The 115,343-nt window shown below is 44.0% G+C and carries 106 protein-coding genes, 10 tRNA genes and 4 pseudogenes (2 of these 120 running past the window's edge); 56 read left to right on the top strand and 64 right to left on the bottom strand.

Translation table 11 applies throughout. The features are described from left to right. Nucleotides 1–2,127 carry the 3' portion of a DNA mismatch repair protein MutS gene (mutS, locus tag P4S58_RS12850; protein ID WP_337164203.1) on the top strand. Its footprint begins 459 nt before the window's first position, so only the last 2,127 of its 2,586 coding nucleotides appear in the window; the start codon falls outside the window, past its left edge; it ends in the stop codon at nt 2,125–2,127. Between the two features lie 79 nt (nt 2,128–2,206). Here mutS and rpoS read toward each other — a convergent pair whose 3' ends face one another. The 11 genes from rpoS to folB form a co-directional block, all read right to left on the bottom strand. After that, complete coding sequence (gene rpoS, locus P4S58_RS12855; RefSeq protein ID WP_042480590.1) at nt 2,207–3,205, bottom strand: RNA polymerase sigma factor RpoS; 999 nt, start codon at nt 3,203–3,205, stop codon at nt 2,207–2,209. 71 nt (nt 3,206–3,276) lie between these two features. Beyond that, nucleotides 3,277–4,200, bottom strand: a complete 924-nt coding sequence (locus P4S58_RS12860; RefSeq protein WP_042480594.1) for a peptidoglycan DD-metalloendopeptidase family protein — start codon at nt 4,198–4,200, stop codon at nt 3,277–3,279. Further along, nucleotides 4,200–4,826 carry a protein-L-isoaspartate(D-aspartate) O-methyltransferase gene (locus P4S58_RS12865; RefSeq protein WP_042480597.1) on the bottom strand — a complete coding sequence of 209 codons (627 nt, stop codon included), beginning with the start codon at nt 4,824–4,826 and terminating at the stop codon, nt 4,200–4,202. Before P4S58_RS12865 ends, P4S58_RS12860 begins: the two co-directional genes overlap by 1 nt. Continuing rightward, complete coding sequence (gene surE / locus P4S58_RS12870) at nt 4,819–5,586, bottom strand: 5'/3'-nucleotidase SurE (protein ID WP_337164204.1); 768 nt, start codon at nt 5,584–5,586, stop codon at nt 4,819–4,821. Before surE ends, P4S58_RS12865 begins: the two co-directional genes overlap by 8 nt. Further along, complete coding sequence (gene truD, locus P4S58_RS12875; protein WP_102955398.1) at nt 5,579–6,625, bottom strand: tRNA pseudouridine(13) synthase TruD; 1,047 nt, start codon at nt 6,623–6,625, stop codon at nt 5,579–5,581. The genes surE and truD overlap by 8 nt, the downstream gene beginning before the upstream one ends. 10 nt (nt 6,626–6,635) lie before the next feature. Further along, nucleotides 6,636–7,112 carry a 2-C-methyl-D-erythritol 2,4-cyclodiphosphate synthase gene (gene ispF, locus P4S58_RS12880; protein WP_112403333.1) on the bottom strand — a complete coding sequence of 159 codons (477 nt, stop codon included), beginning with the start codon at nt 7,110–7,112 and terminating at the stop codon, nt 6,636–6,638. A 2-nt stretch (nt 7,113–7,114) separates the two neighbouring features. Continuing rightward, nucleotides 7,115–7,810 carry a 2-C-methyl-D-erythritol 4-phosphate cytidylyltransferase gene (ispD, locus tag P4S58_RS12885; protein WP_337164205.1) on the bottom strand — a complete coding sequence of 232 codons (696 nt, stop codon included), beginning with the start codon at nt 7,808–7,810 and terminating at the stop codon, nt 7,115–7,117. Beyond that, on the bottom strand, nt 7,810–8,091 hold the full coding sequence (gene ftsB, locus P4S58_RS12890) for a cell division protein FtsB (RefSeq protein ID WP_042480612.1): 282 nt from the start codon (nt 8,089–8,091) through the stop codon (nt 7,810–7,812). Before ftsB ends, ispD begins: the two co-directional genes overlap by 1 nt. 126 nt (nt 8,092–8,217) lie before the next feature. Then, nucleotides 8,218–9,021, bottom strand: a complete 804-nt coding sequence (locus tag P4S58_RS12895; RefSeq protein WP_042480616.1) for an undecaprenyl-diphosphate phosphatase — start codon at nt 9,019–9,021, stop codon at nt 8,218–8,220. Nucleotides 9,022–9,030: 9 nt separating this feature from the next. Continuing rightward, nucleotides 9,031–9,522 (bottom strand): 2-amino-4-hydroxy-6-hydroxymethyldihydropteridine diphosphokinase, encoded by a 492-nt coding sequence (folK, locus tag P4S58_RS12900; RefSeq protein ID WP_102967123.1) that lies wholly within the window; start codon nt 9,520–9,522, stop codon nt 9,031–9,033. Continuing rightward, nucleotides 9,519–9,872, bottom strand: coding sequence for a bifunctional dihydroneopterin aldolase/7,8-dihydroneopterin epimerase (gene folB, locus P4S58_RS12905; protein ID WP_102943022.1), 354 nt, complete (start codon nt 9,870–9,872; stop codon nt 9,519–9,521). Before folB ends, folK begins: the two co-directional genes overlap by 4 nt. 236 nt (nt 9,873–10,108) lie before the next feature. Between folB and plsY the strand changes: the two genes are divergently transcribed. Beyond that, nucleotides 10,109–10,705, top strand: a complete 597-nt coding sequence (gene plsY / locus P4S58_RS12910; RefSeq protein ID WP_042480627.1) for a glycerol-3-phosphate 1-O-acyltransferase PlsY — start codon at nt 10,109–10,111, stop codon at nt 10,703–10,705. A gap of 69 nt (nt 10,706–10,774) precedes the next feature. On the opposite strand, the gene tsaD is transcribed toward plsY, so the two are convergent. Beyond that, a complete protein-coding gene (tsaD, locus tag P4S58_RS12915; protein WP_102955394.1) occupies nt 10,775–11,791 on the bottom strand; it encodes a tRNA (adenosine(37)-N6)-threonylcarbamoyltransferase complex transferase subunit TsaD in 1,017 nt (338 codons plus the stop codon). 240 nt (nt 11,792–12,031) lie between these two features. Between tsaD and rpsU the strand changes: the two genes are divergently transcribed. The 7 genes and pseudogenes from rpsU (at nt 12,032) to P4S58_RS12950 (ending at nt 19,217) form a co-directional block, all read left to right on the top strand. Continuing rightward, nucleotides 12,032–12,247 (top strand): 30S ribosomal protein S21, encoded by a 216-nt coding sequence (gene rpsU, locus P4S58_RS12920; RefSeq protein ID WP_001145625.1) that lies wholly within the window; start codon nt 12,032–12,034, stop codon nt 12,245–12,247. 27 nt (nt 12,248–12,274) lie between these two features. Further along, nucleotides 12,275–12,718, top strand: a complete 444-nt coding sequence (locus tag P4S58_RS12925; RefSeq protein WP_102967121.1) for a GatB/YqeY domain-containing protein — start codon at nt 12,275–12,277, stop codon at nt 12,716–12,718. Nucleotides 12,719–12,825: 107 nt separating this feature from the next. After that, nucleotides 12,826–14,571, top strand: a pseudogene (dnaG, locus tag P4S58_RS12930) (DNA primase). A 97-nt stretch (nt 14,572–14,668) separates the two neighbouring features. Further along, nucleotides 14,669–16,531, top strand: coding sequence for an RNA polymerase sigma factor RpoD (gene rpoD, locus P4S58_RS12935; RefSeq protein WP_337164206.1), 1,863 nt, complete (start codon nt 14,669–14,671; stop codon nt 16,529–16,531). Nucleotides 16,532–16,687: 156 nt separating this feature from the next. Further along, a tRNA-Ile gene (locus tag P4S58_RS12940) sits at nt 16,688–16,763 on the top strand. A 259-nt stretch (nt 16,764–17,022) separates the two neighbouring features. Then, on the top strand, nt 17,023–17,256 hold the full coding sequence (locus tag P4S58_RS12945; protein ID WP_102955392.1) for a hypothetical protein: 234 nt from the start codon (nt 17,023–17,025) through the stop codon (nt 17,254–17,256). 198 nt (nt 17,257–17,454) lie between these two features. Next, nucleotides 17,455–19,217, top strand: a pseudogene (locus tag P4S58_RS12950) (lysophospholipid acyltransferase family protein). An 86-nt stretch (nt 19,218–19,303) separates the two neighbouring features. On the opposite strand, the gene P4S58_RS12955 reads toward P4S58_RS12950, so the two are convergent. The 3 genes from P4S58_RS12955 to hutX all read right to left on the bottom strand — a co-directional run bounded on the left by P4S58_RS12955 (nt 19,304) and on the right by hutX (nt 22,666). Next, entirely contained in the window at nt 19,304–21,388 is a 2,085-nt protein-coding gene (locus P4S58_RS12955) for a TonB-dependent hemoglobin/transferrin/lactoferrin family receptor (protein ID WP_337164207.1), read from the bottom strand. A gap of 184 nt (nt 21,389–21,572) precedes the next feature. Further along, nucleotides 21,573–22,148: a heme utilization protein HutZ gene (hutZ, locus tag P4S58_RS12960; RefSeq protein WP_102955389.1), complete on the bottom strand. Its 576-nt coding sequence runs from the start codon at nt 22,146–22,148 to the stop codon at nt 21,573–21,575. Continuing rightward, entirely contained in the window at nt 22,145–22,666 is a 522-nt protein-coding gene (gene hutX / locus P4S58_RS12965; protein WP_102967105.1) for a heme utilization cystosolic carrier protein HutX, read from the bottom strand. The genes hutZ and hutX overlap by 4 nt, the downstream gene beginning before the upstream one ends. 220 nt (nt 22,667–22,886) lie before the next feature. Between hutX and P4S58_RS12970 the strand changes: the two genes are divergently transcribed. From P4S58_RS12970 to P4S58_RS12995, 6 genes are read left to right on the top strand one after another with little or no spacing between them, the layout of a single operon-like run. Then, on the top strand, nt 22,887–23,690 hold the full coding sequence (locus P4S58_RS12970; protein WP_337164209.1) for an energy transducer TonB: 804 nt from the start codon (nt 22,887–22,889) through the stop codon (nt 23,688–23,690). A gap of 8 nt (nt 23,691–23,698) precedes the next feature. Beyond that, a complete protein-coding gene (locus P4S58_RS12975) occupies nt 23,699–24,382 on the top strand; it encodes a MotA/TolQ/ExbB proton channel family protein (protein ID WP_180980204.1) in 684 nt (227 codons plus the stop codon). Beyond that, the gene (locus tag P4S58_RS12980) at nt 24,382–24,804 is read left to right on the top strand and encodes an ExbD/TolR family protein (protein ID WP_337164211.1); all 423 of its coding nucleotides are present in this window, start codon (nt 24,382–24,384) and stop codon (nt 24,802–24,804) included. Before P4S58_RS12975 ends, P4S58_RS12980 begins: the two co-directional genes overlap by 1 nt. Next, nucleotides 24,801–25,670, top strand: a complete 870-nt coding sequence (locus tag P4S58_RS12985; RefSeq protein ID WP_337164213.1) for a heme/hemin ABC transporter substrate-binding protein — start codon at nt 24,801–24,803, stop codon at nt 25,668–25,670. Before P4S58_RS12980 ends, P4S58_RS12985 begins: the two co-directional genes overlap by 4 nt. A 38-nt stretch (nt 25,671–25,708) precedes the next feature. Continuing rightward, nucleotides 25,709–26,749: a FecCD family ABC transporter permease gene (locus P4S58_RS12990; RefSeq protein WP_337164214.1), complete on the top strand. Its 1,041-nt coding sequence runs from the start codon at nt 25,709–25,711 to the stop codon at nt 26,747–26,749. 53 nt (nt 26,750–26,802) lie between these two features. After that, nucleotides 26,803–27,588 carry a heme ABC transporter ATP-binding protein gene (locus tag P4S58_RS12995; RefSeq protein WP_443089020.1) on the top strand — a complete coding sequence of 262 codons (786 nt, stop codon included), beginning with the start codon at nt 26,803–26,805 and terminating at the stop codon, nt 27,586–27,588. 61 nt (nt 27,589–27,649) lie between these two features. Here the strand turns inward: P4S58_RS12995 and P4S58_RS13000 are convergent. The 7 genes and pseudogenes from P4S58_RS13000 to P4S58_RS13030 form a co-directional block, all read right to left on the bottom strand. After that, nucleotides 27,650–29,805: pseudogene (locus tag P4S58_RS13000) on the bottom strand (TonB-dependent receptor). Nucleotides 29,806–30,113: 308 nt separating this feature from the next. Continuing rightward, on the bottom strand, nt 30,114–31,064 hold the full coding sequence (locus P4S58_RS13005; RefSeq protein WP_337164215.1) for a GntR family transcriptional regulator: 951 nt from the start codon (nt 31,062–31,064) through the stop codon (nt 30,114–30,116). Between the two features lie 96 nt (nt 31,065–31,160). Beyond that, nucleotides 31,161–33,160 (bottom strand): annotated as a pseudogene (fhuB, locus tag P4S58_RS13010) (Fe(3+)-hydroxamate ABC transporter permease FhuB). Further along, nucleotides 33,160–34,053, bottom strand: coding sequence for an iron-siderophore ABC transporter substrate-binding protein (locus tag P4S58_RS13015; protein WP_042480684.1), 894 nt, complete (start codon nt 34,051–34,053; stop codon nt 33,160–33,162). The pseudogene fhuB and the gene P4S58_RS13015 overlap by 1 nt, the downstream one beginning before the upstream one ends. A gap of 17 nt (nt 34,054–34,070) precedes the next feature. Further along, nucleotides 34,071–34,838: an ABC transporter ATP-binding protein gene (locus P4S58_RS13020; protein ID WP_102967094.1), complete on the bottom strand. Its 768-nt coding sequence runs from the start codon at nt 34,836–34,838 to the stop codon at nt 34,071–34,073. Nucleotides 34,839–35,273: 435 nt separating this feature from the next. Further along, nucleotides 35,274–37,106 carry a glutamine--fructose-6-phosphate transaminase (isomerizing) gene (gene glmS / locus P4S58_RS13025; RefSeq protein ID WP_102987531.1) on the bottom strand — a complete coding sequence of 611 codons (1,833 nt, stop codon included), beginning with the start codon at nt 37,104–37,106 and terminating at the stop codon, nt 35,274–35,276. Nucleotides 37,107–37,208: 102 nt separating this feature from the next. Then, complete coding sequence (locus tag P4S58_RS13030; RefSeq protein WP_102987532.1) at nt 37,209–37,970, bottom strand: DeoR/GlpR family DNA-binding transcription regulator; 762 nt, start codon at nt 37,968–37,970, stop codon at nt 37,209–37,211. Between the two features lie 426 nt (nt 37,971–38,396). On the opposite strand from P4S58_RS13030, the gene pykF reads away from it, so the two are divergent. Then, entirely contained in the window at nt 38,397–39,809 is a 1,413-nt protein-coding gene (pykF, locus tag P4S58_RS13035) for a pyruvate kinase PykF (RefSeq protein ID WP_042480699.1), read from the top strand. A 397-nt stretch (nt 39,810–40,206) separates the two neighbouring features. On the opposite strand, the gene P4S58_RS13040 is transcribed toward pykF, so the two are convergent. From P4S58_RS13040 to P4S58_RS13050, 3 genes are all read right to left on the bottom strand, one after another. Next, nucleotides 40,207–42,090 (bottom strand): sensor domain-containing diguanylate cyclase, encoded by a 1,884-nt coding sequence (locus tag P4S58_RS13040; protein WP_337164218.1) that lies wholly within the window; start codon nt 42,088–42,090, stop codon nt 40,207–40,209. Nucleotides 42,091–42,246: 156 nt separating this feature from the next. After that, complete coding sequence (locus P4S58_RS13045; RefSeq protein WP_042480706.1) at nt 42,247–42,942, bottom strand: oxidative stress defense protein; 696 nt, start codon at nt 42,940–42,942, stop codon at nt 42,247–42,249. A 95-nt stretch (nt 42,943–43,037) separates the two neighbouring features. After that, nucleotides 43,038–43,934 (bottom strand): LysR family transcriptional regulator ArgP, encoded by an 897-nt coding sequence (locus P4S58_RS13050; protein ID WP_337164219.1) that lies wholly within the window; start codon nt 43,932–43,934, stop codon nt 43,038–43,040. 113 nt (nt 43,935–44,047) lie between these two features. Here P4S58_RS13050 and P4S58_RS13055 point away from each other — a divergent pair, with 113 nt between their 5' ends. Beyond that, nucleotides 44,048–44,680 (top strand): LysE/ArgO family amino acid transporter, encoded by a 633-nt coding sequence (locus P4S58_RS13055; RefSeq protein ID WP_337164220.1) that lies wholly within the window; start codon nt 44,048–44,050, stop codon nt 44,678–44,680. A gap of 92 nt (nt 44,681–44,772) precedes the next feature. On the opposite strand, the gene mscS is transcribed toward P4S58_RS13055, so the two are convergent. The 6 genes from mscS to tkt all read right to left on the bottom strand — a co-directional run bounded on the left by mscS (nt 44,773) and on the right by tkt (nt 53,117). Continuing rightward, complete coding sequence (mscS, locus tag P4S58_RS13060) at nt 44,773–45,636, bottom strand: small-conductance mechanosensitive channel MscS (RefSeq protein WP_102955376.1); 864 nt, start codon at nt 45,634–45,636, stop codon at nt 44,773–44,775. Between the two features lie 315 nt (nt 45,637–45,951). Further along, a complete protein-coding gene (gene fbaA, locus P4S58_RS13065) occupies nt 45,952–47,028 on the bottom strand; it encodes a class II fructose-bisphosphate aldolase (protein ID WP_337164223.1) in 1,077 nt (358 codons plus the stop codon). Nucleotides 47,029–47,190: 162 nt separating this feature from the next. Further along, nucleotides 47,191–48,354 carry a phosphoglycerate kinase gene (locus tag P4S58_RS13070; protein WP_102942942.1) on the bottom strand — a complete coding sequence of 388 codons (1,164 nt, stop codon included), beginning with the start codon at nt 48,352–48,354 and terminating at the stop codon, nt 47,191–47,193. Nucleotides 48,355–48,501: 147 nt separating this feature from the next. Further along, nucleotides 48,502–49,527 (bottom strand): erythrose-4-phosphate dehydrogenase, encoded by a 1,026-nt coding sequence (epd, locus tag P4S58_RS13075; RefSeq protein WP_337164225.1) that lies wholly within the window; start codon nt 49,525–49,527, stop codon nt 48,502–48,504. A gap of 132 nt (nt 49,528–49,659) precedes the next feature. Next, complete coding sequence (locus tag P4S58_RS13080; RefSeq protein ID WP_337164227.1) at nt 49,660–50,997, bottom strand: IS4 family transposase; 1,338 nt, start codon at nt 50,995–50,997, stop codon at nt 49,660–49,662. Between the two features lie 122 nt (nt 50,998–51,119). Further along, complete coding sequence (gene tkt / locus P4S58_RS13085) at nt 51,120–53,117, bottom strand: transketolase (RefSeq protein WP_337164228.1); 1,998 nt, start codon at nt 53,115–53,117, stop codon at nt 51,120–51,122. A 318-nt stretch (nt 53,118–53,435) separates the two neighbouring features. Between tkt and metK the strand changes: the two genes are divergently transcribed. From metK to ruvX, 8 genes are all read left to right on the top strand, one after another. Then, nucleotides 53,436–54,590, top strand: a complete 1,155-nt coding sequence (gene metK, locus P4S58_RS13090) for a methionine adenosyltransferase (protein WP_102967001.1) — start codon at nt 53,436–53,438, stop codon at nt 54,588–54,590. Between the two features lie 233 nt (nt 54,591–54,823). Continuing rightward, on the top strand, nt 54,824–55,621 hold the full coding sequence (locus P4S58_RS13095; RefSeq protein ID WP_102969723.1) for a DUF2189 domain-containing protein: 798 nt from the start codon (nt 54,824–54,826) through the stop codon (nt 55,619–55,621). A 128-nt stretch (nt 55,622–55,749) separates the two neighbouring features. Further along, the gene (locus P4S58_RS13100; protein WP_102969722.1) at nt 55,750–56,253 is read left to right on the top strand and encodes a SprT family zinc-dependent metalloprotease; all 504 of its coding nucleotides are present in this window, start codon (nt 55,750–55,752) and stop codon (nt 56,251–56,253) included. A gap of 136 nt (nt 56,254–56,389) precedes the next feature. Then, the gene (locus P4S58_RS13105; protein ID WP_337164229.1) at nt 56,390–57,091 is read left to right on the top strand and encodes an endonuclease; all 702 of its coding nucleotides are present in this window, start codon (nt 56,390–56,392) and stop codon (nt 57,089–57,091) included. 286 nt (nt 57,092–57,377) lie between these two features. Then, on the top strand, nt 57,378–58,109 hold the full coding sequence (gene rsmE, locus P4S58_RS13110; RefSeq protein ID WP_042489181.1) for a 16S rRNA (uracil(1498)-N(3))-methyltransferase: 732 nt from the start codon (nt 57,378–57,380) through the stop codon (nt 58,107–58,109). A gap of 12 nt (nt 58,110–58,121) precedes the next feature. Beyond that, nucleotides 58,122–59,078, top strand: coding sequence for a glutathione synthase (gshB, locus tag P4S58_RS13115; RefSeq protein WP_337164230.1), 957 nt, complete (start codon nt 58,122–58,124; stop codon nt 59,076–59,078). A gap of 26 nt (nt 59,079–59,104) precedes the next feature. After that, entirely contained in the window at nt 59,105–59,668 is a 564-nt protein-coding gene (locus tag P4S58_RS13120) for a YqgE/AlgH family protein (RefSeq protein ID WP_042489186.1), read from the top strand. Between the two features lie 72 nt (nt 59,669–59,740). After that, nucleotides 59,741–60,166: a Holliday junction resolvase RuvX gene (gene ruvX, locus P4S58_RS13125; RefSeq protein WP_042489189.1), complete on the top strand. Its 426-nt coding sequence runs from the start codon at nt 59,741–59,743 to the stop codon at nt 60,164–60,166. A gap of 53 nt (nt 60,167–60,219) precedes the next feature. Here the strand turns inward: ruvX and P4S58_RS13130 are convergent, their stop codons facing one another. Next, the gene (locus P4S58_RS13130) at nt 60,220–61,326 is read right to left on the bottom strand and encodes a PilT/PilU family type 4a pilus ATPase (protein WP_337164232.1); all 1,107 of its coding nucleotides are present in this window, start codon (nt 61,324–61,326) and stop codon (nt 60,220–60,222) included. A gap of 11 nt (nt 61,327–61,337) precedes the next feature. Beyond that, nucleotides 61,338–62,375 (bottom strand): type IV pilus twitching motility protein PilT, encoded by a 1,038-nt coding sequence (locus P4S58_RS13135; protein ID WP_337164234.1) that lies wholly within the window; start codon nt 62,373–62,375, stop codon nt 61,338–61,340. Nucleotides 62,376–62,419: 44 nt separating this feature from the next. Here P4S58_RS13135 and P4S58_RS13140 point away from each other — a divergent pair, with 44 nt between their 5' ends. From P4S58_RS13140 to hemW, 7 genes are all read left to right on the top strand, one after another. After that, nucleotides 62,420–63,124, top strand: a complete 705-nt coding sequence (locus P4S58_RS13140; protein WP_337164235.1) for a YggS family pyridoxal phosphate-dependent enzyme — start codon at nt 62,420–62,422, stop codon at nt 63,122–63,124. 91 nt (nt 63,125–63,215) lie between these two features. Beyond that, a complete protein-coding gene (proC, locus tag P4S58_RS13145; protein ID WP_337164236.1) occupies nt 63,216–64,034 on the top strand; it encodes a pyrroline-5-carboxylate reductase in 819 nt (272 codons plus the stop codon). A 163-nt stretch (nt 64,035–64,197) separates the two neighbouring features. Then, complete coding sequence (locus P4S58_RS13150; protein ID WP_042489200.1) at nt 64,198–64,755, top strand: YggT family protein; 558 nt, start codon at nt 64,198–64,200, stop codon at nt 64,753–64,755. Continuing rightward, the gene (gene yggU, locus P4S58_RS13155) at nt 64,755–65,045 is read left to right on the top strand and encodes a DUF167 family protein YggU (RefSeq protein WP_102955634.1); all 291 of its coding nucleotides are present in this window, start codon (nt 64,755–64,757) and stop codon (nt 65,043–65,045) included. The genes P4S58_RS13150 and yggU overlap by 1 nt, the downstream gene beginning before the upstream one ends. A 65-nt stretch (nt 65,046–65,110) precedes the next feature. Continuing rightward, nucleotides 65,111–65,542: a DUF4426 domain-containing protein gene (locus P4S58_RS13160; protein ID WP_337164238.1), complete on the top strand. Its 432-nt coding sequence runs from the start codon at nt 65,111–65,113 to the stop codon at nt 65,540–65,542. A 24-nt stretch (nt 65,543–65,566) separates the two neighbouring features. Next, nucleotides 65,567–66,166, top strand: coding sequence for an XTP/dITP diphosphatase (locus P4S58_RS13165; protein WP_337164239.1), 600 nt, complete (start codon nt 65,567–65,569; stop codon nt 66,164–66,166). Beyond that, on the top strand, nt 66,166–67,338 hold the full coding sequence (gene hemW, locus P4S58_RS13170; protein WP_337164240.1) for a radical SAM family heme chaperone HemW: 1,173 nt from the start codon (nt 66,166–66,168) through the stop codon (nt 67,336–67,338). Before P4S58_RS13165 ends, hemW begins: the two co-directional genes overlap by 1 nt. On the opposite strand, the gene P4S58_RS13175 is transcribed toward hemW, so the two are convergent. From P4S58_RS13175 to trmB, 3 genes are read right to left on the bottom strand one after another with little or no spacing between them, the layout of a single operon-like run. After that, nucleotides 67,335–67,958 carry a DNA-3-methyladenine glycosylase family protein gene (locus P4S58_RS13175; protein WP_337164242.1) on the bottom strand — a complete coding sequence of 208 codons (624 nt, stop codon included), beginning with the start codon at nt 67,956–67,958 and terminating at the stop codon, nt 67,335–67,337. The two genes, hemW and P4S58_RS13175, sit on opposite strands and share 4 nt — an antisense overlap. A 21-nt stretch (nt 67,959–67,979) precedes the next feature. Further along, nucleotides 67,980–68,900 (bottom strand): glutaminase B, encoded by a 921-nt coding sequence (gene glsB, locus P4S58_RS13180; RefSeq protein ID WP_042489217.1) that lies wholly within the window; start codon nt 68,898–68,900, stop codon nt 67,980–67,982. A gap of 59 nt (nt 68,901–68,959) precedes the next feature. After that, nucleotides 68,960–69,679 (bottom strand): tRNA (guanosine(46)-N7)-methyltransferase TrmB, encoded by a 720-nt coding sequence (gene trmB, locus P4S58_RS13185; RefSeq protein WP_042489221.1) that lies wholly within the window; start codon nt 69,677–69,679, stop codon nt 68,960–68,962. Between the two features lie 188 nt (nt 69,680–69,867). Here trmB and mutY point away from each other — a divergent pair, with 188 nt between their 5' ends. From mutY to P4S58_RS13245, 12 genes are all read left to right on the top strand, one after another. Further along, nucleotides 69,868–70,917, top strand: a complete 1,050-nt coding sequence (gene mutY, locus P4S58_RS13190; protein WP_188235134.1) for an A/G-specific adenine glycosylase — start codon at nt 69,868–69,870, stop codon at nt 70,915–70,917. A 16-nt stretch (nt 70,918–70,933) separates the two neighbouring features. Beyond that, complete coding sequence (locus tag P4S58_RS13195) at nt 70,934–71,206, top strand: oxidative damage protection protein (protein ID WP_042489224.1); 273 nt, start codon at nt 70,934–70,936, stop codon at nt 71,204–71,206. A gap of 158 nt (nt 71,207–71,364) precedes the next feature. Continuing rightward, nucleotides 71,365–72,492: a membrane-bound lytic murein transglycosylase MltC gene (mltC, locus tag P4S58_RS13200; protein WP_102964254.1), complete on the top strand. Its 1,128-nt coding sequence runs from the start codon at nt 71,365–71,367 to the stop codon at nt 72,490–72,492. A gap of 109 nt (nt 72,493–72,601) precedes the next feature. Continuing rightward, a tRNA-Phe gene (locus P4S58_RS13205) sits at nt 72,602–72,677 on the top strand. 55 nt (nt 72,678–72,732) lie between these two features. Continuing rightward, nucleotides 72,733–72,808 (top strand) — tRNA-Thr (locus tag P4S58_RS13210). Nucleotides 72,809–72,815: 7 nt separating this feature from the next. Further along, nucleotides 72,816–72,891 (top strand) — tRNA-Phe (locus P4S58_RS13215). A 46-nt stretch (nt 72,892–72,937) separates the two neighbouring features. After that, nucleotides 72,938–73,013, top strand: a tRNA-Asn gene (locus P4S58_RS13220). A gap of 397 nt (nt 73,014–73,410) precedes the next feature. Next, nucleotides 73,411–73,486: transfer RNA gene (locus P4S58_RS13225), tRNA-Phe, on the top strand. Nucleotides 73,487–73,533: 47 nt separating this feature from the next. Further along, nucleotides 73,534–73,609: transfer RNA gene (locus P4S58_RS13230), tRNA-Thr, on the top strand. A gap of 40 nt (nt 73,610–73,649) precedes the next feature. Next, nucleotides 73,650–73,725: transfer RNA gene (locus tag P4S58_RS13235), tRNA-Asn, on the top strand. A gap of 36 nt (nt 73,726–73,761) precedes the next feature. After that, nucleotides 73,762–73,837: transfer RNA gene (locus P4S58_RS13240), tRNA-Thr, on the top strand. Nucleotides 73,838–73,872: 35 nt separating this feature from the next. Continuing rightward, nucleotides 73,873–73,948, top strand: a tRNA-Asn gene (locus tag P4S58_RS13245). 133 nt (nt 73,949–74,081) lie between these two features. On the opposite strand, the gene djlA is transcribed toward P4S58_RS13245, so the two are convergent. Continuing rightward, complete coding sequence (gene djlA, locus P4S58_RS13250; RefSeq protein WP_102964255.1) at nt 74,082–74,942, bottom strand: co-chaperone DjlA; 861 nt, start codon at nt 74,940–74,942, stop codon at nt 74,082–74,084. A 147-nt stretch (nt 74,943–75,089) separates the two neighbouring features. Here djlA and lptD point away from each other — a divergent pair, with 147 nt between their 5' ends. From lptD to apaH, 6 genes are all read left to right on the top strand, one after another. Beyond that, complete coding sequence (gene lptD, locus P4S58_RS13255; protein ID WP_042489233.1) at nt 75,090–77,498, top strand: LPS assembly protein LptD; 2,409 nt, start codon at nt 75,090–75,092, stop codon at nt 77,496–77,498. Nucleotides 77,499–77,544: 46 nt separating this feature from the next. Then, nucleotides 77,545–78,840 (top strand): peptidylprolyl isomerase SurA, encoded by a 1,296-nt coding sequence (gene surA, locus P4S58_RS13260; RefSeq protein ID WP_102964257.1) that lies wholly within the window; start codon nt 77,545–77,547, stop codon nt 78,838–78,840. Next, the gene (gene pdxA / locus P4S58_RS13265; RefSeq protein ID WP_102964258.1) at nt 78,830–79,822 is read left to right on the top strand and encodes a 4-hydroxythreonine-4-phosphate dehydrogenase PdxA; all 993 of its coding nucleotides are present in this window, start codon (nt 78,830–78,832) and stop codon (nt 79,820–79,822) included. Before surA ends, pdxA begins: the two co-directional genes overlap by 11 nt. A 13-nt stretch (nt 79,823–79,835) precedes the next feature. Further along, nucleotides 79,836–80,663, top strand: coding sequence for a 16S rRNA (adenine(1518)-N(6)/adenine(1519)-N(6))-dimethyltransferase RsmA (rsmA, locus tag P4S58_RS13270; RefSeq protein ID WP_042489242.1), 828 nt, complete (start codon nt 79,836–79,838; stop codon nt 80,661–80,663). A gap of 63 nt (nt 80,664–80,726) precedes the next feature. Then, a complete protein-coding gene (gene apaG, locus P4S58_RS13275; RefSeq protein WP_042489244.1) occupies nt 80,727–81,110 on the top strand; it encodes a Co2+/Mg2+ efflux protein ApaG in 384 nt (127 codons plus the stop codon). Between the two features lie 11 nt (nt 81,111–81,121). Next, nucleotides 81,122–81,940, top strand: coding sequence for a bis(5'-nucleosyl)-tetraphosphatase (symmetrical) ApaH (gene apaH / locus P4S58_RS13280; protein WP_102964259.1), 819 nt, complete (start codon nt 81,122–81,124; stop codon nt 81,938–81,940). Between the two features lie 56 nt (nt 81,941–81,996). Here the strand turns inward: apaH and folA are convergent, their stop codons facing one another. The 6 genes from folA to rplU all read right to left on the bottom strand — a co-directional run bounded on the left by folA (nt 81,997) and on the right by rplU (nt 85,879). Then, the gene (gene folA / locus P4S58_RS13285; protein WP_102964260.1) at nt 81,997–82,479 is read right to left on the bottom strand and encodes a type 3 dihydrofolate reductase; all 483 of its coding nucleotides are present in this window, start codon (nt 82,477–82,479) and stop codon (nt 81,997–81,999) included. A gap of 44 nt (nt 82,480–82,523) precedes the next feature. Further along, nucleotides 82,524–82,997 carry a threonine/serine exporter family protein gene (locus tag P4S58_RS13290; protein ID WP_180980185.1) on the bottom strand — a complete coding sequence of 158 codons (474 nt, stop codon included), beginning with the start codon at nt 82,995–82,997 and terminating at the stop codon, nt 82,524–82,526. A gap of 2 nt (nt 82,998–82,999) precedes the next feature. Then, nucleotides 83,000–83,761 carry a threonine/serine exporter family protein gene (locus P4S58_RS13295; protein ID WP_042489253.1) on the bottom strand — a complete coding sequence of 254 codons (762 nt, stop codon included), beginning with the start codon at nt 83,759–83,761 and terminating at the stop codon, nt 83,000–83,002. Between the two features lie 129 nt (nt 83,762–83,890). Next, the gene (cgtA, locus tag P4S58_RS13300) at nt 83,891–85,066 is read right to left on the bottom strand and encodes an Obg family GTPase CgtA (RefSeq protein WP_102942736.1); all 1,176 of its coding nucleotides are present in this window, start codon (nt 85,064–85,066) and stop codon (nt 83,891–83,893) included. 222 nt (nt 85,067–85,288) lie between these two features. After that, entirely contained in the window at nt 85,289–85,546 is a 258-nt protein-coding gene (rpmA, locus tag P4S58_RS13305; protein ID WP_004409945.1) for a 50S ribosomal protein L27, read from the bottom strand. Between the two features lie 21 nt (nt 85,547–85,567). After that, nucleotides 85,568–85,879 (bottom strand): 50S ribosomal protein L21, encoded by a 312-nt coding sequence (rplU, locus tag P4S58_RS13310; protein WP_042489259.1) that lies wholly within the window; start codon nt 85,877–85,879, stop codon nt 85,568–85,570. A 268-nt stretch (nt 85,880–86,147) separates the two neighbouring features. Between rplU and ispB the strand changes: the two genes are divergently transcribed. After that, the gene (gene ispB, locus P4S58_RS13315) at nt 86,148–87,119 is read left to right on the top strand and encodes an octaprenyl diphosphate synthase (RefSeq protein WP_337164248.1); all 972 of its coding nucleotides are present in this window, start codon (nt 86,148–86,150) and stop codon (nt 87,117–87,119) included. Between the two features lie 68 nt (nt 87,120–87,187). Here ispB and mdh read toward each other — a convergent pair whose 3' ends face one another. After that, nucleotides 87,188–88,120 (bottom strand): malate dehydrogenase, encoded by a 933-nt coding sequence (gene mdh, locus P4S58_RS13320; protein ID WP_042489265.1) that lies wholly within the window; start codon nt 88,118–88,120, stop codon nt 87,188–87,190. Between the two features lie 322 nt (nt 88,121–88,442). On the opposite strand from mdh, the gene argR reads away from it, so the two are divergent. From argR to P4S58_RS13345, 5 genes are all read left to right on the top strand, one after another. Beyond that, entirely contained in the window at nt 88,443–88,913 is a 471-nt protein-coding gene (gene argR / locus P4S58_RS13325; RefSeq protein WP_042489268.1) for a transcriptional regulator ArgR, read from the top strand. Between the two features lie 369 nt (nt 88,914–89,282). Beyond that, entirely contained in the window at nt 89,283–90,251 is a 969-nt protein-coding gene (locus tag P4S58_RS13330) for a TAXI family TRAP transporter solute-binding subunit (RefSeq protein ID WP_042489270.1), read from the top strand. 142 nt (nt 90,252–90,393) lie between these two features. Then, entirely contained in the window at nt 90,394–92,973 is a 2,580-nt protein-coding gene (locus P4S58_RS13335; RefSeq protein WP_337164250.1) for a TRAP transporter permease, read from the top strand. 62 nt (nt 92,974–93,035) lie between these two features. After that, nucleotides 93,036–93,476 carry a universal stress protein gene (locus P4S58_RS13340; protein ID WP_042489276.1) on the top strand — a complete coding sequence of 147 codons (441 nt, stop codon included), beginning with the start codon at nt 93,036–93,038 and terminating at the stop codon, nt 93,474–93,476. Nucleotides 93,477–93,617: 141 nt separating this feature from the next. Further along, nucleotides 93,618–94,004, top strand: a complete 387-nt coding sequence (locus tag P4S58_RS13345; protein WP_042489278.1) for a DUF2061 domain-containing protein — start codon at nt 93,618–93,620, stop codon at nt 94,002–94,004. 43 nt (nt 94,005–94,047) lie between these two features. Here the strand turns inward: P4S58_RS13345 and P4S58_RS13350 are convergent, their stop codons facing one another. From P4S58_RS13350 to P4S58_RS13445, 20 genes are all read right to left on the bottom strand, one after another. Beyond that, complete coding sequence (locus P4S58_RS13350) at nt 94,048–94,842, bottom strand: glycosyl hydrolase 2 galactose-binding domain-containing protein (protein ID WP_102955316.1); 795 nt, start codon at nt 94,840–94,842, stop codon at nt 94,048–94,050. A gap of 98 nt (nt 94,843–94,940) precedes the next feature. Continuing rightward, nucleotides 94,941–95,360, bottom strand: a complete 420-nt coding sequence (gene rraB, locus P4S58_RS13355) for a ribonuclease E inhibitor RraB (RefSeq protein WP_042489287.1) — start codon at nt 95,358–95,360, stop codon at nt 94,941–94,943. A gap of 213 nt (nt 95,361–95,573) precedes the next feature. Next, complete coding sequence (gene tldD / locus P4S58_RS13360; RefSeq protein WP_337164252.1) at nt 95,574–97,019, bottom strand: metalloprotease TldD; 1,446 nt, start codon at nt 97,017–97,019, stop codon at nt 95,574–95,576. 27 nt (nt 97,020–97,046) lie between these two features. Continuing rightward, nucleotides 97,047–97,880: a carbon-nitrogen hydrolase family protein gene (locus P4S58_RS13365; protein WP_337164253.1), complete on the bottom strand. Its 834-nt coding sequence runs from the start codon at nt 97,878–97,880 to the stop codon at nt 97,047–97,049. A 46-nt stretch (nt 97,881–97,926) separates the two neighbouring features. Then, entirely contained in the window at nt 97,927–101,811 is a 3,885-nt protein-coding gene (locus P4S58_RS13370) for a YhdP family protein (RefSeq protein ID WP_337164255.1), read from the bottom strand. 11 nt (nt 101,812–101,822) lie between these two features. Next, complete coding sequence (gene rng, locus P4S58_RS13375) at nt 101,823–103,292, bottom strand: ribonuclease G (protein WP_042489298.1); 1,470 nt, start codon at nt 103,290–103,292, stop codon at nt 101,823–101,825. Nucleotides 103,293–103,317: 25 nt separating this feature from the next. Next, nucleotides 103,318–103,917, bottom strand: coding sequence for a Maf family protein (locus tag P4S58_RS13380; RefSeq protein ID WP_337164256.1), 600 nt, complete (start codon nt 103,915–103,917; stop codon nt 103,318–103,320). Between the two features lies 1 nt (nt 103,918). Further along, nucleotides 103,919–104,407: a rod shape-determining protein MreD gene (mreD, locus tag P4S58_RS13385; protein WP_042489304.1), complete on the bottom strand. Its 489-nt coding sequence runs from the start codon at nt 104,405–104,407 to the stop codon at nt 103,919–103,921. Further along, complete coding sequence (gene mreC / locus P4S58_RS13390; protein ID WP_102955313.1) at nt 104,397–105,284, bottom strand: rod shape-determining protein MreC; 888 nt, start codon at nt 105,282–105,284, stop codon at nt 104,397–104,399. The genes mreD and mreC overlap by 11 nt, the downstream gene beginning before the upstream one ends. A gap of 49 nt (nt 105,285–105,333) precedes the next feature. Then, nucleotides 105,334–106,377 carry a rod shape-determining protein gene (locus tag P4S58_RS13395; RefSeq protein ID WP_042489310.1) on the bottom strand — a complete coding sequence of 348 codons (1,044 nt, stop codon included), beginning with the start codon at nt 106,375–106,377 and terminating at the stop codon, nt 105,334–105,336. 149 nt (nt 106,378–106,526) lie between these two features. Next, the gene (locus P4S58_RS13400) at nt 106,527–108,665 is read right to left on the bottom strand and encodes a DUF6701 domain-containing protein (protein WP_337164257.1); all 2,139 of its coding nucleotides are present in this window, start codon (nt 108,663–108,665) and stop codon (nt 106,527–106,529) included. Then, the gene (locus P4S58_RS13405) at nt 108,608–109,825 is read right to left on the bottom strand and encodes a hypothetical protein (RefSeq protein ID WP_337164260.1); all 1,218 of its coding nucleotides are present in this window, start codon (nt 109,823–109,825) and stop codon (nt 108,608–108,610) included. The genes P4S58_RS13400 and P4S58_RS13405 overlap by 58 nt, the downstream gene beginning before the upstream one ends. A gap of 106 nt (nt 109,826–109,931) precedes the next feature. Continuing rightward, entirely contained in the window at nt 109,932–110,381 is a 450-nt protein-coding gene (locus P4S58_RS13410) for an MSHA biogenesis protein MshP (RefSeq protein WP_337164261.1), read from the bottom strand. After that, complete coding sequence (locus P4S58_RS13415) at nt 110,371–111,069, bottom strand: PilW family protein (RefSeq protein WP_337164263.1); 699 nt, start codon at nt 111,067–111,069, stop codon at nt 110,371–110,373. Before P4S58_RS13415 ends, P4S58_RS13410 begins: the two co-directional genes overlap by 11 nt. Then, nucleotides 111,069–111,611: a type IV pilus modification PilV family protein gene (locus P4S58_RS13420; protein ID WP_337164265.1), complete on the bottom strand. Its 543-nt coding sequence runs from the start codon at nt 111,609–111,611 to the stop codon at nt 111,069–111,071. The genes P4S58_RS13415 and P4S58_RS13420 overlap by 1 nt, the downstream gene beginning before the upstream one ends. Then, nucleotides 111,611–112,090: a pilus assembly FimT family protein gene (locus P4S58_RS13425; RefSeq protein ID WP_337164266.1), complete on the bottom strand. Its 480-nt coding sequence runs from the start codon at nt 112,088–112,090 to the stop codon at nt 111,611–111,613. Before P4S58_RS13425 ends, P4S58_RS13420 begins: the two co-directional genes overlap by 1 nt. A gap of 106 nt (nt 112,091–112,196) precedes the next feature. Continuing rightward, complete coding sequence (locus P4S58_RS13430; protein WP_337164267.1) at nt 112,197–112,706, bottom strand: type II secretion system protein; 510 nt, start codon at nt 112,704–112,706, stop codon at nt 112,197–112,199. 30 nt (nt 112,707–112,736) lie between these two features. Continuing rightward, entirely contained in the window at nt 112,737–113,306 is a 570-nt protein-coding gene (locus tag P4S58_RS13435) for a pilus assembly FimT family protein (protein ID WP_337164268.1), read from the bottom strand. A 113-nt stretch (nt 113,307–113,419) separates the two neighbouring features. Further along, entirely contained in the window at nt 113,420–114,643 is a 1,224-nt protein-coding gene (locus P4S58_RS13440; RefSeq protein ID WP_102964274.1) for a type II secretion system F family protein, read from the bottom strand. A gap of 24 nt (nt 114,644–114,667) precedes the next feature. Continuing rightward, on the bottom strand, nt 114,668–115,343 hold the final stretch of the coding sequence (locus P4S58_RS13445; protein WP_102964275.1) for a GspE/PulE family protein. 1,049 nt of this gene lie beyond the right edge of the window; 676 of the gene's 1,725 nt are visible here — the last part of the coding sequence; its start codon lies beyond the right edge, outside the window — the gene reads right to left on this strand; the stop codon is at nt 114,668–114,670.

Consider the following 115,343-nt stretch of genomic DNA (forward strand, 5'->3'; position numbering starts at 1 on the left):
GGCCGTTTCCAACTGAGTGAACCTGAAACCGAAGAAGCAATGGCGGCAGAGTTACAAAGAACCGCACCTCGTGAACTGCTTTTCCCTGAAGATTTCACACCAGTTCAACTGATGGCAAGCCGCAAGGCTAATCGTCGTCGCCCTATTTGGGAATTTGAACTTGATACCGCTAAGCAGCAACTTAACCAACAATTTGGCACTCGTGATCTGGTTGGTTTTGGGGTTGAAAATGCAAAATTGGGATTGTGTGCCGCAGGCTGTTTGATCCAGTACGTCAAAGATACTCAGCGCACTGCGCTACCGCATATCCGTTCACTAACGTTTGATCGCCAAGATCAGTCGGTGATTCTCGATGCAGCTACACGTCGCAATTTAGAGCTGACGCAAAACCTCGCAGGTGGTACAGACAACACATTAGCGGAAGTGCTTGATCACTGTGCAACGCCTATGGGCAGTCGTATGCTCAAGCGTTGGATCCACCAGCCTATGCGTTGCATTAAGACACTGAATCAACGTCTGGATGCGATTGGTGAGATCAAGCAACAAGGTCTATTCGCCGATCTTCATCCTGTTTTAAAACAAATTGGCGACATAGAGCGAATTTTGGCGCGTCTGGCACTACGCTCTGCCCGACCAAGAGATTTGGCTCGCCTGCGTAATGCCATGCAGCAGCTTCCTGAACTGAGCGATACATTGACTGAGCTGTCGCATCCTTATCTGGCGAAGTTACGTGATTACACTCAACCGATGGATGAACTGTGTGAGCTGTTAGAAAGAGCTATCAAGGAAAACCCGCCAGTGGTCATTCGTGATGGTGGCGTGATTGCTGAAGGCTACAACGCAGAGCTCGATGAATGGCGAGCTCTCGCCACTGGCGCGACCGAATATCTGGAAAAACTGGAAGCGGATGAGCGTGACCGTCATGGTATCGACACACTTAAAGTCGGTTACAACGCCGTTCACGGTTTCTTTATTCAGGTGAGCCGAGGACAAAGCCATCTTGTTCCACCGCATTATGTGCGTCGCCAAACCTTGAAGAATGCAGAACGCTACATTATCCCTGAGCTGAAAGAACACGAAGATAAAGTGCTGAACTCAAAATCGAAAGCACTCGCTTTAGAAAAGCAACTTTGGGATCAACTGTTCGATTTATTACTGCCTCATCTTGAGCAAATGCAGAACCTTGCATCCGCTTTGTCACAGCTGGATGTACTGCAAAACTTAGCAGAGCGCGCAGAAAGTTTAGATTACTGCCGCCCAACCCTTACCGAAGCACCGGGGATTCATATCCAGTCAGGTCGTCATCCTGTGGTTGAGCAAGTAATGAATGACCCGTTTATTGCTAACCCAATAGAATTGCACGCTCAACGCAAAATGTTGATCATCACAGGTCCAAATATGGGCGGTAAATCCACCTATATGCGCCAAACAGCGTTAATTGCGCTGCTTGCACACATTGGCTGCTATGTTCCTGCCGAATCGGCGCAAATCGGTTTGTTAGATAGAATCTTCACCCGTATCGGCGCTTCAGATGATCTTGCTTCTGGACGTTCAACCTTCATGGTTGAAATGACAGAGACAGCTAACATCCTGCATAACGCAACAGAGAAAAGCTTAGTCTTAATGGATGAAATAGGCCGAGGTACCAGTACTTACGACGGCCTTTCATTGGCTTGGGCAAGTGCCGAGTGGTTGGCGAAACAGATCGGCGCTCTAACCCTGTTTGCTACTCACTATTTTGAGCTCACTGAATTGCCGAATGTATTACCAAATTTGGCGAACGTTCACTTAGATGCGGTTGAGCATGGTGACAGTATTGCCTTCATGCACGCGGTACAAGAAGGCGCTGCCAGCAAATCTTATGGCTTGGCAGTAGCAGGTCTGGCTGGTGTACCGAAAACGGTGATCAAAAATGCGCGCAGCAAGCTGACTCAACTTGAGCAGCACAGTCTACAACAAACGGGGCAACCTTCAGCGGCATCAAGCTCTAAAGTAGATATCGCCAACCAGCTAAGTTTGATCCCTGAGCCAAGTGAAGTTGAGAATGCATTAGCCGCCATTGACCCTGACGATTTAACTCCACGCCAAGCGTTAGAAGAGTTGTACCGTCTGAAGAAATTGCTGTAACTATCTTTGCAGGATTCAATAACAAAAAGGCACTCATTGAGTGCCTTTCTACTAGATAAAATTTGTGAACTTAAGAGTATTAAGCTTCCGCTTCCACGTTGAACAAAGATTCCATGTTCAAACCTTGTTTCATCAGAATCTCTCTCAAACGACGTAAACCTTCTACCTGAATCTGACGAACACGTTCACGAGTCAGGTTAATTTCACGTCCAACTTCTTCCAAAGTTGATGGCTCATAGCCTAACAAACCAAAGCGTCGTGCTAACACTTCTTTTTGTTTAGGGTTTAGTTCTTCAAGCCACGCAATCAATGAATCTCGGATATCATCATCTTGAGTCGAAACTTCAGGATCGGAGTTATTAATATCAGGAATAATATCGAGTAGCGCTTTATCCCCGTCACCACCAATAGGTGTATCTACAGAGCTGATGCGTTCATTTAAACGCAGCATCTTGCTGACATCATCAACCGGTTTATCCAGTTCAGAAGCGATCTCTTCCGCTGTTGGCTCATGGTCGAGTTTTTGCGAAAGTTCACGTGCGGTACGTAGATAGATATTGAGTTCTTTAACTACGTGTATAGGTAAACGAATCGTACGAGTTTGATTCATCAGCGCACGTTCAATCGTTTGACGGATCCACCAAGTGGCGTAGGTTGAAAAGCGGAATCCACGTTCTGGATCGAATTTTTCAACCGCGCGGATCAAGCCCAAGTTACCTTCTTCAATAAGATCCAGTAAAGCGAGACCACGATTGCTATAACGACGGGATATTTTCACCACCAGACGTAAGTTACTTTCTATCATACGTCGTCTTGCAGCTTCGTCTCCACGAAGTGCTCGGCGAGCATAAAGAACTTCTTCTTCGGCGGTTAAAAGAGGTGAGAAACCAATCTCGCTGAGATACATCTGAGTCGCATCTAAGCTTTTGGTTGAAGCATCGAACTCTTCACGGACTTCTTCCGCTTGGTCAATGTCATCGTCTTCGGTAGTAAGCTTAGCGTCAACTTCAACAGCCTCTGTTGAATCAATATCTAAGTCAAACTCTTCTTCCTTGGTTACTGTATTGCTGATACTCATAGCGCCTCCCCCGGCGAGCTAGCAAGACATTACTGCTCAATATGTCACTACATAACTCTTCACAAGTATGTTTAAGGTAAATACCGTTTTGGATTAACAGACTTACCTTGATAACGAATTTCAAAGTGTAGACGAACACTGCTCGTACCGGAGCTGCCCATTGTTGCTATTTTTTGGCCAGCTTTAACACTTTGTCCTTCTTTAACCAACAGCCGGTCATTATGGGCATAAGCACTTAAATAATGCTCATTATGCTTTACGATGATTAAGTTGCCGTAACCTCGTAATGCATTACCCGAATAGACCACGGTTCCAGCAGCAGTAGAAGTAATGGATTGACCTCGCTGTCCTGCAATGTCGATACCTTTATTCCCTTGATCCCCTGCTGAAAAGTTTTTAACAACTCTCCCTTTCGTTGGCCATAACCACTTATCGACTTTATCGTTTTGTGGCTTGGGTTTACTTATAGTTTTGTTAACATTTTGTTGAGTATTAGAACCAACATACTCTTTTGTTTTCGATTGATCAATCGTCTTATTTGGATCTTTTTTGACCGAACTTTTCGATTTGTTAGCTTGAACAGCATTAGAATTTTTGCTCGATTTCGGGGGAGAAACCGACGTTGATGTGGCTGCAACTGCCGCTGGAACACTAGATGTAGTAGCAACCACTGCACCAGCCCCTGTACCACCGTAAGCAGGTGCAGTGTATGCCGGACGCCAAAGTCTTAACTTTTGACCAGGATGAATGGTGTAAGGAGGAGTGAGTTTATTGTAACTAATTATATCGTTTACATCTTTGTCTGTGACATAAGCTATAAAATACAGCGTATCACCACGGTTCACTTCATAGTAACTACCACGGTAACTACCACGCCCAATTTCTCGATAGTCTTTCTTTAGCCCAGAAACTGGCGCAGGAGAGCTTGCTGTACAGCCTAACAATAGGCCACACAGTCCACACGCCAATAATGTCTTAAGCTGAAAACGCTTCATTACGCTAAGTCACCAGCGACTAAAGGAACAAAACGCACCGTTTCTATTAGCTGAGAAATAAACTCATCACCTTTACGAATTATCTTGTACAACTGCTGCTCATCCTCACCGACAGGGATGACTAAACGCCCTCCGTCAGCAAGCTGATCCAGCAAAGCTTGTGGCACTTTCTGTGCCGCTGCCGTCACGATGATCGCATCAAATGGGGCTTTTGCTGCCCAGCCCTGCCATCCGTCGCCATGTTTAGTCGAGATGTTATAAATATCGAGCTGCTTTAGACGACGTTTCGCTTCCCATTGCAAAGATTTAATCCGTTCAACAGAAAACACATGCTCAACTAAGTGAGACAAGATCGCGGTCTGATAACCAGAGCCAGTCCCTACTTCCAACACTCGGCTATTTCGTTGCAGTTCGAGCATTTGAGTCATTTTTGCAACAATATACGGCTGAGAGATAGTTTGCCCCTGACCAATCGGCAGAGCATTGTTGTCATACGCCTGATGAACCATTGCTTGAGAAACGAAGTATTCACGAGGCAACTGATGTATTACCTGCAACACTTGTTGATCAGTAATACCGTTTGCTAATAAAAACTGAATTAATTTATCGGCTTTTGGATTAGCCATCAGTTCTGTCCTTTAACCAATGATCCATACTACCTAAAGACTCATGAGCGGTAAGATCTACCTGCATTGGAGTCAGGGAAACAAATCTATGCTCAATGGCATAGAAGTCAGTCCCTTCACCGGCATCTTGCTCTTTACCTGGAGGGCCTAACCAATAAATATCATGACCTCGAGGATCTTTCTGCTTAATCATGCTTTCTGCGTGATGACGAGCACCTAATCGCGTCACTTGGGTACCGGCAAGTTCTTCAAATGGGACATCTGGAATATTCACGTTCAATAAACGATTAGTTGGAATAGGTCGACGCAGATGTTGCTCTACCAATTGGCGGGCAATTTTTCCTGCTGTAGAAAAGTGTTGGTTTCCAACTAACGAAAAAGCAATCGACTGAACACCGAGGAAGTGACCTTCCATTGCAGCGGCAACAGTACCAGAATAAAGAACGTCATCGCCAAGGTTTGCGCCATGGTTGATTCCGGTTAACACCAGATCCGGCATTGAATCTTTAAGCAGTTCATTCAACGCGAAATGGACGCAGTCCGTTGGCGTACCTTGTACTGAATATGTATTCGGCGCAACTTTAGAAACACGCAGTGGCTGTTCTAATGTCAGAGAGTTCGACGCACCAGAGCGGTTTCGGTCTGGTGCAACAATAATAACTTCTGCGAGATCCGAGATAGCAGCCGCTAGAGCATGGATGCCATCGGCAAACACGCCGTCATCATTGCTTAACAGTATTTTTAGTTTCTTATCACTCATAAACACGCTCTACAGGAATCTCTTCTATTAGTTCTCTCACTATCGAAGTTGCAAAACTGCCAGCATCAAGGGCGAATTTTAACGTAATAGAATCACCATCCACTTGCCAACTCAAATCTTGAGCTTTCAAAGCTATTGCTCTGCGATCATGACGCATGCGATTACCGCGAATCAGCTTCATTAAGTCTTCTTCAGCATCGATAAAGTGCTGCTCAATCTTCTGCGCTTCTGCTTGTGTCGGCAATGCGTTATCACCAGCTAAAGCCGCAGAAATCTGTGCTTTATCTTGCTCAAGCAGTTGGTTAAATTCAGCAATCTTATCTGCACTCACCAACGTTTGCTCACCGTTAACCAGAGCGATATCACCGTCGATGAAACGATAGAAACAGTTTTGCTCAATACGCGAAGAAACAATGCGGTTGAATATCCATGAACGAGCAGTAGACAGATAAAGACTACGTTGATTCTGGTTACGAGTACGGACGTTTTCACGCCCCCAACGGCGAGCTTCTTCTAAATTGTTACCATCTTTACCAAAACGCTGATTACCGAAATAATTAGGCACACCTTGTTTTGCCACCACTTCCAAACGTTTAACCACTTCTTCAACATCGGTGACTTCTGACATAGTGACTTCGAAGTAGTTACCCGCTAAGTCACCCGGACGTAACTTTTTGTTGTGGCGAGTCATCGTTAGCACTTCAATGCTCGGATGCTGTGATTGAAACAGCGCAAGATTCGGAAAACCCGCTGTAGGTAAATGAACACTTAACCATTGTTCTGTCACTGCATGGCGGTCTTTCAAGCCTGCCCAGCTAACATCTTTTGACTTTACGCCACACGCTTTAGCCAGTTCATTCGCAACAAAACTGGTATTTTCACCCGTCTTACGAATAGAAACCATGAGATGCTCACCGCTACCCGTAAACTCATACCCCAGATTTTCAACGACTTTAAAATCTTCTGGTTTAGCTTTAATTTTGCCTTTCGCTGTGGGTTTACCACACAAGTAAGCGAGTGAAGATAGAATATCTGTCATTTTCGACTCTTTATGCTTTCATCAGTAGTACAACGGCTTCACACGCAATGCCTTCTTTGCGGCCAGTGAAACCTAAACGTTCAGAAGTCGTTGCTTTGACATTGATATTACCAATATCTGTTTCTAGATCCTGAGCAATAGCCGCACACATCGCTTCTATATGAGGAGCCATTTTAGGTGCCTGAGCAATAATGGTGACGTCCGCGTTTCCTAGGCGATAGCCCGACTCTTTTACTCGACGATAAACATCTTTCAACAGTTCACGGCTATCTGCTCCTTTCCATTTATCATCAGTATCCGGAAAGTGCTTACCAATATCACCCGCAGCAATCGCGCCGAGCAGCGCATCACATAACGCATGCAAAGCAACATCACCATCAGAATGTGCAATTAAACCTTGTTCATAAGGAACGGCAACTCCGCCAATAATGACAGGGCCTTCACCACCAAATTTATGCACATCAAAACCATGGCCAATTCGTATCATGCTTATTCCTTATTTCGGCTCAAATAGAACTCAGCCAACGCGAGATCTTCTGGCTGAGTAATTTTTATATTATCTGCTCGGCCATTAATTAAAGCCGGGCTTAAATTCAATCTTTCGAACGCGGATGCTTCATCGGTGATATTCGCCTTACTCGCTAACCCATCAATCAAAGCTTCGCGCAAAGGTAGAGTGCGGAACATTTGTGGCGTCAAAGCATGCCAGAGATTCGAACGTTCAACCGTATGATCTATATTCTGCAGCTCATCGCTACGCTTCATCGTATCTCTAACTGGAGCGGCGAGAATGGCGCCAACAGAGTGATTTTCAGCACATTCGATGAGTCGTGTAACATCCAGCTCTGTGAAACAAGGGCGAGCCGCATCATGAACGAGAACCCATTCACTGACTTCATGTTTACAGATGTAATTCAATGCAGAAAGAACGGAATCTGCTCGTTCCTTGCCGCCGTTAACTCGAATAACTTGAGGATGGTTAGCAAGTGCTAACGTAGAAAAGTAAGGGTCATCTTCGCTGACGGCAACAACCACTTTGGAAACTTTCGGATGCTCTAGTAGCTTGGACACGGTGTGCTCAAGTACGGTTTTTCCCAAAAGTTTTAAATATTGTTTCGGACGGTCGGCTTGCATCCGACTGCCAACGCCCGCAGCAGGGACAACCGCAATGATTGATTTATCCATTAACGATTATCCTCTCCGGTAATACGGTAAAAAGTTTCTCCACTTTTCACCATTCCTAATTCATGACGAGCTCTTTCTTCAATCGCATCAAGGCCTTGTCGCAAATCATCAATTTCCGCGAACATCTCTTGATTACGTTGATGTAAGTTAGTGTTCACTTGCTCTTGAACTTCTATCTCTGCCGCAACAGCATGATAATCAGATATTCCGTTCTTCCCCTGCCATAAGCTGTATTGTAGAAAACCAAGCAGCAGGGTTAATGTCACCGCAAGTACTCGCATTACTTTCACACTCGTCAATATTGATAAAAAATCGGTGTATATAGAAGAAAGGCCGAATAAAAACGGCCTTTTTGTCAATTTGGGTAGAAACGCCCTATTTATACCATAAGCCCCCTTTTCAGGCGACTAACGGCTTAATAGAAAGGCAAATAACCCGACACCTAAAATCAAACGGTAAATTACAAATGGGGTCATACCCATTCGAGAAATAAGCTTTAAGAAAAAGAAAATACAGATATAGGCGCTAACAAATGACGTCAAAATACCTGTCATCAAGAATCCTAGATGGATTGGTTCACCACTGGTAACCAGTTTCAAACCTAGGTAGCTTCCCGCCAGTACGATAATCGGAATCGACATTAAAAACGAAAAACGCGCTGCCGCTTCACGAGTAAAACCAAGATAAAGAGCCGCAGTAATGGTAATACCAGAACGAGAGGTCCCCGGAATCATTGCCACCGCTTGTGCGAAACCGATGAAGAGCGCTTTCTTCCAACCCGCTTGATACTCATTAATATTCTGTTTAGCAGCTTTATCAGCGTACCAAAGAAGAATACCGAAAATAATGGTAGTAGCAGCAATAACCCAAGCGCTGCGTAAGTAGACTTCGATGACGTCTTTCATCACCAAGCCAAAAATACAAGCTGGTATAGTCGCTAAAATAATGCACCAAGCTAAGTTTGCTTCTTTGCTTCGATCTCCTTTGAAAATAGAGGCAAAAAATGCGCTTAACAATGCTTTAACTTCGTTTCTAAAGTAAATCACAACCGCAGTTAGGGTGCCGACATGAACAGCCACATCAAACGCTAAACCCTGATCAGCCCAACCTAATACTGCCGATGGCAAGATAAGATGTGCAGAGCTGGAAATTGGCAAAAATTCAGTAAAACCCTGAATTAAAGCCAACATAAAAGACTCGAAATAACTCATTATTTTCTCTTACTTGATACTAAACCAGAGGGGAACTGGTTTTAGTTGTTCTAAAAGTTCAGCGTTTTGCCAGACCTTTTCGATAGACAAATCTGTTCCCGGAATATTGAGTTCGGGGCATAACTCATACAAAGGCTGTATCACAAATGGATATTGATAAATATCCGGACGCGGGACAACAGGTGAGCTTGGGGATATGACATCACCAAACAGAATAATATCCATATCCAGTGTACGATCTTGATACTTTTTCGCATCAATATCGCGCCCCCAACGATACTCAGCGTCTTTTAAACACTGCTGAAAATCGTGTAGAGACAATGAAGTTTTTAACTCCACCACTAAATTGAAAAAAGGATGACTATCAAACCCTTGAGCTGGGCACTCATATATCGTTGAAAGACGTAATTCGCTTCCCACTAGGCTCAGCTCTTGAATTCCCGCTTCAATATGACGGCGCCGTTCTATGTTAGAACCTACGCCAACATAGGCAGTGATCATAATGATCCTCTTTCGATGATCACTCCTACACCTTTCGCCTGCGGAACTGCACCCGGTTTTGTTAGTCGAATACGAATCCAAGGCACACTAAAGCGTTGCATGATTAAGCTAGCGACTTCTTCTGCCACCCTTTCAACCAATAAGAAACGGCCTGATTCAATATGTTCAATCACAGCTTGGCTGACTTGAGCGTAGTCTAGAGCATGCGCAACATCGTCGCTGTTGCCTGCTGGCTTATTGTCATGAGCCATTTCCAAATCGAGAACCAGTTTTTGCTTAATGGTCTGTTCCCAGTCATAAACCCCTATTGTGGTAATGACTTCTAGCTGCTCTATAAAGACTTTATCCATCTTCTATCGAATTCCTTCCAACAGTTACACTCAATTACAGGTCGGATACCTATATTGAGTAAAAAAACGTACTATCGTCGCCAATCGCGATATCATATACGAAACCGCGTTTAGATGGGTAAAGCAAACAGAATTTTTACTTAAAGACACTCATGCCAGCTTGAAGTTACCAGTCGCATGGGTATAACAAAACAATGTAAAGCCCAGTTCAAAAAAATCACCGTATTGAGGCAATAATGACGCCATTGGCACTAATAATGATAATTTCCGCTTATTTACTGGGGTCGATCTCCAGTGCGGTGCTGATCTGTCGTTTATTACGCCTACCAGACCCCAGAGGTGTCGGTTCAAATAATCCGGGCGCTACAAACGTATTACGAATTGGTGGAAAAAAAGCCGCTGCTGCTGTGTTACTGTGCGACATGCTCAAAGGCACGATTCCTGTTTGGGCGGGTTACTTTCTAAAAATAGATCCACTTATTTTAGGTTTGGTTGCCATCGCGGCATGCCTTGGTCATATGTACCCAATTTTCTTTCACTTTAAAGGTGGGAAAGGTGTCGCTACCGCTTTAGGTGCTATCGCCCCTATCGGATTAGATTTAACAGCCATGATTATGGCGACTTGGCTATTTGTGGCGGTCATTTTCCGCTATTCATCTTTGGCCGCGATAGTCACCGTGTTGCTTGCCCCTCTTTATACATGGCTGGTGAAACCCCAATACACTCTGCCAGTAGCCATGCTCTGCTGTTTAATTATCTTGCGCCATCACCAAAACATTAAGCGTCTCTTTGCCGGAACTGAACCTAAAGTCGGCGAAAAAAAGAAAGCTTAATCACTTAGTTACACAGGCTCCAAGCATAAAAAACGGCCGCAATTGCGACCGTTTTGTTATTCGGCTTTGTTACTCAATCGGTGTCAATTGATCAATTGGCCAGCGAGGACGAGCTTCGACACTCAAATCTGTCACGTCACCATTCTTCAAACGCTGCATACCAGCAAACGCAATCATGGCACCGTTATCAGTACAAAACTCGGTACGTGGGTAATACACTTCACCACCGATTTTTTCTGCTAGCTTAGCTAAATCAGCGCGTAACTGTTTATTGGCACTTACACCACCGGCAATAACAATTCGCTTCATGCCAGTTTCTTCCAACGCACGTTTACACTTAATCACCAGCGTTGAACAAACTGCATCTTGGAATGCATAGGCAATATCGGCACGAGTTTGTTCATCGTCACCGTTTGCTGCAATGGTATTAGCCGTAAAAGTTTTCAGGCCAGAAAAGCTCATATCTAAACCAGGGCGATCCGTCATAGGACGAGGAAACTTAAAGCGCCCCGGTGTGCCTTTTTCTGCTAAGCGTGAAAGCAAAGGACCACCAGGATAATCCAATCCCATTAGCTTCGCGGTTTTATCAAACGCTTCACCCGCCGCATCATCAATAGATTCGCCAAGAATGCGGTACTCACCAATACCTTTTACTTCAACCATCATGCTGTGACCACCTGAAACAAGCAGTGCAACAAATGGGAACGGAGGTGGATTGTCTTCCAACATTGGCGCGAGTAAGTGGCCTTCCATATGGTGTACAGCTACCGCTGGAACATTCCACGCGTAAGCAATACTGCGTCCAATGGTTGCACCAACTAATAAAGCCCCTACTAGACCTGGTCCTGCTGTATATGCAACACCATCAATGTCTTTAGGCGTTAAATTCGCTTCTGCCATTGCCGCCTTAATAAGAGGTATGGTTTTCTTAACGTGGTCACGCGAAGCCAGTTCTGGCACAACACCGCCGTAGTCAGCGTGAAGTTTAACTTGGCTATAAAGCTTATGTGACAGCAATCCCTTTTCGTCGTCGTAAATCGCTATACCCGTCTCATCACAAGAGGTTTCAATACCAATAATACGCATATTTTTCTCAGCACACTGCCATCTAAAATTTCAAATTGGCGCAATGTTACAACGGCTTCGCTTCACAAACAAATTTTGTACAGAGGCTAAGCGACAAAGTACTTTACAAAGGCACAACGATCGGATTAAAATTCCGCACCATTTTTGATCTAGCTGATTAAAGACCAAACGAATAAGAAACCTTGTTGATTTGGTCACTGAATATCAGCATTAACGAATAACCCCTGAGGTGAAAGGCATATGCCAGTAGTTAAAGTACGTGAAAACGAACCGTTCGACGTTGCACTACGTCGTTTCAAACGCTCTTGCGAAAAAGCAGGTATCCTTTCTGAAGTGCGTCGTCGTGAGCACTACGAAAAACCAACTACAGTTCGCAAACGCGCTAAAGCAGCAGCTCAAAAGCGTCACGCTAAGAAGCTTGCTCGCGAAAACGCTCGTCGCGTTCGCCTGTACTAATAACTTTTCCTAACTAAGGAACGAGTTATGGCTCTTATTGATAATCTCAGAGAAGAGCAAAAATTAGCGATGAAAGCCAAGGACAAAGCGCGCCTTGGCACTATTCGTTTAGCCCTTTCAGCAATCAAACAACGTGAAGTTGACGAGAAGATTACTCTGACCGATGACGATATCGTTGCAGTGCTGACAAAAATGGTTAAACAACGTCGCGACTCTGTATCGCAATACGAAGCAGCAAATCGTTTAGATTTAGCTGAAGTGGAGCAAGCAGAAATCACTATACTTGAGGAATTTATGCCTCAACCATTGAGTGAAGAAGAAGTGTTAGCACTGATTGAAGGTGCTATCGCAGAATCCTCTCCAACGGGCATGCAAGACATGGGTAAAGTGATGGCTATCTTGAAACCACAAATTCAAGGGCGTGCAGATATGGGTAAAGTCAGCGGTTTAGTTCGCGCTAAGCTGGCTTAATCCAGAACTCTATTGCAGCAAGCCGTGCTATTCTCTGAATGCACGGCTTGTTTGTATCTAAGGTCTGTTGACCTTGCACATTCGTTTTTATCTTTTTTTTAGGTTTTATGGCAGGACAGATCCCTCGTAGCTTCATCGATGACCTCCTAGCTCGACTTGATATTGTCGATGTTATCGACGCACGTGTGAAACTTAAAAAAAGGGCAAAAACTACGGTGCATGTTGTCCGTTCCACAATGAAAAAACCCCGTCATTTAGCGTAAGCCAAGAAAAGCAGTTCTATCACTGTTTCGGCTGCGGCGTGCATGGCAACGCCATCGACTTCATGATGGAGTACGAACGTCTTGAGTTTCCCGAAGCAATTGAAGAATTAGCTTCATCTCTCGGATTAGAAGTACCCAGAGAAGAGCGCTCAAATAGCGGTTTTAAAAGTAATACGCCAAAAGTCAGCAGTGACGAAAAACGTAATCTTTACGATTTAATGGGCAGCATCGCTCAGTTTTATCGTCAGCAACTTAAAGTTCCTGCTAACCGCCATGCCATTGAATATTTAAAAAATCGCGGTTTATCCGGCGAGATTGTTCAAAAGTTCGGTATTGGCTATGTGGCTGACGAATGGGATTTAGTTCGTAAGAATTTCGGACAACAAAAACATGCACAAGACATGCTAGTTTCTGGCGGCATGTTGATAGAAAACGACAACGGTAAACGCTATGACCGTTTTCGAGGCCGCGTTATGTTCCCTATTCGGGATCGTAGAGGCCGTGTAATTGGCTTTGGTGGTCGTGTGATTGGTGATGGTTCGCCTAAGTACTTGAACTCACCAGAAACGCCTATCTTCCACAAAGGCAAAGAGCTGTACGGACTTTATGAAGTTTTACAGGCTTACCGTGAACCACCGCAGATCCTAGTGGTCGAAGGTTATATGGATGTGGTTGCTCTGGCTCAATATGGCATTGATTATTCCGTAGCTGCTCTAGGAACATCAACCACAGGTGACCATCTACAATTGCTGTTCAGACAAACCAATACTGTGGTTTGCTGTTATGACGGTGACCGTGCAGGGAAGGAAGCGGCATGGCGAGCACTGGAAAACGCGCTTAGCTATCTGAAAAGTGGCAACATATTAAAATTCCTGTTCCTTCCAGATGGCGAAGACCCTGACAGCTTTGTTCGTAAGAACGGTAAAGAAGCATTTGAAGAAATGGTTCTAAATGCAGAACCATTATCAAAATATCTGTTTTCTAATTTGCTTACCCAAGTAAATGTAGGTAACAACGAAGGCAAAGCCGCATTAGAAGCGCTTGCTCTTCCTTTGATCAATAAAGTACCTGATGAGTCCATGCAAAATCAGCTACTTAAGATTTTAGGCCAAACGACCGGGATTTATAAAAAGCCAACATTGCCGACGGATTCTAAAACTAGACCTCAGCCGCATAAAGAAATAAAGCGAACACCGATGAGAGATGTCATCGCTTTGCTTCTTCAGAATCCGAGCTATGCTGATATGGTGCCAGACCTTTCTACAACACAAGGTTTGGACATTCCGGGACTGAAATTGTTAACAGAAGTGCTTGAAAAAATGCCGACAGCATCCCAATATAAAAACGGGTCAATTGTTAGAGCATTGGCGAAACACAAAAAACGAGGCACTGTTGTCTCGACTTGCAAGCTGGGATATCCCGCTTGTAGAAGATAATCAAAACGAACTATTTTTTGACTCATTGGACAAAATTATTGCCCAGTGCGTAGAGAAACAAATTGAAAACCTGCTGGCTAAATCAAGAAGTATCGGTTTATCAAGCGACGAAAAAAGGGAGCTTCAAGAACTCATGAGAGATTTGAAAGCGTAACCCTGTTTGAATAGTCAGCAACAATTTAATTTGTTATTATCCGTGGTTTGCATTTCGCATACTATTCCTTCACCAGATACGAAGTTGGATACCGTCTATGGATCAAAATCCGCAGTCACAGCTAAAGCAACTTGTCATTCGCGGCAAGGAGCAGGGCTATCTGACCTACGCCGAAGTAAATGACCACCTACCAGCAGAAATCGTAGATTCTGAACAGGTAGAAGATATTATTCAGATGATCAACGACATGGGTATCAAAGTTGTAGAAACTGCCCCTGACGCTGATGATCTAGCTCTTAATGATGATGAAACCATCACCGATGAAGACGCAGCTGAAGCTGCTGCTGCTGCGCTGTCTAGCGTAGAAAGCGAGATTGGTAGAACAACTGACCCTGTTCGTATGTATATGCGTGAGATGGGTACAGTAGAACTACTAACTCGTGAAGGTGAAATCGATATCGCGAAGCGTATCGAAGATGGTATTAACCAAGTACAAAGTGCTGTTGCTGAATACCCTGGAACTATTCCATACATTCTTGAACAATTTGACAAAGTTCAAGCTGAGGAACTTCGCCTAACCGATATCATTAGTGGTTTTGTAGACCCAGATGATGTTGAAAGTGAAGCACCAACAGCAACACACATCGGTTCAGAGTTAACAGGTTCAGACCTAGATGACGAAGACGACACCGATGATGAAGATGAAGACGAAGATGGCGACGACGATAGCAGCGATGATGAAGAAGTTGGTATCGATCCTGAACTTGCTTTAGAGAAATTTACTGAACTTCGTAATCAATATCAGAATCTTCAACTTGCTATCAACGAGCATGGCGACAACAGCCCCAAAGCTCAAGAAGCGACTGAACTTGTGTTAACGGTCTTCCGTGAATTCCGTTTGACACCTAAGCAGTTCGATCATCTTGTAAATACGCTACGCAATTCTATGGATCGCGTACGTACACAAGAACGTCTGATCATGCGCTCTGTTGTTGAAAAAGCTAAAATGCCGAAGAAATCATTTATTTCGGTATTTACTGGCAATGAATCTGATGAAGCTTGGTTTGACCAAATTCTTGCATCGGATAAGCCATACGTAGCCAAGATCCGTGAAGATGAAGAAGATATTCGTCGTTCAATTCAAAAGCTACGTATTATCGAACAAGAAACATCTTTAACGGTAAACCGTATTAAAGATATCAGCCGTCGTATGTCTATTGGTGAAGCGAAAGCTCGCCGTGCGAAAAAAGAGATGGTTGAAGCGAACTTACGTCTGGTTATCTCTATCGCGAAGAAATACACCAACCGTGGCTTACAATTCTTGGATCTTATTCAGGAAGGTAACATCGGTCTGATGAAAGCGGTAGATAAGTTCGAATATCGTCGTGGTTACAAGTTCTCAACTTATGCAACTTGGTGGATCCGTCAGGCAATTACTCGTTCAATTGCAGACCAAGCTCGTACGATCCGTATCCCTGTGCACATGATTGAAACGATCAACAAACTGAACCGTATCTCTCGTCAAATGCTACAAGAAATGGGACGCGAGCCTCTGCCGGAAGAATTGGCAGAACGTATGCAAATGCCGGAAGATAAGATTCGTAAGGTACTGAAAATTGCTAAAGAGCCAATCTCAATGGAGACACCAATCGGTGACGACGAAGATTCGCATCTAGGTGATTTCATTGAGGATACCACTCTAGAACTACCACTAGATTCTGCAACGGCAACCAGCCTACGTGCAGCAACTCGTGACGTTTTGGGTGGCCTAACACCTCGTGAAGCAAAAGTACTTCGCATGCGTTTCGGTATCGATATGAACACTGACCACACTTTGGAAGAAGTAGGTAAGCAGTTCGATGTTACTCGTGAACGTATCCGTCAGATCGAAGCAAAAGCACTACGTAAGCTTCGTCATCCAAGCCGCTCAGAAACTCTGCGCAGCTTCCTAGACGAGTAAGATAGTAGCGAGCTTTCATAAAGCATTGAATAAAAGGTGAGCGACAGCTCGCCTTTTTTATTATCTACAGTTCTAAGTGGATAAAAACTAAGCGCTATTACCCAACTTTGCGTCTAGACACACCCCAACCCTTCCCCTATAATCATTGACCTATTAGGCCCCTTAGCTCAGTGGTTAGAGCAGTCGACTCATAATCGATTGGTCCCCAGTTCAAGTCTGGGAGGGGCCACCAAATTCCGATAAGGCTTATGGAGAAATCCGTAAGCCTTTTTTCGTTCTAGTCGGGTCTATATCCGGTCCGCGATTACTTCCGGTAAGCTCTGGTCCATTAGGTCAGCCGAAACTCTCCACGTAGTCACACTTCCCCTATCAGAGTGATATACAGCATCAGAACCTTCTCTCGTCTGTACAGCACGAATTAGAGCAGATACATACCACTTAACACCAGACCTAAACCTCAGAAAAACTCCGCACTGGGTACTTTTTCCACGATGGAGCAAACGACTTTCCAGCTTACTAAAGACGACAAAGAGATCCAGTCAGAAGTATTGATCACCTCTGACGATGAGATTTTTGGCACCATCATCAGCCAAAGAATTGAGAATGATCCCAATCTACATAAAGTACTCATTCCCTACTGTGGAAACCCTGTGATGCGGATAATTATCATCGACAGCAACACCCAAAAAGCTCTGGTAATTAATAACCTATCTCAACTCAGTTGATTTTCTCTTCACAATGACGGATGTGATTGTTTAATGAGGCTCAGTATAACCGAGCCTTCTTTATACCTTTCCTTCTTTACCCCATCCCACATTCATCATTTTGCAAAAAATCCGACATCAAAGACTCACATAACTGCAGCTTAGGTGAAATATTAACCTTCTAGCATGGGCTCATAATACAAGTATTGTGAGGTTAACATGCTGTCTAAAAGCCCTTTTAAATTGCCACGAAAAACGCCGTTTGGTTTAGGTGAAAACCTAGCAGAATGGGCAACGGGTTTAAGTCAACTTGATAAATTCTATGCACAGCGCCCTGCAGGGTGCGACACTCGCCAGTTCCTGCGCTTCACGCTCGAAATTTTAGGTATTGATTACCAACTGATTAAAGGTTCACTTAACAACGTACCGCAAATTGGACCAACGGTTGTGGTTGCCAACCACCCACTAGGCTGTGTTGAAGGTGTGATATTGGCAGAGATGCTTCTTACGATTCGAACTGACGTTCAAATACTGGCAAATCAATACCTTAAAACAGTCCCAGAGCTGGACTCCCTGTTTATTGGTGTCGATGTATTTGAAACAGATAAAGCACGTAAAGCTAACTTACAAGCGATGCGTCAGGCACATAAGCATTTAGAGCAAGGCGGCTTATTGTTGATGTTCCCTGCTGGCGAAGTCTCTCAGTTGGTAGACAGCAAACAACGCCGATTGGAAGATAAAGAGTGGAGCCAGTCTGTTAGCCGACTGATCAAAAAACACAAAGCAGCAGCAGTGCCCGTTTATATCGAAGGTCACAACTCGACTCATTTCTATATGGCAGGGAAAATACATCCGCTGCTCCGCACCGTAATGCTCGGTCGCGAATTGTTGAATAAAAAACAAACCTGTATCGACATCTCGATTAGCGACCCAATTCACTACAAAGAAATGCAACATCTTTGCGATCAGCAGTTGGTCAATTACTTACGTTTGAACACCTACCTGCTCGGTGCAAAAAAACACTGTCGCGAGATAAAACCAACTTAGATGAGACTTCACAACCTATAGCTGACAGATTACCGCTTGTTGAACTGCTTGAAGATCTTGAAGCACTTCCTTCATCAGCACACTTGCTTAGCCTTAACGAATTTGATGTTTACTGTACTCAGTCCGAAAATATCCCTTCTTTAATGCATGAGATTGGACGCTTGCGTGAAAAGAATTTTCGTCAAGTAGGCGAAGGGACTGGGATGGCGTTAGATGTGGATGAGTTTGACCGCGAGTACTTGCATCTTTTCATCTGGGACAGAGAACGAGATGAAATGGTAGGCGCTTATCGCTTGGGGCTGGTAGACAAAATTGTGGCAGCCCAAGGTATTCAAGGGCTCTATTCCAGCACCCTATTTAATTACGATCCGCGCTTTCTAGAAAACATGGGCAACGCTATAGAGCTAGGGCGCTCGGTGATTGATGAGTTCTACCAGAAGAGCATGTCACCTTTGCTTCTGCTCTGGAAAGGGATTGGCGCATTTATTCATAGAAACCCTCAATACACTCACCTGTTTGGCCCCGTCAGCATCAGCAATGATTACAGTGAACAAGCCCGACGCTTGCTGGCAGACACAATGACACTGCACTTCTACGATAACGAGCAAGCTAACTTTGTCGCGGCTTCAAACCCATTGCCTATGATACAAGCACAATGGAATGCCAGTTTGTTAACTTCCTTAGCTGATTTACAACTGCTCTCGAGAGTCATTGCTCGTATTGATGAAGGGAAAGGTATTCCAGTGCTATTACGTCAGTATTTAGGCTTAAACGGAAAACTGGTCAGCTTTAACGTTGACCCCGCCTTCAATGATGCCTTGGATGGTTTGATTGTGGTAGATTTACATGATGTTCCGATGAAAACTCTAGGCCGTTATATGGGAGTGAAAGAAGCGGAAGAGTATTTGAAAGTGTCGGCATCAACTTCCCAATAACAATCACTTCCTAATATTAAAATCCCCGAGCAGTAAAACTCGGGGATTTTTCGTTCTTTGTTTTTACTAATAACTAGAATTAACGTCTAGAACTCATACTTAGCAGTAAGAGAGAAGTTACGTTTTGCTTGAGTAAGATCTTTATCTTCTGCACTCAGGCCACGAACATCGTTCCAGTTGTAATATTCTTCATCAGTGAGATTGAAGATACCAGCACGTATAGTTAGGTCGTTAATTGGCTTGTAGTAAGCAGTAATATCGACGACAGTCGCTGCATCGATTGGTAAGTAGTCACCATCAATATCGCTCTGTTTCTTCTTCGCTGTATAGGTCAGGTTAATGGTTGTACCCCATTGATTGACCGAATCATAACTAACGCCCACAACAGTATTCCATGGGTTAATACTATTTAGCGGATTACCTTCCCCGTCCTCACCTTCAGTATAAGCAGCTGCAACACGTGAACTAAAGCCTTCAACTGGCATGAAAGCATCCCATGACAACTGGTTGGCAAGCTCTACGCCTTTGATGGTTGCTTTCTCAATATTGATTGACTGGTAAACAGCATTCCTTGTTTGGAAGCTGCCTGAAACTAATTGATTATCAATAAAGTTATCGTAATCACTGTAGAAAACCGCGATTTCGTTACTCATTAAATCTGAGTTAAAACGCCATCCAGCTTCATAAGAGATACTCTCTTCCGCTTCTAAATCAGGGTTCGGTTTATTAACGTATCCATAAGTCGGGTTGCCGTAAGAGTAATACAATTCCTCGAAATCTGGAGCACGGAAACCTTGGCTGACTTGTGCAAACAAGCGATGTTGCTCCGTCAGTTTGTAAACCGTTCCTAAACGAGCAGTAACAGCTGAATCAGAGTAGTTTTTATATTCACTGGCATCATTTTGACTTGGGTTCGCACTGGTATCGCCCGGTTTAGTTTCGAATGAGTCAAAACGAAGCCCTGGCGTGACAATGAAATCATTCCAAGAAACTTCGTCTTGTACAAACATGCCGTAACGCGTTTCTGCTGCTTCAGGAATATAGAAAATAACTTGGTCACTACCTACAGAGTTGAACTCTTGGTTAGTATTAGCAATATCTTTGTCTGAGAAAGACGCGCCATAAACTAAGTTGTGCTCAGCACTGCCTATTACAAAAGACTTATCAAACTGAGCATCTAGCTGGATGCCTTCATCTGAATAAATGTAATCTTTCTTTTGCACGTTCCCAGTTCGAGTTGATGTGCGATCAGTGATGCCATTTTCTTCTTTGTTCATCCAATCAAGCTGCCAGGTAATTCGGTCAGCCAATAGAACTTCTGCATCCCAAACATGCTTAATACCAACTTGATATTGTTCAGTTTCGTCGCTACCAGATGCATTCTGATACCCACTAAAAGTCAGTGACTCCAAGTCGTTCTTGTTGCGAATATAGTTTCCAGAAAACTCTAACCGATGAGCTGGATTTAATTGGTACTGCAGTTTCACCAATAGATTATTAGCACTGCTATCTTGTTCATCTGGTTGACCAAAATTATCCACTTCCTGACCATCTCGTCGGGTATAAGCAACCAGCGATTCAAAATCACCCATCTTATTTGCTAATGCAATAGACTCACTGAAAGTTTTATCCGAAGAAGAGTAGTTGAGTTTTGCATAACCGCCGAAATCACGACCTTTTAAAATATCTGCTGGGTCTTTGGTTTCAAACGCGACAATGCCACCAATGGCATCAGAACCTTGTAAAGACGAAGCTGCACCTTTGACGATCTCAACGGCTTTAATCATATCGGTATCAACATCAACGCGAGACGAGTTAACAAACGTCGCACCAGAATCAAATTGATTTGGTTGTGCTACCCCATCAACGATGACTTTGATGCGGTTTCCTTCAATACCGCGAATATTGATACTTTGCACACCTTGCCGAGCATTGGTTTGCAAAGTGACGCCCGGTGTATATTTAAATAGGTCTTCAACATCTTCGACCATATTGTGTTCAATAGCCTCTTCATCAATCACGGTAACTGATGCAGCGGTATCAATCGTTTGAGTATTTAGACGCGTTGCCGACACAACGACTTCGTCAAATGAATAGGTAGTTTCTTCTGCAACAGCAGGCGCTGATAGCAACGCGCCGATAACTATCGCAAGCGGAGTTTGCTTAATCATTATTATGTCCATGTTTAAATGTTAAGTGAGCTCAGTGGTTTCCCTGAATTTGAAGTGCACGAATCCAAGCGGCGTTCGCACGCGAGCCGCTTCGAGGCATCAAAATTATGGGAATATTGTTATTAGTTGAGCTGAGATTTCAGATTATGTCTTTACTTAGTAAGCATTGGCTTTTAAGTATTAGTTATTGCTCCATACGCTCCTTTTCAGCTTTCACATGCCCTTCTGTTAAATGAACAAAATCGAGCATGTCATTGCCGGAAATAACAAACGCTTGTCCGAACCCTTTGACGTAACGTCCTGATTCAGGCACTAAGCGGTAAAGATTGAAGTCACCTAGCTGGCTTAAATTATCAATTATCTCTCCAAAACGAGCTTTTAGCGCGGCAACACCTTGGACCCAATCTTCGGTCTGTCTTTCAACAAGTTCTGCGCGCGTGTCGAAAGTCAGTCTCTTACGGGCGTAAATGTTCTTACATTCACTTTCATCTTCGATCATTAAAATCGAAACATTGCGGTTCGTTTTTAAGTTCTGCCCATGAGCGGCAATATCACTCACGAGGATATAATAAGCTTTGCTATCAAACGCGAATGGCGCATAGGTGGCGTTCGGAATACCGGCAGCGTTAATGGTTGCTAGCTGTAAGGTTTTGCGAGAATCACGAAACTCACGAACTTCTGGCTCTAATCGACCTTGCAGACGTTCACGACGAACTTCTTCTCGTTGAACATTTTCTTGTGGCTGACTTTCAATATTCACGCGGCAAACTCCTTTTTCATTTGCTTAAACGCTTCTACCTGCTGCGGGAAAAGCTGACGTTTTTTGTCTCGACCTACGTACACTTTAAATACGCAATCCCCATCGGAATTGAAGAAACCAATATAGTAACTTTCCATGCCTCGGAATGGCTTACTCACAAACGCGATATGTTCTACGAGATCTAAGCGAAGATGACCATGCAGTTCGCCCTCTCTTCCCATTAAGTTATAGTAGCCGTGCGCTTCTTTGCCTTTCGGGAAATTGGCTTTGGTTTCAAAGATCGAGCCGAAAGAGTGAACAATAGTCGTAACACTTCCCCACTCTGGTAACTGTTCTAAAATAGTCTGGGCGTGTTCACCTGCTACTCGCGTAACCATCTCGTCAGGCAGAGCAAAAGTAATGGCGCCTTCGCTTAACCCCAATTGCTGAGACATGTTAAATACTGGGGTAGAGTCATCTTCCGACAACGCTGCTGTCACTTTGTGTTTTACTTCTTCTTCGGAAAAAGTGGTGTACATGTTTACTCCTAGTTACGCTTTGGCATTCAAGTAGTTACCACTACTATTGAACAAGTCATTCGCCAAATCCCAACTCAAAATGTTTAATTCATAAAACGAAAATCGGATGAGTGGCTATCATACCCAGTCATTTTAACAATGCAAATGATATTTGATATCATTTGCATTTAAGAATATTATCATTTTTAACATTCTTTGATAGATTCATTAATGGCTGAAAATGACAAAGCTCCGTTATCTCATTGCTGGCTTAATAGCATGCCTAATACACGGTATTGCGCTGTCGTACACCCCACAGAAAAACACAATTAATGTCTCGACTAAGGAAGGAGCGCAATCTTTTCAAATTCAGCTGATGACTATGTCTGCCATTAAACCTGAGATTGAAATCGAAAATAGCATCACGGAAAAAACAGTAACAGCAACGCCGCCAAAGGAACAAAAAACAGCGGAAGTTGAACAAAAAAAAACTCAAGCTCCAGCGCCAGTCCGTAAGCCAAATACAAAAGCCGCTTCTCTTCTCCCGGAGAAAAGTACCCCTAGTAAGCAGAAAAAAGATCACGCTAGAAGCAAAACCCCTACTCCAATCGTAGAACAGAAACCACTAAGCAAGCCCGAAAAGAGTGTATCCAAAGCTGAAGAGCACGTTTCTGTTCAACCTTCGAAGGAAGAACCCGAAACAACCCAAGCCGAAAAGCGACAGCACACTCCACCAGCAAAGGTAAACGCACAAGACAGTAAACCTATGTTGGTGAAAAAGCCTAGATTTAACGCAAAACCGACGCCTGTGACCTATCCAAGGATCGCAAGGAAGAAAGGCTTAGAAGGCAAGGTTCTGATTGAGGTGTGGCTTGACGAACAAGGTAATCAGATCAAGCGATTACTGCTTGAATCCAGTGGTCACCACGTACTTGACGAACGGGCCCTAAGCACGATTAAAGAATGGCGTTTTTCAGATCAGCTAGAGCAAGGGCAAGCCATCGCTCATCGGGTACAAATTCCAATTAATTTCCAATTACAGTAGTCACTATCATGCAAACATTAACCAATATTCACAGTCAGCTCGGCATTATGACATGGCCACTTATCATCATGTCATTCCTCACTATCGCTATCTTGGTCGAACGTACGATCTACATGCTACTCAACAGCCGTACGCATACCACAGCAATCCTCCGAAGCATCCATAAACTGGATTTTTCTCGCCCGCAGGAAGTGGATGCGTTTATTAACAATGAACTAAACGGCAAGCAACTGATATTTCAATCCATGCGCATGCTTTTGGGTCATCGTCATTTTACCAAACCACTACGTGAAGAAGCCGTTGGTATCTGGCTATTCAAAAAACGACAGCAGTTTCGTTCAGGGATTCGCTTACTGTCGATGATTGGCGTGATCAGTCCGTTGATTGGACTACTTGGAACCGTATTAGGTTTGATGGAAATGTTTAGCGGCATGACCGACGCTAGCGCCGTCATTTCACCAGCAACCTTAGCGGACGGTTTAGGTCTGGCAATGACAACAACTGCCGCAGGTTTGATCATCGCCCTTCCTGCAATTACCGGTGCTCAACTACTGGGAATGTGGGTGGAGAAGACGCTTGCCAAGATTGAATACACCTTAAATCACAGCAATCTGCATATCGAAGGCATTGTGGTTGATCCCTTTTCTGGCAACCAAGGTGGACATGCTGTTACCACCGAGGAGGTGCTGTAATGATCCAGTCACACTCTCGTTTTCTCGAAGATGAATTTAAACCGGATCTCACACCGATGATCGACATCATCTTTATTGTGATGGTGTTTCTTCTGCTTACGGCGAACGTCAGTGTGCAAACACTGAATGTCGACATCCCTAAAACAGAAGAAACCAGTCAGCTTACCTCACCTGATAAACCCGTTATCTCAATCGGCATCTTGCACAATGAAGAGGAAAAGTGGGCATTAGATGGCGTGAAATACAGTGATTGGAACGCTTTCACGACAGAACTACTGAAAACTCGCAGCACCTATCCAGACAAACCTTTTGTGATTGCCGCAGATAAAAAAGCCGATGTGGAATCCATGCTCAACCTGTTTTCATTCATGCAAAAACACCAAATTCCCGCCACAAATATCGTTATGGAAGAACAACAATGAAAAAATTCGCTTTGGCATTCAGTTTGCTTTTATCGATTCCTTTTTTATCAATGGAATCGGCTTACGCTCAACAAGAAACACAGGCAAACAATCGCATCATTAGTGCGGGCTCAAGCATCACCGAACTACTGATTGCGTTAGGTGCGAAAGATCAGCTTATCGCCGTGGATGTGACAAGCCGAAAATACAACGCTGACGAAGCTTTGCCTCAAGTGGGGTATCACCGCCAGTTATCTGCTGAAGGATTAATGGCTCTTTCACCGACTCATTTAATTGGCTCTCATGAAATGGGCCCGGAGAACACCTTAACGCTTTTAAAGAGTGGCGGCATAAAAGTCGAGACAGTGCCTTCGGGAGATACAGAAGAAGACCTATTTGGCCGTATCGATAAAATCGCGCAAATCACAGGAACGCAAGAGAAAGCAAAAGCACTCAAAGCATCCATTGATAAGCAACTAAATGAGCTGAAATCTCGCAAGCTTGAGCATCAACCCAAAGTACTATTTGCCATGCTGACCAAAGGCAGACCAGCCACCATCGCAGGCGATCAAACCACCATCGACGTGATCATCAACCTTGCTGGTGGTCAGAATCCAGCGAAATCCGAAATGAGTTCATACAAACCACTAACCGCAGAAGCCATCGTACAAATGCAGCCTGATTTCTTGTTGGTCAGCACTCGTGCTTGGGAAGCATTAGGTGGGCATGAAGGCATTCTAAAAGAGTTCCCTCTTCTTGCGGCTACACCTGTTGCAGGCAAAGACCGCATTATTCCTGTCAGCAGTAGCGCCATCATTGGCGGCTTTGGACTTGAAAGTTTAGAGCTGACTGACGAGCTGTATAAAACATTCCAGACGTTCAATTAAGTCGAGTCTCACGCTCATCAAAACGAAGAAAAACAACAATGACAGATTCAAGAATGGTTTCGGCTAAAACTCTGTGCATAGTGGCAGTGATTGCGCTTTATTGCGCAACCATTGCCTCCATCAGTATGGGTGCGATGAACATCAGTTTATCTGACAGTTTGAAATCTCTGTTACCGATAGCAAGCCACGACTTACCTGCACACGTCACTATGATCGTTCAACAAGTTCGACTTCCTCGAACTTTGTTAGCCATTGCTGTTGGAGGGATTTTAGCAATCAGCGGCGCGGTGATGCAGGGGCTATTTCGTAATCCGCTCGCAGATCCGGGCATTATTGGTGTCTCTTCTGGTGCTGCATTGGGAGCGGCTTTAGCAATAGTTGTGTTTGGTGATCTTGCTAATCACTATCCAAACTTGCTGTTATTCGGAACGGTACCTATGTTCGCTTGTATCGGCGGTGCTTTTACGACATTTGCCGTATATCGCCTTGGTACCAGCGGTAACGGAACTTCCGTCACTATGATGCTGCTTTCCGGTGTCGCTATTTCAGCACTGGCAGGCGCAGCATTGGGGTTATTGAACTATTATGCCGATGACCAAGCTCTGCGAGACCTGTCACTTTGGACTATGGGATCATTGGCAGGCGCCAATCAAAAAGGTTTATGGCTCGCTTTTGCTACACTCATCATTTTGTTTTTCGCTTACTATCGTGATGCGGATAAGCTCAACGCCATGTTATTAGGTGAAGCGGAAGCGCGTCATATGGGCATTAACGTTCAGGCATTAAAGCGCCGTTTAATTGTGTTAGCAGCCTTTGGTGTCGGAGTCACCGTCGCATTAAGCGGTATGATTGGCTTTATCGGGCTTATCGTTCCTCATTTAGCCCGTATGATCATTGGCCCCAACTATCGTTCACTATTGCCAGTGACACTCTTTCTCGGCGCACTATTATTACTGATTTCCGATATGTTGGCTCGAACCGTGGTCGCGCCTTTAGATATGCCTGTTGGGATTGTCACCGCATTGCTTGGGGCACCATTCTTTGTTTGGATTTTGATTAAGCAAAAGGGGCGAATCTGATACTGTCTCTCTTATCTTCGAAATTTACCTCCTCAAACGCAGCGCAAGAATCGATTGAATATTCCGGTATTAAAACAGTCGAAATACGCCATTTGTCCGTGACTCTTGGTGATAAAACCGTACTGGATAACATTGACCTTACACTGAATCGCGGCGAGTTTACGGTTCTGCTTGGCCCTAATGGCACGGGTAAAAGTACCTTGTTAAAAGCACTAACCGGTGAAATCAACACACAAGGCGAGTTCGCACTCTTTGGTCAACGCCGAGATTCATGGTCAGCACCTTTGCTAGCAAAACATTTGGGTGTATTACCGCAAAGTAGTTCTCTGTCGTTTAACTTTATGGCTAAAGAAGTGATTGAGTTAGGCGGTATTGGGTTAACGATGTCTAATCGGCAACTTGAAGATGTAGTGGCAAAATACATGTGTGAAACGGATGTTGAGCACCTACGTTTTCGCTCATACCCTACTCTCTCAGGTGGCGAAAAACAGCGAGTGCATCTCGCTCGTGTGCTCACCCAGCTGGAACAAAGTGATCACAACAAAATTCTGCTACTAGATGAACCCACCTCTGCATTGGATATTCACCACCAGCACACAACTTTAGCTTTATCTCGTAAACTTGCTAATGAAGGCGCTACGGTTGTCGCTGTACTGCACGATCTTAATTTGGCGGCTCAATACGCTGACAGGATCGTTATTCTAAACCAAGGCAAAATTGCCGCAGACGATATTCCGGAGAAGGCTCTTAAACCGGAAATCATAGAAGCGGTCTATCACCATAAAGTCGATATCATTGCGCATCCTACGCACGGTCATCCTGTTGTCATTGCGAAATAATAAAACGTAAACGATCAAAAACAGCCACATTAACGTGGCTGTTTTGTTTTTTCCGTGTCGTTTAGAACTTAACTTGGTAGTTAAGTGTGTACGTTCGCCCACGGCCTTTATAATCGTATGCTGCTGAATCATAGTGTGCTGAGTAAACAATTTGCGCACGCTGTCCCCAAGCGGTGGTGTAGTCTTTATCAAGTAAGTTTTGAATACCAAAGCCTAAACTGCCAACTGGAAACTTATAGCTGCCGACTAGATCAAACAGGGTGTAACCTTCCAGCTTATTGTTTGATGCATCTTCATAATCAAACATCGTTTGGCTTTGCAGCTTGACCGCTAAGTCAGAGTCGTACCAGCCAACCCAAGCATTCGCCTTAGAAGTGCTTGCATAACCGGCATCATAATCTTCCCAACCTTTGTCTCCTTTCACTTCAGAAACAACATAATGACCAGAAGCACCGAGTTGAACATTCTCATGTACCCACAAAGACGCCATTGCTTCAAGACCGTAAACACGTTTCTTGTCTTCAAGTGTTTCGATTAGCATGGTTGTTTTGTTGTAAGTAACGTTTTTGTCTGACTGAGAGTAGTAGGCCGCAGTTTGCAGATTGAAATCGCCTTTATCTAAGCGGTAACCCAGCTCAAAACTGTTGGTCTTAATACCGAACATTTTTGAGTCATTGACGTTGATGCTCTCGTTAAGCTGCCAGTGATCACCCACTAAAGTGTAATCACCCTGACCGTAATATTTAGCAGGATCAGCCAGATCAAATCCCTGAGAGAAGTTTGCCCAAATCTCAGAATCTGTGTTCAGACTGTATACCGTACCTAAATTGAATAGCGCTACCGTGTAGTCTGTTTCGCCCCCGGAACGGCATCAGCGGTTAAGCCACTGCCGGCAGCAATTTTCTTCTGTTGATTGTATCCAACGAAGTCATCAATCTTGTTCGAGATGTATTGATAACGAACACCGCCTTCAACAATCCAATCATTAGTCAATGAATAGTCTGCTTGTACAAAACCAGCAACAGAGCTAACTTCAACGCCTGGGTAACGGCCTACTTGAGCAGAAGTTCGATTGACCAAATTACCGGAATCATTCGCAATCGTTGAATCATAGAGAGCCTGGTTGCTTTCGAGCTTATCTTGATAAGCATCAATACCATAGACGATATTGAACTTGTCGAAGTTCTTAGCCAAAACAGCCTTAAGAGAAACAACATCTGTAATTTGTTGACCTGAAGATTGGTAGTATGGAGTGAAAGTTTGATCTTCTTTACGGTAAGACGCTTCCGCGATCAACTGATGCCCAAGAACTTGTTCATCAATATAAGAAGCACTGAGCATAATGCGTTCAGTTCCATGTTCGCGGTCAGAATCAAAACCATTACGAACATCAACAAAATCACGGCCAACAATGTAAAGACCATACGGTGAATCTTGCTGGCTATCGTAATATTGAGCCAGCAAGTTCACTTTCTTAGTTTCCGAAACGTTGATACCGACTGTGGTTAGAAAATCTACGGTCTGGTTAAACTGCAATGACCCTTGTGAGATATCAGGAGTCGCAATCGTACCATTGCTATCAAAAACTCCCTGAGTTTCGGTATAAACGACAGAGGAACGAGCTTGAACGGTTTCATTACCACCTGAAATCGATTGAGCCACCTTGTAATCAAAGTCTTCACTAGAGTTGAGCCCCGATGTGCCCCCCACAAACGATTCAAATTCCAGCTCTTCACTTTGTGCTTTTTTAGTAATGATATTAATCACACCGCCAGAAGCACCTGCACCATAAATAGAGGTTGCTCCTGAGAGCACTTCAATACGATCAATATTAAATGGATCAATCGAGTCTAATTGGCGACTGATTTGACGTGAAGATTGCAACGAAACACCGTCGATGATCACGAGCATTGCACGTCCACGTAAGTTTTGACCAAAGTTGGTACGTGCGCCACTGCTGACATCGAGTGATGGAATCGCCGAAGCTAAAATGTCCCCTAAAGTCTTACCACCTCGGTACTCCTGTTCTATTTTCTCAGCATCGATATACCAAACCGTGCCAGGAATATCGCTGATCGCTTTAGGAGTGCGATTAGAGACTACCACCATTTTCTCTTGTGTTGTGATCTGTTGTGCTTGGGCTGTAAACACTGTAGTGACAGAAGCTATTGCTAACGCAATAGTAGACAGAGGAAACTTCCTTTTACTCGCTTTCATTATTTTCTCTTTGTTTATCAATATAAAGCTGCTCAATTTAACGTTCGAGCACGAAATTGTTTTAACCAACCATAAATGAGAATCATTATTATTGTATTTTTGCAGCGAAAACTCAATTGGTTAATGAGAATTATTTCCTTTTGTGCAATTGGCTATCGAGTAAAGTGAGGTTAATAGAAAAAACTACAGCGGTTGCTCGCCCCTAACAGACGATAATTGGTTTAGTGAAGAGAAAAATAAGACCGATGTAAGCTGCCTTTAGTCAGCAGCCTACGCCGTTAAATGTTGTTGTCCGCAATACTACGCCGTTAAATGTTGTTGTCCGCAATACTACGAACGAGCTTTTCACGCTCTGATTGAGAGAGATTCACGATATGGTTATAGGTGCGTTGCATGACACGAATGTCATTTTCTAATAGCTGAGTCAATTTGTTGGAGGCTTCTAGGTTGTTACCTTCCTGTACTAGATTGATGATCTCTAGACGACGTTGACAAGACTTACTGACCGAAGATTGAAAATGCATCGACACTAGATCCGAGGCTTTACGCATACGATTGTGTTGCTGCATATTGCCAAGTAGAAAACGATTGCCAGAACAAGCCGCGAGTAACTCATGGAAATCTGCGCTTAGACGAAACAACTCACTTGAAGTGACTGACTTTGGATTTTGAATAGCTTTAACATGCCGATCACGACAATTTTCTAATCCATTTAGATCGAGTGTCCAGCTCGGTTCAAGTAAACCCGCAGGTTCAAAAATCAATCGACATCGATAGCTTTCTGAATGTCTTTCAAGTGTGTTTAGAACACCATCGAGGTGCCACTTATATCCTGGACTACGACGCAAAATACCATCGTTTTCCAATAAGCGAAGTACGCTCTGTACCTCTCCACGATTAGATTGATAACGTTCTTGAAGTTCTTTTTCAGAGAACGCAGTTTCGATTTCGCCAAAGAACAGATCAATTAACAGTTTCAGATAGAGCTGCTCCTGACGAGACTCTTCTTGATCACCTTCAATTTCAATCGATTGAGCGTCGACTTGTAACACAAAACCCTTATAAGGAACGGCCTTTGTGATACCTAATGTTGACATATGCACAAGAACGGCACGCAGGGGAGTTCTCGATACTGCGAACTGCTGCGCCAACAAAGATTCATTCAAACTGTCGCCGACTCTCGCTTGTTCAACTTTCAGTTTAGCGACCACTTTTATCAATAAGTCTTGCTGAAGCTTAGTAATTGTTGTCTGTTTCATGGGTTAATAGTCGATAAATTCGTTAACCAAATCATAAATATAAACGCCTTCAATTACTATCAATCGTCTTTTTGAAACCAAAAAACAATTATTTTGTTAACGTCGCATGAGATAGAGGAAGTACCCACCACCAATCAAGGATGCAAGTAAACCAGCCGGGAACTGCCAAGGAAACCAAACCACTCGTCCGATCCAATCGGCTAAAACCATAATGATTCCACCAAGCAATGCAGCAGTAAGCATTTGGGGTATCGCTCGGAAATGGTGAAGTGAACGCGCCATATGCGGTGCTAATAAGCCAATAAAACTCAATGGCCCAATCACTATGGTACATAAAGTTGTTAAAGCCGCGACCAAAAGCAACAGCACTAGCCGCACAACCATTGCGTTGATCCCTAAGCTACTAACAGTGACTTCACCCAGACCAATAAGATCAATCCAACGATTAAGTGATAATGCAATGATTCCGATAAAAGCCACACCAATAGCTAATAGAAGAACATCGTTATGAGAAACTAAGTAAGTAGAGCCCGACAACCAAGTCAACAGAGCGGCAGCATTATCATGACCGGAACTCATCGTAATTCTGAGTAGCGCATCTAAGCCCGCGCTCAATGCAATACCAGTCAATAGTGTTTGCGTAGGCGCGAAGTTGTGCTTACGGCCCATCAACCAAACAATAGCGGTCACCGATACTGCACCTAAAGTACCCAGCAATATTTGCTGTTCTCGAGTGGCAGCAACACCAAGCAAAGAGCCTAAAACAAGGGTTAGCGCAGCACCAGAACTAATTCCTAACACTTCCGGACTTGCCATTGGGTTCTGAGATATACGTTGAATAATCGTGCCGGCAAAGGCTAATCCAATACCAGCAATCAAAGCCACCAGAACTCGGGGAGCGCGCAGTTCAAACAGTGATTGATTAAACCCAAAACTCCAACCGAACTGGTTCTTACCAATGACAACAGCGAAAAAAGAAACCAAGATCACCGCACACGTCAACGTAAGCAACGTATTTCGCGTCTCAACTAACTTGTAATTCACTATGCTTTCACTGCGAGCCTTAAGATCGGATTGAAGCTTAGTACGTTGCAGTAACCACAATAAAAATGGCGCACCAATCAATGCTGTCATTGCACCAGTAGGTACAAGCTCACCACCCACACCCGACAAAGGCTGACTGACTAAATCGACGGTAAGCAAGATTAAGCTTCCTATCCCGCCGCTAACCATAATCTGCTTGGCAAGTTCTCTGACGCCAAGCATTCTCGCAATAGCAGGTGCAACGATGCCAACAAAACCTATCAACCCTACTTCACTAACCACTGACGCTGTAATAAATATCGCTAACGATAAGCACATCAACTTGATCTGTTTGATATTGATACCCAAGGAAGTAGCAACATCATCACCAAACTGCAGCGCGGACAGCGGACGTTGTAGAATCAAAAGCAACAGCACTGGCAGAAAAACTAAAGGCAACAATACTTGCGTACTCGACCAATCATTTTGGTTGAGTGCCCCTGCACCCCACACAAAAATACTGGTTAATCGCTGTTCATGCAGCATGAGCAACATTGTGTTTAATGAACCCAAGAACAGACTGACCACCATACCGGCTAATACCATATGCAGGGGCGAAAATCCTCTTACAGAACTGAGCGCGAAGACCAAAAGCGTCGATAGACAGCCCCCACAAAAGCGGGAATAAATGCCGGAATCACAAAGTGAGCGGGAATGAGCAGAAGACCGAGCACCATACCAAGCTCTGCCCCTGCTGCAACACCTAATGTTGTCGGGGAAGCAATGGGATTACGCAGCACAAACTGCATCACACAACCTGCAACAGCGAGTGCAAAGCCACAAATAATCGCAACCGACAACCTTGGTAAATAGGTGAAATAAGTGATTAAGTGCTGATAGTTTTCTGAGTCAAAATGGAAAATCGTATCCAAGATGAGCCCTATTCCTTGTGAATAAGGGGCTGTCACTTGGATAAGAGTTCCAATGATTAAAGCAGCAACGCTTAACAAGGTTGCTGCTTTGATATTTAATCGACCGTTGGCCGGGTTCGCGATCTTTAAGGTGGTATTCATTAATGCTGGATAAGTTGCTCAGTAATGTGATCACTAAATCTTTGTGCTGCGATCAGACCACCAAACGTCCAAATCGCAGGGAGTTCATAAACCGAGTTGGTGCGGGTAAATTCCATCGCTTGCCAAAGAGGAGATTGCATGAGCTGATTACGTTGTTCTTCTTTTAAAGGGCCGAAAATCATTACGTTAGACTTTTGATGTTCCGCTAACTTCTCTGTTCCTGCGGTGGTAAATCCCCAAAGATTCGTTTGCTCTTGCCAATCATTTTTTAATCCCATCGCTTGAATCGTATCTTGTGCCAACGAACCTTGGCTATGGATACGAAGTGTTTTGTCGTTAATAAAGCGAGCAAACAGAAGCGGTTTATCAGCTTTACCAGCCGAAGCGATCTTTTTGCCGTTGTTTTCTAAACGCTCTATTGTCTCTGCTATGACTTGTTGAGCTTGCTGCTCTTTGCCAAACAGCTTACCCAAAGAGGTCGTAATAGATTTTGCTGACTCTATAGGTTGCTTCTCTTCACTGTAAACACTGTAAACGAGGACGGGCGCAATCTTGTTCAGTTGCTCATAAGCGGCAGCCATGTGTTTACTAATTAAGATAACGTCAGGCTTAATCTCTGTTAGCAACTCTAAGTTCGGTTCGCGGCGTGAACCGACATTTATCGCATCAGAGTTTAAACTGGGCTTCACCACCCATTCCTGATAGCCATCAGTATCTGCAACCCCTTCAAGTTCAACGCCTAAACTTAATACGGTTTCAGTCAATGCCCAATCTAACGCAACAACTTTGTTGGGTGTTGTTGCAAAAGAGGCCGTCCCCATTTCATGTGTAACGTCGAAAGCGTAGCTATTGAATGTTAATGCTGTCGTAAGCATTAATATGAGTTTTTTCACAGCGGGTTCCTTTTTGTTTACGGAATATAACTGATTGGGTTTCCGGTGCTCGGATTATCAAAGATCGCTAATTCCATACCGTATATTTTCATTAATGTGTCAGGAGTCATGAGCTCTTGAGGGGATCCTGAAGCAATAATTTTTCCGGAATGGAGTGCGATGAGGTGATCGCTAAACTTCGCCGCCATGTTCACATCATGCAGTACCATGATCACGGTTAATCCCAAGGTTTGATTAAGCTCTCGAATCAAAGCCAACAACTCATGTTGATGAGCGACGTCGAGAGCCGAAGTTGGTTCATCAAGCAAAATACACTGGGTTTGCTGCGCTAGTAACATCGCAACCCAAGCCCTTTGCCTTTCACCTCCAGACAAAGTTGCAACAAAACGATCGACAAACGGGGTTAATCCCACTTTCTCAATCGCCTGATCTACAATTTCATAATCTTCTTTTCCATAACGTCCAAATGCGCCTTTCCAAGGATAACGGCCGAAACAAACCAGCTCTCGCACTGTCACTCCATCCGTTAACGGTGGATGCTGAGGAAGATACGCAACCTGATGAGAAAATTCTAAGTTTGAAAATGACGAGACTGGTTGTTGATTAAATAAAACTTGTCCGCTAGTTGGTGGATTTTGTCGACTAAGAAGTTTCACCAACGTTGATTTACCACACCCGTTATGACCAAGAAGCGTTGTCACCTTTCCCGACGAAAAAGTGAGGTTGGTAGGAAAAAGAATTGTCTTACCATCGATTTGGAAAGACGTATCGACAAGTTGGTACATGAGTAAAAGAGTAAGTTAATTGTTGCCTATATTGCGCTCACCTTACCACGCCAGAAAATAAATGAGAATCATTTTCATAATAAGAGTTGTTTTAATAATAACTATAGCCATAATCATCTAGTTATTGATTTATATAATAATTATAAAAAATCTGGTTGGTTAACTTTAAATGGGGAAGATAGGTTTGTGTGCTGATAGCTGAATACTAAAGCTGATATTGATGGTTCTAGGCTACTTATTAATATCTCTTCGATGAGTCCCTCCTTACTTCTTTCCGCCTAATAGAGGAGTAAGTTTGTTTTGTGTTCTCTACAATAAATTCTAAACAGATCAAAAATGGCCGAAGTCAAAATACGCTTGACCTCGGCCACAAACTCTAGAAATCAGCTATCACTAAGTTTCTATCAGATTACTGTTAAACTTGTCATCAAGTCGTTATTCAACCGTCACCGCTTTAGCTAGGTTACGAGGTTGGTCAACGTCAGTACCTTTAATCAGTGCTACGTGGTAAGAAAGTAGCTGCATTGGCACTGTGTAGAAAATTGGCGCTGTGATTTCGCTGACGTGCGGCATTGGGATGATTTTCAAAGTATCGTCCGCTTCAAAGCCTGCTTTCTCATCTGCAAATACATATAGCAGACCACCACGAGCGCGTACTTCTTCAACGTTTGATTTTAGTTTTTCAAGCAAATCATTGTTTGGCGCGATAACCACAACAGGCATATCTGCGTCAATCAAAGCCAATGGACCGTGTTTTAATTCACCCGCCGCATAAGCTTCAGCATGAATGTAAGAGATCTCTTTTAGCTTCAGCGCCGCTTCCATAGCGATTGGGTAGTATTCACCGCGACCTAGGAACAGTGTGTGGTGCTTATCAGCAAAATCTTCCGCTAGAGCTTCAATCTGCTTATCAAATGCTAATGCACTTTCGATTTGAACTGGAAGAGCATGAATCGCTTCAACAATTTCTGCTTCTTTAGCAGCATCAACGCGGCCTTGTTCTTTACCAATCGCGGTAACAAGCATCAACATTGCTGCAAGTTGAGTGGTAAATGCTTTGGTTGAAGCCACACCAATTTCAGTTCCTGCGCGAGTCATGAATGCAATGTCAGATTCACGAACTAGCGAAGAGCCAGATACGTTACAGATTGTCATCGCTGCCATGTAGCCTTTCTCTTTAGCAATACGCAGCGCAGCTAGTGTGTCTGCCGTTTCACCTGATTGAGAAAGCGTAATTAGCAAGCTGTTTGGACGAGTCACAAAGTTACGGTAACGGAACTCAGAAGCGATCTCTACGTCACAACTAACGCCAGCGATATCTTCAAACCAGTAACGTGCCGCCATACCAGAGTTGTACGACGTACCACACGCGATGATTTGAACATGTTCAACCTTCTTAAGAATCTCAACCGCATTCACACCAATGCTTTCTGTGATCACGGAGTTATGTGTGGTTCGGCCTTCCATCGTGCTTTTCAGCGCCATTGGTTGCTCGAAGATCTCTTTTTGCATGAAGTGACGGTATTCACCTTTATCACCTGCATCGTGTTCGATGTTTGATTCAATCACTTCACGCTCAACCAGCTTGCCCGCTTGATCGTAAATAGTGACGTCACGACGAGTAATTTCAGCCACATCACCTTCTTCAAGGAACATGAAGCGACGCGTTACACTTAGAAGCGCAAGTTGGTCAGAAGCCAGGAAGTTTTCACCGATACCTAAACCAATAACAATCGGGCTACCAGAACGAGCAACAACGATACGACTAGGATCTTTGCGATCAAGCGCTACAGTACCGTATGCACCTTCTAATTGAGCTGCTGTTTTTTGTAGTGCTTCTAAAAGTGTTTCTGAAGTACGAAGTTCCCATTCCACAAGGTGAGCAATAACTTCTGTATCAGTTTGAGAAACGAATACGTAACCACGCTCTTGAAGCAAAGTACGAAGCTCTTCGTGGTTTTCGATAATACCGTTGTGAACAACAGCAATATCACCAGAAACATGTGGGTGAGCATTCACTTCAGAAGGAACACCGTGGGTTGCCCAACGAGTATGAGCGATACCTGTACCACCAACCACTTGTTCAGAGTTCACAGCATCAGCCAACTCCTGAACCTTGCCTAGGCGACGAATGCGCGTCAGGTTGCTCTGTGCATCAACAACCGCAACACCTGCTGAGTCGTAGCCGCGATATTCAAGACGACGTAAACCTTCAACCAGAATTTCAGCTACATCACGCTGCGCAACAGCGCCAACAATTCCACACATGTTATTACTCCAATTTCTTTTTTATCTAGTGCACTCTACGGCTGCAAGCAAAGCCTTAAAGTAGAGGCGGATTTAAAATTTTTCGGGTCTTAATGACCCAGTCTAGGCTCGAATCACTCGAACCTGATGAGATTCTATTTTTGCAACCAGTTCGTCAGACAACCCTTTATCGGTTACCAGAACGTCAATGTCGTCCCATGGCAGTTCTAAGTTCGGGATCTTTCTGCCGACTTTGTCGGACTCGACCATAACAACTACTTCTCTGGACACTTCAGCCATGACCTTGCTCAAACCGACCAATTCATTAAATGTCGAAGTACCACGTTCGAGATCGACGCCATCCGCACCGATGAACAACTGATCAAAATCATAGGAACGAAGAACGGATTCAGCCACTTTGCCTTGGAATGACTCAGAATGTGTATCCCAAGTGCCACCAGTCATTAGCAGTGTGGGTTCACTTTCGAGCTCATTTAGCGCATTCGCGACATTCAATGAGTTGGTCATGACAATTAACCCATGCTTATCATTAAGCTGGTTAATCAGTGCTGCGGTTGTACTTCCGCTATCAATAACAATACGGTTATGGTCTCGAATCAGTTTTGCAGCGGCTTTTGCTAACGCTTCCTTTCGAACTGAAACTTTTGAGCTCAGTTCGTCATTCACCACTTCTTTAGGCAAAGCAATCGCGCCACCATAACGACGTAGTAGTAGGCCATTCTGTTCTAATGATGCCAAATCCTTTCTAATAGTGACTTCTGAAGTTTCAAACTGAGTAGATAACTCTTCAACACTGACTTCACCTAATTGGTTAACTAGGTTAACAATCGTGTGCCTTCTTAGCTGAGTATTACGTTTTGACATGACATCCACAAGAGCAAGTTACGAAACGAAAGTTATTATATTCAAAACGAAACTTTTGTGTCTATTTATTTCGATCTAAAAAATTAATATTTCTGGCTAAAACCTTGTCCTAAGACAATTCTTAAGCAGTGATATTGTAATGATTAGGTGTTAGAATTCGCACCCTAAAGAAAAAAATTACAGAATGGTGTGTGATACTTTTGTAATTTTCACCAATCATGGTGACATAGATCACATTAAAATGATAATACGCCCTCAACAGGTAGTCATAAAATGACTAAACCTGTTGTAAGACTTTCAGTTTTGGAGTGAGCTGTACTCGAGAAAGAAATGTGGTAACGAAGAGATAAATTTGCCGCCATCGAGGCCATTCTTAAGCTATATATTAACTTTCAAATTGATAATATTCACCGGAGAGACTCTTCCATGAAAAAGACCAAAATCGTATGTACGATTGGCCCTAAAACTGAATCTGTAGAAAAATTAACAGAACTTGTTAATGCAGGCATGAACGTAATGCGCCTTAACTTTTCTCACGGAGACTTCGTAGAGCACGGTACTCGTATCGCTAACTTCCGTAAAGTTATGGAAAACACTGGTAAACAACTAGCAATCCTTTTGGATACTAAAGGTCCAGAAATCCGTACTATCAAACTAGAAAACGGTGATGATGTTGATCTAGTTGCTGGTCAAGAGTTCACTTTTACAACTGATACTTCTGTAGTTGGTAACAAAGACAAAGTAGCAGTAACTTACGCAGGTTTCGCAAAAGACCTAAGTGCAGGTAACACTATCCTTGTTGATGACGGTCTAATCGAGATGGAAGTTGTTTCTACAACTGATACTGACGTTATCTGTAAAGTTCTAAACAACGGCGCACTAGGCGAAAACAAAGGTGTTAACCTACCTGGCGTTTCGGTAAACCTACCAGCTCTATCTGAAAAAGATAAAGGCGACCTTAAGTTTGGTTGTGAGCAAGGCGTTGACTTCGTAGCAGCCTCTTTCATCCGTAAAGCTTCTGATGTAAAAGAAATCCGAGAAGTTCTTGCTGCAAACGGCGGCGAAAACATCCAAATCATCTCTAAAATTGAAAACCAAGAAGGTGTGGACAATTTTGATGAGATCCTTGAGCTATCTGACGGCATCATGGTTGCACGTGGCGACCTAGGTGTTGAAATTCCAGCTGAAGAAGTAATCTTCGCTCAGAAGATGATGATCGAGAAATGTAACCGTGCACGTAAAGTTGTAATCACTGCAACTCAAATGCTTGATTCTATGATCAAAAACCCTCGTCCAACTCGTGCAGAAGCGGGTGACGTTGCGAACGCAATCATGGACGGTACTGACGCAGTAATGCTTTCTGGCGAAACAGCAAAAGGTAAATACCCTGTTGAAGCGGTAACTATCATGGCGCAAATCGCTAAACGTACTGACTCTGTACTTAAAGCTGAACTAGGTTCTCGTCTAGACAGCCCACGTCTACGTATCACTGAAGCGGTATGTAAAGGCGCTGTAGATACTGCTGAGAAACTAGCTGCTCCACTTATTGTTGTTGCAACTGAAGCTGGTAAATCTGCTCGTTCAGTTCGTAAATACTTCCCAACAGCGAACATCATTGCTGTAACAACTAACGCTAAGACTGCTGCACAGCTTGTTCTTTCTAAAGGTGTTACTCCAGTGGTTGTTGATGCTTACGAAAGTACTGATGACTTCTACCGTCAAGGTAAAGAAATTGCGCTATCTTCTGGCCTAGGCAAGAAAGGCGATATCATTGTTATGGTTTCTGGTGCACTCGTTGCTTCAGGTACTACTAACACTGCATCTGTACATGTTCTTTAATTAGAACCCAAATTTGATACTAAAAAGCCGGAGCATCTGCTCCGGCTTTTTTAATTATTTTTTATCGTTATTCGTAAAGGTCTACCAGCCAAAAAACTCTTTATGGTGGGTGTTAAGTAGTAACACCATTGGAAGAAAATAAAGCGCGCTTAATTTTATTCCCAGCACCAATAAAGCGCTAATTGTCAGCCTCACTAGAAAATGATTAACCATACCCTGCCTCATGTTGCCAGAGTGTTTTAGCTTCCTTCTTTTTACTGAGCCGAGCTGAGTAAAAACCATAAATAGGAAAACCGGATCACTACTGATTAAAAAAACAACAGTTTACTTATTGTACAGTTTAGCTCAAGTAAAAAATTAAATTAGACTTTAGTCGATTCGTAATAAAAACGTGACATCAAGCAACCTCATCTGTCGTCAGACAGAGAGAAACTTGATTTCTACCAAGAGTTTTAGACTCATAGAGAGCAATATCCGCACATTTATAAGAGCGAGTGCTGTCTTGAGAAAGGTCAGAAATACCGGCACTTATGGTGATAGTTAGACTTTCGTCTAACTCAATGGCTTGTCTTAAACGTTCAACAACCAACTGCGCCTCTGGAGTTGAAGTGTGAGGCATGATCACTGCAAACTCTTCTCCGCCGATACGAGCAAGAAAATCTGTCACTCTAAGTTTTTCCGAGAGAACATCTGAGACTTTTACGATCACTTTGTCACCCTGATCATGTCCCTGCTCATCATTGACACGCTTAAAGTAGTCAATATCAATTAAGCACAAGCAGACCGAATAATCATCTGGGTATCGTTCTACAAGTTGAGTCTGTAACGTTAACTCTCTTTCAAATTTTCGGCGGTTCCAGAGATGAGTGAGTGAATCTTTCTCACTCAATTCTCTGAGTCTGTTCTCCAGCTCTTTTCGCTCGGAAATATCGACTATAGATGTGATGTAGTAACTAACTTTCCCTGCTTCAATGATTGCCTGAATTCGCATGATGGTTGTCAGCAACTGGCCTTCTGGTGTGACACACTCGACTTCACCCTCCCAAAGATTATTTTGATCAACTTGTTCAAGTACATTCAGAATGAACTCCATGCCATTGTGGCTGAGTAAAGTTTTAAGAGCATTGTGACCGCGAACCTCTTTACTGGATAAGCCAATCATGGTTTCAAACTCTCTGTTCACCATGATCACTTGATGAGACTTGTCTGAAATCATCACCGCAGTCATACCATCTAACGCAGCTCGAGCAAGCTTACTTTCGATATTACGGTGATAATAATGCAGTGACATAGAAACCGTTGGCAAAGCAAAAACCAACATGATCATGAAGACGAAGAAGCCCTCTTTGACTATATCATTCAGCTCATGTCGCGCTCGATCATAGAGTTGCTTAGGAGTAAAACGAATAACCAGATGAATGTTCTGACCAAAAAACTTATCGATAGGCTTAAAGACAATAAGATTCATATCTTCCATCAGATAGTTGTGATCTGATGCTTGTGCTTGCATCACTTCCCAAGTTTTAGGGAAGAAGGTAGCGAGGTCAAATCCATGGTATTGATTAGTCATATCACCATAGAAAGGCAACATGTTCTTTCCTGTTACCATATATCCATTGCTACCGACGATAGCTGGCGTTAAGTCATTTTTCGGGGAGTAATTGAGCTTATCAACCATCATCGACATATCGACTGAAATTACGATATATCCTTTTCGAGCGCCAAGGACAGAAACTGGAGATATGACTAATATCGTTGGTGTGTATGGTTTGGTAAAAGTATCCGGATCACTTGCCAGTTCTTCCGCCCATACCCCAACTTCATCTTCAGCCAGTGATTGTGCATATTGAAAAAATGAGGTTTGAGAAATGTCTACTACATCGTCTAACGCTTTGGTCCGGTGAATACTTGGCAGGTAATCGACATGGACAGTATCTACACCTTTCACATCAATAAAACCAATACCATCAAACCATTTTTGACCATTAGCCGTTGACGCCAATGCCATTTGAAGCTGATTACGAGTAACTAAGTTTGGAGACTCTACATAGTTGTAAGCGCTGCGTCCGTGACTTAAAAGAGAGATAGTCGAAAAGACCTGATCTCTTAAATTGCGGTATTCCTGCTCACTGTATGAGAGTTGATTAATCGCTTCACGTATAGAACGGTGATTGCTCGTATCTTGAACTTGATCGTATCGATAAGAGTAGAAAGTGACGATACCTGCTGTGATAAGGGCACAGGCTATGAGAAAAGCGACAATGATTTTAGAATATCTCATAACCCAGACTGACAATTAGCAACAAAAGCAAAGGCGCGCATTATATCACCATTGAAGCTAATCTGAATAAAAAAGTAGCGCTGAAATAAAAGCACACGTAATAAAAAACGTTAGGAACGCCGCATACTATTACGATAATTATCAACAAGTTACTATTCAATCAAGCTTATAGATAACGTTCACATTATCTCGGATGATCAATGTGGAATCTTGGTAGCTGTTGCTTACCGCTGACTCTTCACTAAATGTCGCAGCTCGAGTTAGTACCGCTTTTCTCATCGGAGCATTGTAGTCGATACGCCAAACACCATCTAATTTACGCCCAAATCCCTCAGCTAAAGACTGTGCTTTCTGTTGAGCATCTTTAATTGCAGCCATACGCGCTTGTTGCTGATATTTGTCTTCATCACGGACTTTTAATTGAATATCGTCGACTTGATTAATTTTCTCTTCTAGGGCGATATCCAAATACTCGTTCAACTTAGATAAATCATCGACTTCAACAGAGACATTTCTGATGGCACGATAACCTACTAGTTCAGGCTTACCGGTTTTTGGATAATGATATTGCGGAGTTAAGTAGAGGTTTGAACTGGTTATTTGAGACTCTTTGACACCTGCTTGAGTAAGACGCTTGATAAACGAAGTGACTATGTTATCGACACTCTCTTTCGCTTGTTCCGCATTCATTGTGATTTCGACGACTTTAACCGAAAACTCTGCCATATCTGGCGTCGCGATAACTTCACCATAACCAGACGTCGCCACATGCGGAAAGTCGAATTCCTGAGCTTGTGCAGCCATTGAAAACATACTCAATACCGCTAGAACTATTACAGAAAGTGCTTTCATTTCATTCCCCTAATTCAAAACCTATTGCTCAATAATAGATGAAAAATATTTCAGTCCCAGCGTCAGTGTATGTAAATTACACAATTCTGACATGCTCACTGTGGCAAGTTTTTTCTCGCATACTCAACCAAAGCCTGTGAACATTTCTTCAAACTGCCTGTTTCTAGCTGCCAATGATGCCAGTAAAGTTTCTGATCTATATACATCCCCGGCGTGATATCCATGAGTAACCCTTTTGCCAGTTCTTCTGCTATTTGGATCTTCGGAATCATGCAATAACCGAATCCCGCTACTGCTGCTTTTACACAAGCTTCAGAGCTACCCACTGTGTGTTTAACTTCACTGACCATTTCAAAACCAAAATGATCGTAAACAAAGCGTTCATTGATGAAGTCTTGCCTGTCGAACGCAACCGCTGGTGCCGTTTGTAAAGTTTGTATGCTGACTCCCTGAGGGAAATAGCGACAATAAAAATCGGGTGATGCGACACACAAGTAAGGCATATCACCGAGCAGAACTGCGTTACAACCCGGCAAAGTTCTAGGTGACTGGCTGATCGCACCAATCACTTCTCCGTTCTTAAGTTTATCCAGTGTTCTACGTTCATCATCGACAACCAGATGAATTTCCAAATTACTTTGTTTCATTGCCTCCGCAATAGCAGGCAATAGCCATGTGGCCAGACTGTCCGCGTTAGTTGCGATTGAAATCGAAATGGGCTTTTCACCGAAATCGTTGCTTAGATCTGGCAAAATATCCTGCTCTAAAACACAAACCTGACGATAGAGCCCAAGTAACTTCTGCCCTGCAGGTGTCACTCTTGGCGGGTTCTCTCTTACAAGTACAGGCTGAGCAAGCCATTTTTCTAGCTGCTTAATTCTTTGTGAGACCGCTGATTGCGAGACGCATAATACGGCAGCAGCTTTCTCAAAACTTCTTTGCAAGATAATCTGATCTAGAGCTTCAAGCCATCGATAATCTAATCCACGCACAATCTCACCATAAGTACCTCTAATGACGCATTAATATTATTAGTTTTATTTCTATCAATCTATACCGTATTTTTCATGCAACATTTATTAACTTAAACCTTAAAGAAACGACTATGAATTTTTGGATATTGCTACAGGGATTTAGCCTGGGTGCGACAATGATTATCCCCATTGGGGCACAAAATGCTTATGTTCTAAACCAAGGTATTAAAAGAAACCATCATCTTACTACCGCAACAATTTGCAGCGTGATGGATGTGTTCTTTATTTCTTTAGGTATTTTTGGCGGTGGTGCACTGCTTTCTCAAAATGAGACGCTACTGACCGTTGTTACTCTTGGGGGAATCGCATTTCTGACTTTTTATGGCTGGCTTTCATTTCGAGCTGCTCTTCAAAGTTCTGACGAACAGGAAAGCCAACCTCAAAAACTGGCTCGAGGGCGACGGGCGGTTATATTAGGTGCACTTGCGGTTACGGTATTAAACCCACATCTTTATTTAGATACAGTGGTTATTCTTGGCTCAATTGGCGGACAATTTGAAGGAAGCGATCGCCTTGCATTTGCTTTGGGAACTATGACCGCTTCTTTTGTTTGGTTCTATGGATTATCCATCGGAGCAGCCAAGTTAGCACCGGTACTATCCAAACCTAAGACAAAGAAAACCATCGACTTAATCGTAGCAAGCATGATGTTTATCATCGCCTTTGCTTTAGCCAAAAGTCTTTATACTCAGTGGTTCAACTAAAGAAAGTAGCAATCTATGTGAAAAGTCCATGTGAAAAATATGGACATAAAAAACGGAGGCTATTGCCTCCGTTTTTAGATTCATCATCGATATTAATCGACTTTGTTGAGATGAACATCCATTTGTGGGAATGGGATTTCAATACCGTTCGCATCCAACGCTTCTTTAATTGCTTGCATTGAATCGAAGTAAACACCCCAATAATCTTCTGTTTTACACCATGGACGTACGACAAAATTCACTGAAGAATCCGCTAGTGCCAATACACCAATTGTGATGTCTGGATCTTTCAGAATACGTGAGTCTTTCTCTAACGTTTCACGAATTACTTTTTTAGTTAACTTAAGATCAGCTTTATAAGAAACACCGATAACTAAATCTACACGACGAGTAGCGTGACGGGAATAGTTGGTAATTGAACCACCGATGATTGCACCATTTGGAACAACAACCATTTTGTTGTCTGGTGTTTTTAGAATAGTTTGGAAAATCTGAATCGCTTCAACCGAACCAGCTACCCCTGCAACTTCGACATAATCACCTGATTTAAATGGACGGAATCCAACAATCAACACACCCGCGGCAAAGTTAGAAAGCGAACCTTGCAGAGCTAAACCGATAGCTAAACCAGCCGCACCGATTACTGCTACTACAGAAGCAGTTTCAACGCCTACTCGGCCTAAAGCAGCAATTAGAACAATAACGAATAGAACATAGCGAACAAGACCATGGATAAACTCAACTACCGCTTTATCCATCTCTTTCTTATGCAGAACTTTAGCAACGCTACCCGCTACCGCTTTAACAATGATATTACCAATAATCAGGATAAGAATTGCCGAAACAATGTTCACCCCGTATTGAATTAATAAATCTGAATTACTGCTAAGCCAATCACTCATTTTATTCAATCCATCAGTAATTGGCGCTTCTATATCCAAAGATTCACCAGCCATACTTTCTTACCCTCTAAGACTCTTAATATTTTATAACCGATTATTTTACTCACTGAGCTTGTCTGGCATTACAAATCTGCACTGCTACTTTTCACTCACTGTGGGATTTATATGATATGACGTATAACTTCTTGCAAAGTCAGCTTTTTGCAAACAACAAAGCAAAAGGTTATCCCATCTATTTAGATCCTGTATCAGATTAAGCAATAAATTCACATTGTGCCAGTGCTTTGAATAAAATAGCTTTTCTGTCTCTTTACCAAGAAAAAAGCCCGCTCATCTGAGCGGGCTTGGCAAATCATCTAAAAATTTAGATTACAGTACGTCTACTGCGTTAAGGTCAGCAAATGCTTGCTCAAGACGCTTAACCATAGAAGCTTGACCAGCGCGTAGCCATACTCGTGGATCGTAGTATTTCTTGTTCGGAGCATCTTCACCAGTTGGGTTACCAATTTGACCTTGTAGGTAATCGTGGTTGTCTGCTTCGTATTGACGGATACCGTCCCAAGTTGCCCACTGTGTATCTGTATCGATGTTCATTTTGATAACACCGTAAGAGATAGACTCTTTGATTTCTGCTTCAGTAGAACCAGAACCACCGTGGAATACGAAGTTTAGAGAGTTCGCTGGAAGACCGAATTTCTCAGAAACGTAAGCTTGAGAGTCACGTAGGATAGTTGGAGTAAGAACAACGTTACCTGGCTTGTAAACGCCGTGCACGTTACCGAAAGAAGCTGCGATAGTGAAACGGTGGCTAACAGCGTTTAGTTTCTCATATGCGTAAGCAACATCTTCAGGAGAAGTGTATAGCTCAGATTGGTCCATATCTGAGTTATCAACGCCATCTTCTTCACCACCAGTACAACCAAGTTCGATCTCGATTGTCATGTTCATTTTAGCCATGCGCTCTAGGTACTTAGCACATGTTTCAACGTTCTCTTCTAGAGACTCTTCAGAAAGGTCTAGCATGTGAGAAGAGAATAGTGGCTTACCACTTTGTGCGAAGAACTCTTCACCAGCATCTAGTAGGCCGTCGATCCAAGGTAGTAGTTTCTTAGCAGCGTGGTCAGTGTGAAGAATTACAGGAACACCGTAAGACTCAGCAACAGCGTGAACGTATTTTGCACCAGCTACAGCGCCAAGAATTTGTGCACCTTGACCTTCTAGTTTAACGCCTTTACCTGCAAAGAAAGCAGCGCCACCGTTAGAAAATTGAACGATAACAGGAGCTTTAACTTTAGAAGCCGCTTCTAGTACGCCGTTCACAGAATCTGTGTTCACACAGTTAACTGCTGGAAGAGCGAAGCCGTTCTCTTTAGCTACTTGAAATACTTTTTGTACGTCATCACCAGAGATAACACCAGGTTTTACGAAATCGAAGATCTTAGACATGGATTTGATCCTATTTTCTGTCGTTTTAATAAATAAAAACGGTGAGTTTGAATTCTTTCATACGTCTGCTCACAACACTTGAAGTTTAACAGAACCAAGCTAGTTGCGCAGCAAACAATAAAGCGGAAAACTAATTTCCGCTTTATTAATAAATCATGATGATTAAGCTTTCGCGCGCTCTTCTAGCATCGCTACTGCAGGAAGTACTTTACCTTCAACGAATTCAAGGAAAGCACCACCACCAGTTGAGATGTAAGAAACGTCAGCTTTGATACCGAACTTGTCGATAGCTGCTAGCGTGTCACCACCGCCTGCTACAGAGAAACCTGCAGATTTAGCGATAGCTTCTGAAATGCCTTTAGTACCTGCTTCGAAGTTCTTGAACTCGAATACACCTACAGGGCCGTTCCAAAGGATAGTTTTAGCATTGCCAATGATTTCAGCAAGAGCCGCAGTTGAATCTGGACCTAGGTCGAAGATCATGTCGTCATCTTGAACATCAGCAACGTTCTTGATTTCAGCTTCTGCGTTTTCGTCGAATGCTTTCGCACATGCAACGTCAGTAGCAACTGGGATTGAACACTCTTTCATTAGTTTTTGAGCTGTTTCGATAAGGTCTGCTTCGTATAGAGACTTACCTACGTTGTGACCAGCAGCTGCGATGAATGTGTTCGCGATGCCACCACCAACAACAAGTTGGTCAGCAATTTTAGAAAGAGATTCTAGAACTGTTAGTTTAGTAGAAACTTTAGAACCACCAACGATAGCAACAAGTGGACGTTCTGGTTTGTCCATTGCTTTACCTAGTGCTTCAAGCTCAGCAGCAAGAAGAGGACCAGCACAAGCTACAGGTGCGTGCATACCAACACCGTGAGTTGAAGCTTGAGCACGGTGTGCTGTACCGAATGCGTCCATTACGAAAATGTCACATAGCGCAGCGTATTTCTTAGATAGTTCTTCTTCGTTTTTCTTCTCGCCTTTGTTAAAGCGAACGTTTTCAAGAACAACAAGCTCACCAGCGTTTAGCTCTAGGCCATCTAGGTAATCTTTAGCAAGTTTCACTTCGCACTCTAGTGCATCTTTTAGGTAGTTAACTACTGGTAGTAGAGAGAACTCTTCAGCATATTCGCCTTCAGTTGGACGACCTAGGTGAGAAGTCACCATTACTTTAGCGCCAGCTTCAATACAGTGTTTGATAGTTGGTAGTGAAGCTAGAATACGTGCATCAGATGTCACTTTGCCATCTTTCACAGGTACGTTTAGGTCAGCACGGATAAATACACGTTTACCTGCTAAATCCAGGTCAGTCATCTTGATTACAGACATGGTTTGTCCTCTCAAATATTAAAAAGAAAAGTTTCTGTAAGCCCGGCTATCCTGCCGAGCCTGTAAAATCATAAACTGCATACTAATATGGGGCACTAGATATTTATTTCAAGTTATAAAATAAATAATTTAGCCACCAAAGAGTAACTACTTTGCAGCCTGCATTGCTAACGCGGTATCAAGCATTCGGTTAGCAAATCCCCACTCGTTATCACACCAAACGAGCATCTTCACTAGATTCCCGTTACTCACTCGAGTTTGGCTGCCATCTACAATCGCACTGTGTGGATCGTGATTAAAATCGATGGATACGAGTGGTGATTCAGTATAGTCAACAATGCCGTGTAATGTACACTGAGATGCCTCTATCATGGTTTGATTTACGTCATTAACTTTCACATTTGCGTTAATAGTGACACTCAAATCCATCGCAGTAACATTTACTGTTGGAACTCGTACCGAAATCGCCTCAAATTTGTTAGAAAATTTCGGAAATATTCTTTCAATCCCTTTATGTAATTTTGTATCAACAGGGATAATAGATTGACTTGCAGAGCGGGTACGGCGTAAATCACTGTGGTAAGCATCGATCACTTGCTGGTCATTCATTGAAGAATGAATCGTTGTAATCGTGCCCGATTCAATACCAAAGGCTTCATCCAGCACTTTTATGATTGGCACAATACAGTTAGTGGTACAAGAACCATTAGAAACAATATGATGATCAGCAGTCAGCGTTTCGTGGTTTACACCATAAATAACAGTGTTATCAAGATCCGCCGAACCCGGATGAGAAAACAGTACCTTTTTGGCTCCAGCAGCAATGTGTTCTTCACCATCGGCTTTAGAACCATAAACGCCTGTGCAATCTAAAACGATATCGACTTCAAGATCTCGCCAAGGCAATAGATGGATATCTGGAGAGTGAAGAATTCGGACACTGTCAAACTCACCATTATCATGATGAACATATAAGTGTTCTTGGTCGTGAGAAATCTTTTTACCGAAACGACCATGACTGGTGTCGTACTGTAGCAAATGCGCCATAGCCTCAGGCTGAGCCAACTCATTTACAGCAACAACTTTTATCTGCTGAGCTTTGCCACTTTCGTAAACAGCGCGTAAAACGTTACGCCCTATTCGCCCGAATCCATTTATTGCGACTCTTAACATCCGTACCATCAACCGACTAAAATTTCGTGGCACAGATATTAACCGATGACAGCGTAAAGCGCACCCTTAACAGAGATGATCCAACCATTTATTTCACATTAAAAAAATCCCCGCACAATGGCGCAACGTAGTTCACTTAAGCGGAGCTGCCTTGCGATTAACAGGATATCGGGTCTTTGATATTTTTACCGCCCTAGGTCGATTAGGCTTAGGGCGTTTATCTATAAATAGGATAGACAAGTCCCCTCGCAGACTTTTTAGACGCTTCGGCGTATTACCTAAAGATACTGCTTTGCTCATCACTTTTAGTTGACTCGCAATGAACTGACAAGCGTACTTAAAGCTAATTTCATTGGGCATTCGACCATGCTCTACTGCCGCTTGACTGGCTTCTCGTCTCACCAAGTTATAGCCAAGCAGCAGCCCCCATAACTCTTGATAGACAAGTTCGACAGTCTTACTCCTCAGCACTAACGCATTGTGTTGCATTGAACTTTTTATATCACGATAACCTAATTCGATTTCCCATCTTTCATGGTAGAGTTCTGCGACTGACTGAGTGTCATACTCCTCTCTCGGGAGCGAGGTAAATACTGTTTTGGACTTCCCTTGCACTTCGTAGGTCACAGCCCTAACTTGCCATGCTTCAGGCAAGTCTGGATTTTTCTTACGCGCCTGTGGGGATACCTTCATCTCAACGAGCATGTCGTCACTCTCTTCATCGTCCAGAAGGGTGTATTTCACTCCTTTCTTTGCAGGTAACAACCAATGCCTGTTAGTGCCCCTATTTTGCAGAGAAAGAAGTAAGTCTGCACCATAAAAACCCTTATCCAATAAGGTCACGGAGTTATCAGGTAAGGAGTCAATAAAGGGCATAGCAAGAGGAATTTCGCCTCGACGATATGGGCTTATAGCCGCATCTACAATGACATGAGAGCGAACATTCATCATCGTCACCACCCTGAGTACTGGATGAGGCGTTTGCCTTTCGCTGGATGTATTTCCTGACCCAAAATGCTCTCGTAGCTCCGGTGTATCAGCAGTTCGAAAAAGGGCACCATCCACAGCGAAGACTTGTAAGCCTTGCCAAGTATCCTCAGGGTAACGCTCTAGACCCCACGTGTGACTGCATTGTCTAAACAACCATTCTGGAGCGGCTTTACCAAGGCGTTGCCTTGCTTGTGTTAAAGCACTTTTTGCTAACAACTCCTCATCAGCTAATCCCTCGGCACAGACATTCATTCGTCGTGCGATTTCTGCAATAGGTTCATTGCGAAAGAAAGCCATTCCAACAATAAGCCAAAGTACCATATCACTAGGTAAACGACGTCGACGAACGGTTGCTTTATCAGAAAGTGTTGCCGCTTTAGCAATCCACTCATCAGGAATATGCTCGGAGAAAGTGGCTAGCTGAGCAACATCAACAGGACTCTCTTCTAGAAAGTCGGCAAAATAGTTTTGAATAGACATAAAAAATCGGAAACCTATAAACAGGTTTCCGATTGTCTCTCATCAGAAGGATCGGTCAACTGATCCTTATCTGATCTACATTGCGCACAATGGCGGGGATTTCTATTCTTTATCGTATTTGATTAAGCAAGCAGTTCGTTTGCTTTCTCAACTACGTTTTCAACAGTGAAACCGAACATCTTGAACAGTTGGTCTGCTGGTGCAGACTCACCGAATGTGGTCATACCGATGATTTTGCCGTTTAGGCCAACGTACTTGTACCAGTAATCCGCAATACCGGCTTCGATAGCGATACGTGCAGTTACGTCAGCAGGAAGTACTGCTTCACGGTAAGCTGCGTCTTGCTTGTCGAATGCGTCTGTTGATGGCATTGAAACAACACGTACTTGTTTGCCTTCAGCGGTAAGTTGCTCAGCCGCTTTAACAGCCAATTCAACTTCAGAGCCTGTTGCAATCAAGATTAGCTCAGGTTTGCCTGCACAATCTTTCAGGATGTAACCACCTTTAGCGATGTCAGCCACTTGCTCTGCTGAACGTGCTTGCTGCGCTAGGTTTTGACGAGAGAAGATAAGCGCTGTTGGCGCATCTTTACGCTCGATAGCCAGTTTCCAAGCCACTGCTGATTCTACTTGGTCACATGGACGCCATGTGCTCATGTTTGGAGTCAGACGTAGAGAAGCCGTTTGCTCAACCGGTTGGTGAGTTGGACCATCTTCGCCAAGACCGATAGAGTCGTGCGTGTACACTTGGATGTTTTGCACTTTCATCAGTGCCGCCATGCGCAGTGCGTTACGTGCGTACTCCATGAACATCAGGAAGGTTGCGCCGTAAGGAACGAAACCACCGTGTAGCGCGATACCGTTCATGATAGCCGTCATACCGAATTCACGAACACCGTAATGGATGTAGTTACCTGATGCATCTTCTGGTGTGATTGACTTAGAGCCAGACCACATGGTGAGGTTAGAAGGAGCAAGGTCAGCCGAGCCGCCCATGAATTCAGGTAGCATTTTACCGAATGCTTCTAGTGCGTTTTGAGACGCTTTACGTGATGCAATGTTGGCTGGGTTAGCTTGAAGCTCAGCAATCACTGCGTTCGCTTTCTCTTCCCACTCAGCAGGAAGTTCGCCGTTCACACGACGCTTGAATTCTGCTGCTAGCTCTGGGTATGCTGCTGCGTATGCTGCGAATTTTTGTTCCCATGCCGCTTCTTTTGCTGCGCCTGCTTCTTTGGCATCCCAGTTCGCGTAGATATCTGCTGGGATTTCAAATGGTGCGTGTTCCCAACCTAGGAATTCACGTGCCGCTTGGATTTCATCTGCGCCTAGTGGAGCTCCGTGACAGTCGTGAGAGCCGGCTTTGTTTGGTGAACCAAAACCGATGATTGTTTTAGTACAGATTAGAGTTGGACGACCTGTTTCTGCTTTCGCCGCTTCAATCGCTGCGTTGATTGCGTCAGCATCGTGACCATCAACGGCAGGAATAACGTGCCAGCCGTATGCTTCAAAACGTTTTGGTGTATCGTCAGCGAACCAACCTTCTACATGACCATCGATAGAAATACCGTTGTCATCCCAGAATGCAATCAGTTTGCCCAGACCTAGAGTACCTGCAAGAGAACATGCCTCGTGCGAGATACCTTCCATCATACAACCGTCGCCCATGAACGCGTACGTGTAGTGGTCAACAATCTCATGGCCTTCTTTGTTGAACTGAGCAGCAAGCGCTTTCTCAGCCAGCGCCATACCGACAGCGTTAGTGATACCTTGACCTAGAGGGCCAGTCGTGGTTTCAACACCCGGTGCGTAACCGTACTCAGGGTGACCCGGAGTTTTCGAGTGAAGCTGACGGAAGTTTTTAAGGTCGTCGATTGAAAGCTCGTAACCAGTCAGGTGAAGCAGTGAGTAAATCAGCATCGAACCATGACCGTTAGAAAGGATGAAACGGTCGCGGTCAGCCCAGTTAGGGTTTTGTGGGTTGTGGTTTAGGTGCGAACGCCAAAGTACTTCAGCGATATCCGCCATACCCATTGGGGCACCTGGGTGGCCAGAGTTAGCTTTTTGAACACCGTCCATGCTCAGAGCACGGATTGCATTTGCCAGTTGTTTGCGAGACGCCATGTCAGCTCCTGATTGATTTAAGCGAAGTGAAATATACCCATCTATAATGGGTGGTATTGTTACAAAGCCCCTAGATCACTGCAATCGTTTACTTGACCGTTGAAGCAATTTTGTCGGATGTGCACGGATAAAATTGCAAGTTAAAGAGAGAACACAAGCAAACGTTTGGTTATATCTAAAAGTAAAAAAGAGCTTGTAATTTAAGCATTCAAAACTAAAATAGCCGTCTAGATGTAGAAACACCTACATAATGAACACTTTTCAAAGTAGTAAGGAAACATTCTTTGCTACTTTTTGACTATCTATATTGGAGCTATCATGGCTAAGCACCTGTTTACTTCTGAATCAGTATCAGAGGGACATCCGGATAAAATCGCAGACCAAATCTCAGATGCGGTCCTAGATGCCATTTTGGAACAAGATCCTAAAGCACGTGTTGCTTGTGAAACTTACGTAAAAACCGGCATGGTTATGGTCGGTGGTGAGATCACGACTTCAGCATGGGTTGATATTGAAGAGCTTACGCGTGAAACTGTTCGTGAAATCGGTTATGTCCATTCAGATATGGGCTTCGATGCTAACTCATGTGCAGTTCTAAACACCATTGGTAAACAGTCTCCAGACATCAACCAAGGTGTAGATAAAGCTGATCCTAAAGATCAAGGCGCAGGTGACCAAGGTATCATGTTCGGTTACGCAACAAACGAAACTGACGTATTGATGCCAGCACCAATTACTTACTCTCACCTACTTGTTCAAAAACAAGCTGAAGTTCGTAAGAACGGCACGCTACCTTGGTTACGTCCAGATGCAAAATCTCAGGTAACGTTCCAATACGATCAAGGTAAGATTGTTGGTATCGATGCAGTCGTTCTTTCAACTCAACACTGTGATTCAATCTCTACTCCAGATCTACGTGAAGCAGTGATGGAAGAGATCATCAAACCTGTACTTCCTGCGGAATGGTTGAGCAAAGAAACTAAATTCTTCATCAACCCAACTGGCCGTTTCGTAATCGGTGGCCCAATGGGTGACTGTGGTTTGACTGGTCGTAAGATCATTGTTGATACCTACGGCGGTGCAGCTCGTCACGGCGGCGGTGCATTCTCTGGTAAAGATCCATCAAAAGTTGACCGTTCTGCAGCATACGCAGCGCGCTACGTAGCGAAAAACATTGTCGCAGCTGGTATGGCTGATCGTTGTGAAATCCAACTTTCATACGCAATCGGTGTTGCAGATCCAACATCTATCATGGTTGAAACGTTCGGTACTGAAAAAGTGTCTCACGACATCATCATAGAAGCAGTTCGCCAATTCTTCGACCTACGTCCATACGGTCTGCAAGAGATGTTGAACCTACTTCAACCTATCTATAAGAAAACAGCTGCTTACGGTCACTTTGGTCGTGAAGAGTTCCCTTGGGAAGCAACTGACAAAGTTGAATTACTACGCGATTTCGCAAACATCAAGTAATTCAAAATGCTTTACTGACAAGCCCTCGCCATCTGGCGGGGGCTTTTCTTTTTCAGCTTAGCTAAATCAGTAGCGGTTTAAATTTCCATCAGTCGATTTGTATTTTCCTACCTTATCTACAATAGTTAACAAAGTAATAGTTAATAAAATGTTACAAGAACTCGGTCGTTTTCTTAGAAAAACTAGGAAAAACCCATTTTTTAATTCACTGCCATATTGTTTTGGGAGGATTTATGCCTCGTACAATAGACCCTTCTGACTTCAAGCAAAAAGACAAAGAAGTCAGTCATCAAGAATATGCTCGCACACTGCCTTGCAATAAAGTGGAAATCTCCGCACCTCTTCACTGGCTTGCTCTTGGCTTACACGACTTTATTCGCTTACCTTTAATCAGCGCATTTTATGGACTCTGCTTTATGGCTGCTGCTGTTGGCATTGTTCTGCTTATTCAATGGCAAGGCACTCATCTTGTCGTGATGCCAGCTCTAGTGGTTTACATGTTAATTGGCCCTTTCCTAGCACTTGGCCTTTATGATGCAGCTTGGCAACGAGAACGAGGCAAAGAAAGTAGCTTATTACATTCAATGAAAGCCATTACGCGTAATAGCACATCACAGTGGATGTTTGCGGTCGCACTGGCTGTTGCGATGATTTTCTGGATGAGAATCGCTGCACTCTTGCACGCACTCTATCCATCGGTACAAGGAGCACCACTGACCGACTTCCTCCCATTCTTAGTCATCGGCTCTCTTATTGGCTTCATTATTGCCAGTGTCATTTTCAGCATCTCCGCGTTTTCAATTCCTTTAATGATGGAAAGACGTGTCGATGTGATGACAGCCATTTTCAGCAGCTTTAACGCAGTGAAATCCAACATTCCAGCGATGATTGTCTGGGCGGCAATTATCTGCGGCGGTATTTTAATCGGCTTCGCAACTTACGGAATTGGCATGCTCTTTACCATGCCGATACTCGGATATGCCACATGGCATGGTTACCAAGCAACGATTAAGAAGAAACATCAACCATAGGGTCTCCTCCTTCTTTTTATCATCTTGGCTCGAAACACTACTCAATGATAAAAAGAGGTTTGATGTTATAATTTCCCCGCTATTACCTGACTAAATAGGTATTAGTGGGGAATTTTTTGGAGCCAGACTTGACCGATTTTCAACTTCAATACCGAGCATTGTCACAAGTAAAAAAGTGTGTAGACATCGCTTCTCGATACTTCAAACGCCAGTTCGACCTGCCAGAAATCAGCTACCGACTGAGAGGAAAGGCTGCTGGAAAAGCGTATTTACAATTGTGGGAGATACGTTTGAATCCAGTGTTGTTCAAAGAAAATCAACAAGCTTTTCTCAATGAAGTCATACCTCATGAAATCGCCCATCTCATCACTTATGCTATCTATGGCCGAGTAAAGCCTCATGGTGCTGAGTGGCAAGCAGTCATGAATCAAGTATTCAATTTACCTGCTGAAACCACCCATAAGATGTCTGTCGAATCGGTTCAGGGAAAAACCTTTGCCTACCAATGCTCCTGTAGCCAATATCCTTTATCCGTCCGTCGCCACAATAAAGTATTGCGTAAACAGGCTACTTACCGCTGCCAACAGTGCAAACAAATGCTCACCTTTACTGGCATTCAACTCACCGGATAAGAGCTAATCAAACGTAACGGCCAAATAACTGCGAGTCACCCATAGATTTTTAACCATAGATAGCGATAAATTTCTCAACTAGATTTCAACTTAGAGAATGTTAGACTGTAAAAAACAATAAAATACAGTCCAACATATGCTTAATTATCGCTTTCTGCTGACATCAGCTTTGCTGCTTGTTTCTCACACTTCTTTCGCCGATTTTCCAAGCTCTTTTTCCAGCGCTAAAAACGAAGCTTTGAAAATTTATAAAGATCACCCAACCTCTTTTTACTGCGGCTGCGATATTTCGTGGCAGGGTAAGAAAGGCATTCCTGACTTAGAGAGCTGTGGATATAAAGTCCGCAAACAACAAACCCGAGCTAGCCGCATTGAATGGGAGCACGTAGTGCCTGCCTGGCAATTTGGCCACCAGCGTCAATGCTGGCAAGAAGGCGGACGTAAACTCTGTAGCAACAGCGATGCAGTGTTTCGCCGCATGGAAGCAGATCTGCACAACTTAACGCCAGCAATTGGAGAAGTGAACGGTGATCGTTCCAACTTCAACTTTAGCCAATGGAATGGAACTTCAGGCGTCACCTACGGACAATGCGAAATGCAGGTCGATTTCAAACAACGCAGCGCTATGCCACCATCAAGAGCCAGAGGTGCAATTGCACGAACCTATCTTTACATGAGTAGCGAACACGGATTTAAACTGTCAAACTCGCAAACCAAACTTATGCAAGCATGGAACAAAACCTACCCTGTCGATGAGTGGGAATGCGAAAGAGAAAGGCGAATATTCAAAGTTCAAGGCAACAGAAATCCATTTGTCTATGAACAGTGCTCAAAGTAAAGCCTGACGATAACTATCAGAACCTATCTAGGCATATAAACCCAGACCGATAAATGAGGGGTGATTCACATTTCCCCCTTGTTTTTTCGGCACAAAGCATCCATGTTAGATGCGAGATATCCCACACTATTGAATAGCAATACTCAAGCTACTTGAAGTTGCAGGTAGGCGGCAAGTGAGTGAATCCCCATGAGCATAGATAAACTATGTGATTGGGGTGAACGAACGTAGTCAACACCGCTGCAGCTTCAAGTAGGAAGAGTATATTTTGATTAGGAAACAACACATGCGCATTCCCCGTGTCTATCATCCGCAGCCCATTACGCAGTTAGGCAAAATTAACCTCGACGATGATGCAGCAAACCACATTGGTCGAGTACTGCGCATGAAAGAAGGACAAGAAATCCTTCTGTTTGATGGTAGCGGTGCAGAGTTTCCAGCAGTCATCAGCGAAAGTGGCAAAAAACATGTGACGGTTGAAGTTACAGAACGTGTCGAATCCAGCAGCGAATCACCACTTGATTTGCATTTAGGGCAAGTGATTTCGCGTGGCGACAAAATGGAGTTCACCATTCAGAAATCTGTTGAGTTGGGTGTAAACACAATCACTCCATTGTTGTCAGAGCGATGTGGCATAAAGCTGGATGAAAAACGCTTTGAGAAGAAACTTCAACAATGGCAAAAAATCGCCATCAGCGCTTGTGAGCAGTGCGGTCGAAACGTGGTACCCGAAATTCGTCCTGTGATGGAATTAGAACAGTGGTGTGCAGAGCCAAGTGATGCACTGAAACTCAACCTTCACCCTCGCGCTCAATACTCAATTAATACACTTCCTGAACCGGTTACTAAAGTACGTCTGTTAATCGGTCCGGAAGGTGGTCTTTCTGAAAAAGAAATCGATATGACCACCAAATACAACTTTGAAGAAACGTTGCTTGGACCTCGCGTCCTGCGTACAGAAACCGCAGCGTTAACCGCAATTACAGCTTTACAAGTTCGTTTTGGCGATCTTGGATAACGGAGACTTCCAATGATTAAACTCGGCATCGTAATGGATCCAATTTCATCCATTAATATCAAGAAAGATTCTAGCTTCGCGATGATGTTAGAAGCGCAGCGTCGCGGCTACGAAATTCATTATATGGAAATGAATGATCTACACTTAGATCAAGGTGTGGCTATCGCAGATACAAAAATCGTCACACTGAAAGAAGATCCAAACGGTTGGTACGAGTTCAAATCTGAGCAAACTATTAAGTTATCTGAGCTAGATGCTGTATTAATGCGTAAAGATCCACCTTTTGATACTGAATACATTTACGCAACTTACATTCTAGAGCGTGCAGAAGATGAAGGTACGCTGATCGTCAACAAGCCACAGAGTCTTCGTGACTGTAACGAAAAACTGTTTACTGCATGGTTCCCAGAGCTGACTCCAACCACAATCGTGACTCGTAAAGCGGAAAAAATTAAGCAATTCAGAGAGCAACATGGTGATGTGATCTTAAAACCGCTAGATGGTATGGGCGGTGCATCAATTTTCCGAGTGAAAGAAGGCGATCCAAACGTCTCTGTGATTATCGAAACACTGACTAATCACGGCCAAAACTACTGTATGGCGCAAACCTTCGTTCCAGATATTAGTAATGGCGACAAGCGTATTCTGGTTGTAGATGGTGAGCCGATGCCTTACTGCTTAGCTCGTATTCCAGCACAAGGGGAAACGCGTGGTAACTTGGCAGCAGGCGGTCGTGGTGAACCTCGCCCACTAAGTGAAACTGATAAAAAAATTGCACTTGCCGTGGCACCGACACTGAAAGAAAAGGGTCTAATTTTTGTAGGCCTAGATGTGATTGGAGACAAGCTGACTGAGATTAACGTAACCAGCCCTACCTGTATTCGTGAAATTGAAGCGGCTTACGATATCTCTATCACTGGCAAGTTAATGGATGCCATTGAGACACGCATAAAAGCAATGGCGATGTAATACCAATCTTTGAGGTTGGAGACACTATGAATCTTACAAATCATTTTCTCGTTGCGATGCCGAGCATGAAAGATCCTTACTTCAAACACAGTGTGATTTACATCTGTGAACATAATGAAGAAGGTGCTATGGGGCTTATTATTAATGCGCCTATAGATATTACTGTCGGCGGAATGTTGAAGCAGGTTGAGATAGAACCTGCTTACCCACAGTCGCAAAGTAAAAGCCTTAAAGAGCCTGTTTTCAATGGCGGTCCGGTTTCAGAAGATCGCGGGTTTATTTTACACAGACCCAAAGATCATTATGAATCCAGCATTCGCATGACAGACGATATCGCGGTGACCACTTCCAAAGATATCCTAACGGTTTTGGGTACTGACGCAGAACCAAAAGGTTATCTCGTTGCCCTTGGCTATTCGGGTTGGGAAGCCGGTCAACTAGAAAGCGAGCTATCGGAAAACTCTTGGTTAACCATAGAGGCGGACTCGGATCTGATTTTCAATACTCCGACCCGAGACAAATGGAACAAAGCAATTCAAAAGCTGGGAATCGACCCTATCCAGTTATCTGGTGAAGCTGGCCACGCCTAGCCCAATTAACAGCGCTCAATATCAATTGAGCGCTTCTGTTTTTATTTAAACAAAGTTTCAAAAGAGTTTTACATGTCGCGAACTATTATGGCCTTCGACTACGGCACCAAAAGTATTGGTAGCGCCATCGGTCAGGAAATTACTGGCACCGCCTCACCACTGAAAGCGTTCAAAGCCAATGATGGTATTCCGAATTGGGATGATATCGAAAAGCAGCTTAAAGAGTGGAAACCTGATCTTGTCGTGGTTGGTTTGCCGACTGACTTACATGGTAAAGATCTAGAAACCATTACCCCAAGAGCCAAAAAGTTTGCCCAGCGTCTTCATGGCCGCTTTGGCGTTCAGGTTGAACTGCACGATGAGCGTTTATCAACAGCTGAAGCGCGAGCTGAACTTTTCTCGATGGGCGGATACAAAGCGCTCAGTAAAGGCAATATTGACTGCCAATCTGCGGTGATCATCTTAGAAAGCTGGTTTGAAAGCCAGTGGGGTGAATAAAACTCTACGCTGAAAGCAGAGACAAAAAACGCGCTCTATCAGCGCGTTTTTTATTAGTTCATATCGATTTTCACATTGGCGAGAGAGCTTGCATTTGGAGAGTCTCCACGCTGAGTTTTTAACATCATGCGCAAATCATTGGCAGAATCGGCGCTGTGCATTGCATCTTGTTCAGTGATCTTATCTTCCACCAACAATTGATACAACGCTTGATCGAAGGTCTGCATACCAATCTCTTTCGATTTAGCCATTGTTGTTTTCAGCTCATGCAGTTCGCCTTTGCGAATCAAATCTGAAACGCGAGGTGAATTGAGTAAGATCTCAAACACACCGTGGCGACCTTTACCATTTTTATCGCGAATAAGCTGCTGACCGACTACACCTCGTAAGTTCATCGACAAATCAAACAAGAACTGCTCTTTTTGCTCTTTAGGTACTAGATGAAGAATACGCTCTAACGCTTGGTTGGCGTTGTTCGCATGCAGAGTTGCCATACACAAGTGCCCTGTTTCAGCAAAGGTCATCGCATATTCCATAGTCTCTCGACTGCGGATTTCACCAATCAAAATCATGTCTGGCGCTTGGCGAAGAGAGTTCTTCAGGGCGACTTCGTAACTTTCGGTATCTAAACCCACTTCTCGCTGAGTGACGATGCATTTTTGATGTTCGTGTACGAACTCAATCGGATCTTCAACCGTTAAGATATGTCCACTGCGATGACGATTACGATATCCCGTCATTGCTGCCATAGTGGTGGATTTACCAGAGCCTGTCGCGCCGACAACTAGCACCAAGCCTCGCTTGGCAATCGAGAGATCCTGCAAAACTGCTGGCAGATTGAGTTCTTCAAATGTCGGAATTTGCGTTTCGATACGTCGAATTACAGCGCCCGGTAACTCACGTTGGAAAAAAGCACTCACCCTGAAACGCCCATTGCCCCGAACAACCGCAAAGTTCGCTTCGTGTGATGCGTTAAACTCAGCTTTACGTTCTTCATCCATCATTTCATGCAACAGAACAAACACCTCTTGCTGTGAAAGCTTCTCCCCTTGCGGACGCATTTCACCATCCACACGCAACAATACCGGTGCGCCGACAGTAATATATAAGTCCGACGCTTTTAGCGAGGTCATCGCTTCAAGGTAGTGATTCAATTCCATTTCATTCGCTCTTAAAAGGTTGAGATTTCAGACTCAATCTTCTTCTGTACTTCCGCTGGATCAACTAAACCTTGAGCAATCAGCTGTTTGGAGTTTTGATCCATGGTCTGCATTCCGTGAGCTGCGCCGGTTTGGATGATCGAATACATCTGAGCCACTTTATCTTCACGGATCAAGTTACGAATTGCAGGTGTCGCCAGCATGATCTCATGGCAAGCAACTCGACCACCACCAGTACGTTTTAGAAGTTTCTGTGCAATCACCGCGCGTAAGGATTCAGACAACATAGAACGCACCATATCTTTATCGTTGCCCGGAAACACATCAATAATACGGTCAATGGTTTTTGCTGCCGAACTGGTATGCAGCGTACCAAAAACAAGGTGTCCTGTTTCCGCAGCTGTCAGAGCTAAACTAATGGTTTCTTGGTCACGCAACTCACCGACCAGAATGACATCTGGATCTTCACGCAGTGCTGAACGCAGTGCATTTTTGAAACTGTGCGTATCGCGGTGAACTTCGCGTTGGTTGATCAAACACTTATCGTTGCTGTGAACGAACTCGATTGGATCTTCAATAGTAAGAATATGCTTGTTGTGATTCTTGTTAATGTAATCAACCATCGCAGCCAAAGTTGTGGATTTACCAGAACCCGTTGGCCCAGTCACCAGAACCAGACCTTTTTCATAATTGGCAATTTTGCTGAAAATCTCTGGCGCATCTAACTGGTCAAGAGTAGGAATAACTGTCGGGATGGTTCGAAATACCGCAGAACAGCCGCGGGCCTGATGGAAAGCGTTGACACGAAAGCGCCCTACATCCGAAAGTTCAAAAGAAAAATCCACTTCGAGTTTTTCTTCAAACTCACTGCGCTGAGCATCATTCATCACTTCAAACACTAGACGATGAACATCTGCATGGGTAAAAGCAGGTACGCCAAGCTTTCTTACTTCGCCATCTATACGTACCATAGGCGGAACACCTGCAGAAAGATGTAGATCTGACGCATTATGCTTTACACTAAAATCCAGTAACTCAGCGATATTCATTTATTTATTTTCCTTAGGGTCTGTAGACCAAATAAAGTCAGGCTATGAGTAGTATTCAACAAAATATCAAAGATATCATTTCACAAATTGAGCGCGCACAACAAAAGTGTGGACGTAGTCCAGACTCAGTGCAACTTCTCGCAGTGAGTAAAACCAAACCTGTCGAGGCAGTTCTAGAAGCGGCACAAGCCGGGCAACGCAGTTTTGGTGAAAACTACGTGCAAGAAGGCGTCGAAAAGGTTCAGTATTTTCAGCACAATCATCCCGAGCTTAAGCTAGAATGGCACTTCATTGGACCGCTGCAATCGAATAAGACTCGTCTTATTGCTGAAAATTTCGATTGGATGCACACCATTGACCGAGCCAAAATAGCTCAGCGACTCAGTGAGCAAAGACCAGCGAATTTGCCACCATTACAAGTATTGATTCAGGTTAACACCAGCGGAGAAGCTTCCAAATCAGGCATTTCCGAAAATGAAGTATTTGAACTGGCTGAATTGATTTCTGGCTTACCAAACCTCATGTTAAGAGGATTGATGTCGATTCCTGAGAACGTTTCAGACTATGAATCCCAATTTGCTGCGTTTAAAAAGCTCGCGGATTTAAAAGCAAAACTGGCTGAACGATTCCCTAATATCGACACCCTATCTATGGGGATGAGTGGCGATATGGAAGCAGCGATTGCAGCAGGCAGCACCATAGTTCGTATTGGTACCGCTGTATTTGGTCAGCGTGACTATAGTCGTTAGCAAAAGACAGTCCGTAAACAAAAGACAGCCATTAACAAAAATGGCAATCGCTAAAAAACTAACACTAAAATTTTTGGATAGAAGAGCAGACATGGAACAGAGAACAATCGCTTTTATTGGTGCGGGTAATATGGCTCATGCGATTATCGCAGGTCTTGTAGCCAGCGGTTATGATGCAAAGAAAATCATTGCAACAGCGCCGTCAGAGACGCGTCGCAAGCCACTGGAAGAGAAATACGGCATTCGTACCACCAGCGATAACCTTGCAGCAGCACATGAAGCGGATGTGGTTGTGTTGGCGGTTAAACCTCAGTTAATGGCTGATGTGTGTGCACCACTACAAGCGGTAGACTATTCAAACAAATTGGTGATCTCCATTGCTGCGGGTATTTCAGTGGCACGTTTCAATGAAATGCTGGCAACTGAACCGCAACTTGTTCGCGTGATGCCGAATACGCCATCGTTGGTAAACAAAGGCATGGCAGGTCTGTATGCAGCACAATCTGTTTCTCAAAAAGACAAGGATTTCACGTCAGAACTGATGTCTGCGGTAGGTGAATTGTGTTGGGTAGAACAAGAATCTGGCATCAACAGTGTGATTGCTGCGGCAGGTAGTGCGCCAGCTTATTTCTTCCTCTTCATGCAAGCCATGCAAGAAGAAGCAATGGCTCAAGGGTTTGATGAACAAACCGCTCGTCTGCTTGTCCAACAAGCGGCTCTGGGCGCTGCGGAAATGGTACAAGCCAACCCTGATGTATCACTGGCAACTCTACGCGAACAAGTGACATCTAAAGGTGGCACGACAGCTGAAGCTATCCGTACATTTAACGAAAATCATCTTTCAGAGATTGTTGCCAAAGCGATGCAAGCTGCGGTTTCAAGAGCTGAAGAGATGGAAAAACTATTTTAATTAGCGAAACACCTATACCCAAACTACTTAAAGTTGCAGGTAGGCGGCAAGTGAGTGAATCCCCATGAGCATAGATAACTATGTGATGGGGTGAACGAACGTAGTCAACACCGCTGCAGCTTCAAGTTGGAAGGGTACAAACAACTCGAACTAAGGGCTCTCTATGAATTCTATGAGTTTTCTAATCTCCACAGTGTTTGACCTTTATATCATGGTCGTGATCCTACGTATCTGGCTACAAGCAGCACGTGCAGATTTCTACAACCCATTTTCTCAATTTATTGTTAAAGCAACCCAACCTGTCGTAGCACCACTACGTCGTGTGATTCCATCAGTAGGTAGTGTTGATTTGGCGACAGTGCTGTTTGCCTACGTACTGTGTGTTTTGAAATTTGTGGCAATGATTCTTATCGCATCAGGCGGTGCAGTCAGCTTCAGTATTGACTTCCTGTTCCTTGGACTTCTGTCGCTGATAAAAGCAGCGGGCGGTTTACTGTTCTGGGTACTACTACTTCGCGCGATTCTAAGCTGGGTTAGCCAAGGCCGTAGCCCAATTGAGTATGTATTTCATCAACTGACAGAACCAATGCTGGCACCGATTCGTCGTATTCTTCCTCCTATGGGTGGTTTCGATCTTAGCGTGTTAGTACTGTTTATTGTGTTGCAGTTTGCCAACTTCCTGATGGGCGATATCATCGGTCCTATCTGGTATCAACTATAATGAAAGCAGCTTGGTTTGATGGTGACGACTTAATTTTACGGCTCTATATTCAGCCGAAAGCCAGTCGTGACAGCATTGTTGGTTTGCATGGTGAAGAGCTAAAAATCGCAATAACAGCTCCACCCGTTGACGGTAAAGCCAATGCCCATCTCACCAAGTATTTAGCCAAACAATGCAAAGTGGCTAAAGGGCTGATAGAAATAGAAAAAGGCGAACTTGGCAGGCATAAACAGATCAGAATTATTTCGCCTGCTGAGATACCTAAAGAAATTCAAGCCATTATTCAATAACCAAACTTTCATTCCCCACTCCTATGTGGGGAATGTTTTTAGTCTAGATCAACAAGGAAACGACCATGCGCCAGTGGATGATAGCTCTGCTACTTACCTTTGCCGCTCTGCCAAGCTCAGCAGAGCAGTTTCAGAACATCAAAGATATTGAAGTGCACTACTCTGCTTTCAATTCGACGTTTTTAACCCCTCAAGTCGCACGCAGCTATAAACTCACTCGCAATGGTTATTCTGCCATTCTGAATATTAGCGTGTTAGACACTTCATCTCTGGGTAAACCAGCGGTTGAGGCAAAAGTGTCAGGGAATGTGAGAAGTTTATTAGGTAACATTCGCGACCTTGAGTTTACTGAGCTCAAGGAAGGCGAAGCCATCTACTACTTGGCTGAATTTCCGATTAACAACGAAGAAGATTTAATCTTTGATATCGATGTTAATGCTGGCAATAAAGGTGCAGGCAAAGTTAAATTCACCCAAAAATTTTATGTTGAAGAATAACGTCGAACATAGAGATAACAGAAAATGAAAAAGATTGTATTAGCGACTGGCAACCAAGGCAAAGTTCGTGAAATGGCTGACTTGCTGGCTGATTTTGGTTTCGACGTTGTCGCTCAAAGCGAATTCAATGTCTCTGAAGTGGCAGAAACAGGCACAACTTTTATTGAGAATGCGATTATCAAAGCGCGCCATGCAGCAAAAGAGACTGGCTTACCAGCGATTGCTGATGACTCTGGTTTGGAAGTCGATTATTTAAAAGGCGCACCGGGCATTTATTCCGCTCGCTACGCTGGCGAAGGCGCTTCCGATCAAGAGAACCTAGAAAAACTGCTTAACGCTATGCAAGGTGTTCCTGAAGCAGAGCGTACTGCTCGTTTCCACTGCGTATTGGTTCTGATGCGCCATGAAAACGATCCAACACCGATTGTCTGCCATGGCAAATGGGAAGGTCGCATTTTAGAGCAAGCACACGGCACCAACGGTTTTGGCTACGATCCTGTGTTCTTTGTCCCTGAAGACAATTGCGCTTCCGCTGAATTAGAACCTGCACGTAAGAAGCAGCTTTCTCACCGTGGTAAAGCACTGAAGAAACTGTTCCAAGCGATCGAAGAGCAAAATCAATAATGCTGACACCGCCTGATCTTAGCCTTTATGTACACATCCCTTGGTGTGTACAAAAGTGCCCATATTGTGATTTCAACTCTCATGCGCTGAAAGCTGAGATCCCAGAAGATCACTACATTGATGCTTTGCTTGAAGATCTTGATACCGATATTGAACGTTATCAACTTGCTGACGCTCCACGCCAACTGCACTCGATCTTTATCGGTGGTGGTACACCAAGCTTGATCTCTGCCGAGGGGATCAAGCGCTTATTGCAAGGTATTGAAGAGCGAATAGCGTTTAAACCGAATATTGAAATCACCATGGAAGCCAATCCGGGCACGATTGAAGCTGAACGTTTTGCTGGTTACAGAAAAGCGGGTGTCACTCGTATCTCGATAGGCGTGCAAAGCTTCGCGCCTGAAAAGCTGCAACGTCTTGGTCGAATTCACGGTAAAGATGAGGCTCTGCGAGCCGCAAATCTGGCGCATACCATTGGACTCACTAGCTTCAATTTAGATTTGATGCATGGTTTGCCCGATCAAACCATTGAAGAAGCGTTAGCCGATCTCGATCAAGCCATCGAGCTAAATCCGCCACACCTATCTTGGTATCAGTTGACGATTGAACCTAACACCATGTTTTACTTCAAACCACCGACGTTGCCCGATGACGATGCATTGTGGGACATCTTTGAATTAGGACATAAGAAGCTCACCGAAGCCGGTTACGTGCAATATGAGATATCTGGCTACAGTAAGCCCGGTTATCAGTGCCAGCACAACCTGAACTACTGGAGATTTGGTGATTATCTAGGCATTGGTTGTGGCTCTCACGGCAAACTTAGCTTTAGTGATGGACGCATTGTTCGCACAACCAAAGTTAAGCACCCGAAAGGTTATCTAGCGGCATACCAGAACCTGACTAAACCATACTTGGATTCAGAGCAACTCGTGGCTGATGAAGATCGTCCTTTTGAGTTTTTTATGAATCGCTTCAGATTAATGGAGCCATGTCCGAAAGCCGATTTCGTCACAACCACAGGCTTAGAACTGGACGTGATTCAACCAACCATTAACTGGGCTTTGGATTTAGGTTATTTGAGCGAAGATGCTACACACTGGCAAATCACAGAAAAGGGCAAGTTGTTCCTAAATGATCTGCTTGAAGCATTTATGGCAGAAGAAGATTAATTCGCCATTGAAGTGAAAAGGTCGGTATCCAGACTCTGCCATACATGTAGCGCAAAGTAAGAACGATAAGGTGTGACTGTCGACAAAATCTCTTGTTCACTCACACCTTCTTTTTCTGCTATCAAAGCAAGGCCTCTGGCTAATGCCACATCCCCTTTTGACCACACATCCGGTAATCCAAAAAAGAAAATCGCCGTCATTTCGGCTGTCCAAGGACCAATCCCCCAAAGCTGAGTCAGTGTTTTAACTATCTCAGATTCCGGCATTATGACGAGTTCTTCAGGAACAATCACTCTCTGCTCCAGCGCCTCTCTCACACCACAAATCGTTTTGATTTTGGCATTAGACAAGCCACATCCGCGCAGCGCTTCGCGGTTCGACTCCACAAATAAATCGTATAGCTGCTGCTCTGTCCTTAACAAAGATTCAACCCGTTGCCATATAGTGCGAGCGGCAGTATTCGAAAGTTGCTGCCCTGCTACTGAGCGAGCCAAATAGGGAAAGAAGTACTCTTCACCTTGCTGGGCGAGTTGTTGAATACCATTTGCTTGAAGTAATTGTTGTAAGTAAGGAAGCGCACTTGTTTGCTGCAATAATGCTTGATGAACGGCTTGTGACATCTTCCTTACCTCTCAGAGTCTTTAGAATATTGAGCGGCCGATACGTTGCGCTAATAACTCAAGCGCCCGTGTTCCTGCTAGCGAGTTGCCTGAAGCGTCCAGCTCTGGAGACCAGACAGCAATGGTCATCTCCCCCGGAACGATAGCCACAATACCGCCACCTACACCCGATTTACCCGGCATTCCGACACGGTAAGCAAACTCACCCGCCCCATCATACAAGCCACACGTTGCCAGAAGCGCATTAACCTGTTTGCTTTGAGTTGGGCTAATAATCTCTTCACCGGTATGAACGGATACCCCTTTATTGGCAAGATAGCTGAAGGTTTTTGCCAATTCAACACAGCTCATTTTAAGCGCACAAGCGTGAAAGTAGTTGTTCAACACTGGTAATACATCGTTGTGGAAGTTACCAAACGAGCGCATAAGGTAAGCGATGGCCGCATTACGATCGCTATGCATCATTTCCGATGCGGCAACGACCTTATCGTAAAGAATATGCTGTTCACCGCTAAGTTGACGTGCGAAATCGAGCAAACGTTGACGAGGCGCAGATAGGCGACTGCTGAGCATATCAGCGACCACAATCGCACCGGCATTAATAAACGGGTTGCGAGGTATGCCTTGTTCAACCTCGAGCTGAATCAGAGAGTTGAATGCTTGGCCTGAAGGTTCTTTGCCAACGCGACTCCAAATCTCATCGGGTTGATAAAGTCCCATCGCCAGCGTCAGACTTAGGGCTTTTGAAATGGATTGAATAGAGAAACCTTCATCGGCATCTCCAGCTTTAATCACTTCACCTTGATTGGTATAAACTGCGATACCTAACTTGGTGTTTGGTACCTCTGCCAACGCAGGAATATAGTCAGCGACTTTTCCTTGCCCAATCAAATGTCGAACGTCATCGAGTATGTTTGTAAGTATTTCTGATGTCGGTTTCATCGAATCCACTTATCGGTGTCAAAGCGCCAGATCGATATCCAAACGCAAAGGTTAAAAAACTAGCTCACACGCTTGTATTTAATGTCCCAAACTCCGTGACCAAGACGGTGACCACGTTGTTCGAACTTCGTCAGTGGTCGCTCATCTGGACGAGGAATATAATCACCTTCTTGGGCGATATTTGCAAAACCAGGCGCTTGGTTCATGATTTCGATCATGTGTTCTGCGTAATTTTCCCAGTCTGTTGCCATATGGAAGATACCTTCATCCACAATCAGCTTTTGACGAACCATTTCAGCAAACTCCAACTGAACAATACGGCGTTTGTGGTGACGCTTTTTATGCCAAGGGTCAGGGAAAAACAGTTGTAGTGTATGCAGGCTGTTATCAGGAATCATGTTAGCAAACACTTCTACTGCGTCATGGCACATAACACGTAAGTTTGTCACACCCGCTTCACGAGCAGCTGATAAACATGCACCAACACCTGGGCTATGAACTTCAATACCAATAAAGTTTTTCTCAGGGGCATTCTTTGCCATCTCAACCAAAGATGCGCCCATGCCAAAACCGATCTCTAAAACCACTGGGTTGTTATTACCAAATACTTGATTCCAATCGAGCAAGCTCGTTTGATATTCGATACCCATAGTTGGCCAGCATTCTTTCATCGCTGCTTCTTGGCCTTTAGTCAGACGACCTTCGCGACGAACAAAACTGCGAATTCGACGAACGATTTTGCCATCTTCTGTGAACTCGTTAGTGGTTACTTCACTCATTGATATTGCCTGTATAAAATTTAGTCTTGAGTTTGAGGGCTGTGATTATCCAAAGAATTACTTTAGGTGCAAGCATTATTGTTGCTCAAATCAACACAAATACCCTTAGTTTTTGTCTGTTTTACATCCTGAGCATTATGTGGTGCAATTTTGCCCCATTATTTTAATAAATATAGATGAGTAAAGTCGTGACCCCTTTCGCTAAGGCAATTCTCACTTGGTATGACAGCTACGGTCGTAAAAATCTGCCATGGCAGCAAAATAAAACCGCATATAGCGTATGGCTGTCGGAAATTATGCTCCAGCAGACGCAAGTTGCTACCGTGATCCCATACTACGAGCGATTTATGCAGCGCTTTCCTACGGTGACAGATCTGGCGAATGCAGAACAAGATGAAGTTCTCCATTACTGGACAGGGCTTGGTTACTACGCGCGAGCTCGTAATCTTCATAAAGCTGCCAAAACTGTGGCTGAACAATACAACGGTGAGTTTCCAACGGATATTGAAGCAATGAATGCTCTGCCCGGTGTTGGTCGCTCTACAGCTGCCGCTGTTCTATCATCAGTTCACAAACAACCACACGCCATTCTTGACGGAAACGTGAAACGTACTTTGGCTCGCAGCTTTGCTGTTGAAGGCTGGCCTGGGAAGAAAACGGTCGAAAATCAACTTTGGCAATACGCTGAAATGCATACGCCAAAGCAAGATGTCGACAAGTACAACCAAGCCATGATGGATATGGGGGCGATGATCTGCACCCGCTCAAAACCGAAATGCAGCTTGTGCCCAGTTGAAGAGTTTTGCCAAGCAAAGCAACAAGGTAATCCTTTGGATTATCCGGGTAAAAAACCCAAAACAACCAAACCTGAAAAAGAGACTTGGTTTGTAATTCTGCGTCATGGCAACGAAGTGTGGCTTGAACAACGACCTCAAAGCGGTATTTGGGGTGGGCTATTTTGCTTTCCAGAAAGCAGTGATTCAAAGATTGAAAACGCTTTGGATAAACGAGCTATTCACGACAAGCAAGTCCTATCTAAAAAGCAACTTATCGCTTTTCGCCACACTTTTAGTCACTATCACCTCGATATCACCCCTGTTTTGCTAGAGTTATCCTCCAAACCGGAGATGATAATGGAAGCTGGCAAAGGTCTTTGGTATAACTTAAACAAACCTGAAGAAGTTGGCTTAGCTGCACCAGTAAAACAGTTATTACAAAGCCTTCTGTATGAGATTTAACTAAGAGGAAATCCTTATGAGCCGCACGGTATTTTGTGCTCGACTAGAAAAAGAAGCTGATGGTTTGGATTTTCAGCTTTACCCAGGTGAACTCGGTAAACGTATCTTCGACAACATTTCCAAAGAAGCTTGGGGTCAATGGCAAGCAAAACAGACCATGTTGATCAACGAGAAAAAGCTCAACATGATGGATCCTGAGCATCGTAAATTGCTCGAACAAGAGATGGTGAACTTCTTGTTCGAAGGCAAAGATGTCCATATCGAAGGCTATACTCCGCCAAGCAAATAACCGATTGGCCAACAGTAGATAAAGAAAAACCCTATTTTATCGAAGGAAAATAAATGACATCATTAGCTCGGAGTCTGTCGATTCTAGGTTGAGATGTCATTTTTATTTAAGCCCATCAAACGGAATAGAACTCAGTTTGAGGCTGCTATGAGGAGCGCATGAGAAAGCTTGCTTACTGTGTTATTGCCCTAATGCTGGTTGGATGTAGTCGCGAATTCGTCGAAAGTATTTACGATGTGAACTATGAACCAACTAACCGTTTCGCAAAAAATTTAGCCCAACTTCCGGGGCAGTTTGAAAAAGATACAGCAGCACTTGATGCGCTCATCAGTAGCTTTTCTGGCAACATTGAAAAGCGTTGGGGTAGCCGAGAAATTAAAGTTGCCGGTAAAAGTAACTACGTAAAATATATAGACAATTATCTCAGCCGAGCTGAAGTAAACTTCCAACAAGGCAAAATTATTGTTGAGACTGTCTCTCCGACAGATCCTGAAGGGCACTTAAAACGAGCGATTGTTACGACCTTACTCACCCCAGATGATCCAATGAACGTTGACCTTTTTTCTTCGCAAGAGATTGAATTAAAAGGACAACCATTTCTATACAATCAAGTATTAGATCAAGACAAACAGCCTATCCAATGGGGCTGGCGGGCGAACCGTTTTGCCGATTATCTGATTGCGAACAAGATAAAAGTGAAGCAAGTAGATTTCAAAAAAGCCTACTACGTTGAGATTCCTATGGTGGAGGATCAGATTCAGATCCGAAGTTATCAATACGCCAACATAGTACAAAAGGCGTCGCGCAAATATGGCATTCCAGAGGATCTCATTTACGCCATCATCAAAACAGAAAGCAGTTTTAACCCTTACGCAGTCAGTTGGGCAAATGCGTATGGTTTGATGCAGGTGGTACCAAAAACGGCTGGACGAGACGTGTATAAACTGGTGAAAAACAAATCTGGTCAGCCATCGCCAGAGTATCTTTTTAATCCGGAAAACAACATTGATACAGGTACTGCGTATTTCTACATTCTGAAAAATCGTTATTTAAAAGATGTCCGCAACCCTACGTCTCTTGAATACAGCATGATTTCTGCCTACAACGGTGGCACTGGTGGCGTGCTTAACACCTTTAGCAGAGACAGAAAAAGAGCGATGTCTGATCTGAATTCACTGCAACCAAATCAAGTTTATTGGGCACTGACAAAAAAACATCCTAATTCTGAATCGCGCCGTTATCTGGAAAAAGTGACGAAATATAAGAAAGAATTCAACGCACAGTGATAAAAAACGGTCAATTAGCTCAAAACAACAGCGATCAACACGATTTTTAGTTTTTTTATAAAAAACAGGTTGACGCAGAGAGGGAAAATCCGTTTAATAGCGCTCCGTTGCCCGGATAGCTCAGTCGGTAGAGCAGAGGATTGAAAATCCTCGTGTCGGTGGTTCGATTCCGCCTCCGGGCACCACAATTTGATTGTTGGTGTCTTAAGACATCAATACGTTAGCAAAGAATATTAGTGTGCCGACTTAGCTCAGTAGGTAGAGCAACTGACTTGTAATCAGTAGGTCACCAGTTCGATTCCGGTAGTCGGCACCATTCTTTTGCCTCGATAGCTCAGTCGGTAGAGCAGAGGATTGAAAATCCTCGTGTCGGTGGTTCGATTCCGCCTCGAGGCACCATTATTTGGTGCGATTATTCCTTTAGTTAGGAATACACACAAATAATTCCCCCTTAGTTCAGTCGGTAGAACGGCGGACTGTTAATCCGTATGTCGCAAGTTCAAGTCTTGCAGGGGGAGCCACTTTTAAAGCCAAGTCGAAAGACTTGGCTTTTTTCATTTCTGCATCTTTTTAATTTCATCAATAGAAAAACTCATAGCGTTAACTTCTCCCCTAGCCTACCTATCAAGCTCAATGATTATTGTTGAATAACGTTGTCTTCAATTTAAAAGCTAACTAGCCGAATCCCCTTTCAAAGGCAGACTTAAAATAGGCGCTTTAGACAAGTTAGTGGTGCTATTTGCTCGTAAATGTCAGTGTTAACTCACTCTTAGTGCACCTTTATTAACAGAAACCCCCGCCATTTTTTAACGAAAATGGGCAAAAACAAGTCACTAAGTATAGAAAAGCAACAAACGATATTTTTTTTGCAATTTAGTGTTGACGTTAAATGCGAAAAACCTTTTAATACACCCCGTTGCCTCGATAGCTCAGTCGGTAGAGCAGAGGATTGAAAATCCTCGTGTCGGTGGTTCGATTCCGCCTCGAGGCACCATATTTAAGTTGTTGGTGTTTAGAACGAGCAACAGAAAGAAAATTTGGGCCGACTTAGCTCAGTAGGTAGAGCAACTGACTTGTAATCAGTAGGTCACCAGTTCGATTCCGGTAGTCGGCACCATTCTTTCAAACTTGTCACCTCGATAAGTAAAAAAAACAATTCCCCCTTAGTTCAGTCGGTAGAACGGCGGACTGTTAATCCGTATGTCGCAAGTTCAAGTCTTGCAGGGGGAGCCACTTTCATTGATGAGTATATTTATACTTGTTGATAAAGCCGACTTAGCTCAGTAGGTAGAGCAACTGACTTGTAATCAGTAGGTCACCAGTTCGATTCCGGTAGTCGGCACCATTATTAAAAACATATCTAAGATATGTAAAAGCAATTCCCCCTTAGTTCAGTCGGTAGAACGGCGGACTGTTAATCCGTATGTCGCAAGTTCAAGTCTTGCAGGGGGAGCCACTTTTGAAGCCAAGTCGAAAGACTTGGCTTTTTTTCTATCTGCGATTTGTCTATCTGTCATTTAGGATAGCGACAGCTTTCAAGAGCGGTAAAAAAGGGCAAGCTCTGCTTACCCTTTTGATTTCGATTCAATTTACTTAAAGCCTTTTTCTTTTTTGATTAAATCGTAAGCCTGCTGAATTTCCTGCGACTTTTCTTTGGCAACATTCATCATCTCTGGTGGCAAGCCTTTAGCCATCAATTTATCTGGGTGGTGTTCATTCATCAGCTTGCGATATGCACGTTTAATCGCTTTATCATCGGCGCTTTCACTCACACCAAGCACAGAATAGGCATCCGCCAATCTATCTTTAGTTGACGCTTGTTGCCACTGCCCTCCCCCAGAAGAATGTTGCTGATGTTGATGCCCGCCAAATCCACCACCATGCTGGAAACGGAAAGAAGCTTCTTGCATACGTAAGCGACTTTCTAGTTGATCTGAAGAGAATCCGAGTCCCTGAGCAATCTTGTGCAGTACATTTCGTTCGCTTGGATGAATATCTCCATCAGCAAAAGCAGCTGATATTTGTAGCTCCAAGAAGAACTGCATTAAATCAAATCGGCCACCAGTGGAGATACGCACTTTCTCGAGAACATTTTCCAAAGGAAAATTTGCGTCCTTCCCCTCTCGGAAAGCATTCTGTGCCGCCAGCCTTTGTTCGCCATGCAGATTCATGCGATCCATCATGATACTCGCGAGCTGGATCTCTTCTTTTGTGACTTTGCCTTTTGCTTTCGCAACATGTCCCATCACGGAAAATGCCGCTTTGAAGAACTCTTCTTGTCTTTCTGCTTGGCTTGGACCAGAACCAAACGATCCTGTATGAAAACCCGCTTGATTTAAACGTCTAGCTTTATCAAATTGATGTCCAAGAAATAGACCAAAAATGGCGCCAACGGGTCCTCCGAACAGAAAGCCGAAGAAAGCGCCAAGAATTTTGCCAAAAATATGCATTATGTGCTCTCAATCTATGAATTTTTTAGGAGTAAAGCGGTCTGATAGTGCCGGGAGAGTGAATTTCCTTTATGATATCGAACGTTATCATTTAGCATTTGCTCCCAATATTGGAATTACACAAGTTCAACAGGATAGTACAATTCAATGTCACTTTTTTCCCGCTCATTTTTAGCTGTTTCCATTAGCGCTGCACTGTTTGCACCACAAATCCATGCAGAAGATACGCTAGATGACAGTGCGCAAAAGTTGCCTGCTATCGATCAGTGTCTTATCAATGAACCTGAACCGGTTAATCCGAACGAACAGCCTATCAATGTCGAAGCGGATAATCTAGAAGCAATTAATGGCGATAAAGCGACTTATTCCGGTAACGTCGTGGTTGTGCAAGGTAAGAAACGCATTGAAGCAGATAACGTCACTCTGCACCAAAAAGACAACATCGCGGTTGCTGAAGGAAACGTGAATTTCAGTGATGGTGAAGTTAAAGCCGTAGCGGATAAGGCGGTCAATAATCTCAACAATGACGAGATGACGCTAGAAAACACTCGCTATAAATTCCTGTGCGAGCCAGGCCGCGGTGATGCTAAATATGTAGCCAAAACAGGTAAAGCGGTTTATGAAATCGAAGACGGTTCTATCACCTCTTGTCCTGAAGATGATAACTCTTGGCGTCTACGCGCATCCAGTATTGATATCGACCAAAACGAAGAACAAGCAACCTTCTATAACCCTCGTTTAGAAATTCAACGCGTTCCCGTTTTTTATTTGCCGTTCTTAACCGTTCCAATTGGTGATACGCGTAAAACAGGTTTCTTGTATCCAACAGTCTCGTATGGCACCCGAGACGGTTTCGAGATGGATATTCCCGTCTACTGGAACCTGGCACCAAATTACGATTTAGAAACCACTTATCACTATATGCAGAACCGTGGTTCGCAGCTTAACAGTGTATTTCGCTATCTGAGCGATTTTGGTGAAGGTCAGATCAAATCCGAATATCTCAATGAAGACCAGCTTCACTTAGATAAAGGCGCTCGTTGGGGCTACCAATACGAACACAGCGGTATCTTCCAACAAGCATGGAAGTTTGAGGTCGACTACTCAAAAGTCAGTGATTACAGCTACTTCTCAGATTTGGATTCCAGCATTGGTAACCGTGAGGATGGTCAGCTTATTCAGGAAGGCCAAGTAACTTATCGTAGCCAAAACTGGGATACGTCCATTCTGGTGAGGCAATTCCAATTATTACTGGAAGATCAAACCAGCGCTAACCAGCCTTATCGTTTAATGCCTCAGATAGCATTTAACTACTATGCCCCTGAACTAATGCGCTATTTGGATTTTGATCTGAAAAGCCATATCTCGCGTTTCGAAACAGACGGCGAAGGAAAACCATCAGCTACTCGCTTACACATTGAGCCAGGATTCAAGATCCCACTGGCTAATACTTGGGGTAGTTGGACAACTGAGGCTCGTCTGCTCGGAACCTATTACCAACAAGATATCAAAGACGTTGATACGTCTTACCAAGATAGTGATGGCGATGGGAAAAATGACAATGACTACTATGGTTTGGAAGAAAACGTTTCACGCGTAATTCCAGAGTTCAGAACCAATGCAGGCATTATTTTGGAGCGCGATACGGTTCTCTTTGATAACTACACCCAAACGCTCGAACCGCAAGTCCAGTATTTGTACGTACCGAACAAAGATCAAAGCAACATCGGCCTATACGACACAACTCTGTTGCAAACAGACTACTATGGCCTGTTCCGCAGTCGTAAGTACAGTGGAGTGGATTACATAGCATCAGCAAACCAGTTCAGCTACGGTGCATCTAGCCGCTTTTTTGACGATGCTTACAAAGAACGCTTAAACATCGCTTTTGGTCAGATTTTTTATATCGACAAAAAGTTTAAACCTTCCAATTATTCAGAAGAGAAAAATTCTGATTCAGGAAGTAAGACCAATTACTCAGCCTGGGCAATGGAAATGGACTTCAACTATGATGATTTCCTTTTCTACCACGGGGGAGTTCAATACGATGTTGACACCAGCGCACTGCAGTTAGCTAACAGTACTCTAGAGTATCGATTTAATGATGGATTTATCCAGACTAACTATCGTTATGTTACCAAGGAATATATCGAAAACACTGTAGGTGAAAGTATTGATGTTGCGAACATCACCCAAGACGGCATCTCACAGGCAGGCGTTATCGCTGGCTACCAGCTGTCTAGAAAATGGTATGCCAGTGCCCAATATTTCCACGACTTAACGACTGATGAAGCATTGGAGTGGCTAGCGAACTTACGTTACACATCCGACTGCTGGTACATGGGCTTCACATACAGCAATCAGTTGAAGAGTTGGGGAACCACCAGCATCAACGATGTTGCGTATTACAAAGATCCAGTTTACGAAAACAACTTTAGTTTCAACATCGGTATCATAGGTTTTGGTACTAGTGTAGGCGCGGGCTCTAGCGCAACTGGTGTTGACAGCGCGGGCAACTCTCTAAGCTATGGTCGTCCATTCTTCTTGAATAACTAATTTACGACTTAGATAACAATAAGTTATTAAGATAATAGGAATTTAAATGAACTTGTGGAAACACACCCTCTTAGGTTTAGTCGCAGCTCTAAGCATGAGCAATGTTAATGCTGCACCAGTAGAACTCGACCGCGTTGCCATCATTGTAAACGGTGGTGTTATCTTACAAAGTGACATCGACAGTGCATTAAAAACGGTCAAAGTAAATGCCAGTAGTAATGGTCAATCTTTGCCAGAAGAATCGGTTCTGCGTGATCAGGTAAGAGAAAAACTCATCATTGATACGCTGCAACAGCAAGAAGCTGAACGCATTGGCGTGCGTATTGACGATGCTCGATTGAACGATGCTATTGGTAATATTGCCAAACAAAACAATCAAACATTAGAACAGTTGCAAGCTTCAGTAAGCGCACAAGGCCTCACTTATGCAGAATTTCGCGAACAAGTGCGAAAAGAGATGTCAGTAAGTGAAGTCCGAAATGCCATGGTTCGCCGTCGTATCAATATTTTGCCAGCAGAAGTCGATACATTAGCTGAGCTCCTTGCTCAAGAAACCAATGCAACCGTTCAATATAAAATCAGCCATATTCAACTGCGCTTCAATGATAACCAAGATAAAGCTCAGTTAGAAAAGCAAGCTAATGAACTGGTTGAACAACTCAACTCCGGTGCTGACTTTAGTAAAATGGCGTACAGCTACTCCAAAGGGCCAAAAGCACTGGAAGGCGGTAACTGGGGTTGGATGCGTAAAGAAGAGATGCCAACCATTTTTGCCGACCAAATCAAGATGCAAAACAAAGGTAGCATTATCGGACCATTCCGCAGCGGTGTTGGTTTTCATATCTTAAAAATCGATGATGTAAAAGGCTTAGAAACCGTTGCGGTAACTGAAGTAAATACTCGCCATATTTTGATCAAGCCAACCATAATTCTGAGTGACGAAGGCGCGAAGAAGCAACTTGAAGGCTTTATCGAGCAGATTAAAGCGGGTAAAGCCAACTTCGGCGACCTAGCACAGCAATACAGCCAAGACCCAGGTTCTGCCGCACAACACGGTGAGCTAGGTTACCAAACGCCAGATTTGTACGTTCCAGAATTTAAACATCAGGTAGAAACACTACCTGTCGGACAAATCAGTGAACCATTTAAAACAGTACACGGCTGGCATATCGTAGAAGTACTTGATAGACGCGAAGTAGACCGAACAGACTCTGCGTTGAAGAACAAAGCCTACGGTATTCTGTTCAACCGTAAATTCAACGAAGAAGCAGGTGCTTGGATACAAGAACTGCGAGCAAGTGCATTTGTTGAAGAGTTAAAAGGTGATCAGGATGAAAATTAAACGCATCGTGGTTACCGCTGGTGAGCCAGCGGGTATTGGCCCCGATCTTGTTTTAGCGCTATCCAAAGAAGACTGGACACATCAAATCGTTGTCTGTGCGGATAAAAACGTGTTGGCGGAAAGAGCGACAGCGCTCGGCATCAATGTTGAACTGCTTGATTACAATGCTGAGCTAACGCCACAACCTCAAAAAGCAGGCACACTGGTCGTCGACCACATCGCGACCGCCGCGCCTGTTGTTGCTGGTCAGCTCGATGAACAAAACGGACATTACGTATTAAAAACATTAGAAAGAGCCGCTTTGGGCTGTATGAATAATGAATTTGATGCTATTGTCACCGGCCCTGTACACAAAGGGGTGATCAACCGAGCCGGAGTTGCCTTTAGTGGCCACACTGAGTTTTTTGCCGAGCAATCTAATACACCACTGGTGGTGATGATGCTGGCAACGGAAGGATTACGAGTTGCACTTGTAACCACGCATATACCATTGGCTTACGTTTCTAAAGCGGTAACCAGTGAGCGTCTAGAAAAGATCATTCATATTCTCCACAAGGATCTCGTTGAGAAATTTGCGATTGAGCAGCCTACTATATATGTATGCGGCCTTAATCCTCATGCAGGTGAAGATGGCGTACTGGGTCGAGAAGAAATCGACACCATTACTCCAACATTGGAAAAATTACGTCAGCAAGATGGTATAAATCTGATTGGTCCACTGCCAGCAGACACCATCTTCAACGACAAATACTTGCAAAAAGCGGATGCCGTTTTAGGTATGTACCATGATCAAGTTCTCCCTGTATTGAAATACAAAGGCTTTGGTCGCTCTGTGAATATCACATTAGGTCTGCCTTTTATCCGAACGTCTGTCGACCATGGAACAGCGTTAGATCTTGCTGCTACGGGTACAGTCGATATTGGTAGTTTCAGAACAGCACTCGCTCAAGCTATTGAATTAGTTGATAAGAAAACGAATTAACTTCGAGAACACTATGAGAAATGATGTCCACTTAGGACACAAAGCGCGTAAACGTTTTGGTCAAAACTTTCTAAACGATCCTTATATTATCGACGGTATCGTTTCAGCAATAAATCCACGTCCGGGTCAAAACTTGGTTGAAATCGGTCCGGGTCTTGGCGCTATCACTGAGCCCGTTGGTCGTGAAGTAGATAAGTTCACAGTAATCGAGCTAGACCGTGACTTGGCCGAACGTCTGCGTAACCATCCTGAATTGGCAGATAAGCTGACCATTCATGAAGGTGATGCCATGCGTTTTGACTTTACTCAGTTAGTAAAGCCAAACAACAAACTGCGTATTTTTGGTAACCTGCCATACAATATTTCTACCCCACTGATGTTCCACTTGTTTGAATATCATAAAGACATCCAAGATATGCACTTTATGCTACAAAAAGAAGTAGTGAACCGCCTCGCAGCAGGCCCAGGTAGCAAAGCGTATGGCCGCTTAACAGTTATGGCTCAGTACTACTGCAAAGTAGTGCCAGTACTTGAAGTGCCACCAACAGCATTTGTTCCGCCACCAAAAGTAGATTCTGCGGTTGTGCGCTTGGTTCCTTATGAAGAACTGCCTCACCCAGCGACGAGCCTGAAATGGCTAGATCGCGTAGTTCGTGAAGGTTTCAACCAGCGTCGTAAGACTGTACGTAACTGCTACAAAGCATTAATGCCGCTTGAAGTGTTAGAAGAGCTTGGCGTGAACGCATCCATGCGTCCAGAAAACCTAACTCTGCCTCAGTTTGTTGCGATGGCAAACTGGCTAGACGCAAATGCTTCTGATAGCAATAAGAGCGACGAGTAGTAAACTAAAAACAGGACGACATAGCTCGTCCTGTTGTTTTTTCTATCTTGATAAGGAGTTCACATGGATGATGTCTCTGCGCCTTGTATTAAGATTCAAGTTCATACCAAATATATCCCTGAACAATCGACTCCTGAGCAGATGCGCTACGTATTCGCGTACCTGATTACCATTAAAAACCTGAGCCCTGAAACCGTACAACTCATCAGCCGTCGTTGGTTAATTACTGACGCCAATGGTAAGCAATTGGTTATAGAAGGTGATGGTGTGGTCGGCGAACAACCTTTTATTGATGCCAACGATGAGTACACCTATACCAGTGGAACGGCAATTGAAACACCTGTTGGCGTAATGCAAGGGCACTACATCATGCACGATCATGAGGGTAAAGAGTTCATCGCCAATATCGAGCCTTTCCGTTTGGCCGTCCCTAACGTTTTAAACTAACCGGAGTAACAGTGGCGAATTATATTGTTGGTGATATCCAAGGCTGTTTTGACGAACTTCAGTTACTGCTTGAACAAGTTAATTTCGATCCGAAAGAAGATATCTTGTGGGTAGCGGGTGATCTCGTCGCTCGCGGCCCTAAATCTTTAGAAACGTTGCGCTTCATTCGTTCGTTGGGTGATGCCGCAAAAGTCGTTTTGGGTAATCACGATTTGCATCTCCTTGCGGTCGCCTGTGGCATTCATCCAATTAAAAGCAAAGATAAAACACGACCAATATTAGAAGCAGAAGACAGAGATGAACTCCTGCACTGGTTACGTAAACAGCCATTGTTTTTAGAGCACGATGAGTTTGTTGTTTGTCACGCAGGAATCTCACCTAAGTGGGATTTAGACACTGCGCGTGAATGTGCAAAAGAGATCGAATCCATACTGCAAAGCGATCGTTGGATGTGGCTGATTGAAAACATGTATTCCAACCAACCAGATCAATGGCGATCTGATCTTAAAGATCTGGATCGCTATCGCTACATCATTAACGCTTATACTCGCATGAGATTCTGTTTTATCGATGGAAGACTGGATATGAAGTGCAAACTTCCTCCGTCGGAAGTCAGCGGTAATCTGTTACAGCCTTGGTTCGACCTCAAAAACAGAGTACCCATTGAAAAGACCGTTCTGTTTGGGCACTGGGCAGCACTGGAAGGTTATCACGGCAAAGATGTAATTGGACTTGATACAGGATGTGTGTGGGGTGGACATTTGACTCTGCTGCACTGGGAAGAAAAGAAGTTCTTCACTCAGGATGCACTCAGCGCCGCCGTTGAATAGAACTCAAATAAACAAAGCCCAGCGACAATGCTGGGCTTTGTTTTTATCAAACGATTTTAGTGGCGTTCTAGAATCACAAACTTCATATCGTAGGCATTCTTTTCATCAGCCGAATAGGTTTCACTATGGCTTTCCAGCCAACCATGTCCCCAATCAGGGAACTGAGTATCACCTTCAACATTGGCATCAATATAGGTAACATACAGACGGTCAGCCTTAGGCAGACAAGTCGCATACACACTACCGCCACCAATGATCATCACCTCTTCAACGTCACCAGCTATCTTAATCGCTTCTTCAATTGAAGTAGTCACCTTCACACCTTCAATGTTCAGGTTAGGATCACGACTGATCACAATATTCTGCCGTCCCGGTAGAGGGCGTCCAATCGATTCGTAAGTTTTACGACCCATGATAACGGGCTTACCTAAAGTACAACGCTTAAACCAAGCGAAATCAGCAGGTAAGTGCCAAGGCATTTGGTTATCTTTGCCAATAATTCGATCATTTGCCATCGCGGCAATCATACTGATGATCATTATTCTTCCCTATTAGACGATTACTTCTTCAAACTGTCCGTTTGTTAAACCACGGGTTTGCGGCGATAGAATAACAGCCCCGGCACCGCAAGACCAACCGCTAGGCCAGCGATAATAAACATCGCCTTGAGGAAGTTCTCAAATAAAGTCTCTAACAGTTCTGGTCGAAAACCTAAATGGTTGATTTCCACCATAGCGATCATCGCTTTATAAGTGAAAACACCGGGCACCATTGGAATAAGCGCGGCAACAGTAAACACTTTAGGATGAGCCAAAAACTTATGCGACCAGTGAACACCTATCATTCCGACAATTGTGGCGGCAAAGAAGGAGGCCCACTCAATAGGAATGCCAAACTGCATCATTAAATAGCGCGAGCCATGGCCTATAGCGCCACCCAGTGCACAATATTTCAGCGCAGGAACAGGGACGTTAAAAACCAGAGCAAAACCAACCGCCGGAATGGCAGCAAAGAACATGTCGTTAATAAGACCAAACAGTAATTGCCAACTTAACATCTCTACCACCCCCACACGCCAGTAATACTCATGGCAGCAATAATTCCCAAACAGGTTGCTAACGTCAGCAGGCTTGCCATCACGAAACGGGCAATACCCACGTTTACAAAGCCTTTGAGCATATCAGCAACAGAGTTTATTAATGGAAAACCGGGTACCAGCATCAGCACCGAAGATGCCATAACGATGGTTGGCTTATTGCCGAGTTGATAGATCACAGCTTGAGCGGAAATGACTGACGTGACAAAAGCGGTCGCCGCAAAATTTAACAGCGGATTGAAATGACGATGTCCTATTTCCTGACGAACAAACATACCGACAGCTGAAGCAACAAAGGTAATAGCAAATACAGTCCAGTCACCACCAGCGAGGCGGGAAAAAGAGGAACAGGACAGGCCAATCATCAATACCACTAACCAACGGTTGTAACGCTCAGGGCTAATCTGGTTAAGTTTCTTCTGCGCTAAGGAATGATCCAGCAGACCTTTTTCCATCATGATGCAAATACGCTGAATCTGAGTCACAGCGCGCATGTTGATACCACGATCAGCGCAGCGTCTGGTGGTAGTAATACAGTGATCGCTTTCCAGTGTCGTGACAACCAAAGATCCAGCTGAGAGTGAAACTTCCACCTCTGTCATGCCACAGGCACGCCCCATCCTTTCCATGATCCCAACCACCAAAGCGCTTTCAGCGCCGTGAGCCAGTAACATTTGACCTGCTTGTGCGATTAACCTCGATACGGCTCTCTGTCTGGATGCCATGATTCCTTTCCTAACGTCCTAAGGGTAAAAACTGTGAAGCACTAGTGTGCATGAAAATCATATCGTGAAATATGATTTAGACACAAAAAAGCCGCAATAAATCATTGCGGCTAATGTCAGTAAGCAGAACTATTCACGTACATAGATAACGTGACCGTCATCTTCTTCGTCGTCCCAGTCATCCCAATCGTCATCATCATCTTCAGTGATAACATTGCGACCTGCCATTGCGTCTTTGTGGTAATCATCCCACATAAACTCGACTTTTTGCTCTTCGCTTAACTCTTCTTCTGCACGAGGTAGAGTTTCCATAAAGTCAGCCAGTTCGCGACAAAGCTCAGCAGTACCCTGTTTGTTTACTGCTGAAATCTTGAAGTATGGACCTTCCCAAGCTAGCGCTTCCAAGATCTCTTGGATCTTTTCATCCGCTTCTTCTTCAAGCATCAGATCCGCTTTGTTAAACACTAACCAAACTGGCTTCTTCGCTAGTTTCTCGCTGTATTGCTCAAGCTCATCCATAATGGTCAGAGCATTTTGTGCAGGCTCACTTCCATCAATAGGTAAAATATCGATCATGTGAAGCAGTACGCGACAACGCTCTAGGTGTTTCAAGAAACGAATACCTAGACCAGCACCTTCTGCTGCACCTTCGATAAGTCCAGGAATGTCAGCAACAACAAAGCTTTTCTCAGGTACAACACTCACTACACCCAAGCTTGGGATCAATGTCGTAAACGGATAATCCGCTACCTTTGGTTTCGCGGCTGATACAGAGCGAATAAAGGTTGATTTACCTGCGTTTGGCAAACCTAGCATACCTACGTCAGCAAGCAGCAATAGCTCAAGACGCAGTTCACGAACCTCACCTTTCGTACCCATGGTCTTTTGACGTGGAGCACGGTTTACAGACGATTTAAAACGAGTGTTACCAAGGCCGTGCCAACCACCTTTAGCGACCATCACTTTCTTGCCGTGTTCAGCCACTTCACCAACGATTTCATTGGTGTGAATATCCACTGCACGAGTACCTACAGGTACTTTCAGAGTAATATCTTTACCACGCTTACCAGTACAGTTACCGCCACCACCATTTTGGCCGCGTTCAGCTGCGTAAAAACGCTGGAAACGATAGTCAACCAGTGTATTCAAGTTCTCATCAGCTTCGATGTAGACATCACCACCATCGCCGCCGTCGCCACCATCAGGGCCGCCTTTCGTTACGAATTTTTCACGCCAAAAGCTAACAACGCCGTTACCGCCATCGCCCGCTTCGACTTTAATTACCGCTTCATCAACGAATTTCATTACTTACTCCGCATTACTTGCGTTGCAATATCACTTATTACCAGTGATATAAATTTTAGCAGATCCAGATTCATCGCGTGACGAGGGATCTAAACCTACATATTGGAACAGATAAGGAGGGACTCTATATTCTTATGCTGAAGAACCCCTTCTTTTTTGTTCTGCATAAATAAAAAACCCCACCGTAACGGTAGGGCTTTTGAATTCAGTTAGGTATTAAATTTATTCAGCTTCGATGCTAACAAATTTACGGTTTTTAGGACCTTTAACTTCAAATTTCACTTTACCTTCAGTAAGAGCGAAAAGAGTGTGGTCTTTACCGATACCAACGTTAGTGCCAGCGTGGAACTTAGTACCACGTTGACGAACGATGATGTTACCTGCTAATACAGATTCACCACCGAAACGCTTAACACCAAGACGTTTACTTTCTGAATCACGGCCGTTACGAGTAGAACCGCCAGCTTTTTTGTGTGCCATTGTTAAACTCTCCTAAGTTACTTAAGCGTTGATGCCAGTAATTTTCACTTCAGTGAACCACTGACGGTGGCCTTGTTGTTTACGAGAGTGTTTACGACGACGGAACTTAACGATTTTAACTTTATCGCCACGGCCGTGTTGTACTACTTCAGCAGTAATTTTACCGCCTTCAACAAGAGGTGCACCAACAGTGATTTCTTCACCGTTAGCAACTAGAAGAACTTTATCAAATTCAACAGTTGCACCAGTTTCAACGTCTAATTTCTCTAAACGAAGAGTTTGACCTTCGCTTACACGGTGTTGTTTACCACCAGATTGGAAAACAGCGTACATATTTTACTCCGCTCTTTCCGCACAGCCTATGCCATATGTGAGCAATGAGGGTGTGCGCTAAACTAATCATCAATAGGGCGCAGATTCTACGTGAATGATGGTCCTATGACAAGCCATATTTTAAAAAAATTGGCGAAAAGCTAATCGCCAAACAAAAGTGCCGCAATCATGCCTTTATGGCGTGTATTAATCAATGCTTTTTAGTGTATTATTCAACAATTCTAGAAGACAAAATGCCTTACAAGCTCTAACTTCAGCCGGATGTACAATGGATTTTAAAGCTATCCAAGCGCTTACTGCCGATGACATGGCAAAAGTGAATGAAACAATTCAAGCTCAGCTCAACTCTGATGTCTCTTTGATCAATCAACTCGGGTTCTATATTGTCGGTAGTGGCGGCAAGCGTCTAAGGCCTTTACTGGCTGTATTATCAGCCAAAGCCCTAGGTTACGAAGGCACCGCACATACAACCGCTGCGGCATTTATCGAATTTATTCATACTGCAACCCTGTTGCACGACGATGTCGTCGATGAATCAGACATGCGTCGAGGTAAAGAAACAGCCAATGCGGCATTTGGAAATGCTGCCAGTGTGTTGGTCGGCGACTTTATCTATACTCGCTCATTTCAGATGATGACAGAGCTAGGATCAATGAAGATCCTTAAGCTTATGAGCGATGCAGTAAACGTGATTGCAGAAGGTGAAGTTCAACAATTAATGAACTGCAACGATCCTAATACCACTGAAGAACTGTATATGCAGGTTATCTATTCTAAAACTGCTCGCCTGTTCGAAGCGGCAACTCAAATCGGTGCGATTTTAGTTGAGGCTCCAGAAGAAGTAGAAACGGCTTTGCAGAACTACGGTAAATATTTAGGTACCGCATTCCAGCTAATTGATGATGTGATGGATTACACTTCTGACGGCGAAGAAATGGGTAAAAATGTCGGCGATGATCTAGCAGAAGGAAAACCGACTCTGCCGCTACTGCATGCAATGCGCAATGGCACACCGGAACAAGCTGAAATGATTCGCGACGCAATTGAGCATGCAAACGGTATGGAACGTCTGAACGATATCCTCGCTGCGATGGAGCAAACAGGTTCCCTCACATATACCGTGAACAAAGCATTGGAAGAAGCAGATAAAGCGATTACACAGCTAGAAGTTCTACCAGAGAGCGAATATAAGCAGGCATTAGTCACTCTTGCCCATATGGCAGTGAATCGCAGTAAATAATCATAAATAAGTAGTCATAAAAAAGCCGCTCCATCTAGGAGCGGCTAGAAAATTATTTAAACACAGAATTACTTAACGAACTCAACACCAGTTTGAATATCGCCGTTAAGAGTTTCTAACATGCCATCCAACGCAGCTTTTTCAAATTGGCTAAGCGGACCGTAGCTCAACACTTCTTCTATTCCGTTTTTACCCAACTTAACTGGTTGAGCAAAGAAAGGTGCATGTTCGCCGCTACCTTCAACATACGCGTATTCAATAACATCTTCACCTTGTAGAGCTTTCACTAAAGACAAACCAAATCGGCAAGCCGCTTGTCCCATAGATAGCGTTGCACTACCGCCACCCGCTTTTGCTTCTACAACTTCTGTACCCGCATTTTGAATGCGCTTAGTCAATGCTTCCACTTCTGCATCTGTGAATTCAACACCTTCTACTTGAGAAAGAAGAGGAAGAATCGTCACACCAGAGTGACCGCCAATCACAGGAACTCGAACATCACCTGGATCTTTCTGTTTCAGTTCCGCAACGAAAGTCTCAGCACGAATAACGTCCAGAGTAGTAACACCAAACAGTTTGCGCTTGTCGTAGACACCCGCTTTTTTCAAAACTTCAGCAGCGATAGGAACAGTGGTATTCACAGGGTTGGTAATAATACCCACACACGCATTTGGACAAACTACTGCAATGCGTTCAGCCAGAGATCTTACAATCCCAGCATTCACATTAAATAGATCCGCACGATCCATGCCCGGTTTACGAGCGACACCAGCGGAAATTAAAACAACATCAGAGCCTTCAAGGGCAGGAGTTGGATCCTCACCACAATAGCCTTTGATAGAAACAGGGGTTGGTATATGACTTAAGTCCGCAGCAACACCAGGCGTTACCGGAGCAATATCATACAGGGCAAGATCTGATCCTGCTGGTAAACGGTTTTTAAGCAATAAAGCAAGGGCTTGACCAATGCCGCCAGCGGCACCAATAACAGAGACTTTCATTATCGTTCTCCTTGTGAGTTTTTGTCTTATTTATGTTTTGTAGGGTAGTGTAATATCTGACCAAAAAATTATAGTAATCACAAGTTGATTACAAACAGTTAACGCCAGCTTTGCGACTTCGAACACTTCCTAGATAACTCGCAAATCGTTAACTGAGTATTGACATATCCCTTGCGCCCTTAAATCTTCCTATTTCTCTCTCCCTGAGCCCGAATTGTATCTATTTAAAGTGACCTTTTAGACAGTTTTGAACCTTAATTTGCCTGTAAGTGAATATCTATGCGAGAATATGCACCATTATTGAATTAGTGGTAACCAAAATATGCGTAGTGCAGATAAACAAGACAACCTAGTCCGCGCTTTTAAAGCTTTGTTAAAAGAAGAACGATTTGGCTCTCAAGGCGATATCGTCGACGCTCTTAAAAATGAAGGCTTTGACAATATTAACCAATCTAAAGTCTCACGCATGCTTACGAAGTTCGGTGCTGTACGCACACGTAACGCAAAAATGGAGATGGTCTATTGCTTACCTGCTGAATTAGGCGTTCCGACTGTATCAAGCTCTCTGAGAGAACTCGTACTCGATGTTGACTACAACAATGCGCTCGTGGTTATCCATACAGGCCCAGGCGCTGCTCAACTTATCGCTCGTTTACTTGATTCTCTGGGTAAATCTGAAGGTATCCTTGGCGTTGTCGCTGGTGACGATACTATCTTCATTACCCCTACACTAAACATTACAACTAAGCAGCTATTTACCTCTGTTTGTGAACTGTTTGAGTACGCTGGTTAAATAGCTATCTGAGTGTAACTCATTAATCGCTATACATTATTACCTTTCTAGAAGTCACGTACTGGGATCAGTACGTGACTTTTTTCTATCTGTAATCCTCAAAGATCAACAATTGTTTGCTCACTCAAAACTAATGCAACCCGTGAATTACAAAATTGAAACATCATGAAACAATTCATTCTAAGTTAGTGGTAATACTTAGCTTTTATGACTACATTTTTAAACATCACTATTATTATGTGATGTTTTTTTGCTATTATCCTGACACTTTTTCAACATAAGGATTGAAAAAGATACTGTTTCTCATGAAGAAACGACCAAAGCAGCTACACTTGTTTTGGGTAATTATGAATGAAGGAAGGGAAATTCATGGCATTGAATAAAATCATAAAGGTCGGCGCTATTGCTGCAACAATTCTTGGTGCAGGCGCTGTTAACGCGCAAGAGTTCATCACAATCGGTACTGGTTCTGTCACTGGTGTTTATTACCCAACTGGTGGTGCAATCTGTAAGCTTGTTAACAAAGACCGTAAAGAACACAACATTCGCTGCTCTGTAGAATCTACCGGCGGTTCTATTTACAACGTAAATACAATTCGCTCAGGCGAGCTTGATTTCGGTATCGTGCAGTCTGACTGGCAATACCACGGCTACAACGGTACAAGTGAATTTGCAGAACAAGGCCCATTCAATAAATTACGCGCGATGTTCTCTCTTCACACAGAACCTTTTAACATCATCGCTCGCACTGATGCAGGCATTAATGGTGTAGCAGATCTTGCTGGTAAACGTGTAAACATTGGTAACCCAGGCTCTGGCGACCGCGCAACAATGCAAGTTGTTATGGATGCATTTGGCTGGACAAATGACAGCTTCACATTGGCTTCTGAGCTAAAAGGCTCTGAGCGTTCTCAAGCATTGTGTGATAACAAAATTGACGCATTCATCTACATGGTTGGTCACCCAAATGGCTCAATCAAAGAAGCAACTACATCATGTGACGCTAAGCTAGTTCCTGCGACTGGCGAGCAGATCGACAAGATCGTTGCGGGCAACCCATACTACGCATACAGCACAGTTCCAGCTGGTATGTACCGTGGTACAGATCAAGATGTGAATAGCTTCGGTGTAGCCGCGACTCTAGTAACAACGTCTGATGTTTCTGATGAAGTCGCTTACAACGTTGCAAAAGCGGTATTTGAAAACTTCGAAACTTTCACTCGTTTGCACCCTGCATTTGCAAACTTGAAGAAAGAAGACATGGTTAAAGCGGGTCTTTCTATCCCTCTTCACCCAGGTGCTGCGAAGTACTACAAAGAAATCGGTCTGCTAAAATAATTACTGGCAACTCCGACAATAAGGAGGCTTAGAGCCTCCTTATTGTTAATCACTATTTACGTTCAATATTTTGGGTTTTCACTCATATTTAGAAAACCTCTCTTCGTTGTAACTCTTTACCATCATTAAAAGGATAATGTACATGACGCAGACAAATTCTCCGTCTCAAGATGTGCAAGAGATGGTCGCACAAGCGGATACAGGCGCCAGAAACCCAAGTGGTATTCCGGGTCGCATTTTGTGGTTTGTGCCACTATGTTGGTCATTGTTCCAGCTTTGGTACGCATCTCCGTTACCGTTCATTTTTAACTTCGGCGTACTTAACGATACTCAAGCAAGAGCGATTCATTTATCGTTTGCTGTCTTTCTTGCCTTTACAGCCTATCCGGCTCTAAAGAACTCTTCACGAGACCGAATCCCGCTTATTGACTGGGTATTCGCACTTGTAGGTAGCTTTTGTGCTTCATATATTTATATCTTCTACGCACAGTTAGCTGGTCGCTCAGGTGCTCCAACGTTGCTTGATGTAGTTACCGCATCTGCCGGTATGCTATTGCTGCTGGAAGCAACTCGCCGAGCACTTGGTCCACCGTTAATGGCGGTTGCTGCGGTATTCTTGTTTTACACCTTTGCTGGCCCATATATGCCAGAGGTTATTGCTCACAAAGGTGCGAGCTTAAATAAAGCAATGTCTCACCTATGGCTAACAACAGAAGGTGTGTTCGGTGTAGCTTTAGGTGTTTCTACCTCATTTGTATTCCTGTTCGTGCTCTTTGGTGCAATGCTGGAAAGAGCAGGTGCTGGTTCATACTTCATTAAAGTTGCTTTCTCTTTATTAGGTCACATGCGCGGCGGCCCAGCAAAAGCGGCTGTTGTTGCATCCGGTTTATCAGGACTGGTTTCTGGTTCATCGATTGCCAACGTTGTGACAACAGGTACGTTTACTATTCCTCTAATGAAGAAAGTTGGCTTCCCAGCTTCCAAAGCAGGCGCTGTCGAAGTTGCTGCCTCAACCAATGGTCAGCTAACGCCGCCGATCATGGGTGCAGCTGCATTCTTAATGGTGGAATACGTCGGTATTTCTTATGTTGAAGTTATCAAAGCAGCGTTATTACCAGCACTTATCTCATACATCGCTTTGATCTACATAGTTCACTTAGAAGCATGCAAGGCAGGTATGCAAGGTCTACCAAGACGACACTCTTCGACATTCTTACAAAGCATGCTCTCTTTCACCGGAACTATTCTGGCTATCTGTGTCATTAGTGCGGTGGTCTATTACGGGATTGGCTGGACAAAAGATGTTTTCGGCTCAGCAGCGACAGTGTTAGTGGGCATCGCCTTACTTGCTTCTTATGTTGCACTGGTTAAGGTATCTGCAAAGCATGCCAAAGATGGTGGATTTGATCTTGACGAAGATATCCTAGAGATCCCTGATGTTGGTCCAACAGTAAAATCTGGTCTGCACTTTCTATTACCGATTGTTGTTTTAGTTTGGTGTTTAACCGTTGAACGTTTTTCTCCGGGCTTGTCTGCGTTTTGGGCAACCGTCTTTATGATGTTCATTCTGCTGACACAACGTCCGCTAATGGCAGTGTTTAACCAATCGAATGATGCGGCTGAACAAGCAAAAGTAGGTGTTGTCGATTTGCTTGAAAGTTTAGTGTCTGGTGCTCGAAACATGATTGGTATCGGGGTTGCAACCGCAGCTGCCGGCACGGTCGTGGGTGTGGTAACGCTGACAGGTATTGGTCTTGTGATGACAGACTTCGTTGAGTTCATCTCAGGCGGTAGCGTGATTATGATGCTACTGTTTACTGCTGTGATCAGCCTGATTTTAGGTATGGGCTTACCAACAACAGCAAACTACATTGTGGTTTCAACGCTGATGGCTCCGGTTATCGTCACCCTTGGTGCTCAGCACGGATTAATCATCCCACTTATCGCCGTTCACTTGTTTGTGTTCTATTTCGGTATTTTGGCTGATGATACACCACCTGTAGGTCTGGCTGCATTTGCCGCAGCTGCAATTGCTAAGTCCGATCCAATTCGTACCGGTATTCAAGGTTTTACCTACGACATACGAACCGCCATTTTGCCGTTTATGTTTGTATTCAACACCCAGTTACTGTTAATGGGTATTGATACGTGGTGGCATCTTGGACTAACCATCATCTCATCCATTATCGCGATGTTACTATTCTCAGCCGCGACACAAGGTTGGTGGTTTACCAAGACAAAATGGTGGGAAGTTGTTGCTCTGCTCGCTTTGACATTTACATTCTTCCGTCCGGGTTTCTGGTGGGATATGGTTTACCCAGCACAAGAAGAGCATCCAGGTATAGAACTTGCTCAAATCGTAGAACAGACGCCAATTGGTGAGCCTGTACAACTGCTGGTTGCTGGTGAAACCATTGAAGGCGACTTTGTATCTAAGACGGTACTACTGCCATTTGACGACAGAGCAGTCACCCCAGAGGAACGTATTTCTTCAATGGGTCTAATGCTCAACAATGATGGTAAAAAAATGATCGTTGATATGGTGGAATTCGGTAGTCCTGCAGAATCAGCAGGTATCGATTTTGGATGGGAAATTGAATCGATCATTATTGATAGTGAACGACCAATGAAAGAATGGGTATTCCTTCCTGCTCTACTACTGACAGTGCTACTTGGCTGGAATCAACGAAGAAGAGCGAAAAAAGAGCAAGTTATAGCCTAACCCTTCGTCTGGCTAATCCATTAACGGAATAGCCAGACATTATCACTCAGAGAAATAACATTATGTATAAAAACATTCTTGTTCCTGTTGATTTAAATGAGCACGGTTTCTGTGACAAGGCTGTTGAACATGCGGTTTGGCATGCAAAACAGAACAACGCTAAAGTTCATCTGCTCAATGTTCTGCCTGGCATTCACATGTCGATGGTTGCTACCTACTTCCCTAAAGAAGCAGCAAAGCAAATGAAAGAAGATGTGAAACAGCAACTGAAAAAATTTGCACAGCAGTTCAGCACTGACGGCGTTGAATTTGAAGTGTATGTTGCAGAAGGGAAAGCTTATAGCACCATTCTTGATTACGCTAAAAAGGTTCACGCAGATCTGATTATCATGCCAAGTCACAAACGATCTCGAATCGATAAAGTGGTATTAGGTTCTGTCGCCAGCAAAGTTGTTGAAAACTCCCCTGTCAATGTACTGGTTATCAAACCAACGGGTCTATAAAAGCTTAACAATAGAAAAAGGCGCTCAATGCGCCTTTTTTGTTAGTTTTTGCCTATCACAGTAATTCAAAAATACCACTAGCGTTAATGCGAATAGTTATCAATAATAAACCCAACAAAGAGAGACAAGGTTGGGCACTTTATGAAAAAGACTATCAGTTTTGCAGCATTACATTTCAGCATTGCATTTACCGTTGCATACGTACTGACAGGCGACATCATTCTAGGTAGCCTGATCGCAATGCTTGAGCCAATGGTGAACACCGTAGCATTCTACTTCCACGAGAAAGTTTGGGACAGACACGCTCCGCTACAGCGCTATGCTCATAACCCAAGAATCAAAACCATGAGCTTTGCTGTTATTCACTACACAGTGGCATTTAATGTGGCCTACATGCTAACAGGTAGCTGGTTAATTGGCGGCGTTATGGCACTGATTGAGCCAAGTTTTAACACTTGTGCTTACTACTTCCATGAAAAATTCTGGCAAAGTAAAGCCGATCATAATCACTGGCAATGTGTTCACTAAGATAAAACCCCAACTCTAAGAGCTGGGGCTTTTGGTTTCTACTCTATACGAAGTGAGTCACGCAAAACTCTCTAGATAGACCGAGCTGGCACACTTTTCTCTGCCCATCCAACTGGATGCTTAACTCATAAAGATCTTTCGGATTTGGATTAGCTTTGTCGTAATACTTCGGGGCGTCGACCTGAAACAGTGCACTGACATGGTCACTACGGATGTCAATTGGCAGCTGATACGTCATGCCATCAAACTTGACCGCTGCTGATACTAGACCCGGAGAGAACGTAGTGAAGTGCAAATTCACCAGCAACTCACAACCACCACCGTAGTGCCAGATTTGTTCTGTAGTGACAGCACCTAAACGTACATGACGGATAAATTGCAAATAAGGCTCACACCATATGCCTATTCTGTCATCGTACTTATTCACCTCTTCACTCAACAAACAGACTTCAGCGTCTTCTTCATCCAGCAGGCAATCTTCATCTTGTTCCAGAAAGAGGATCTCAAAACGATTTTTTCCCAGTGTTAGTTGCGGAAGAATATCTTTTCGATAGACCTTCTGAGAGCCGTCACAGTCAAACAGAGCGACACCGTTCAAACGGACTTCCGCATGATAATCGATCCCCTCCAGAACAAGGTCGACGGCTCCGAAGTTCAACATGCTCTCATCGACTTCAATATCGTGCATGAGGTGCCATTCCTGATGTGCAATTTCGTCTTCAGACAAAGTTTGAGGTAACACAGCACTGAGTGGGGACGGAAAAGTGATATCGTCCTGCGGTATGGATAAATCGGTGAGCGGTGAAAGTTGCCATAAACCGGCGAGAGAAAGCTGCATAATATTCTTATTGAATGATTTTCTTTTAGAAGAGTTGGCACCATTTAAACATAGTGGCAATAAAAAATACCAGCCTAGGCTGGTATCTATATTAAGACTTACTCTTCATCATCGTCTTCATCTTCGTCAGGGTACAAGGCATCTTCGCCCTCGTAGTAAGTACCCCACCCGTCATAGATGATGTCGTATTTTTCAGCTAGATTAACCAGTTTTTCAACTTGAGCGTCGATCGCTGCTGGATCAAGAGCAGACTGCATAGTTGCATCAAAGCACAGCAGTTTGCTGCCGTCTTCATCTTCTGCTTCTTCAGCTTCAAGAACTTCAAAGCCCATTTTAAAAGCTTCAACAGCAGCTTTTTCTAGCTTTTCGAAATCTTCAGCGAAAAAGTGGTGTTCAATCTCATACAGCGCTTCAGGATCACTGCCATCTTCCAGCAGTGCTTGAATGATTTCGCGAGTATCTTCCTTTTGAATTTCTAGGAAGTCTTCCACTGATAGATAATCATCTTGTTGAGGCATAAAAATGTGCTCCAAAGTGTACAAAAAGGGTATCAATTTAATTGCGCGCAATATCGCATGGATCGTTGCGAATTACCACCTGCATGACGATCTTAAAACGATCTTTCTGGGAATACACAATTTATTGCTAACAAGTCATTCTCTGTTAACAAGCAACAAAGCCTACAATATTCCATAGGCTTTGATTTAATGCTCACTATTTGGAGGACACGGTTATTCCGTGCCACCCACTGTCAACGCATCCAGTTTCAGTGTCGGCTGACCAACACCTACAGGCACACTTTGTCCAGCCTTGCCGCACACACCAACACCACGGTCAATGCTCAGGTCATTACCCACCATAGAGACTTGCTGCATTGCTTCAATACCAGAGCCAATTAAGGTTGCGCCTTTAATTGGGCGAGTCACTTTACCGTTTTCAATTAAGTAAGCTTCTGATGCTGAAAACACGAACTTACCGGAAGTGATATCAACCTGACCACCACCGAAGTTAGGCGCATACACCCCTTTCTTAACCGTAGAAATGATCTCTTCAGGAGTATGTTGACCCGGCAGCATGTAAGTGTTGGTCATGCGAGGCATTGGCAGATGAGCGTAAGACTCACGGCGGCCGTTACCCGTTGGAGCAACACCCATTAAACGCGCGTTGAGCTTATCTTGCATATAGCCTTTAAGAACGCCGTTCTCGATAAGAACATTGTATTGACCATTCACACCTTCATCGTCCACGTTCAGTGAACCACGAAGATCTTTCAAAGTGCCATCATCGACAATAGTACAAAGATCGGAGGTCACCTTCTGTCCGATTTTTCCAGAGAATACTGATGACTCTTTACGGTTGAAGTCGCCTTCTAGACCATGGCCTACCGCTTCATGCAGTAGAACACCCGGCCAACCAGAGCCTAATACCACTGGCATAGTGCCCGCAGGTGCTGCATCAGCTTCTAGGTTAACCAGTGCCTGACGGATCGCTTCATCAGCATAAGCAAAAACGATCTTCTGTCCGTTCTCTTCATTTAAGAAATAGTCGTAGGTAAAACGGCCACCGCCACCAGCACTGCCGCGTTCACGGCGATCGCCACGTTGCGCTAATACGCTGATAGATAAACGAACTAATGGACGAATATCGCCAGCATAAGTACCGTCTGTCGCCGCAACTAACACTTGTTCATGCACGCCACTCAGGCTAACAGAGACTTCTTGAACGAGTGGTTCTTTGGTGCGGATGTAAGCATCTATCTGCTGTAGTAATTCTGTTTTCTTCTGTTTTTCCCAGCTTTCTAATGGGTTAACAGCCGCATAGTAGGTTTGGTTACTATTACGCTTAAAGGCTTGTACAGAAGCATTCTTCCCTTGTTCCGCAATACCGCGCGCGGCAATCGCACTTTGCTGTAAACCTTCTAACTGGATTTGGTCGGAATACGCGAAACCTGTTTTCTCGCCAGTGACAGCTCGCACACCCACACCACAGTCGATGTTGAATGAACCATCTTTGATAATGCTGTCTTCTAAAATCAAAGACTCATGCCAGCTAGACTGGAAATAAATATCTGCATAATCAATCTGGCGGGTTGCGATGCTCGACAGAGTATCGGCAATATCTTGCTCAGTAAGCCCTGCCGGTTTTAATAATGCTTCTTCAATGCGGGTTATACTCATGTTTAGCTCTTTTTCTCTATAAATTGCTTATGAAAGAATAAATTGATTGCGAAAGCGTGTGTGGGCACTAATAGGCATAGCAGCACGCACACTCTCTATTTGTTCTAACTCGATATCAACAATCAGACTTGCAGCATCTTGCTCTAGTGAAGCAATGATCTCACCCCAAGGACTGATCACCATTGAGTGTCCCCAAGTTTCTCTTCCGCAAGCATGATGGCCACCTTGACCAACTGCGATAACCCAACACTGGTTTTCTATCGCACGAGCCCTTAGAAGAACTTCCCAATGCGCCTTACCAGTTACGGCAGTAAACGCAGCAGGTACCAACAGTATCTGGGCTCCTAATCGACGTAATTCTGCATACAGATTAGGGAAACGAACATCATAACAGATGGACAATCCCAGCTTAGCAAAGGGCGTTTCTGCCACAACGATATCGTTACCCGGCGTAAACGTTTCTGATTCACGATAACGCTTGTGGCCATCAGCAACGTTAACATCAAACATGTGCAGCTTATCATAGTGAGCCACAATATGACCTTGCGGATTAAACAGAACGGATGTGGTAGTCACGCCTTGAGTCTCCGCTGAAGTTCGGCGAATCGGCATACTACCGATGAGAACCCAAACCTGCTGCTCTACAGCTAAGCGCGATAGTCTTGCCTGAATAGGCCCATCACCCAGTTCTTCAGCACTGTTGTGGTAATCCTCTTTGTTACCAAACACTACCGCATTTTCTGGGGTAACCACCCATTTAGCACCTTGCTTTGCCAGCAGTCTGGTTTGCTGTTCAATATAAGTGAGATTCTCATTCACATCCGAGCTGGATGTCATTTGAATTAAACCAATACGTTCCATGTAAATAGCCCAACCTACTTTTGTCTGACTTACTTGGTTCTATAACTTATTTTGCGAGATCTCTAAGTTTTTTCGGCAATTTAAATTCACCGCGACTACGAGAAAGTTCTTTTACTGTCGGTGAATCCATCGGACCTTTCACCTCATAATTTACTTCGGTGAAAACTTCGACCACAGGTGCTATCACCGTGGTAATCGCCAACACATACAACGCCGTCTGTGGCGTTACCGCAAATGCGGTCAGTACCGGAATACCAGAAGTAATGTCCGGTACAAAGTTAACTTCTGCATCTACGGTACGAGTGTTGAGATCCGCTAATCCTTTAATGGTCATGTCACCAGCAATGGCATCCATCTTTATATCATTGGTAACAAAGATGCCTTTATCAACCTCACCGCTGCCGGTGATCGAATCAAAGGCCATGCCTTTATCGAATACATCGCTGAAATCGAGCTGCATTTTACGAATGATAGAGTCTAAGCTGAACAGACCCAGAAACTTAGCAGCGCCGCTGACATCGGATATTACCCCTTTACCCAGCTCCGTTTTTACATTGCCTTGAACGGTATTGACCTTCATCGACCAAGGAGCGCCATCCCATTGCAAGTCACTCCACATGTTGAACGAGGCTTTCTGAATTCCTGAACTGATACCGAATCGTTCCATCAGGTCGCTGTTATTTTCACCCTGAACTTCAAACTTTAGCTTAGTGTGGCTGGTTGTGTCAGTCAGTGTCCAGTCTCCACTCATATGAACAGTATTAGTACCACTCACCACATCCACTTTTTTCCACTCCAGAGTGTTGCCTCTACGCTGGAAATCCATATTCACTTTGCCAACTTTATAACCTTGCAGCCAAAAGTCGTTAATGACCAGAGTAAGATTTGGCATCAGGCGATGAAACTCTCGGTCAAACTCAGAAATCAGAGGATCCGATTGTTTAGTATGCGCCGCCAATAAAGGCTTAGGCTGTTCTTCGTCTAACGATGGAACAAACACATGCAGACGATCGAAAGAGACCGATAAATCATAAGGCTGAATGTAATTGGCTTGCCCTTTTGCTTCTTGGCTTTCTAAGTTCATAACCCAGCCAAGGCCTTTCTGACGTGCATTAAAGTCAACATCGTGCCACTCAATCTCGGCAAGAGTCAGTTCTTGAGTTTTTAGATCGACACGTTGCGGAACTGGAATCTCCGGAGTGTTCATTTTATCTAGACTTGACTTGCCCGCTTTAGCAACAGGCACATCATTCATCACAGCAATCCAGTCATCTAAGTTAAATCGGTCAAGACGAACCTGAGCATGGTGCCCAACAACTGGACTGATTTTAAAACCACCTTGACCAAGCACTAAGTTGGTCGCTGTTAACACTGGCGTTTTAGGTCTGATATCAATCTCAGCCTGATACTTGGCTTGAGGAAGCTGAAGACGCGCAGTAATCGATTCCTGATTCCCCGAAGCCTGCAGATTCGCTTTGCCCGCTGTTTTCGTTTTCTTTGCCAATGGGTACGGGTATTCACTCGCAACCATTTTCAGGTCTGCGGTACTGTCTATCTGGTAAGTAAAGCCAACATCGTTTAACTGCAAAGCCACACTGGTTTGCCACGGTGCGTGACCTTTCAGACGCTTGAGCCAACGTTCTCCAACATAAGGCACCAGAGGTTTCACATCCCAGTCACCGATAACATCAATGTTTACCGCATAACCTTGAGGCGTACTTTCGCCCTGAAAATCAAAGGAGATCGGTTGTTTTAACAACTTGGATGACAAGCCCGCAGCGGTAATCACATCGTTGTCGAAGTTAATGCGACCGGATACCAAATCCAACATCATTGGTGGAGCATCAATATCCACATGATTTTTTGATAATTCAGCCCAACCCCAAGCGCGAGGTTCTTTGTCTCGGGTAAACGGAATATTTAACTGAAACTCAGAAGTAACTTCACCGCTCACTTGAACGGCGTTAAGCGCCGCACCCACAGAATCAACCAGCGGTGTCGCCGTCATATACGCTCGAACGGCATTCCCTTCCGCCACAGCACTGGCTTCAATCTCGATATAACCATCCGGTGCTAAACTTGGGATTCGCCCTGTGATTCGTTTGGCGTTCACATCCATTAACGTCGCCGCATTTGAATCTAAATACATGGCATCGTTTTCAAACAACAAATCCAATTGCAGATTAGTGATCGTCGGCCAAGCGGTATCAAAACTAAACTTACCTTCTTTCAGTCCGACCCATGCCTGAAATACACCATTATGATCCTGATACGGAAATGAGCCTAAATCGCCATACCAAATCAGTTTGGCGGTATCGACTCGACCACCTTGAATGGCGGTAGACAAGTAGTCGGTCAAGTCATCCCCCAGCGCAAGAGTTGGCAAATAACGCCAAGTTTCACCCGCGTTATAAGCATCCGCTTCTAGATAAAATGACAAGAATGGACTTTTATCGTGAGGAAAATCGAGACGAAATGCGCCTAATGCCTGCAAGTCAGGAGTAGCAACAGTGACTTTATCAGCCCAAAGTGACCAGCCTTCACTGTCTGTTTGCCAAACTAAATTCACATCACCATGACGAATGTTCAGTGGCGCCTGAAACACATCGCCATACGGCAAGGTATCATCAATCAAGGTGGCATGGATTTTTGCAATATCAGCAGAACCGCTAATCTTTGCCTGAAGTTGATGCACTTCAGGAAGTAAATACCATTGTGCGATTCGACCATCCGTTAGCTGCGCAGAATAACGCAATGAGTCGATGCTTTGTCCCATAGAAACTCGGATATCTTCCAATAATCCGCCCGGTTTCAAGTCATTAATCAGTTTGGTAGATTGCTGAGAATTTGGCATCAAAGCCGCTAGAGGCAAGAGCGTTTCTACATCTATTTGAGAAAAATTTAACGTCCAACCTTCCGGTTGCCAATCAAGAGCAACATCGAGATCTGGCCAAGCTGTATCATTGGTACGCAGCTGCAAAGAGTGGGCATTAACCTGCCACCCTTTGTCAGCAGGCATTAGCTTAACAATGCCAGACTCCAGTAAGAGTTCGTTGGTACTGCCTTCTTCCCCCCAGATAAGCTCTGACGGTTTCAGCTCAACGTAGCCATCAACGGGTTGATTGTGATTCAGGGTCATCCACGCGTTAAAGCTTACTCTTCCGCGCTCAATACCTGTTTCTTCCTTCAGGTAACGAGTTAACCAAGGGGTAACGCGCAGATTGTCGGCACTCGCATAGAAATCACCAGAAATATCAAGCAGTGAGCCATGGTCTTCAAAGTCAGCACTTACTAACAGAGAGTTGATATTAGCATCCGCTAAGCTCACTTCACCTTCTGCAAAATGGTGAGAACCTTTGTTCCGCCAACGCAACTTAGCGATATCAAGCTGTCGAATTTCGCCTGTCATTGTCTGGTACAAAATTGTTGAGTTAAGAAGCGAAAAATTATCAAGTTGGCGTAAGAACAGGTCGTCCAGCAGTTGCACAACTTGTCCTTCATTGCTCGCGTCAGAGCTATCGTCGCGATCAGAAGTTGCAATGCGGTTCCAGTCTATGGAACTGATATCCAACTTCATGCCATGAATGCTCATATCCGCTATCACCGGCTGGCGATTTAGCAGAGACTGAAATAAGTCAAATTCGATATCAATTTGCTGAGTAGATATGTGGATTTTACTGCTTACGGGAAGTTCCGCTCTTACAGCTTTGAGAGCGAGTGAAGGGTGCGTGTTTTTCCAAAAACCACGCACATCGGTCACTTTAAACTGTATGTTGGTTTGCTGAGTCGCCCAGCGCTCGATTTCACTTTGGTAGCGATTCATTTCAGGCAGCAGTACCCGCAAAGCAGTTACCACAACAGCCAATAACACCAATAGGCTAACAATAAGCCATAAAATAAATCGCCCAAGGCGGGTAAAGGTTGAGCTCACTCAATATCCTTTTACATCATCACAACATCAAATTGTTCTTGGATATACAGAGGTTCCGCTTGAATACGAACTTCTTTACCAATAAACAGCTCCAGCTCAGCAAGCGCATGAGACTCATCGCCTTGCAAAGTCTCTGCCACTGCCGGAGATGCGTACACAACAAACTTGTCTGAGTCGTAGGCTCGGTTCACTCGCGTAATTTCACGCAGTATTTCAAAGCAAACCGTTTCAACGGTTTTCACCGCTCCACGACCTTCACAAGTTGGACAAGTAGAACACAGAACATGTTCAATACTTTCTCGTGTACGTTTACGAGTCATCTCAACTAATCCCAACTGCGTAAATCCGTTGATATTCGTTTTGACTCGGTCTTTGCTGAGCGCAGCTTCCAGCGAAGCAAGTACTCGCTTGCGGTGATCATCGGAAGCCATATCGATAAAGTCGATGATGATGATGCCGCCCAGATTTCGTAAACGCAGCTGGCGAGCAATAGCCTGTGTTGCTTCGATGTTGGTGTTGAATATGGTCTCTTCGAGATTACGGCGGCCGACAAAAGCGCCGGTGTTGATATCAACCGTCGTCATGGCTTCAGTCTGATCGATAATCAGATAACCGCCAGATTTAAGCTCGACTTTACGCTCCAAAGAACGTTGAATTTCGTTCTCCGTGTCGTACATATCGAAAATGGGTTTATCACCTTCGTATAGCTCAAGTTTGTCGGTCAGCTCTGGAACGAACTCGGACGTGAACTCTTTGAGGTTTTCGAATTCCAGACGTGAATCAACCAAGATGCTGGTCAGTTCTGTGCCGACAAAATCACGAATAATACGTTGAGACAGCCCAGGTTCACCGTACAGCGTTGAACGAGTTTTGTATTTCGCACGACGCTCCATGACTTTAACCCAGAGGCGTTTGAGGAAAGCCGCATCTTGCGCCAATTCTTTTTCGTCCGCACCTTCAGCCGCGGTACGAATGATGAATCCACCATTCTCGTCGCAATACTGTGCCACTACTGCTTTTAGGCGATTACGTTCAGCTTCACTTTCAATTCGCTGAGAAACACCTACGTGCGCAGAACCCGGCATATAGACCAAGTAACGCGATGGTAAAGTGATATCTGTGGTTAAACGGGCACCTTTGGTTCCCAAAGGATCTTTCACTACTTGCACAACAATATCCTGACCTTGGCGAACCAATTCAGAAATATCGCGCACTTGGAACTGTTGTTTTTCATTTTCCGCCACACATTCTGTGTGAGGAACGATATCTGAAGCGTGTAAAAAAGCTGCTTTGTCTAGGCCAATATCCACAAAAGCCGCTTGCATACCGGGTAGAACTCGACTGACTTTACCCTTGTAGATGTTTCCGACAATGCCTCTTTTTGCTTCACGTTCAATATGGATCTCTTGAAGGACTCCACCTTCGATCATTGCCACCCGTGTTTCACTCGGTGTGACATTCAAGATCAACTCTGCACTCATGAGCGCACCTCAATTTTTAATAATACTAAAATATAAATTCGTGCAAGAGCTGGTCAGTTTCATAGAGCGGTAATCCCACCACTGCGTGGTAGCTACCTTCAATCCTAGTTACAAATCGCCCACCCAATCCTTGAATGCCATAACTGCCAGCTTTATCGCAAGGCTCACCACTTTGCCAATATTGTTCTATTTCTTGCTCTGACAAGGGTTTGAACCATACATCTGTGGTCACGACCACAGAACGATGTTTTTCTTTTGCAGCGACCGTCACGGCCGTCATTACTTGATGCTGAGTCCCCGAAAGATACTCAAGCATCTCTTTGGCGTGAGAAAAGTTTTGTGGCTTTTCTAATACGCGATTGTCTTGAACCACTATTGTGTCCGAGCCTAAAACCACATAGTCCTGCTCGTTCACATTAAGATTAGCCGCGTTTTGCTTAGCCAATTCTAGGCCAGCTAGAGCCTTATCGCGGGACAAACGTTCTACATATTGAACGGGAGATTCACCGTCTAAACGCTTCTCTTCAACATTTGGGACTAACATGTCAAACTTATATCCCAATTGAGAGAGTAGTTCTCGGCGTCTAGGTGAACCAGACGACAGAATTAATCGTTGTTTGTTCATTCTATTTTATGTGCCAATGACGTCGAACTCGACGCAGCAATAAAAACATCCATGGCCAAAGTATACAGCTAATTAAACCACTCCAGAGAGATAATGGGTTAAATGTGACATCCTGAATGAGATATTCTCCAAAGAAAATCAACACTTCAAGCGCCATAGCGAGCAGACCAACCACAAAAGCTTGCTGCCAAAGTGCCATATTTCGCATTACTAGGAAGTTCATGGCGACAATGTAAATCACGATGGACATCATCATCCCTCGGATACCGAGAGTCGAACCTAATAACAGATCCCAGAGAAGACCTAGCACCAGAGCAGAGCCCACATTGACACGGTGAGGCAGAGCAAGAACCCAGTAACAGGTCACCAACAAGATCCATGATGGTCTCAACAGATCAAGGGAACCCGGCCAAGGGATCGTCTGGAAAATTAAGGCACACAGGAAAGAGCCCCAAATAACAAATCGGCCTCCCCAATCACTACTGCCCATCTGTTACGCCCTCTTCAATATCTTCTGGGTTTGCGAGTAATACTTTTTGTTGGCGGTCTTCATTCGGCCAAATCAATAACAGGTAACGTAAGCGATCAAAATCGACTACAGGCTTCGCTTTTATCGAGGCAAATTCGCGACGTGTATCTTTATCAACATCAGTAATGTAAGCCACCGGATATCCTTCCGGATAGACACCACCAAGACCAGACGTTACCAGCATGTCACCGACATCGATATCGGTACTGGTTGGAATATGCTCTAACTGGATTTCGTCACTTTGTCCGTTACCGGAAGCGATCACTCGAATATCGTTGCGGATATTCTGCACTGGAATAGCGTTGTTCGGGTCGATAAGCAGTAATACACGGCTGTTGTGTGCGGCAACAAATGTTACCTGTCCGACAATACCTTTCTCATTGATAACAGGCTGACCTTCGTAGACACCGTCCGTTCTGCCTTTATCAATCACCACCTGATGGCGATATGGTGATGTATCAACAGCCATTACTTCTGTAACAACTTTCTTCTCATCACGGACAAATTCAGAACCAAGCAATTTACGTAAACGTTGGTTTTCTTCACGGTATTGATCAAGCAGGGTTAAGTCGCTTTTAAGCGTCATCACTTCACGTTTAAGATTTTGATTCGAACTCAACAGTTGATCACGAGTGCTGAACAGAGAGTAAAAATCGTTAAACATGGTACGCGGCAAATCTGCAGCATACTGAATAGGCGCCACTAGGCTATTGAGCAAATAACGTACATTTGCGAATGCTCCTAAACGACTATCAGCCAGCATGAGGCTGGCTGATAACATGACCGCGAAGAACAGTCGTTGTTGGAGAGATGGTCCTCGACCAAATATTGGCTTCATCTTATAACAATCCTATTGGGCACCTCATTACAAGGTGCCTGACAAGCCATTACTCATCGCTGAACAGATCACCGCCATGCATATCGATCATTTCTAAAGCTTTACCGCCGCCACGAGCTACACAAGTTAGTGGTTCTTCAGCGATCACAACAGGAATGCCGGTTTCTTCCGTTAATAGACGATCAAGATCTTTCAGTAGTGCACCACCACCAGTCAGAACCATACCGTTTTCAGAGATATCAGAAGCCAGTTCTGGTGGACATTGCTCAAGCGCAACCATCACAGCAGAAACGATACCCGTTAGCGGCTCTTGCAGTGCTTCCAAAATTTCGTTTGAGTTTAGTGTAAAGCTACGTGGAACACCTTCAGCTAGGTTACGACCACGAACTTCAATTTCCATCACTTCATCGCCAGGGTAAGCAGAACCGATTTCGTGTTTAATTTTCTCAGCGGTTGCTTCACCGATTAAGCTACCGTAGTTACGACGAACGTAGTTGATGATAGCTTCATCAAAACGGTCACCACCGATACGAACAGAAGAAGAGTAAACAACACCGTTCAATGAGATAACTGCAACTTCAGTTGTACCACCACCGATATCGACCACCATTGAACCTGTTGGCTCAGAAACACGTAGGCCAGCACCAATTGCTGCTGCCATTGGTTCGTCAATAAGGTGCACTTCGCGTGCGCCTGCACCTAATGCAGATTCACGAATCGCACGGCGCTCGACTTGAGTTGAACCACAAGGAACACAAACAAGTACGCGTGGGCTTGGTTTTAGGAAACTGTTGTCATGCACTTGACGAATAAAATGCTGAAGCATTTTTTCAGTCACGTAGAAGTCAGCAATAACACCATCTTTCATTGGACGAATTGCAGAGATATTACCCGGCGTACGACCTAACATTTGCTTAGCTGCATGACCGACAGCCGCTACAGTTTTTCCACCACGGCCTTTGTCTTGGCGAATAGCAACTACAGATGGTTCATCAAGGACAATGCCTTGACCTTTAACATAAATAAGAGTGTTGGCAGTACCTAAGTCAATTGATAGGTCGTTTGAAAACATGCCACGAAGTTTTTTGAACATATTCTTCGTTCATCCTGCAAGAATTGAAGATAAAAATTGCACTAAATGTACCAACGCCTTGCCGTCACAGCAAGGCATTGACGCATAAACATGGACTCAAACACGCAATTTCTAACATATTCCTAACTTAGGTTAAGAAAAATTGCTTGCTATTGTCCTGTTAGCCCACTTTCCCCTCGGAAAATAATGCGGTCATTGCCACGATAGACCCCGAAAGTCACAACGGCGGACGGATCTTCATCGCCCCGATCTCGCCAGTTGTATTGTAACCAAGGTTGATTTGTATAACTTGTACCACAGCTTACATTCATTTCTGATAATTGTGGTGAAGTATCTGACATTCTGAGCCAAAAACGGATTTGCTCCCTCAAAGAGCTGGCATCCATATTAGAATGCGGCTTAGCAGAAAGCTTATTGCTAACACCATTTGTTACCGAAACGGCAGAATCCGCTCCTTGAAGTGATGCACTCGAAGCCGAGCCAGAACCGGACCAAACTGTTTGCTGACACACATATCCGCCCAGAGAGACAAACGTCGAACCAGAGTCTTGCTCGTTTTCTATAAACCGCGAGCCATTCCAGTATTCGGTGCGCAGAGGAATATAAATGGTACTGGTTGAGGTTCCGCCCACATCATCAAGTACCATGCGACCGTAACGGATATCGGGTTGAGCTGAAAAAGGCTTACCAGTGTCCAAGGTAACGCCTGAACTGTTGAGCTCTAAGTTAGGTGCTTCTGATGTTTTGAAATCCACGCCATCGACTTTCACACCTGATGAATTTGCAGTCACACGAAGTCCAAAACCATCTTCATACGGGCCGTCTGCACGGGTAATTAAAGGACTAGAGGTGGTTTGTAACTTGTTAAATTGAAATGGTGCATCACTCACCTGCAACTGAGCACCAGACCATTGACTGCTGCCATCCCAGAAATGCAGATCATAATCTTCGACACGAGAGCCGAATTCACTGTTGTCATCAGAAGTGTCAACCGCAAGAAGCTTCACATCCGCAATCAGGCTCGGACTAAAACTGCTGTAGTTGGTCGTCGCCCCGCCCTGCATATTTTGTGCTTCAACGACAAAATCATAGGCAATGGACTGCCCCATATACATGAATTCATCATGGTTTGATGAGTAATTCCAGTTGTTGCTGATAAGCGATAACCACGCCGGATAGAAACGGCCAATGTCTCGATATCCCTGATTGATATTCATGCCCAAATAGCTTGCCTGAGTATCAGCATTTACACGTAGAACACCGACTTCACTCCACGCTAAACCGCTAAATGGCAAGTAGCTATTGCTAACACCTTCGCTGTTGCTAAGCGCGAGCGTTCCTGACAATGTTCCATCCGCACCGTCACTTGGTTGGGCAACAGTATGAGTCAGTTCAACAGTGGAGTTCAGCTCACTACCTGCAATGAAAAAATTCTGTGTAACGGGAGAGCTACAGTAACTCGACGTTTCTATGGCTTCACTACCACTGACAGGATCACTGCCATTGCCCGTTGAAACCCAACGCAATGGCCGAACATTTAGTGCAAAAGCATTCCCAGCCGGGGTAAAGCCAGCGCTGGAAGCATCACTAATATTACCGTTCATGGACGCATTATTTGGTGAGCAAAGTGCGAATGTCCAAGGACGGGAGTAAACCGTGAACTGGCCTTTTAGCGTACCGCTGCCTTCAATTGGGCAGTTATCAAACCCAGTACAATTAAAATTGCTGTCTTCAAGTGTTACTGTGACTTGCCCAGAATCATCCAGAGTCAGCTCGCTGCTTGCCTCACCCTCAGTAAATTGCGGCGCATAGGTTAAATCACCAATACCGTTAATTGGGGCGACCCACGCCGATAGCTTTGCAGTCAAAGCGCCGTTATAACCTACATCCACCACCTCACCGCTACTGCAAGCCAGTGTTTTGGCGCTCACGGTTTGCGGTTTATTGGCAATCACATACTGGTCATCAACGGCAATTTTATATGGCACAAACTGATAGTCGCCAGCAACCGAAGCCACGTCCGAATAACCGTCAAGACTAGCGTTCACCGAGACACTTTGGCTTTTTCCACTACTGGATAAGGTGATGTTGCCTTTTCCACCAAAGAGAGCTACTTCTTTCTCTACACCATTAATAGTAACCGAAGCTGTGCCACTAAAATCACTGGCTAATGATCCATCAGACATGACAGACAAAGTGATGGGTAAATCTTCGCATACGAGTGCAACATCTAATACGGGCGAAAGCTCAAGGGTGTAATCTTCTTCAACGTTCCCCCCGTTAGGCAAGCTCCCTCACCAATAATATTGATGTTTTGCGTAGACATTGTCAGCGAGTTAGCCGTAATCGCTCCTCGGATCGTGACTGGATTACTAAAGGTTACTCTGTCTGCTAATATCTGCGCCGCAAAGTCGATGTTGGGCGTGCTAAATACCAGTGATGCTGAAGGTCCGTAGATAATGAGATCTTTCTTGCCACCTACATCGATAGTATCAACGGCATTATTCTGAGTAAGGGAAGTGACAAGATTGAGAATAACATCGGAGTGAACCTTCAATGTTCCACCATTGAAGCTTACCGAACCCAAAATATAGTTCCCAGAGTGAAATATCGTTTCTACACTCCCTCCTGATATATAGCTCTGAATAGAAGGTCCAGTACCATTGTTTATTGGTTCAAAATTGATAACAAAATGTTTGTCAGACGAAGAGTACTCCTCAACATTCAGTGACTGCAATGGTCCCAAAATATCGACATACACAGTACCGTTAGATTCGGAGAATTGACAATTCTGTGCCAAAGTACAGTTTGATGTGTAATTCCAAGCAGTAATAGACAGATTGACTTTGCTATCAAAACTCACATCTATGGGTTCAGGAGTTTCAACTTTAGGCGCACCACCAATACAACTACCCACTTCACACGCTCCCGGCAGGCCAGCCTGATAAGAAAAAATATCATAGCTTGTTTTTAATTTTCCATCAGATAAGTAAGCACTAACGTACTCTGCAGACCATCCTGTAATAATGCTATTCGAGTTTTGGATATTGAGCGAGGATCCTGATTTCCAACTTTGTGCGGGTTCAGGGAAATACTTACAAAGATCTGGTGAAACTTCAGGTTCTTTAATCCCGTCCTGACAAGAGAAACTTACATCGTCATTATCAGATAAAACATGAATATTCCCTTGATGGACGTATCCATAATAAATTTCAGGTTGGTTCCAACTTCCACCTATAGGTTTCTTGTAGTACTTGAGAATACCATTATCAGCATCGTTAATAATTCGGATGGCATATTGCAAGCCATTGATTAACTGATCTTCTTTAAAGATATAATTCAGACCACTATCGGATGCACTTCCGGTGTACCATAAAACTTCCGTTTTTTTGTAGCCAAAGTTCGTTACATATATTTCTTGTGGGGTTGGTTTACCAGTAACAATCACTTCGATGGTGAAATTATTATGACCTTGAAAGTCACATCGATTCGCAGCGAATAGCGAGCTACTAAACAATAAGATAGTAAGGTAGAAAAAAACTTCCTCACAACTACTACTCCTTCACCCAAACTTCTTGCTTACGCTCAACCTGATACTGCCCACTACCACACACAGCGACGCTCTCAACTTTGTAATAATTCACGGAATCTAATGCTCCCAGTGAATAACACTGAGTATTCACAGAACAACCTGCAAATTGAGTCATCAAGTTATTTGCCTTAGTTTGCACATTTCCCCAGTTGCTAAGACACACATTAGCAACCATGCTGTTAGCCGTGTTCAATGGATACAACTGAGTAAGTGCTAACTCATTCACTGAGTGAGCAACAAACCATGCTCTTGTTCCCAACAGATCTTTCGATAGTGCATCTCGGTTTGACCATTCCATACGAGCAAGCGCATTGGCAAGAAAGCCCATCACCACAATCACAAAGATAGCAACGATATAGAGATTACCAGCCTGCTTTTTAACGCTAGGGAACATACGTTTTCTATGGAACATTCAGCACCTGCACATCAATATCAAAGTGGCTGGATTCGCCATTTTGAGCAAAAGTTAATGCCAGATGCACCACGCCACCTCTTTGCAGAGTAGGTTGTGCGTAACTGAACTCTCCCGTATTAACGCTATCAGCAACTTGGATACCATTACGAGTCACACTTTGTGCAGAAAAGTCTAAGCAATAACTCACCAAATCCTTGTATATGAACTGCCTTTGGGCAACCGACTGACTCGGCAACGGAGAAGAAAGAGTAAAAGTGGTGTTGCTACCGCTCAATGGGAAATTCGTATTTTGCCCCACAGCAAAATCCGTTTGTCTCGACGGATTAATAATCATCCTTAGCCCATCAAAACTAGAAGGAGCTGGTGTATTACCGACAATAAAACTCATGGTCTTATTGTCACTGCCGGATAAAGCATAAAAACCAGAATAAACAATAGGATAAAACGATAAACATTGCTGTCCGGCAGAACTACTAACAGCAAAGCTGTTTGGTACTGCGTGGCGAATTTCACGGGTCATTTTTTCTAATACAAATTTGGCTTGAGTCTGCAATCTTTGCCTTGCTACGGTATCGGAATAGCCTTTACTGCCCAGTTCCACAAACCCCGCAATACCCAAAACCAAAATAGCGCCCACCACCATGGTCAAGACCATTTCAACCAGAGTGAAACCACGAACTTTCATTAGTAGTTTCCTCGAAAACCAGTGAAATCGAACTCACCGTAACTCCCAGTATCAATCTTGATCTGGATTTTCTTCATGGTCGCGGTGTCGTAGTTAACATCGATTGTTACCGTGAAGTGCGCATACTTACTCGCTATCTCAGTGCCCAGAATATTGCTAAGAGGGTACCCTGAACCTCCACAATCGTTCGTGCTGTCTGTCCACCAGCAACCGATGTAGTCATCAACATCGTTGAACTGAGCGGGGTTACTTTCGCCAGAATCACGTCCCAATGTAGTAGAACATGGGTTAGCTACCCCATTCCTGTCCGGTTCACCACAGCGATATAGGCCACCATCAAAATCACTGTTGTTATCAAAGCCTCGAGCAAGAATTTGGCTCATCAGGCTTTGCCCTAAGTTAGCAGCACGAGTTTGATAATGTGGTGTCGCAGAGCGCTCAATTTGAGGGTAAAGAAAACTCACAAGTGTCACCATGGCAAACCCAAGGATCACCATAGCCATAATACTTTCAACCAGCGTAAATCCGTTGCTACGTTTCATCAGCAACTTCCTTTCGCCACATAGCCTTCCGAGTTCAAACATAGTGATGTCGAGTTTGCAGATGAGGCAATATTGATTGTCACGCCATTAGACGCACCACCTAAAGGATTACCCAACAGGCTAAATTCAATAACGGAAAGAGAAGGCGAGCTGGTGAATGTGAGTTCATCATTCCGCAACAAGTCACTTCTTCGGTCATCATTAGCAGAGCTGCATGCCTGTACTGAGCCGATACAGTGGTTGGTTATTTGCAAAGCATAATCACTGTTTGCTGAAGTGGATGATAAGTTGGATTGCATTCGGTCAATTTGAATTTGACGAATAATAGAGATGATTTGCTCTTGTGCGGCAAACGCAGAAACACTGGAAATACCGGAAAAACGGCTGGCAGCATAAACAGAGAGAATTGACACAAGCAGTATTACCACGATCAATTCAACTAAGGTAAAACCTCGCATTCGTTGCTGGTTTCTCTGCATTGGCTTGCTCATCATGTTAGCCAGTAAGTATTTAAAATTTTAGATGAAATGGCGCAGACCAGAAGGGGATGCGCCAAGAAAAATCATATAATTCAATACTGAACAATTAACAGCCAGTTGATACGACTGTTGTAGTTGCAGCGTTAGCTACAGCTGCAGCAGTAGCTTCGTCATATTGAACATAACAGTTAGTGGCAATAATAGTTGCATTTGTTGTTGTACCATTATTAGCAATGGTAATGGCAGTCGTAGGAAGTGTCGCAACTAACACTCCGTTAGCCTGAGCATAAGCCCAATCTGTATCCAAACCTTTTACAGCGGCAACAATACCTGACGCATTCGCTGTTGGGTAGCCAAAACTAGTTGTAATATTATCATCCCCTACCGTAGGAGCAGGGTTAGTTGTTGATGCCTGATTTTCTATTCCAGCTATCGCTGCTTTAGCGTAAACAATACCAGCAGCTCCATCCATTGCTCCCTTTAGGCCTTGTAATGCTGATGTACGGGCATCACCTTGTAAATCAAGGAAACGAGGAGCAGCCGTCACTGCAAGGATACCCAGAATTACAATGACAACGACCAATTCGATAAGGGTGAAACCACCTTGTCTTTTCATGAACTATCTCTCTTTCTAACAAGCTAAAAATTAATTAAAAGTGACCGCTACGCGACCAGTTTTTATGTTGTAAACAAACTGATGTGCACTGCTCTTTTCTTGTTGTATATAGGTACAACTAGCATTGGCATTATCAGCGATGGCTGAATATTGCAGTGAGGCATCACTACTTACTTCAGCGGCTGTCCCTACCTTTGGAGAGCTATGAAGCAAGTTCTCCATCAAATCCACACAGGTTTGATCAGTAATCGTTTCCGAATAAACGCTTTGTCTTAAAGCTAGCGGATAACCATCACTGAATCCCGTACTGGTACCTGCACTCGTTTTTGAACGAGTGAGCCAAAACTCCACACCGTCATAGTCGACGACGTTATATTTTTCACCACCAGATGTAACCGATGGCCTTACCTGAGCTTCCCATTGAGTCCGCGCAGCCATAACAGCAGATAAAAAACCGCTGGCAACGCCTTGAATACTCGCCTCTCTCGCATCATCAATCGTACCTAATAACCTAGGTAAAGCCGTCACAGCTAATAAGGCGACAATAACGATAACAATAATTAATTCGAGTAAAGAAAAACCCAACACTCTCTTATTCATTTTAGAACCAATACCTCTTGCGCAGAGGAATTATACCTACCCTCATACGGAATATCGCATGCGCTACGTCAATAAAACATTAAAGCCAATGTTTTTAAAGGATTTTTAACTACTTATCCTTTCATCGCATCCATCATGTTCCACATAGGTAAGAAAATACCCAAAGCCAGAATCAATACCATACCAGCAACAATCACCAGTAAAATCGGCTCAATCCGAGCGGTTAAGGTTTTTAAGTCATAATCCACTTCTCGGTCATAAAAATCCGAGACTTCCAGCAACAACTCATCAATTCGCCCCGTTTCTTCGCCTACAGAGATCATTTGAATAACCAGAGGCGTAAAAATATTGGCATTAATGGCCGTTGATGAAACGCTGCTACCTGCTTCAATTGCAGATTTCATTTCCATTAAGCGAGCTTCGAGGAATTTATTATCCAAAGCCTCAGCTGACAATGCCAAAGACTGATTTAACGGAACGCCTGAGTGCAACATCAGAGAAAACGTACGTGAGAATCGAGATAACTGTGCTCGATTGACGATTCCGCCAACTATCGGCATTCGTAAACGAAACTTATCCCAACGTTCTCTTCCTTTTGATGTCCCCAACCAAGATCGAAAACCGAAAAACGCTATCGCCATTGCTAACAGCATAAACATCCAGTAGTTGACGAAAAAGTTCGACATACCAATCAAAATTCTGGTTGGCAAAGGCAAGTCCACACCAAAGCGATTAAACATGGTCGCAAACTGCGGTATTACCTTGACGTTCAAAATGAACATAGCAATAACAATAAAGCCAATCACAAAAGTGGGATAACGCATTGCGGTCTTAATTCGCTTACGGGTTTCCACTTCTTGTTCATAGTAGTTCGCCAATTGCAGCAGAGCTTGATCCAATCGACCGGTGTTCTCACCTACATGCACCATAGATACAAACAGTGAGCTAAACACTTTCGTATGCATCTGCATCGCAGCGGAAAGACTGCGACCATTGGTCACTTCACTACAAATCTGTTCCAATGCATCTTTTAACTGCTTGTTTTCACAGTTCTGCGCCAGACCTCTCATTGAACGCAGTAAAGGCACGCCTGCTTTGGTTAAGCTGTACAGCTGGCGACAAAAAATCACCAATACTTCCAGTGGGACAACTGGAGCAAACAACTCTTTCCAATCAATAGTGGCCATACCAACACCGGATGCCCCTTCACTAATAGAAGTAGGGATAATCCCTTTATTGATCAATGTTTCAGCAGCAACATCTTCGTTAACTGCTTCTAAGCTGCCTTTCGTAGCGCTGCCATCTAAATTGCGTCCTTGGTACTGATAAGTCGGCATACCTTTCCTTACAGATAATTGGCCTTACAGATAAATAGGCTCAGCGGCTGCGTGAGCTTCACCTTCACCCAAAGCCATGACCTCATCAATACTGACGATACCTTTAACTGCCAGCTCCATCGCTGATGCGAGCAAAGGCTTATAGTTCTCTGAAGCTCGGGCGGCTTTGGCAAAACCGATAGAATCATCAGCGCGCAATGCATCCATCATGTGGTGCTCAAGCTCAAGCATTTCGAAGACACCGATACGACCTTTATAACCCGTGAGGTTACAGTTCTGACAGCCACGACCATGCACAAACTGTGAATTAACTTGGTTAGGAAAACGAACCGCAAGCCACTGCTTCTGAGCTTCATCCAACTCATCATGCGTCTTACAATCTGGGCAAACTTTACGTACCAGTCGCTGAGCAATCACAGCTCGAACAGCACTTGCGACCAAATAACCAGGAGCCCCCATATCAATTAAACGTAATGCGGTTTCCACAGCATCATTGGTGTGTAATGTACTCAATACTAAGTGACCAGTTAGTGCGGCTCTCAAACCGATCTCCACCGTTTCTTGGTCACGCATCTCACCAATCAGAATAATATCGGGGTCTTGGCGTAAGAAGGTTCTCAACAAGGTCGAGAAATCCAGACCAATTCGAGAGTTCACCTGTACTTGGTTGACTCGCGGCAGTCGATATTCCACTGGGTCT

It is taken from the genome of Vibrio sp. Hal054 (assembly GCF_037162405.1).
In the GTDB taxonomy this organism is placed as follows: Bacteria; Pseudomonadota; Gammaproteobacteria; order Enterobacterales; family Vibrionaceae; genus Vibrio; species Vibrio diazotrophicus.

What these genes read in the sequence shown, in the direction of transcription:
- rpoS (WP_042480590.1), bottom strand. Translation starts at nt 3,205, where the DNA reads ATGAGTATCAGCAATACAGTAACCAAGGAAGAAGAGTTTGACTTAGAT.
- P4S58_RS12860 (WP_042480594.1), bottom strand. Translation starts at nt 4,200, where the DNA reads ATGAAGCGTTTTCAGCTTAAGACATTATTGGCGTGTGGACTGTGTGGC.
- P4S58_RS12865 (WP_042480597.1), bottom strand. Translation starts at nt 4,826, where the DNA reads ATGGCTAATCCAAAAGCCGATAAATTAATTCAGTTTTTATTAGCAAAC.
- surE (WP_337164204.1), bottom strand. Translation starts at nt 5,586, where the DNA reads ATGAGTGATAAGAAACTAAAAATACTGTTAAGCAATGATGACGGCGTG.
- truD (WP_102955398.1), bottom strand. Translation starts at nt 6,625, where the DNA reads ATGACAGATATTCTATCTTCACTCGCTTACTTGTGTGGTAAACCCACA.
- ispF (WP_112403333.1), bottom strand. Translation starts at nt 7,112, where the DNA reads ATGATACGAATTGGCCATGGTTTTGATGTGCATAAATTTGGTGGTGAA.
- ispD (WP_337164205.1), bottom strand. Translation starts at nt 7,810, where the DNA reads ATGGATAAATCAATCATTGCGGTTGTCCCTGCTGCGGGCGTTGGCAGT.
- ftsB (WP_042480612.1), bottom strand. Translation starts at nt 8,091, where the DNA reads ATGCGAGTACTTGCGGTGACATTAACCCTGCTGCTTGGTTTTCTACAA.
- P4S58_RS12895 (WP_042480616.1), bottom strand. Translation starts at nt 9,021, where the DNA reads ATGAGTTATTTCGAGTCTTTTATGTTGGCTTTAATTCAGGGTTTTACT.
- folK (WP_102967123.1), bottom strand. Translation starts at nt 9,522, where the DNA reads ATGATCACTGCCTATGTTGGCGTAGGTTCTAACATAGAACGGCGCCGT.
- folB (WP_102943022.1), bottom strand. Translation starts at nt 9,872, where the DNA reads ATGGATAAAGTCTTTATAGAGCAGCTAGAAGTCATTACCACAATAGGG.
- plsY (WP_042480627.1), top strand. Translation starts at nt 10,109, where the DNA reads ATGACGCCATTGGCACTAATAATGATAATTTCCGCTTATTTACTGGGG.
- tsaD (WP_102955394.1), bottom strand. Translation starts at nt 11,791, where the DNA reads ATGCGTATTATTGGTATTGAAACCTCTTGTGATGAGACGGGTATAGCG.
- rpsU (WP_001145625.1), top strand. Translation starts at nt 12,032, where the DNA reads ATGCCAGTAGTTAAAGTACGTGAAAACGAACCGTTCGACGTTGCACTA.
- P4S58_RS12925 (WP_102967121.1), top strand. Translation starts at nt 12,275, where the DNA reads ATGGCTCTTATTGATAATCTCAGAGAAGAGCAAAAATTAGCGATGAAA.
- rpoD (WP_337164206.1), top strand. Translation starts at nt 14,669, where the DNA reads ATGGATCAAAATCCGCAGTCACAGCTAAAGCAACTTGTCATTCGCGGC.
- P4S58_RS12945 (WP_102955392.1), top strand. Translation starts at nt 17,023, where the DNA reads ATGGAGCAAACGACTTTCCAGCTTACTAAAGACGACAAAGAGATCCAG.
- P4S58_RS12955 (WP_337164207.1), bottom strand. Translation starts at nt 21,388, where the DNA reads ATGATTAAGCAAACTCCGCTTGCGATAGTTATCGGCGCGTTGCTATCA.
- hutX (WP_102967105.1), bottom strand. Translation starts at nt 22,666, where the DNA reads ATGTACACCACTTTTTCCGAAGAAGAAGTAAAACACAAAGTGACAGCA.
- P4S58_RS12970 (WP_337164209.1), top strand. Translation starts at nt 22,887, where the DNA reads ATGACAAAGCTCCGTTATCTCATTGCTGGCTTAATAGCATGCCTAATA.
- P4S58_RS12975 (WP_180980204.1), top strand. Translation starts at nt 23,699, where the DNA reads ATGCAAACATTAACCAATATTCACAGTCAGCTCGGCATTATGACATGG.
- P4S58_RS12980 (WP_337164211.1), top strand. Translation starts at nt 24,382, where the DNA reads ATGATCCAGTCACACTCTCGTTTTCTCGAAGATGAATTTAAACCGGAT.
- P4S58_RS12985 (WP_337164213.1), top strand. Translation starts at nt 24,801, where the DNA reads ATGAAAAAATTCGCTTTGGCATTCAGTTTGCTTTTATCGATTCCTTTT.
- P4S58_RS12990 (WP_337164214.1), top strand. Translation starts at nt 25,709, where the DNA reads ATGACAGATTCAAGAATGGTTTCGGCTAAAACTCTGTGCATAGTGGCA.
- P4S58_RS13005 (WP_337164215.1), bottom strand. Translation starts at nt 31,064, where the DNA reads ATGAAACAGACAACAATTACTAAGCTTCAGCAAGACTTATTGATAAAA.
- P4S58_RS13020 (WP_102967094.1), bottom strand. Translation starts at nt 34,838, where the DNA reads ATGTACCAACTTGTCGATACGTCTTTCCAAATCGATGGTAAGACAATT.
- glmS (WP_102987531.1), bottom strand. Translation starts at nt 37,106, where the DNA reads ATGTGTGGAATTGTTGGCGCTGTTGCGCAGCGTGATGTAGCTGAAATT.
- P4S58_RS13030 (WP_102987532.1), bottom strand. Translation starts at nt 37,970, where the DNA reads ATGTCAAAACGTAATACTCAGCTAAGAAGGCACACGATTGTTAACCTA.
- pykF (WP_042480699.1), top strand. Translation starts at nt 38,397, where the DNA reads ATGAAAAAGACCAAAATCGTATGTACGATTGGCCCTAAAACTGAATCT.
- P4S58_RS13040 (WP_337164218.1), bottom strand. Translation starts at nt 42,090, where the DNA reads ATGAGATATTCTAAAATCATTGTCGCTTTTCTCATAGCCTGTGCCCTT.
- P4S58_RS13045 (WP_042480706.1), bottom strand. Translation starts at nt 42,942, where the DNA reads ATGAAAGCACTTTCTGTAATAGTTCTAGCGGTATTGAGTATGTTTTCA.
- P4S58_RS13055 (WP_337164220.1), top strand. Translation starts at nt 44,048, where the DNA reads ATGAATTTTTGGATATTGCTACAGGGATTTAGCCTGGGTGCGACAATG.
- mscS (WP_102955376.1), bottom strand. Translation starts at nt 45,636, where the DNA reads ATGGCTGGTGAATCTTTGGATATAGAAGCGCCAATTACTGATGGATTG.
- fbaA (WP_337164223.1), bottom strand. Translation starts at nt 47,028, where the DNA reads ATGTCTAAGATCTTCGATTTCGTAAAACCTGGTGTTATCTCTGGTGAT.
- P4S58_RS13070 (WP_102942942.1), bottom strand. Translation starts at nt 48,354, where the DNA reads ATGTCTGTAATCAAGATGACTGACCTGGATTTAGCAGGTAAACGTGTA.
- epd (WP_337164225.1), bottom strand. Translation starts at nt 49,527, where the DNA reads ATGTTAAGAGTCGCAATAAATGGATTCGGGCGAATAGGGCGTAACGTT.
- P4S58_RS13080 (WP_337164227.1), bottom strand. Translation starts at nt 50,997, where the DNA reads ATGTCTATTCAAAACTATTTTGCCGACTTTCTAGAAGAGAGTCCTGTT.
- tkt (WP_337164228.1), bottom strand. Translation starts at nt 53,117, where the DNA reads ATGGCGTCTCGCAAACAACTGGCAAATGCAATCCGTGCTCTGAGCATG.
- metK (WP_102967001.1), top strand. Translation starts at nt 53,436, where the DNA reads ATGGCTAAGCACCTGTTTACTTCTGAATCAGTATCAGAGGGACATCCG.
- P4S58_RS13095 (WP_102969723.1), top strand. Translation starts at nt 54,824, where the DNA reads ATGCCTCGTACAATAGACCCTTCTGACTTCAAGCAAAAAGACAAAGAA.
- P4S58_RS13105 (WP_337164229.1), top strand. Translation starts at nt 56,390, where the DNA reads ATGCTTAATTATCGCTTTCTGCTGACATCAGCTTTGCTGCTTGTTTCT.
- rsmE (WP_042489181.1), top strand. Translation starts at nt 57,378, where the DNA reads ATGCGCATTCCCCGTGTCTATCATCCGCAGCCCATTACGCAGTTAGGC.
- gshB (WP_337164230.1), top strand. Translation starts at nt 58,122, where the DNA reads ATGATTAAACTCGGCATCGTAATGGATCCAATTTCATCCATTAATATC.
- P4S58_RS13120 (WP_042489186.1), top strand. Translation starts at nt 59,105, where the DNA reads ATGAATCTTACAAATCATTTTCTCGTTGCGATGCCGAGCATGAAAGAT.
- ruvX (WP_042489189.1), top strand. Translation starts at nt 59,741, where the DNA reads ATGTCGCGAACTATTATGGCCTTCGACTACGGCACCAAAAGTATTGGT.
- P4S58_RS13130 (WP_337164232.1), bottom strand. Translation starts at nt 61,326, where the DNA reads ATGGAATTGAATCACTACCTTGAAGCGATGACCTCGCTAAAAGCGTCG.
- P4S58_RS13135 (WP_337164234.1), bottom strand. Translation starts at nt 62,375, where the DNA reads ATGAATATCGCTGAGTTACTGGATTTTAGTGTAAAGCATAATGCGTCA.
- P4S58_RS13140 (WP_337164235.1), top strand. Translation starts at nt 62,420, where the DNA reads ATGAGTAGTATTCAACAAAATATCAAAGATATCATTTCACAAATTGAG.
- proC (WP_337164236.1), top strand. Translation starts at nt 63,216, where the DNA reads ATGGAACAGAGAACAATCGCTTTTATTGGTGCGGGTAATATGGCTCAT.
- P4S58_RS13150 (WP_042489200.1), top strand. Translation starts at nt 64,198, where the DNA reads ATGAATTCTATGAGTTTTCTAATCTCCACAGTGTTTGACCTTTATATC.
- yggU (WP_102955634.1), top strand. Translation starts at nt 64,755, where the DNA reads ATGAAAGCAGCTTGGTTTGATGGTGACGACTTAATTTTACGGCTCTAT.
- P4S58_RS13160 (WP_337164238.1), top strand. Translation starts at nt 65,111, where the DNA reads ATGCGCCAGTGGATGATAGCTCTGCTACTTACCTTTGCCGCTCTGCCA.
- P4S58_RS13165 (WP_337164239.1), top strand. Translation starts at nt 65,567, where the DNA reads ATGAAAAAGATTGTATTAGCGACTGGCAACCAAGGCAAAGTTCGTGAA.
- hemW (WP_337164240.1), top strand. Translation starts at nt 66,166, where the DNA reads ATGCTGACACCGCCTGATCTTAGCCTTTATGTACACATCCCTTGGTGT.
- P4S58_RS13175 (WP_337164242.1), bottom strand. Translation starts at nt 67,958, where the DNA reads ATGTCACAAGCCGTTCATCAAGCATTATTGCAGCAAACAAGTGCGCTT.
- glsB (WP_042489217.1), bottom strand. Translation starts at nt 68,900, where the DNA reads ATGAAACCGACATCAGAAATACTTACAAACATACTCGATGACGTTCGA.
- trmB (WP_042489221.1), bottom strand. Translation starts at nt 69,679, where the DNA reads ATGAGTGAAGTAACCACTAACGAGTTCACAGAAGATGGCAAAATCGTT.
- P4S58_RS13195 (WP_042489224.1), top strand. Translation starts at nt 70,934, where the DNA reads ATGAGCCGCACGGTATTTTGTGCTCGACTAGAAAAAGAAGCTGATGGT.
- mltC (WP_102964254.1), top strand. Translation starts at nt 71,365, where the DNA reads ATGAGAAAGCTTGCTTACTGTGTTATTGCCCTAATGCTGGTTGGATGT.
- djlA (WP_102964255.1), bottom strand. Translation starts at nt 74,942, where the DNA reads ATGCATATTTTTGGCAAAATTCTTGGCGCTTTCTTCGGCTTTCTGTTC.
- lptD (WP_042489233.1), top strand. Translation starts at nt 75,090, where the DNA reads ATGTCACTTTTTTCCCGCTCATTTTTAGCTGTTTCCATTAGCGCTGCA.
- surA (WP_102964257.1), top strand. Translation starts at nt 77,545, where the DNA reads ATGAACTTGTGGAAACACACCCTCTTAGGTTTAGTCGCAGCTCTAAGC.
- pdxA (WP_102964258.1), top strand. Translation starts at nt 78,830, where the DNA reads ATGAAAATTAAACGCATCGTGGTTACCGCTGGTGAGCCAGCGGGTATT.
- rsmA (WP_042489242.1), top strand. Translation starts at nt 79,836, where the DNA reads ATGAGAAATGATGTCCACTTAGGACACAAAGCGCGTAAACGTTTTGGT.
- apaG (WP_042489244.1), top strand. Translation starts at nt 80,727, where the DNA reads ATGGATGATGTCTCTGCGCCTTGTATTAAGATTCAAGTTCATACCAAA.
- folA (WP_102964260.1), bottom strand. Translation starts at nt 82,479, where the DNA reads ATGATCATCAGTATGATTGCCGCGATGGCAAATGATCGAATTATTGGC.
- P4S58_RS13290 (WP_180980185.1), bottom strand. Translation starts at nt 82,997, where the DNA reads ATGTTAAGTTGGCAATTACTGTTTGGTCTTATTAACGACATGTTCTTT.
- P4S58_RS13295 (WP_042489253.1), bottom strand. Translation starts at nt 83,761, where the DNA reads ATGGCATCCAGACAGAGAGCCGTATCGAGGTTAATCGCACAAGCAGGT.
- cgtA (WP_102942736.1), bottom strand. Translation starts at nt 85,066, where the DNA reads ATGAAATTCGTTGATGAAGCGGTAATTAAAGTCGAAGCGGGCGATGGC.
- rpmA (WP_004409945.1), bottom strand. Translation starts at nt 85,546, where the DNA reads ATGGCACACAAAAAAGCTGGCGGTTCTACTCGTAACGGCCGTGATTCA.
- rplU (WP_042489259.1), bottom strand. Translation starts at nt 85,879, where the DNA reads ATGTACGCTGTTTTCCAATCTGGTGGTAAACAACACCGTGTAAGCGAA.
- ispB (WP_337164248.1), top strand. Translation starts at nt 86,148, where the DNA reads ATGGATTTTAAAGCTATCCAAGCGCTTACTGCCGATGACATGGCAAAA.
- mdh (WP_042489265.1), bottom strand. Translation starts at nt 88,120, where the DNA reads ATGAAAGTCTCTGTTATTGGTGCCGCTGGCGGCATTGGTCAAGCCCTT.
- argR (WP_042489268.1), top strand. Translation starts at nt 88,443, where the DNA reads ATGCGTAGTGCAGATAAACAAGACAACCTAGTCCGCGCTTTTAAAGCT.
- P4S58_RS13330 (WP_042489270.1), top strand. Translation starts at nt 89,283, where the DNA reads ATGGCATTGAATAAAATCATAAAGGTCGGCGCTATTGCTGCAACAATT.
- P4S58_RS13335 (WP_337164250.1), top strand. Translation starts at nt 90,394, where the DNA reads ATGACGCAGACAAATTCTCCGTCTCAAGATGTGCAAGAGATGGTCGCA.
- P4S58_RS13340 (WP_042489276.1), top strand. Translation starts at nt 93,036, where the DNA reads ATGTATAAAAACATTCTTGTTCCTGTTGATTTAAATGAGCACGGTTTC.
- P4S58_RS13345 (WP_042489278.1), top strand. Translation starts at nt 93,618, where the DNA reads ATGAAAAAGACTATCAGTTTTGCAGCATTACATTTCAGCATTGCATTT.
- P4S58_RS13350 (WP_102955316.1), bottom strand. Translation starts at nt 94,842, where the DNA reads ATGCAGCTTTCTCTCGCCGGTTTATGGCAACTTTCACCGCTCACCGAT.
- rraB (WP_042489287.1), bottom strand. Translation starts at nt 95,360, where the DNA reads ATGCCTCAACAAGATGATTATCTATCAGTGGAAGACTTCCTAGAAATT.
- tldD (WP_337164252.1), bottom strand. Translation starts at nt 97,019, where the DNA reads ATGAGTATAACCCGCATTGAAGAAGCATTATTAAAACCGGCAGGGCTT.
- P4S58_RS13365 (WP_337164253.1), bottom strand. Translation starts at nt 97,880, where the DNA reads ATGGAACGTATTGGTTTAATTCAAATGACATCCAGCTCGGATGTGAAT.
- rng (WP_042489298.1), bottom strand. Translation starts at nt 103,292, where the DNA reads ATGAGTGCAGAGTTGATCTTGAATGTCACACCGAGTGAAACACGGGTG.
- P4S58_RS13380 (WP_337164256.1), bottom strand. Translation starts at nt 103,917, where the DNA reads ATGAACAAACAACGATTAATTCTGTCGTCTGGTTCACCTAGACGCCGA.
- mreD (WP_042489304.1), bottom strand. Translation starts at nt 104,407, where the DNA reads ATGGGCAGTAGTGATTGGGGAGGCCGATTTGTTATTTGGGGCTCTTTC.
- mreC (WP_102955313.1), bottom strand. Translation starts at nt 105,284, where the DNA reads ATGAAGCCAATATTTGGTCGAGGACCATCTCTCCAACAACGACTGTTC.
- P4S58_RS13395 (WP_042489310.1), bottom strand. Translation starts at nt 106,377, where the DNA reads ATGTTCAAAAAACTTCGTGGCATGTTTTCAAACGACCTATCAATTGAC.
- P4S58_RS13410 (WP_337164261.1), bottom strand. Translation starts at nt 110,381, where the DNA reads ATGTTCCATAGAAAACGTATGTTCCCTAGCGTTAAAAAGCAGGCTGGT.
- P4S58_RS13415 (WP_337164263.1), bottom strand. Translation starts at nt 111,069, where the DNA reads ATGAAAGTTCGTGGTTTCACTCTGGTTGAAATGGTCTTGACCATGGTG.
- P4S58_RS13420 (WP_337164265.1), bottom strand. Translation starts at nt 111,611, where the DNA reads ATGAAACGTAGCAACGGATTTACGCTGGTTGAAAGTATTATGGCTATG.
- P4S58_RS13425 (WP_337164266.1), bottom strand. Translation starts at nt 112,090, where the DNA reads ATGCAGAGAAACCAGCAACGAATGCGAGGTTTTACCTTAGTTGAATTG.
- P4S58_RS13430 (WP_337164267.1), bottom strand. Translation starts at nt 112,706, where the DNA reads ATGAAAAGACAAGGTGGTTTCACCCTTATCGAATTGGTCGTTGTCATT.
- P4S58_RS13435 (WP_337164268.1), bottom strand. Translation starts at nt 113,306, where the DNA reads ATGAATAAGAGAGTGTTGGGTTTTTCTTTACTCGAATTAATTATTGTT.
- P4S58_RS13440 (WP_102964274.1), bottom strand. Translation starts at nt 114,643, where the DNA reads ATGCCGACTTATCAGTACCAAGGACGCAATTTAGATGGCAGCGCTACG.